Source organism: Paraburkholderia sp. 2C, from assembly GCF_054589215.1.
The window spans coordinates 307,681-423,023 of sequence record NZ_BAAILL010000032.1 but is presented as its reverse complement, the minus strand read 5'-3'; the positions used below and the strand labels follow the sequence as shown (position 1 = coordinate 423,023).

General features: G+C 60.8%; 96 protein-coding genes, 1 tRNA gene and 5 pseudogenes (1 of these 102 running past the window's edge). 56 read left to right on the top strand and 46 right to left on the bottom strand.

What is annotated here, in order from left to right:
- The 14 genes from ACYPXD_RS10085 to ACYPXD_RS10020 all read left to right on the top strand — a co-directional run.
- On the top strand, positions 1 to 290 hold the 3' portion of the coding sequence (locus ACYPXD_RS10085) for a MarR family winged helix-turn-helix transcriptional regulator (protein ID WP_459710396.1). Its footprint begins 133 nt before the window's first position; only the last 290 of its 423 coding nucleotides appear in the window; its start codon lies off the left edge, out of view; its stop codon occupies positions 288 to 290.
- 55 nt (positions 291 to 345) lie between these two features.
- Positions 346 to 792 (top strand): MarR family winged helix-turn-helix transcriptional regulator, encoded by a 447-nt coding sequence (locus ACYPXD_RS10080; protein ID WP_459710394.1) that lies wholly within the window; start codon positions 346 to 348, stop codon positions 790 to 792.
- A 73-nt stretch (positions 793 to 865) separates the two neighbouring features.
- Positions 866 to 1,960, top strand: coding sequence for an HlyD family secretion protein (locus ACYPXD_RS10075; protein WP_459710391.1), 1,095 nt, complete (start codon positions 866 to 868; stop codon positions 1,958 to 1,960).
- Between the two features lie 153 nt (positions 1,961 to 2,113).
- The gene (locus ACYPXD_RS10070; RefSeq protein WP_459710388.1) at positions 2,114 to 3,694 is read left to right on the top strand and encodes a DHA2 family efflux MFS transporter permease subunit; all 1,581 of its coding nucleotides are present in this window, start codon (positions 2,114 to 2,116) and stop codon (positions 3,692 to 3,694) included.
- 22 nt (positions 3,695 to 3,716) lie between these two features.
- A complete protein-coding gene (locus ACYPXD_RS10065; RefSeq protein WP_459710386.1) occupies positions 3,717 to 5,234 on the top strand; it encodes an efflux transporter outer membrane subunit in 1,518 nt (505 codons plus the stop codon).
- 114 nt (positions 5,235 to 5,348) lie between these two features.
- Positions 5,349 to 6,533, top strand: a complete 1,185-nt coding sequence (locus ACYPXD_RS10060; RefSeq protein ID WP_459710384.1) for a thiolase family protein — start codon at positions 5,349 to 5,351, stop codon at positions 6,531 to 6,533.
- A 136-nt stretch (positions 6,534 to 6,669) separates the two neighbouring features.
- Positions 6,670 to 7,608 carry a 2-dehydropantoate 2-reductase gene (gene panE, locus ACYPXD_RS10055; RefSeq protein ID WP_459710382.1) on the top strand — a complete coding sequence of 313 codons (939 nt, stop codon included), beginning with the start codon at positions 6,670 to 6,672 and terminating at the stop codon, positions 7,606 to 7,608.
- Positions 7,609 to 7,755: 147 nt separating this feature from the next.
- Positions 7,756 to 8,058, top strand: a complete 303-nt coding sequence (locus ACYPXD_RS10050; RefSeq protein WP_459710379.1) for a hypothetical protein — start codon at positions 7,756 to 7,758, stop codon at positions 8,056 to 8,058.
- 96 nt (positions 8,059 to 8,154) lie between these two features.
- Entirely contained in the window at positions 8,155 to 8,577 is a 423-nt protein-coding gene (locus ACYPXD_RS10045) for a hypothetical protein (RefSeq protein ID WP_459710377.1), read from the top strand.
- Positions 8,578 to 8,962: 385 nt separating this feature from the next.
- Positions 8,963 to 9,406: an HU family DNA-binding protein gene (locus tag ACYPXD_RS10040; RefSeq protein ID WP_459710375.1), complete on the top strand. Its 444-nt coding sequence runs from the start codon at positions 8,963 to 8,965 to the stop codon at positions 9,404 to 9,406.
- Positions 9,407 to 10,070: 664 nt separating this feature from the next.
- On the top strand, positions 10,071 to 11,480 hold the full coding sequence (locus ACYPXD_RS10035; protein WP_459710371.1) for a circularly permuted type 2 ATP-grasp protein: 1,410 nt from the start codon (positions 10,071 to 10,073) through the stop codon (positions 11,478 to 11,480).
- Positions 11,481 to 11,502: 22 nt separating this feature from the next.
- Positions 11,503 to 12,453 (top strand): alpha-E domain-containing protein, encoded by a 951-nt coding sequence (locus ACYPXD_RS10030; protein WP_459710369.1) that lies wholly within the window; start codon positions 11,503 to 11,505, stop codon positions 12,451 to 12,453.
- 24 nt (positions 12,454 to 12,477) lie between these two features.
- Complete coding sequence (locus ACYPXD_RS10025; RefSeq protein ID WP_459710367.1) at positions 12,478 to 13,284, top strand: transglutaminase family protein; 807 nt, start codon at positions 12,478 to 12,480, stop codon at positions 13,282 to 13,284.
- Positions 13,285 to 13,398: 114 nt separating this feature from the next.
- Positions 13,399 to 14,295 (top strand): peptidase, encoded by an 897-nt coding sequence (locus ACYPXD_RS10020; protein WP_459710365.1) that lies wholly within the window; start codon positions 13,399 to 13,401, stop codon positions 14,293 to 14,295.
- 146 nt (positions 14,296 to 14,441) lie between these two features.
- Here the strand turns inward: ACYPXD_RS10020 and ACYPXD_RS10015 are convergent, their stop codons facing one another.
- Both ACYPXD_RS10015 and ACYPXD_RS10010 read right to left on the bottom strand, forming a co-directional pair.
- Complete coding sequence (locus tag ACYPXD_RS10015; RefSeq protein ID WP_459710362.1) at positions 14,442 to 15,647, bottom strand: porin; 1,206 nt, start codon at positions 15,645 to 15,647, stop codon at positions 14,442 to 14,444.
- A 375-nt stretch (positions 15,648 to 16,022) separates the two neighbouring features.
- Complete coding sequence (locus ACYPXD_RS10010) at positions 16,023 to 17,405, bottom strand: YihY/virulence factor BrkB family protein (protein WP_459710360.1); 1,383 nt, start codon at positions 17,403 to 17,405, stop codon at positions 16,023 to 16,025.
- 254 nt (positions 17,406 to 17,659) lie between these two features.
- Here ACYPXD_RS10010 and fdnG point away from each other — a divergent pair, with 254 nt between their 5' ends.
- The 7 genes from fdnG to ACYPXD_RS09975 all read left to right on the top strand — a co-directional run bounded on the left by fdnG (position 17,660) and on the right by ACYPXD_RS09975 (position 26,952).
- Positions 17,660 to 20,731 carry a formate dehydrogenase-N subunit alpha gene (gene fdnG / locus ACYPXD_RS10005; RefSeq protein ID WP_459710358.1) on the top strand — a complete coding sequence of 1,024 codons (3,072 nt, stop codon included), beginning with the start codon at positions 17,660 to 17,662 and terminating at the stop codon, positions 20,729 to 20,731.
- Positions 20,732 to 20,739: 8 nt separating this feature from the next.
- Complete coding sequence (gene fdxH / locus ACYPXD_RS10000; protein ID WP_459710355.1) at positions 20,740 to 21,702, top strand: formate dehydrogenase subunit beta; 963 nt, start codon at positions 20,740 to 20,742, stop codon at positions 21,700 to 21,702.
- Positions 21,699 to 22,325: a formate dehydrogenase subunit gamma gene (locus tag ACYPXD_RS09995; protein WP_459710353.1), complete on the top strand. Its 627-nt coding sequence runs from the start codon at positions 21,699 to 21,701 to the stop codon at positions 22,323 to 22,325. The genes fdxH and ACYPXD_RS09995 overlap by 4 nt, the downstream gene beginning before the upstream one ends.
- A 169-nt stretch (positions 22,326 to 22,494) precedes the next feature.
- Positions 22,495 to 23,439 carry a formate dehydrogenase accessory protein FdhE gene (fdhE, locus tag ACYPXD_RS09990; protein WP_459710351.1) on the top strand — a complete coding sequence of 315 codons (945 nt, stop codon included), beginning with the start codon at positions 22,495 to 22,497 and terminating at the stop codon, positions 23,437 to 23,439.
- Positions 23,440 to 23,452: 13 nt separating this feature from the next.
- Positions 23,453 to 24,919 (top strand): L-seryl-tRNA(Sec) selenium transferase, encoded by a 1,467-nt coding sequence (gene selA / locus ACYPXD_RS09985; protein ID WP_459710349.1) that lies wholly within the window; start codon positions 23,453 to 23,455, stop codon positions 24,917 to 24,919.
- Complete coding sequence (gene selB / locus ACYPXD_RS09980) at positions 24,916 to 26,841, top strand: selenocysteine-specific translation elongation factor (protein WP_459710347.1); 1,926 nt, start codon at positions 24,916 to 24,918, stop codon at positions 26,839 to 26,841. Before selA ends, selB begins: the two co-directional genes overlap by 4 nt.
- 18 nt (positions 26,842 to 26,859) lie before the next feature.
- Positions 26,860 to 26,952, top strand: a tRNA-Sec gene (locus ACYPXD_RS09975).
- A 64-nt stretch (positions 26,953 to 27,016) separates the two neighbouring features.
- Here ACYPXD_RS09975 and ACYPXD_RS09970 read toward each other — a convergent pair.
- Both ACYPXD_RS09970 and ACYPXD_RS09965 read right to left on the bottom strand, forming a co-directional pair.
- Positions 27,017 to 27,361 (bottom strand): annotated as a pseudogene (locus ACYPXD_RS09970) (IS66 family transposase); the annotation flags it as partial.
- Between the two features lie 362 nt (positions 27,362 to 27,723).
- Positions 27,724 to 28,140, bottom strand: a complete 417-nt coding sequence (locus ACYPXD_RS09965) for a nuclear transport factor 2 family protein (RefSeq protein WP_459710345.1) — start codon at positions 28,138 to 28,140, stop codon at positions 27,724 to 27,726.
- 359 nt (positions 28,141 to 28,499) lie between these two features.
- On the opposite strand from ACYPXD_RS09965, the gene ACYPXD_RS09960 reads away from it, so the two are divergent.
- Both ACYPXD_RS09960 and ACYPXD_RS09955 read left to right on the top strand, forming a co-directional pair.
- The gene (locus ACYPXD_RS09960) at positions 28,500 to 28,832 is read left to right on the top strand and encodes a hypothetical protein (RefSeq protein WP_459710342.1); all 333 of its coding nucleotides are present in this window, start codon (positions 28,500 to 28,502) and stop codon (positions 28,830 to 28,832) included.
- Between the two features lie 77 nt (positions 28,833 to 28,909).
- The gene (locus tag ACYPXD_RS09955; protein ID WP_459710340.1) at positions 28,910 to 29,299 is read left to right on the top strand and encodes a Cif family virulence factor; all 390 of its coding nucleotides are present in this window, start codon (positions 28,910 to 28,912) and stop codon (positions 29,297 to 29,299) included.
- Between the two features lie 22 nt (positions 29,300 to 29,321).
- Here the strand turns inward: ACYPXD_RS09955 and ACYPXD_RS09950 are convergent, their stop codons facing one another.
- Positions 29,322 to 30,890: an aminotransferase-like domain-containing protein gene (locus ACYPXD_RS09950; RefSeq protein WP_459710337.1), complete on the bottom strand. Its 1,569-nt coding sequence runs from the start codon at positions 30,888 to 30,890 to the stop codon at positions 29,322 to 29,324.
- Between the two features lie 45 nt (positions 30,891 to 30,935).
- Here ACYPXD_RS09950 and ACYPXD_RS09945 point away from each other — a divergent pair, with 45 nt between their 5' ends.
- The 3 genes and pseudogenes from ACYPXD_RS09945 to ACYPXD_RS09935 all read left to right on the top strand — a co-directional run.
- Complete coding sequence (locus tag ACYPXD_RS09945; protein WP_459710335.1) at positions 30,936 to 31,181, top strand: tautomerase family protein; 246 nt, start codon at positions 30,936 to 30,938, stop codon at positions 31,179 to 31,181.
- Positions 31,182 to 31,251: 70 nt separating this feature from the next.
- On the top strand, positions 31,252 to 32,223 hold the full coding sequence (locus ACYPXD_RS09940) for a PLP-dependent cysteine synthase family protein (RefSeq protein ID WP_459710333.1): 972 nt from the start codon (positions 31,252 to 31,254) through the stop codon (positions 32,221 to 32,223).
- Between the two features lie 108 nt (positions 32,224 to 32,331).
- Positions 32,332 to 32,819 (top strand): annotated as a pseudogene (locus ACYPXD_RS09935) (methyltransferase); the annotation flags it as partial.
- 147 nt (positions 32,820 to 32,966) lie between these two features.
- Here ACYPXD_RS09935 and ACYPXD_RS09930 read toward each other — a convergent pair.
- A complete protein-coding gene (locus tag ACYPXD_RS09930; protein ID WP_459710331.1) occupies positions 32,967 to 33,857 on the bottom strand; it encodes a GNAT family N-acetyltransferase in 891 nt (296 codons plus the stop codon).
- 914 nt (positions 33,858 to 34,771) lie between these two features.
- Here ACYPXD_RS09930 and ACYPXD_RS09925 point away from each other — a divergent pair.
- Complete coding sequence (locus ACYPXD_RS09925; protein WP_459710329.1) at positions 34,772 to 35,695, top strand: helix-turn-helix transcriptional regulator; 924 nt, start codon at positions 34,772 to 34,774, stop codon at positions 35,693 to 35,695.
- A gap of 413 nt (positions 35,696 to 36,108) precedes the next feature.
- The gene (locus ACYPXD_RS09920; protein ID WP_459710326.1) at positions 36,109 to 36,960 is read left to right on the top strand and encodes a PucR family transcriptional regulator; all 852 of its coding nucleotides are present in this window, start codon (positions 36,109 to 36,111) and stop codon (positions 36,958 to 36,960) included.
- A 7-nt stretch (positions 36,961 to 36,967) separates the two neighbouring features.
- Here ACYPXD_RS09920 and ACYPXD_RS09915 read toward each other — a convergent pair whose 3' ends face one another.
- The 4 genes from ACYPXD_RS09915 to ACYPXD_RS09900 form a co-directional block, all read right to left on the bottom strand.
- Complete coding sequence (locus ACYPXD_RS09915; RefSeq protein ID WP_459710323.1) at positions 36,968 to 37,561, bottom strand: nitroreductase family protein; 594 nt, start codon at positions 37,559 to 37,561, stop codon at positions 36,968 to 36,970.
- Between the two features lie 98 nt (positions 37,562 to 37,659).
- Positions 37,660 to 38,619: a VOC family protein gene (locus ACYPXD_RS09910; RefSeq protein WP_459710321.1), complete on the bottom strand. Its 960-nt coding sequence runs from the start codon at positions 38,617 to 38,619 to the stop codon at positions 37,660 to 37,662.
- 543 nt (positions 38,620 to 39,162) lie between these two features.
- Complete coding sequence (locus tag ACYPXD_RS09905) at positions 39,163 to 39,819, bottom strand: hypothetical protein (RefSeq protein WP_459710318.1); 657 nt, start codon at positions 39,817 to 39,819, stop codon at positions 39,163 to 39,165.
- Between the two features lie 150 nt (positions 39,820 to 39,969).
- Complete coding sequence (locus ACYPXD_RS09900; protein WP_459710315.1) at positions 39,970 to 41,025, bottom strand: methyltransferase; 1,056 nt, start codon at positions 41,023 to 41,025, stop codon at positions 39,970 to 39,972.
- An 809-nt stretch (positions 41,026 to 41,834) separates the two neighbouring features.
- Here ACYPXD_RS09900 and ACYPXD_RS09895 point away from each other — a divergent pair.
- Together ACYPXD_RS09895 and ACYPXD_RS09890 are read left to right on the top strand one after the other, a co-directional pair.
- On the top strand, positions 41,835 to 42,797 hold the full coding sequence (locus tag ACYPXD_RS09895) for a helix-turn-helix domain-containing protein (protein WP_459710313.1): 963 nt from the start codon (positions 41,835 to 41,837) through the stop codon (positions 42,795 to 42,797).
- A 308-nt stretch (positions 42,798 to 43,105) separates the two neighbouring features.
- Positions 43,106 to 44,059 carry a helix-turn-helix domain-containing protein gene (locus tag ACYPXD_RS09890; RefSeq protein WP_459710310.1) on the top strand — a complete coding sequence of 318 codons (954 nt, stop codon included), beginning with the start codon at positions 43,106 to 43,108 and terminating at the stop codon, positions 44,057 to 44,059.
- A 135-nt stretch (positions 44,060 to 44,194) separates the two neighbouring features.
- Here the strand turns inward: ACYPXD_RS09890 and ACYPXD_RS09885 are convergent, their stop codons facing one another.
- Together ACYPXD_RS09885 and ACYPXD_RS09880 are read right to left on the bottom strand one after the other, a co-directional pair.
- A complete protein-coding gene (locus ACYPXD_RS09885) occupies positions 44,195 to 44,572 on the bottom strand; it encodes a c-type cytochrome (RefSeq protein ID WP_459710308.1) in 378 nt (125 codons plus the stop codon).
- Positions 44,573 to 44,626: 54 nt separating this feature from the next.
- Positions 44,627 to 45,571, bottom strand: a complete 945-nt coding sequence (locus tag ACYPXD_RS09880; RefSeq protein WP_459710305.1) for a metallophosphoesterase family protein — start codon at positions 45,569 to 45,571, stop codon at positions 44,627 to 44,629.
- A gap of 382 nt (positions 45,572 to 45,953) precedes the next feature.
- On the opposite strand from ACYPXD_RS09880, the gene ACYPXD_RS09875 reads away from it, so the two are divergent.
- Positions 45,954 to 47,519 carry an MFS transporter gene (locus tag ACYPXD_RS09875; protein WP_459710303.1) on the top strand — a complete coding sequence of 522 codons (1,566 nt, stop codon included), beginning with the start codon at positions 45,954 to 45,956 and terminating at the stop codon, positions 47,517 to 47,519.
- A 288-nt stretch (positions 47,520 to 47,807) separates the two neighbouring features.
- Here ACYPXD_RS09875 and ACYPXD_RS09870 read toward each other — a convergent pair whose 3' ends face one another.
- The 5 genes and pseudogenes from ACYPXD_RS09870 to ACYPXD_RS09850 form a co-directional block, all read right to left on the bottom strand.
- A complete protein-coding gene (locus ACYPXD_RS09870; protein WP_459710301.1) occupies positions 47,808 to 48,593 on the bottom strand; it encodes an anti-sigma factor family protein in 786 nt (261 codons plus the stop codon).
- Positions 48,593 to 49,132 carry a sigma-70 family RNA polymerase sigma factor gene (locus tag ACYPXD_RS09865; RefSeq protein WP_459710299.1) on the bottom strand — a complete coding sequence of 180 codons (540 nt, stop codon included), beginning with the start codon at positions 49,130 to 49,132 and terminating at the stop codon, positions 48,593 to 48,595. The genes ACYPXD_RS09870 and ACYPXD_RS09865 overlap by 1 nt, the downstream gene beginning before the upstream one ends.
- A gap of 340 nt (positions 49,133 to 49,472) precedes the next feature.
- Positions 49,473 to 49,748 carry an anti-sigma factor family protein gene (locus tag ACYPXD_RS09860; RefSeq protein WP_459710297.1) on the bottom strand — a complete coding sequence of 92 codons (276 nt, stop codon included), beginning with the start codon at positions 49,746 to 49,748 and terminating at the stop codon, positions 49,473 to 49,475.
- Between the two features lie 69 nt (positions 49,749 to 49,817).
- Positions 49,818 to 50,231, bottom strand: coding sequence for a hypothetical protein (locus tag ACYPXD_RS09855; RefSeq protein WP_459710295.1), 414 nt, complete (start codon positions 50,229 to 50,231; stop codon positions 49,818 to 49,820).
- Between the two features lie 222 nt (positions 50,232 to 50,453).
- Positions 50,454 to 51,621 (bottom strand): annotated as a pseudogene (locus ACYPXD_RS09850) (porin).
- A 291-nt stretch (positions 51,622 to 51,912) separates the two neighbouring features.
- Here ACYPXD_RS09850 and ACYPXD_RS09845 point away from each other — a divergent pair.
- Together ACYPXD_RS09845 and ACYPXD_RS09840 are read left to right on the top strand one after the other, a co-directional pair.
- Positions 51,913 to 52,155, top strand: coding sequence for a DUF4148 domain-containing protein (locus ACYPXD_RS09845; RefSeq protein ID WP_459710293.1), 243 nt, complete (start codon positions 51,913 to 51,915; stop codon positions 52,153 to 52,155).
- Positions 52,156 to 52,371: 216 nt separating this feature from the next.
- Positions 52,372 to 52,926, top strand: coding sequence for a cytochrome b (locus ACYPXD_RS09840; protein ID WP_459710291.1), 555 nt, complete (start codon positions 52,372 to 52,374; stop codon positions 52,924 to 52,926).
- Positions 52,927 to 53,149: 223 nt separating this feature from the next.
- On the opposite strand, the gene ACYPXD_RS09835 is transcribed toward ACYPXD_RS09840, so the two are convergent.
- The 3 genes from ACYPXD_RS09835 to ACYPXD_RS09825 all read right to left on the bottom strand — a co-directional run bounded on the left by ACYPXD_RS09835 (position 53,150) and on the right by ACYPXD_RS09825 (position 56,786).
- Complete coding sequence (locus tag ACYPXD_RS09835) at positions 53,150 to 54,637, bottom strand: glycosyltransferase family 2 protein (RefSeq protein WP_459710288.1); 1,488 nt, start codon at positions 54,635 to 54,637, stop codon at positions 53,150 to 53,152.
- A 245-nt stretch (positions 54,638 to 54,882) separates the two neighbouring features.
- Positions 54,883 to 55,650, bottom strand: a complete 768-nt coding sequence (locus ACYPXD_RS09830) for a glutamine amidotransferase (RefSeq protein ID WP_459710286.1) — start codon at positions 55,648 to 55,650, stop codon at positions 54,883 to 54,885.
- A complete protein-coding gene (locus ACYPXD_RS09825; RefSeq protein WP_459710284.1) occupies positions 55,647 to 56,786 on the bottom strand; it encodes a phosphotriesterase family protein in 1,140 nt (379 codons plus the stop codon). Before ACYPXD_RS09825 ends, ACYPXD_RS09830 begins: the two co-directional genes overlap by 4 nt.
- Before the next feature lie 328 nt (positions 56,787 to 57,114).
- On the opposite strand from ACYPXD_RS09825, the gene ACYPXD_RS09820 reads away from it, so the two are divergent.
- From ACYPXD_RS09820 to ACYPXD_RS09790, 7 genes are all read left to right on the top strand, one after another.
- Positions 57,115 to 58,140, top strand: a complete 1,026-nt coding sequence (locus ACYPXD_RS09820) for a LacI family DNA-binding transcriptional regulator (protein WP_459710282.1) — start codon at positions 57,115 to 57,117, stop codon at positions 58,138 to 58,140.
- Positions 58,141 to 58,236: 96 nt separating this feature from the next.
- Positions 58,237 to 59,181 carry an ABC transporter substrate-binding protein gene (locus tag ACYPXD_RS09815; RefSeq protein ID WP_459710280.1) on the top strand — a complete coding sequence of 315 codons (945 nt, stop codon included), beginning with the start codon at positions 58,237 to 58,239 and terminating at the stop codon, positions 59,179 to 59,181.
- A 10-nt stretch (positions 59,182 to 59,191) separates the two neighbouring features.
- Positions 59,192 to 60,004 (top strand): ATP-binding cassette domain-containing protein, encoded by an 813-nt coding sequence (locus ACYPXD_RS09810; protein WP_459710278.1) that lies wholly within the window; start codon positions 59,192 to 59,194, stop codon positions 60,002 to 60,004.
- The gene (locus ACYPXD_RS09805) at positions 60,001 to 60,999 is read left to right on the top strand and encodes an ABC transporter permease (protein ID WP_459710276.1); all 999 of its coding nucleotides are present in this window, start codon (positions 60,001 to 60,003) and stop codon (positions 60,997 to 60,999) included. Before ACYPXD_RS09810 ends, ACYPXD_RS09805 begins: the two co-directional genes overlap by 4 nt.
- Before the next feature lie 13 nt (positions 61,000 to 61,012).
- Positions 61,013 to 61,672: a TenA family protein gene (locus ACYPXD_RS09800; protein WP_459710273.1), complete on the top strand. Its 660-nt coding sequence runs from the start codon at positions 61,013 to 61,015 to the stop codon at positions 61,670 to 61,672.
- Positions 61,673 to 61,699: 27 nt separating this feature from the next.
- Positions 61,700 to 62,551 carry a BtpA/SgcQ family protein gene (locus ACYPXD_RS09795; RefSeq protein ID WP_459710271.1) on the top strand — a complete coding sequence of 284 codons (852 nt, stop codon included), beginning with the start codon at positions 61,700 to 61,702 and terminating at the stop codon, positions 62,549 to 62,551.
- Positions 62,548 to 63,483 carry a PfkB family carbohydrate kinase gene (locus ACYPXD_RS09790; protein ID WP_459710269.1) on the top strand — a complete coding sequence of 312 codons (936 nt, stop codon included), beginning with the start codon at positions 62,548 to 62,550 and terminating at the stop codon, positions 63,481 to 63,483. The genes ACYPXD_RS09795 and ACYPXD_RS09790 overlap by 4 nt, the downstream gene beginning before the upstream one ends.
- A 142-nt stretch (positions 63,484 to 63,625) precedes the next feature.
- Here the strand turns inward: ACYPXD_RS09790 and ACYPXD_RS09785 are convergent, their stop codons facing one another.
- The 8 genes from ACYPXD_RS09785 to urtA all read right to left on the bottom strand — a co-directional run bounded on the left by ACYPXD_RS09785 (position 63,626) and on the right by urtA (position 71,482).
- Entirely contained in the window at positions 63,626 to 64,657 is a 1,032-nt protein-coding gene (locus ACYPXD_RS09785) for an aliphatic amidase (protein WP_459710265.1), read from the bottom strand.
- Between the two features lie 90 nt (positions 64,658 to 64,747).
- Entirely contained in the window at positions 64,748 to 65,098 is a 351-nt protein-coding gene (locus ACYPXD_RS09780; RefSeq protein WP_459710263.1) for an FmdB family zinc ribbon protein, read from the bottom strand.
- Positions 65,099 to 65,124: 26 nt separating this feature from the next.
- Positions 65,125 to 66,363, bottom strand: coding sequence for a formamidase (fmdA, locus tag ACYPXD_RS09775; RefSeq protein ID WP_459710260.1), 1,239 nt, complete (start codon positions 66,361 to 66,363; stop codon positions 65,125 to 65,127).
- 107 nt (positions 66,364 to 66,470) lie between these two features.
- Positions 66,471 to 67,160: an urea ABC transporter ATP-binding subunit UrtE gene (gene urtE, locus ACYPXD_RS09770; protein WP_459710258.1), complete on the bottom strand. Its 690-nt coding sequence runs from the start codon at positions 67,158 to 67,160 to the stop codon at positions 66,471 to 66,473.
- A gap of 12 nt (positions 67,161 to 67,172) precedes the next feature.
- Positions 67,173 to 67,916 carry an urea ABC transporter ATP-binding protein UrtD gene (gene urtD, locus ACYPXD_RS09765; RefSeq protein WP_459710256.1) on the bottom strand — a complete coding sequence of 248 codons (744 nt, stop codon included), beginning with the start codon at positions 67,914 to 67,916 and terminating at the stop codon, positions 67,173 to 67,175.
- Entirely contained in the window at positions 67,906 to 69,090 is a 1,185-nt protein-coding gene (gene urtC, locus ACYPXD_RS09760) for an urea ABC transporter permease subunit UrtC (RefSeq protein WP_459710255.1), read from the bottom strand. Before urtC ends, urtD begins: the two co-directional genes overlap by 11 nt.
- A 98-nt stretch (positions 69,091 to 69,188) precedes the next feature.
- Positions 69,189 to 70,106, bottom strand: a complete 918-nt coding sequence (gene urtB, locus ACYPXD_RS09755; protein WP_459710252.1) for an urea ABC transporter permease subunit UrtB — start codon at positions 70,104 to 70,106, stop codon at positions 69,189 to 69,191.
- 56 nt (positions 70,107 to 70,162) lie between these two features.
- Positions 70,163 to 71,482, bottom strand: a complete 1,320-nt coding sequence (gene urtA / locus ACYPXD_RS09750) for an urea ABC transporter substrate-binding protein (protein WP_459710250.1) — start codon at positions 71,480 to 71,482, stop codon at positions 70,163 to 70,165.
- Positions 71,483 to 71,674: 192 nt separating this feature from the next.
- Here urtA and ACYPXD_RS09745 point away from each other — a divergent pair, with 192 nt between their 5' ends.
- Entirely contained in the window at positions 71,675 to 75,115 is a 3,441-nt protein-coding gene (locus ACYPXD_RS09745; RefSeq protein ID WP_459710248.1) for a hybrid sensor histidine kinase/response regulator, read from the top strand.
- Positions 75,116 to 75,137: 22 nt separating this feature from the next.
- Complete coding sequence (locus ACYPXD_RS09740) at positions 75,138 to 76,076, top strand: response regulator (protein ID WP_459711421.1); 939 nt, start codon at positions 75,138 to 75,140, stop codon at positions 76,074 to 76,076.
- A gap of 66 nt (positions 76,077 to 76,142) precedes the next feature.
- Here the strand turns inward: ACYPXD_RS09740 and ACYPXD_RS09735 are convergent, their stop codons facing one another.
- The 3 genes from ACYPXD_RS09735 to ACYPXD_RS09725 form a co-directional block, all read right to left on the bottom strand.
- Entirely contained in the window at positions 76,143 to 77,081 is a 939-nt protein-coding gene (locus ACYPXD_RS09735) for a beta-keto acid cleavage family enzyme (RefSeq protein ID WP_459710245.1), read from the bottom strand.
- A 79-nt stretch (positions 77,082 to 77,160) separates the two neighbouring features.
- Positions 77,161 to 78,216 carry a ketopantoate reductase family protein gene (locus ACYPXD_RS09730; RefSeq protein WP_459710243.1) on the bottom strand — a complete coding sequence of 352 codons (1,056 nt, stop codon included), beginning with the start codon at positions 78,214 to 78,216 and terminating at the stop codon, positions 77,161 to 77,163.
- Positions 78,217 to 78,296: 80 nt separating this feature from the next.
- On the bottom strand, positions 78,297 to 79,715 hold the full coding sequence (locus tag ACYPXD_RS09725; protein WP_459710241.1) for a short-chain fatty acid transporter: 1,419 nt from the start codon (positions 79,713 to 79,715) through the stop codon (positions 78,297 to 78,299).
- A gap of 339 nt (positions 79,716 to 80,054) precedes the next feature.
- Here ACYPXD_RS09725 and ACYPXD_RS09720 point away from each other — a divergent pair, with 339 nt between their 5' ends.
- From ACYPXD_RS09720 to ACYPXD_RS09710, 3 genes are all read left to right on the top strand, one after another.
- Positions 80,055 to 81,080 carry an AraC family transcriptional regulator gene (locus ACYPXD_RS09720; protein ID WP_459711419.1) on the top strand — a complete coding sequence of 342 codons (1,026 nt, stop codon included), beginning with the start codon at positions 80,055 to 80,057 and terminating at the stop codon, positions 81,078 to 81,080.
- A gap of 315 nt (positions 81,081 to 81,395) precedes the next feature.
- The gene (locus tag ACYPXD_RS09715; protein WP_459710239.1) at positions 81,396 to 81,962 is read left to right on the top strand and encodes a GNAT family N-acetyltransferase; all 567 of its coding nucleotides are present in this window, start codon (positions 81,396 to 81,398) and stop codon (positions 81,960 to 81,962) included.
- Between the two features lie 36 nt (positions 81,963 to 81,998).
- On the top strand, positions 81,999 to 82,568 hold the full coding sequence (locus ACYPXD_RS09710) for a GNAT family N-acetyltransferase (RefSeq protein ID WP_459710237.1): 570 nt from the start codon (positions 81,999 to 82,001) through the stop codon (positions 82,566 to 82,568).
- A 35-nt stretch (positions 82,569 to 82,603) separates the two neighbouring features.
- Here ACYPXD_RS09710 and ACYPXD_RS09705 read toward each other — a convergent pair whose 3' ends face one another.
- Together ACYPXD_RS09705 and ACYPXD_RS09700 are read right to left on the bottom strand one after the other, a co-directional pair.
- Positions 82,604 to 83,059, bottom strand: coding sequence for a GNAT family N-acetyltransferase (locus ACYPXD_RS09705; RefSeq protein ID WP_459710234.1), 456 nt, complete (start codon positions 83,057 to 83,059; stop codon positions 82,604 to 82,606).
- Positions 83,060 to 83,197: 138 nt separating this feature from the next.
- Positions 83,198 to 83,476, bottom strand: a pseudogene (locus ACYPXD_RS09700) (GNAT family N-acetyltransferase); the annotation flags it as partial.
- A 488-nt stretch (positions 83,477 to 83,964) separates the two neighbouring features.
- Between ACYPXD_RS09700 and ACYPXD_RS09695 the strand changes: the two are divergent.
- Positions 83,965 to 85,512: a methyl-accepting chemotaxis protein gene (locus ACYPXD_RS09695; protein WP_459710232.1), complete on the top strand. Its 1,548-nt coding sequence runs from the start codon at positions 83,965 to 83,967 to the stop codon at positions 85,510 to 85,512.
- Between the two features lie 44 nt (positions 85,513 to 85,556).
- Here the strand turns inward: ACYPXD_RS09695 and ACYPXD_RS09690 are convergent.
- The 3 genes and pseudogenes from ACYPXD_RS09690 to ACYPXD_RS09680 form a co-directional block, all read right to left on the bottom strand.
- A pseudogene (locus ACYPXD_RS09690) lies at positions 85,557 to 85,892 on the bottom strand (aldehyde dehydrogenase family protein); the annotation flags it as partial.
- Between the two features lie 78 nt (positions 85,893 to 85,970).
- Positions 85,971 to 87,263: a 4-aminobutyrate--2-oxoglutarate transaminase gene (gene gabT, locus ACYPXD_RS09685; protein ID WP_459710230.1), complete on the bottom strand. Its 1,293-nt coding sequence runs from the start codon at positions 87,261 to 87,263 to the stop codon at positions 85,971 to 85,973.
- A 338-nt stretch (positions 87,264 to 87,601) separates the two neighbouring features.
- A complete protein-coding gene (locus ACYPXD_RS09680) occupies positions 87,602 to 88,669 on the bottom strand; it encodes an extracellular catalytic domain type 2 short-chain-length polyhydroxyalkanoate depolymerase (RefSeq protein ID WP_459710228.1) in 1,068 nt (355 codons plus the stop codon).
- Between the two features lie 712 nt (positions 88,670 to 89,381).
- Here ACYPXD_RS09680 and ACYPXD_RS09675 point away from each other — a divergent pair.
- Both ACYPXD_RS09675 and ACYPXD_RS09670 read left to right on the top strand, forming a co-directional pair.
- On the top strand, positions 89,382 to 90,311 hold the full coding sequence (locus tag ACYPXD_RS09675; protein WP_459710226.1) for an AraC family transcriptional regulator: 930 nt from the start codon (positions 89,382 to 89,384) through the stop codon (positions 90,309 to 90,311).
- 437 nt (positions 90,312 to 90,748) lie between these two features.
- Positions 90,749 to 92,224, top strand: coding sequence for an aldehyde dehydrogenase (locus ACYPXD_RS09670; protein ID WP_459710224.1), 1,476 nt, complete (start codon positions 90,749 to 90,751; stop codon positions 92,222 to 92,224).
- A gap of 118 nt (positions 92,225 to 92,342) precedes the next feature.
- Here ACYPXD_RS09670 and ACYPXD_RS09665 read toward each other — a convergent pair whose 3' ends face one another.
- From ACYPXD_RS09665 to ACYPXD_RS09655, 3 genes are all read right to left on the bottom strand, one after another.
- Complete coding sequence (locus ACYPXD_RS09665) at positions 92,343 to 93,026, bottom strand: hemerythrin domain-containing protein (protein WP_459710222.1); 684 nt, start codon at positions 93,024 to 93,026, stop codon at positions 92,343 to 92,345.
- A gap of 173 nt (positions 93,027 to 93,199) precedes the next feature.
- On the bottom strand, positions 93,200 to 93,667 hold the full coding sequence (locus ACYPXD_RS09660; RefSeq protein ID WP_459710220.1) for an allene oxide cyclase barrel-like domain-containing protein: 468 nt from the start codon (positions 93,665 to 93,667) through the stop codon (positions 93,200 to 93,202).
- 70 nt (positions 93,668 to 93,737) lie between these two features.
- The gene (locus ACYPXD_RS09655) at positions 93,738 to 95,147 is read right to left on the bottom strand and encodes an amidase (RefSeq protein WP_459710218.1); all 1,410 of its coding nucleotides are present in this window, start codon (positions 95,145 to 95,147) and stop codon (positions 93,738 to 93,740) included.
- A gap of 252 nt (positions 95,148 to 95,399) precedes the next feature.
- On the opposite strand from ACYPXD_RS09655, the gene ACYPXD_RS09650 reads away from it, so the two are divergent.
- The 4 genes from ACYPXD_RS09650 (at position 95,400) to ACYPXD_RS09635 (ending at position 101,511) form a co-directional block, all read left to right on the top strand.
- Entirely contained in the window at positions 95,400 to 96,983 is a 1,584-nt protein-coding gene (locus tag ACYPXD_RS09650; RefSeq protein ID WP_459710215.1) for a DHA2 family efflux MFS transporter permease subunit, read from the top strand.
- A gap of 908 nt (positions 96,984 to 97,891) precedes the next feature.
- On the top strand, positions 97,892 to 99,058 hold the full coding sequence (locus ACYPXD_RS09645) for a porin (RefSeq protein WP_459710213.1): 1,167 nt from the start codon (positions 97,892 to 97,894) through the stop codon (positions 99,056 to 99,058).
- A gap of 576 nt (positions 99,059 to 99,634) precedes the next feature.
- Complete coding sequence (locus ACYPXD_RS09640; RefSeq protein WP_459710211.1) at positions 99,635 to 100,501, top strand: hypothetical protein; 867 nt, start codon at positions 99,635 to 99,637, stop codon at positions 100,499 to 100,501.
- Positions 100,502 to 100,569: 68 nt separating this feature from the next.
- Entirely contained in the window at positions 100,570 to 101,511 is a 942-nt protein-coding gene (locus ACYPXD_RS09635) for a crotonase/enoyl-CoA hydratase family protein (RefSeq protein ID WP_459710209.1), read from the top strand.
- Between the two features lie 8 nt (positions 101,512 to 101,519).
- Here the strand turns inward: ACYPXD_RS09635 and ACYPXD_RS09630 are convergent, their stop codons facing one another.
- On the bottom strand, positions 101,520 to 102,095 hold the full coding sequence (locus ACYPXD_RS09630) for a winged helix-turn-helix transcriptional regulator (RefSeq protein WP_459710207.1): 576 nt from the start codon (positions 102,093 to 102,095) through the stop codon (positions 101,520 to 101,522).
- A 201-nt stretch (positions 102,096 to 102,296) separates the two neighbouring features.
- Here ACYPXD_RS09630 and ACYPXD_RS09625 point away from each other — a divergent pair, with 201 nt between their 5' ends.
- Entirely contained in the window at positions 102,297 to 103,391 is a 1,095-nt protein-coding gene (locus tag ACYPXD_RS09625; RefSeq protein WP_459710205.1) for an NmrA family NAD(P)-binding protein, read from the top strand.
- 149 nt (positions 103,392 to 103,540) lie between these two features.
- On the opposite strand, the gene ACYPXD_RS09620 is transcribed toward ACYPXD_RS09625, so the two are convergent.
- Positions 103,541 to 105,787, bottom strand: a complete 2,247-nt coding sequence (locus tag ACYPXD_RS09620) for an SdiA-regulated domain-containing protein (RefSeq protein ID WP_459710203.1) — start codon at positions 105,785 to 105,787, stop codon at positions 103,541 to 103,543.
- 332 nt (positions 105,788 to 106,119) lie between these two features.
- Here ACYPXD_RS09620 and ACYPXD_RS09615 point away from each other — a divergent pair, with 332 nt between their 5' ends.
- Positions 106,120 to 107,052 (top strand): MBL fold metallo-hydrolase, encoded by a 933-nt coding sequence (locus tag ACYPXD_RS09615; RefSeq protein WP_459710201.1) that lies wholly within the window; start codon positions 106,120 to 106,122, stop codon positions 107,050 to 107,052.
- A gap of 86 nt (positions 107,053 to 107,138) precedes the next feature.
- On the opposite strand, the gene ACYPXD_RS09610 is transcribed toward ACYPXD_RS09615, so the two are convergent.
- From ACYPXD_RS09610 to ACYPXD_RS09590, 5 genes are all read right to left on the bottom strand, one after another.
- Entirely contained in the window at positions 107,139 to 109,151 is a 2,013-nt protein-coding gene (locus tag ACYPXD_RS09610; protein WP_459710198.1) for a right-handed parallel beta-helix repeat-containing protein, read from the bottom strand.
- A 310-nt stretch (positions 109,152 to 109,461) separates the two neighbouring features.
- On the bottom strand, positions 109,462 to 109,914 hold the full coding sequence (locus ACYPXD_RS09605; RefSeq protein WP_459710196.1) for an RDD family protein: 453 nt from the start codon (positions 109,912 to 109,914) through the stop codon (positions 109,462 to 109,464).
- A gap of 133 nt (positions 109,915 to 110,047) precedes the next feature.
- Positions 110,048 to 110,791 carry a hypothetical protein gene (locus ACYPXD_RS09600; RefSeq protein WP_459710194.1) on the bottom strand — a complete coding sequence of 248 codons (744 nt, stop codon included), beginning with the start codon at positions 110,789 to 110,791 and terminating at the stop codon, positions 110,048 to 110,050.
- A 333-nt stretch (positions 110,792 to 111,124) separates the two neighbouring features.
- Entirely contained in the window at positions 111,125 to 111,598 is a 474-nt protein-coding gene (locus tag ACYPXD_RS09595; RefSeq protein WP_459710192.1) for a GDP-mannose mannosyl hydrolase, read from the bottom strand.
- Between the two features lie 21 nt (positions 111,599 to 111,619).
- Positions 111,620 to 112,900, bottom strand: coding sequence for a WcaI family glycosyltransferase (locus tag ACYPXD_RS09590; protein WP_459710190.1), 1,281 nt, complete (start codon positions 112,898 to 112,900; stop codon positions 111,620 to 111,622).
- A gap of 246 nt (positions 112,901 to 113,146) precedes the next feature.
- Between ACYPXD_RS09590 and gmd the strand changes: the two genes are divergently transcribed.
- A complete protein-coding gene (gene gmd, locus ACYPXD_RS09585; protein WP_459710188.1) occupies positions 113,147 to 114,259 on the top strand; it encodes a GDP-mannose 4,6-dehydratase in 1,113 nt (370 codons plus the stop codon).
- A gap of 10 nt (positions 114,260 to 114,269) precedes the next feature.
- On the top strand, positions 114,270 to 115,241 hold the full coding sequence (locus tag ACYPXD_RS09580; RefSeq protein ID WP_459711417.1) for a GDP-L-fucose synthase family protein: 972 nt from the start codon (positions 114,270 to 114,272) through the stop codon (positions 115,239 to 115,241).
- Positions 115,242 to 115,343: the final 102 nt, after the last annotated feature.

Genomic DNA, 115,343 nt, shown 5'->3' with positions numbered 1-115,343 from the left:
AGCTCTCGCGCAAGCCGCAACTGTCCATGGTGGATCTCGCCGATTCGATGGTCATGGAGCGCACCACGCTGGTTCGAGCATTGAAGCCGTTGCAGCGCGACGGGTTGATCGTCAGTGAGGCGTCCGAGCACGACGGCCGCACGTATCTGTTCAGCTTGTCCGACGCGGGCAAGCACCTGTTCGACCAGGCGGCCATCGCCTGGCGCGAAGCGCAGGACGAGTTCGAAGCAAAGTTTGGCAAGACGCGCGCCAAAGCGCTGCGCGGCGAGCTTTTCAGCCTCACGGCCTGATTTCCTCCGATTGTCCGAAGAAAGTTCTGTTTAACTTGACGCATTATTTGTGTATATGCACTCAGAAAACGAACCAGTCAGCACGCCGTTGTTGCCCGACGATTGCTTTGCGATCCGGCAGGCCGCGCGTTTTGTCTCGCAGATTTACGACCGGCACGTCGGCAAGGCCGGCCTCAAGATCACGCAGTTCTCGATCCTGAACCGGATTCGCCGCAGGCCGGGCATCACGATGAAGGAACTGGCCGAGTGGATGGTGATGGAGCGCACGACGCTGGTCCGCGCGATCCAGCCGCTGCAGCGCGATGGCTTCGTGCGCAGTGACGCATCGGAGACCGACCGCCGGGCGTTCCAGATGCGTTTGACGGCGGCGGGCCTCGAGAAGCTCGAAGCGGCGGTGAGCTACTGGCACGATGCGCAGCAGGAGTTCGAAAGGCATTTCGGCGCGCAGCGCGCCGCGTCGTTGAGGCAGGAACTGTTCGATTTGACGAAGAAACCGACTTAAGCAACGAAGGGCAAGGGAAGGCGCCGGGTGGCGCATTTTTTTAACACTATGAAGTGCATACGCACACAAAAATATGAGCTCAACTCCATCAACAATCGCACCACCGGACGTGGCCGGAACCGCGAAGAGAACACGCCGCATTCCGTGGATGTGGCTTGCGGTTCTTTCCGTCGTCGTGGTGCTGATCGGCGCCGGCTCGTACTGGTATCTCGTTGGCCGCTTTATCGAAACCACCGACGATGCGTATGTGGGCGGTGACGTCACGGTGATGGCGCCGCGCGTGAGCGGCTTCGTCACCGACGTGCTCGTGAAAGACAACCAGTTCGTGCATGCGAACCAGGTGCTGATTCGCATCGATTCGCGCGATTACGACGCGCGGCTCGCGCAGGCGGATGCCGAAGTACAGAGCGCGCAAGCCGCGGTGACCGAGCTGCAGGCCAAGCATACGCTGCAGCTCGCGCTGATCAACGAGCAGGCGGCGGGCGTCCATGCATCGAGCGCGGAACTCACGCGCAGCGCCGCGGACCAGTACCGCTATCGCGAACTCGTGAAAGACGAGGCGGTATCCGACCAGGTGGTCGAGCGTGCCGATGCGGACTTGCAGAAGGCGCGCGCCGCCGTCGATCGCAGCAACGCCTCGCTGATCGCCGCGCAGCGGCAGCTCACGGTGCTCGACGCGCAGATCGGCGATGCGCAGGCGCGTGTGGCGACGGCGAAAGCCGCGCAGCGCGTCGCGGAGCTGAACGTCGAATACACGACGATCCGTGCGCCCGTAGACGGTTACATCGGTAACCGCACGGCGCGTGTCGGCATGCTCGCGAATGTCGGGGTTTCGCTGCTGACGGTGGTGCCCGAGCACGGCCTGTGGGTCGACGCGAACTTCAAGGAAGACCAGCTCAAGCACATGCGCGCGGGCGACAAGGTCGACGTGCAGCTCGACGCATCGAGCGAGCCGATTACCGGTGTCGTGCAAAGCCTCGCGCCGGCGACGGGCGCGACCTTCAGCATCCTGCCCGCGGAGAACGCGACCGGCAACTTTACGAAGATCGTGCAGCGCGTGCCGGTGCGCATCTGGCTCGAGGTGCCGAAGAACATGCATCACGTGCTGCGACCGGGGTTGTCGGCGACGGTGAAAGTGCATCTGAACGAACAGCGCGCAGGCGCGTGATTGACCTGACCGCGGACCCGCCGCGACCAGGTTGCGACCCAGCCACGACCCAATGACGACCCAATGACGACCCAATGACGACCGTCGCGGCCGTCACGATCGCTCGCGATCGATCACCGCCCGCCGCGCAACAGAGACCAGAGACCGCCCAACATGACGCACCCCGCCCACCCGCCCATCGACCCGATGAATCTGCCGATGCGCGAAAAAGTCTTCGCGTTCTCGCTGATGTGCCTCGGTTTTTTCATGGCGACACTCGATATCCAGATCGTCGCTTCGTCGCTTAGAGATATCGGCGGCGGACTGTCCGCGAGCCAGGACGAGCTGTCCTGGGTGCAAACCGCGTATCTGATCGCCGAAATTCTCGTGATTCCGATGTCCGGCTGGCTCACGCGTGTGTTTTCGACACGCTGGCTCTTTGCCGCATCGGCCTTCGGCTTCACGGTGACGAGCATGCTCTGCGGTCTCGCGTGGGACATCAATTCGATGATCCTTTTTCGCGCGCTGCAAGGCGCACTCGGCGCGGCGATGATCCCGACGGTGTTTACCACGGCATTCATGATATTTCCGGGCCGCCAGCGCCTCGTCGCATCGACGGCGATCGGCACGCTCGCGACGCTCGCGCCGACCATCGGTCCGGTCATCGGCGGCTGGGTCACCGACCAGTGGTCGTGGCACTGGCTGTTCTATCTGAATCTCGTGCCCGGCGTGCTGGTGACGGTGCTGGTGCCGCGCTTCGTGCACGTCGACCAGGCCGATGTGTCGCTGCTCAAACGCGGCGATTATCTCGGCATTCTGCTGATGAGCGGCTTTCTCGGCTGCCTCGAATACATGCTCGAGGAAGGTCCGCGCAAGAACTGGTTCGGCGACCATGTGATTCTCGCGTGTGCGTGGATTTCAGGCATCTGCGGCTTTCTGTTCCTCGTCCATGCGTTCACCGCGAAAGAGCCGATTGTCGATCTGAGGGCGCTGGCGCTGCGCAATTTCGGCATCGGTAGCCTGCTGTCGTTCGTCACTGGCATCGGCATTTTCTGCACGGTGTATCTGACGCCTGTGTTTCTCGCGCGCGTGCGCGGCTTCGATTCGCTGCAAATCGGTCTTGCGCTGCTGTCGGTCGGCGTTTTTCAATTGATTGGGCTCGTCATGTATTCGACGGCTGCGCGGTTTATCAACCTGCGCGCGCTGCTCGTGTTCGGGCTGATTCTGTTCGGCCTCGGCTGCTATCTGTATGTGCCGATCACGCACCAATGGGGCTGGTACGAATTCCTGATTCCGCAGGCGCTGCGCGGCTTCGGTCAGCAGTTCTGTATTGCGCCGATCGTCACGATGGCGCTCGGTTCGCTGCCGCCGTCGCGGCTCAAATCGGCAAGCGGCCTTTTCAACCTCATGCGTAATCTCGGCGGCGCGATCGGCATCGCGGTGGTCAGCACGATGTTGAACGACCGGTTGAATCTCCATTACGAAAGGCTCGACGAACACGTGACCGCCGGCCGGCCCGTCGTCGAAGCGTTTCTGCGTGATCAGGCCGCGCATCTGTCCGCGGCCGGCGGCGATATGGTGAACGGACTGCAGGGCAGCGTCGCATCGCTGCATGCGCTGATGATGCGCGAAGCGCTGACGCTGACTTTTTCCGACACGTTTCTGGCAGTCGCGCTGTGCTTCGGCGTCGCGCTCTTCGCGATGCTGTTTTCGAAGCCGTTCAGCTTTAGCGCGCCGCCCCCCGATGCTCACTAGAAGACTCACTGAAGGAACCGCCATGAAACCGATTCTGATGAAAGTGCTGGCCGCCGCGGCGGTGCTGACGCTCGCGGCCTGCGCGGTTCAGCCCGCGACGCACGCCGATTTGCCGGCAACCGTGAAGACCACCGCGCCGGCCGCATGGAGTGTCGACGCGCCGCAAGATGCCGTCGATGCCAACACGTGGTGGACGCAATTCGGCGACCCCGTCATGCACGATCTCGTGCAGTCGGTGCTGAACGACAACCTCGATGTGAAAGCGGCCGTCGAGCGCGTGAAGCAGGCGCAGGACGATGTGACGCAGCGCCATGCGGCGTTGCTGCCGGAACTCGATGCGACCGCGATCGCGTCGCATACGCGGCAGATCCTGCCGCCGCCGCTCGGCTACGTCGATGCGGCGGGCGCGGGGCTTTCGGCAAGCTGGCAACCGGACGTATTCGGCGGCGAGCGTCTGGCCGTGCTCGCCGCGAAGGCGCAGGTGTCGGGGCGCCAGTCCGCGCTGAACGAACTGCGGCTCGCGCTGGCCGCGAACACCGCGGCCGCCTATATCAATCTGCGCTGGGCCCAATCGGAACTGCAGATTCTCAACGACAACGAGCAGATCCGCAGCCGCGCCCTGAAGCTGACGCAGGACCGGCTCCGTTACGGGCTGTCGACACAGCTCGATGTCGCGCGCGCGCAGAATCAGTTGCAGGATCTTCAGGCGCGCATTCCGCGCGTGCAGTCGGAAATCCAGCATCAACTGAGCCTGATTGCGGTGTTTTCGGGCCGCACGCCGGAAAGCGTCAGCCAGCTCGTGCTGACCGATGCGCGGCCGATTCCGGTGCCGTCGCAGGGTGTGCCGGTGACGCTGCCGTCCGAAGCGTTGCTGCGCCGTCCCGATGTGCAGACCGCGTACGCAAAGGTCGAGCAGCGTGCTGCAGAGGTCGGTGTATCGCGTTCCGAGCGCTATCCGAAGTTTCAGCTTAACCTGACGGACGGATTGCTCGCAGCGTCGTGGGTCGGTACGCCGACGCTGACCGATAACCTGTTTAGTGCCGCATTGAGCGCAACGAGCCCGATTTTCAACGCGGGCCGTATTACGGCGAATATCGATGCAAGCGAAAGCCGGATGCGCGAGTCGCAACTCGGGCTGCAGCAGACGATGCTCAACGCGCTCAAGGAAATCGAGGATACGCGTAGCGATCTGGTGAGCGGTGGGACGCAGGTCGACCGGCTCGGCGGCGCGCTCGATTCGTCGGGCAAGGCGTTGAAGCTGTCGACGCAACTATATAAAGGCGGCGCGTCGAGTTTTCTTGATGTGCTCGATGCGCAGCAGGCCTATCTCGTCGACGCGGAAGCGTTGAACGAAGCGAAGCGCACGCACGCACAGGCGGTGGTCGCGCTGTACCGGTCGCTGGGTGGCGGCTGGAATGCCGCGGCAGCGGATCGCGCGACAGCGGCGAATGCGGGCCAGCCGGTTACGGGCACACCGGCAGTTCCTTCGGTGGCAACTGCGCCGTTGGCAACTGCGCCGGCGGCAGTCGCCGCCAACTGATTGACGGGCGAGCAGGCGAAAAAGCCGCTTCGACCGCCGCCGTATGAACATCGGCGCCTCGTGTGCAGCGCGAGCGAGGCTTCCACGTGTAGCACTTCCTGGTGAGGAACAGCGATGACTTCTCGAGATATCGTGATCAGCAATCCGGTCAGAACCGCCATCGGCGCATTCGGCGGCACACTCAAAGACGTGCCGGCCACCGACCTCGGCGCGCTCGTCGTGCGCGAAGCAGTACGCCGCAGCGGCTTCGACGCGAGCAAGCTCGGCTCCGTCGTGATGGGCAATGTCGTGCAGGCCGGCAACAAAATGAACCCGGCGCGCCAGGCCGCGATTGCGGGCGGCGTGCCGGTGTCGGTGCCGTCGCAGACGGTGAATCGCGTATGCGGTTCGGGCGCGCAGGCGGTCGTGTCGGCCGCGCAGGAAATCTGGCTCGGCTTCGGCGACGTCGCGGTGGCGGGCGGCATGGAAAATATGGACCGCGCGCCCTATCTGCTCGACAAAGGCCGCTGGGGTTACCGCATGGGCAACGCGCAGATCTACGATAGCGCATTGCACGACGGGCTCGTCGACGCGTTTTCGAGCGAGCATTCGGGCTGGCACACCGAAGACCTCGTCGCGAAGCTGTCGATTACGCGCGAAGCGCAGGATCGGTGGGCGGCGCGTTCGCATCAGCGGTTCGCGGCTGCGCAACAGCGCGGCGCGTTCGAAGCGGAACGCGTGGCGGTCGAAGTGCAGGGTCGCAAGGAAACGATCCGCTTTATCAACGACGAGCAACTGCGCCCCGATACGACCGTCGAAACCCTGGCGAAGCTGCGCCCCGCATTTCGCCGCGAGGGCACGATTACGGCCGGCAATGCGCCGGGCCTGAATTCGGGGGCGGCGGCCATGCTCGTCGCCGAGCGCGCTTATGCCGAAGCGAACGGCATCGAGCCGCACGCGCGGCTCGTCGCGTATGGCATTGGCGCGGTCGAGCCCGGCATGTTCGGTCTGGGCCCGGTGCCGGCGGTGCGCATGGCCGTCGAACGCGCGGGCTGGAAGCTCACCGACGTCGAGCGCTTCGAGATCAACGAAGCGTTTGCCGCGGTGCCGCTCGCCATCATCCAGCAATTGGGCCTCGCCGAAGACGTGGTCAACGTCGATGGCGGCGCGGTTGCCCACGGTCATCCGATCGGCGCGACCGGCGCAATTCTCACCACGCGTCTGATTCATTCGATGAAGCGCGACGGTCTCAAGCGCGGCGTCGTCACGCTGTGCATCGGCGGCGGCCAGGGCATCGCGCTCGCGCTCGAAATCCTTTGATTCAACTCACTGCCCACGGCGTGCGCGCGATCGCGCATGCCGGCCGGCGCCTGCGGTGTGCCGCACGCGTTTCCGGCGACTCCTGCATACTCATGCGTACGCTTTACTCAAGCACTCAACAATCGAAGGAACCAAGATGCGAATTCTCGTAGTCGGCGCGGGCGCGCTAGGCGGCTATTTCGGCGGACGTCTGATCGAAGCGGGCCGCGACGTGACCTTTCTCGTGCGCGCCGGGCGTGCCGAAGAACTGAAGCGCTCGGGGCTCGTGGTCAAAAGCCCGTACGGCAACGCGACGCTGCGCGACGTGCCGACCGTACTCGCCGACGGGATCCGCGAGCCGTACGATCTCGTGCTGCTGAGCTGCAAGGCGTACAACCTCGACGACGCAATCGAATCGTTTGCGCCCGCGGTCGGCCCGTCGACGATGATCCTGCCCGTGCTCAACGGCATGAGCCATATCGATGTGCTCAAGGCGAAGTTCGGCGACGCGAACGTGCTGGGCGGGCTCGCATTCATTGCGGCGACGCTGAATCGCAACCGCGAAGTCGAGCATCTGAACGACTCGCACTCGATTACCTACGGCGAACTTGCGGGTGGAATGTCCGACCGCGTACGCGACATCGAGCGCACGTTCGACGGCGCCAACTTTATCTCCCAGGCCGTCGACAACGTCGGCCAGCGGATGTGGGACAAATGGACGTTCCTCGCGACGCTTGCCACGAGCACCTGCGTCACGCGCGCATCGATCGGCGACATTCTGAAAGCGCCGGACGGCCGGCGGCTGATCGAAGGCCTCTACGGCGAGTGCCTCGCCATCGCGCAACACAACGGCTTTCCGGTCAGCGATGCGGTGCAGGCGCGCGACCGCGGCGTGCTGCTCAAGGAAGGCTCGCCCATGACCGCATCGATGCTGCGCGATATCGAGAACCGCTCGAAGATCGAAGCCGATCATATTGTCGGCGATCTGATCGAACGGGGCGGCGCGGCGCAGCAGGACGCGGCGCCGCTGTCGCTGCTGCGCGTCGCGTACACGCATCTGAAAGCGTATGAAGCGCGGGAGGCGCGCACCAGCTGAAACGCTAGCCGCCGGCCGGCCGACTCGGGAGGCCGTGCCCTCCCGATCAACCTCGGGGCGTGCCGCGGCCGGTCGTGCGCTCGAAGCGTCATATGCTTGAAGTAGAATCGACGGCACGATAAAAAGCCTTGTGACAGGAGGTGGATCATGCCGAGTCCCCAAGGATCGGTGGTGGCGATCAGTTCCGCTTCGGCAACCGTCTTTTCGATCGGCATGGCGTTTCTCGGCTACTGGGGGATCAACGAGCCGGGTGGCTGGACGCGCACGGACCGGCTGATCGCGGCACTTGCGTTGATCGGATTTGCCTGTCTTGGCGTCGTGCCGTGGATGGCCACCGCGCCTGTCGGACCCGACACCCCGGACGCGAAGATGCGCATCGCGCGGCATCTGTTTATGGCGGGGGCCGCGCTTATCTGGATCGCAATCGTCGTGGCGGTCGTGCTCATCTGAGAAACGCGAGCGAGGTCCGCGCCGGCGTCTGCGTCCACCGCTTCCGTGCGCCCCGGCGCTTCGCGTCTCTACTGCAATTCTCTGCCCTGCAATACGATGACAGACACATTGCGAACCGCCATCATCTACATCGCTTACCTGATCGATCCGCACGCCTACCCAACCGGCAGCGCATTGCCACGGCTGATTCTCGACATCGCGGCTGTGCAGTGCGTGCTTGCCGTGCTGCTATGCGTGCGGCGCGCGCGGCAGAGCGCATGCTTCGGCGTGCTCGCGTTGCTGGGCGCGGCGGCTGTGCCTGTCGGTTTATGGCTTGCCGGCCCGGGCGAAGCAAGCATCCTGACGAGCATGCCGGTGTGGGTCTTCTGCGCACTTCAACTGGCGGTCGCGCTCTACTGGCTCGCGACCCGGCGCACGCGGCTCGTTGCACACGTCGCGTTATTTATCGTGTTTGCCATGCCTTGCGTGAGCTTTGTCGCTGCCTCGCATCTCGCCGACCCTTCCCACCGCACTTACTGAACGCCGGTCTGGTCAGGCGCACCTGCGCTAACGGCGCAGTCGGCTCGCACGGGCGCAAAGGCCGGCATGCGGCCGCCGGGGCCGGGGGTCGTCAGTCTGCCTGGGGCGCGGCGTCTTGCGCCGTGCTTCCAATTCAAGCTGCATCCTGGAGGACCGCCAGGTTCCAAAAGGTGGTGTACAGGTACCTACAAAATGCGACGTCATGACTTTTAACCCGTAAAACAAGCGTCAAAATGTGTCTCCTAGTCTGCGGCGCGCAACAAAAGAGCGTATCGACGCATAAAAGATTCGCGCGAAACGCCTTGGCGCTTGTAGAATCCCGCGTGAAGCGTACACATGTCGTGTGCGCTTCGTGGCTCACTGACCAACAACAGGTAGGAGAAACATGCCGACTTCCGCAAAGAAGGTTGCCAAGAAGGCGACCACGGCAGCGACCAAGAAGGCCGCTGCAACGAAGGCTCCCGCAAAGAAAGCCGCGGCTAAGAAGGTCGCCGTGAAGGCGTCCGGCGCACCGTCGCCGATCAAGGACACCTTCACGAAGGCCTCGCTGGCCAATCACGTGGCTGAACGTGCGGGCGTTGAACCGAAGTCCGCCAAGGCTGTTCTGGCTGCGCTCGAAGACACGATCCTCGGCGCGGTCCACAAGAAGGGCGCTGGTGAATTCACGCTGTCGGGTCTTCTGAAGATCTCGGTGCAAGCCGTCCCGGCCAAGAAGAAGCGTTTCGGCAAGGACCCGTTCACGGGCGAGGAACGCTGGTTCCCGGCTAAGGCAGCTTCGGTGCGCGTCAAGGCACGTGCGCTGAAGAAGCTGAAGGACGCAGCTGCCTGATTTGCCTGAGGGCTGGCACGGCGCGGTTCGATCGTCGCCGTCTTCGGGCGTCGGCGAGCGACTTTGTCCGTGACTCTCTTTAAATCCCCGCGAGGAACACTCGCGGGGATTTTTTATTCCGCTCCCTTGCTTCATCGCCGCCGCGCTCATCGAGCTTCCCTGTTCTTTTCGCAGGCTTCTGCTAACCGGCTGCTTTTGACTGCCTGGTTTGGCCGCCTGGTTCAACCGGCTCGTTATCCGCCTGCTTATCGACCTGCTTATCGACCTGCTTATCGGCCTGCTTATCGGCCTGCTTATCTGCCTGGTCACCCGCCGACTCCCCACCGGATTCCCTAACTCGGGTCGCCGCTGCATCGAACCGGTCTTCGTGCGCTGCACCGCGCACCTTGGTAGCGCATCGCTGCACGGCGCAGTACGATCGACTCGAGCCATTCGCGGCAGCGCTCGACGCTCAAACAGCGTTATGCACGGCGTTGCGCCTTCGCAGTGCATAGCGGTGTGCGCATCGCTCGTCGCGAGGGGCTGATGGCGATGCCGGGGCGATGACCATTGGCCCGCGATGCGCTGCGCGTCAAAGACAATGGCATAACGCTTGCTTGAACTACTGGGACACCGAATGCGCAGCGCATTCGCCTTCTATCCGACAAAAAGAGCGGGGCGTGACATGCGATGCTATGACGAGATGCGTCATCACGACGAAGCCGTGCGGCCGCATTACACGCGCTTCGCGAACTGGCTCGTGCAGCAAGGCAACGAGGCAATCGCGCGCAAACGCGCCGAGGCAGACCTGCTGTTCAGGCGCGTGGGCATTACATTTGCCGTGAATGGCGACCTGTCCGGCACCGAGCGGCTCATTCCCTTCGACCTGATTCCGCGCATCATTCCGCGCGGCGAGTGGAGCATCCTCGAAGCCGGCCTGCGCCAGCGCGTGCAGGCGCTGAACCTGTTTATCCACGACGTCTATCACGAGCGCAATATCGTGCGGGCCGGCGTCGTGCCCGCGGACCAGGTCTATACGAATGCGCAGTACCGGCCCGAGATGCAGGGCGTCGACGTGCCGCTCGGCGTGTACGCGCATATTGCCGGCGTGGATGTCGTGCGTGCGGGGATGGACGGCGAGTTCTATGTGCTCGAGGACAACCTGCGCGTGCCGTCCGGCGTCTCGTATATGCTGGAGAACCGCAAGATGATGATGCGGCTCTTTCCGGAACTGTTCGTGCAGAACCGCATCGCGCCGGTCGCGCATTACCCCGACCTGCTGCTCGATATGCTGCGCTCGGTCGCGCCGGCGGGCGTCGACGATCCGGTTGTCGTCGTGTTGACGCCGGGCATGTACAACTCCGCTTACTTCGAGCACACGTTTCTCGCGCAGCAAATGGGCGTCGAGCTCGTCGAAGGCAAGGATCTGTTCGTCGACGACAACTACGTCTTCATGCGCACGACGCAGGGGCCGCGGCGCGTCGACGTGATTTACCGCCGCGTCGACGACGATTTTCTCGATCCGCTCGCGTTCCGCCCGGATTCGGCGCTCGGCGTGCCCGGCCTCCTCAGCGCGTATCGCGCCGGTCGCGTCGCGCTCGCGAATGCGATGGGCACCGGCATCGCCGACGACAAGTCGATCTATCCGTATGTGCCGCAGATGATCGAGTTCTACCTCGGTGAAAAGCCGATTCTGAACAACGTGCCGACTTACCAGTGCCGCAAGCCCGACGATCTCGCGTACACGCTCGCGCATCTGCATGAACTGGTCGTGAAGGAGGTGCATGGCGCGGGCGGTTACGGCATGCTCGTCGGCCCGGCCGCAACGGCCGCGGAAATCGAAGCGTTTCGCGCGCGCCTCGTCGCGCGGCCGGCCGGCTATATCGCGCAGCCGACGCTCGCGTTATCTGCGTGCCCGACCTTCGTCGAAGCCGGCATCGCGCCGCGCCATATCGATCTGCGTCCGTTCGTGCTGTCCGGCAAGACCGTCACGATGGTGGCGGGCGGCCTCACGCGCGTCGCGTTGCAGCAGGGATCGCTCGTCGTCAATTCGTCGCAGGGCGGAGGGACGAAAGACACGTGGATGGTCGACTGAACAACAATAAAGGAAGGTCATCATGCTGAGCCGCACCGCCGACCACCTGTTCTGGATGGCACGCTATATGGAGCGCGCCGAGAATACCGCGCGCATGCTCGATATCAACCTGAAAGCGCAGCTGCTGCCGCAGACCGCCGAACAGGAGGCCCGCGCGCAGCGCGCAGTGCTGCGCATTTCCGAGCTCGAAAGCGCCTTTTCGCAGCGTTACGCCCAACCGGCACGCGAGCACATGCTCGACTTCATGGTGGCCGATGCCGCCAATCCGTCGAGCATCCAGTCGTGCCTGCAGGCAGCGCGCGAAAACGCGCGCGCGGTGCGCGGCACACTGACGACCGAATGGTGGGAGACGATCAACGACACATGGCTCGAGTTCACCGAGCGCATCGCGGCCGGCCAGTTGGCCGCCAATCCTGCCGCGCTCTTCGAGTGGGTGAAGTTCCGCTCGCACCTGTCGCGCGGCGTGACGATCGGCACCGCGCTGCAGGACGACGCGTTTTTCTTCACGCAGCTCGGCACCTTTCTCGAGCGCGCGGACAATACCGCGCGGATTCTCGACGTGCGTTTCGCCGACGCGGCGCCCAACTCGCGCGACGCGGCGCGCCAACTCGAAGACTTCTATTACTGGACCTCGATCCTGAGCTCGGTATCGGCGCTCGAGATTTACCGCAAGGTCTATCGCGACGTCGTGACGCCGGCGCGCGTCGTCGAACTGATGATCCTCAATTCACAGATGCCGCGTTCGCTGCTCGCATCGCTCGACGGCGTCTGCGCGAATCTCGCGATGCTGCGCACCGAGGGCTCGAATACCTGCGAGCGGTTCGCAGGCAAGCTTCGTGCTGAGCTGTTGTATGCCGATATCCGGCAGATCTTCGAAGCGGGGCTGCATGCGTGGCTCACGCAGTTCCTCGCGCGCGTGTTCGAGCTCGGCAATCTCGTTGCGCGTACCTATTTACTGCTGCCGGTGGCCTGAAGAAAGCCTGGACGGAGTGCCCTTATGTTTCTGACGATCCGCCATGAAACGGTCTATCGATACGATGCGACGGTCCATTATTCGATCCAGCAGTTGCGCCTGACGCCGGCAAGCGGCTCGGCGCAGACCGTGCGGCGCTGGTTTCTCGATGCGCCCGGCAAGCTCGATTCGGCGTTCGACGCGTATGGCAATGTGCTGCACACGCTCGTGATCAACCGTCCGCACGATGAGATTCGCGTGCAGGTGTCGGGCGAAGTCGAGACCTTGCCGCTTGTCGATGGCCGTCTGAACGAAGACGCCGGTCCGATCCCGCTCGAGCACTTTACGTGCAACACGCGTTTGACCGAGGCGGACCCCGCGATCTGCGAGCTCGCTCACACGGCGCCTCCGCTCGATACGCCGGCCGCGCTGATTACGCTGACCGAGCGCATCGTCGAACGCGTGCCGTTTCAGTCCGGCGTGACCGAGGTCACGAGCACGGCGGCGCAGGCGCTCGCGCTCGGCCGCGGCGTCTGCCAGGATCATGCGCATCTGATGCTTGCGTGCTGCCGCGCGCGCAATGTGCCGGCGCGCTACGTGAGCGGCTATATCGAACCCGGCGAAGTCGACGATGCGGCGAGCCACGCGTGGGTCGACGTCTGGCTGACGGGAATCGGCTGGGTATCGGTCGATGTGACGCATGCGGCGTTTGCTTCGAATATCTATTGCCGGCTCGCGACCGCGCGCGATTACGAAGCGGCATCGCCGGTGCGTGGGCGGCGCATCGGCGGGCTCGGCGAGCGGCTCGACGTGTTGGTTGCGGTCAGCGCGTTCGAGCAGTTGCCGCAATAACAGCAATAGCGGCGATACAACGGTCGCAGCGATTGTGGCCGGCGCCCGCGGCGCTGATGTCGTTGATGGCGCTTACAATAGCGGCGTTGTCCGTCTGCCTCCAGGAAATCTGTCATGACGTATTGCGTCGCACTGAGCGTCGATGAAGGGATCGTGTTTCTATCGGATACGCGCACCAACGCCGGCGTCGACCATGTCAGCACGGCGCGCAAGATGTCCGTGTTCGAAAAGCCGGGCGAACGCGTGCTCGTGCTGCTCGGCGCCGGTAACCTGTCGCTCACGCAGGCCGTGCTGCGCGAATTGTCCGAACCGTCCGACCCGCACGAGCCGACGCTGTGGACCGTCGGAACGATGGCCGACGCGGCGGGCGTGGTCGGTCGCGCGGTGCGCAACGTGCATCAGCGGGATTCGCAGGCGTTGCAGCAATTCGGCGTCGAGTTCAATTGCAGCTTCATTCTCGGCGGGCAGATCGCGCCGGGCGACATCGAAGCCGATGTGACGCGCAGCGTGCCGCGTCCACGCCTTTTCATGATCTATTCAGCCGGCAATTACATCGAGGCATCGAGCGTCAGCCCGTATTTTCAGATCGGCGAATCGAAGTACGGCAAGCCGATTATCGACCGTGTGCTGGTGCCGCAAACACCGCTCGACGAAGCCGCCAAATGCGCGCTGATTTCGATGGATTCGACCTTGCGCTCGAATCTGTCGGTCGGTTTGCCGCTCGATCTGCTCGTCTATCAGAAGGACACGCTGCGCGTGACGCGTTTCGTGACGGTCACGCAGGATAACGCCTACTACCAGATGATTCACCGCACGTGGGGTGAGCGCCTGCGGCAGGTCTTCGCCGAGATTCCGGACCCGGACTGGCAGGATACGGCGGCGATTCCGCATGCCGATATCGAAGGCGAGAGCGTACTGTTTCGCGAACCTTCGGGCACCGCGCACGATGCGCTCGACGTGCGACCCGCCCAGACGCTTGCCCAGTCGGACAAGCCGAAAACGCCGCGCTAGGCGCGCCCCGCCAGGCGCACCCTGCGAGGCGCCTCGCCCGACCATCCGCGATACGTCACAAAGAAAAAAGCCAGCCTCGGCTTGCGCCTTCGGCTGGCTTTGAGCTGCAGCGTAGAGCTTTACGCTGCGCAGTTTTGTTGTTGCTTTTAGAACTTGTGACGGATACCGATGCTGACCATTTCCTGCGAGTTCGAGCCTGCCTGGAAGCCGTACGAACCGATCGAAGCCACGGCGTTCTGGGTCGTGTTCGCGTCGACACGCTGCGTGCCGCTCGCGTGCTGGTACGCACCCATCAGGTAGAGGTCGGTACGCTTCGACAGCGAGTAGTCGGCGCCGGCCGACACCTGGTGGTAGTTCGACGACGTATCGCCCGAGCCGTGCGTCCAGGTGTAGCCGAGGCCCAGCAGCAGGGCCGGCGACAGCTGGTAGCCAGCGTAAGCGCCCACGACGTTGAACTTTTCCTGGTTGCTGAACGCCGAGAATGCATCCGGCTTGTACTGCGCGAAGCTGTAGCGACCGTTGAACGTGAACGGACCGAACACGTACTGGGCAGCTGCCGACGTGATGCTGATCGACTTCGCCGATGCGTATGCGCCGTTGATCGTCGAGCCGTCGAACGTTGCGTCCGACGTTGCGCCCGTGCTCCAGCCCGGCACCGTGCCGGCCGGATTCGCTGCCGTCGGCAGTGCGCCGCCGCGAGCGGCGAAGCCGTTGGCGTTGTCCATGCGGAAGTAGCCCGCGGCAACGTTGAACGGACCCGTGCCGTACGTTGCGGCACCGCCCCACGACTGGCCGGAACCGGTCGTGCCGGCCACGCCGCCGAATGCGTACATGCCTTCGAACTGGAAGCCGCCCCAGACCGGCGACACATACTTGAACGAGTTGTTCGTACGCGAGCTGTTGTCGTTGTTATCGACGTCGCCCGGCGTGGCGAACATGCTGCCCCAGAAGTTGTCGGCCGTGATCGGCTGGATCATGTCGACGAGCGGGTCGTACTGGCGGCCCACGGTCAGCGTGCCGTACGTGTCCTGCGTCAGACCGACGTACGCTTGACGGCCGAACAGGCGGCTGCCCTGGCCCAGCTTGCCGTTGTTCGGATCGAAGCCGCTTTCCAGCTGGAAGATCGCCTTCAGGCCGCCGCCGAGGTCTTCAGTACCTTTCAAACCCCAACGATTACCTTGGATGTTGCCTGACTGCAGGTGATAGAGGTTGTCATTCGCCGGGTTGGCGTGATGCACCCACTGGAACGCATCGTCGATGACGCCATACAGGGTCACGCTGCTCTGGGCGTGCGCCGCGCTGGTAGCACCGAGCAGAGCCAGCGAGAGGGTAGACAGTGCGATTCGTTTCATCCAAATCTCCACGCAGATGATTGTTTAGTTGTTGCGAAACGGAGAATAACGCAGGGGGTCCACGCACAAGAAACGAAAAAAATAAAGGTGTATCGAAAATGTGACAGGTAGGCGAAACCCTTGTCTCACAAGCCTAAACGTGATTATTGCGATATGAACAACGTTTTATCGCCTATCTCGCATTATTGTTGATTTAAGGTGAGATATCGTCTAAGAATTGCTTAAACGACTGTTTTTGGACAGTTTTTTGTAATGTAGTTGTCTGAGGCAAATCGTCGCGTCGGCCGGGGGCGTAAGAAAGATGACCGTCTGCTTTCGATTTGAGCGGGTGGACAGTCATGCGAAAATTGGGTGTGGCGCGGGGGCCGCGCGGCTTTAGCGGTTGCCGCCGTCGCCGTCGTTACCACCGTTGCCACCGTTGCGGCCCGCTATCGCCGCGACGATGATCGCGGCGCCTGCCGCGACAAGTACCGAGCCCCAAGGGTGCCGCCGCACGTAGCGGTCGGTGGCCGCAGCGGTGCGCCCCGCCTGAACGAGCGTCGCGGCCGCCGCATGCGTTGCGCGTGTTTCGGCGCGCATGACCGAGCGGCACACGCGAACTGCTTTGCCGATTGGCCCGTGCTCCCGCTTAACGTCGACGCCGGCAGCGTTGCCGGCAGCAGCGGCGGTGATTCCCGGGCCGCCGACGATTCCCGCGGTCGGTGCGACGGGAGTTTGCGCCGCACTCGCCGTCGCCCCGGCCGCTTGAGCCGGGTCCGCCGAGTTACCACGCATCGTCGTGGAGCGGCGCGCCGGATCGACGCCGGCCGTCGGCGCGGCGAGCACGGACGCGATCATCGCGCGGCTCCCCGGCGGCGTGCCATGCAAAAAAGCCCATGCGCCGCGCGGGTCGTGCATCCGGCCGCGCGCGGCGGCGAATTCCGCGCCAAGCAGCAGCACGAGCGCGGAGAAATACAGCCACATCAGCAGCACTGCGAGCGAACCGGCCGCGCCGAACGAGTTGGCCGTGCCCGCATGCGCGAGATACAGCGCAAACAGCTTCTTGCCCGCGGAGAACAGCACCGCCGCGACAAAGCCGCCGACGAGCGAATCGCGCCAGAGCACAGGCGCGTCGGGCAGGAACTTCAGCAGCCCCGCGAAGGCGAGCGACAGCACGAGCAGCCCCACGCCCAGTTGCAGCAGATTGCCGATCACGATATACGGCGAATCGCCCCACAACCAGTTGCCGACGAACGTGATGCCCGCGTCGAGTACGAGCGACACGATCAGCAGGAAGGCGACGCCGAGCACGAGACTGAACGAGATCAGCCGCACACGCACGAGCGCCATGACGCTCGATGCGCGCGGCCCGGTCGCGGGCCACACGATATTGAGCGCGCTATTCAGCGATGAAAATGTTGCGGATGCACCGATCGCAAGCAAAACGAACGAAATGATCGCGGCGGCGCCGCCCGCACCGCCGCTGCGGTGCGCATTCTGCACGATCGTCGAGATCGCGGCGGCGGCGTCGTTGCCGAGCACCGTGTGCACCTGGCGATAGAGTTCGCCGCGCGCGGCTTCGCCGCCGAGAAACCAGCCTGCGACGGCGATCACCATCACCAGTGTGGGCGCGAGCGAGAACGCCGCATAGAACGCTATGCCTGCCGCGAGCGCGGGACAGCGGTCTTCGATGAACTGCCGCAACGCGCCGACCGCCCACGACGCCTGCTTCCGGGCGGCTTTTTCGAACTTTTGCGTGGAAAGAGATTCGAGTTCCATGGCGATTCTTCCTGTCGGGGGGACACGGGAACGGCTCGGCGACTCGCGAGGCTGCGGCTGACGGCGCTTTGCCTGCTGCGCGGGTAGCGGTGCAATCCGTATGCCTGTTGCTGCGGTGCGGGCTCGACACGGTTCGCAGCCGGTTCGATGTTTGCCAGCTTAACCGCGTTTTCCCGCATATCTACCGACGCTAACAGGCCGAAATATTCGACTTATACTTTTTAAGTACCCCACAACCGAACGCGAGGGCTTCCATGCTACAGATGTCCCGGCGTCAGTTCCTGAAGGTGAGTGCAACCACCCTGGCGGGCTCGAGCCTCGCTTTGCTCGGCTATTCGCCCGACGTTGCGCTCGCCGAAGTGCGGCAGTACAAGCTGTCGCGCACCACCGAAACCCGCAACACGTGTCCTTACTGCTCAGTCGGCTGCGGCATTCTGATGTACGGCCTCGGCGACGGCGCGAAGAACGCGACCGCGAGCATCATCCATATCGAAGGCGATCCCGACCACCCGGTCAATCGCGGCACGCTGTGCCCGAAGGGGGCGAGCCTGATCGACTTCATCCATAGCGAGAGCCGGCTTCTCGTGCCCGAATACCGGCCGCCTGGCGGCAAGGACTGGCAGCCGATCTCGTGGAACGATGCGCTCGACCGCATCGCGAAGCTGATGAAGGAGGACCGCGACGCGAATTTCGTCGAGACCACCGCGGACGGTAAAAAGGTCAACCGCTGGCTGACCACCGGCATGCTGGCCGCGTCCGCGAGCAGCAACGAGGTCGGCTATCTGACGCACAAGGTGATCCGCGCGACAGGGATGCTCGCGTTCGACAACCAGGCGCGTGTCTGACACGGCCCGACGGTGGCAGGTCTTGCCCCGACGTTCGGCCGCGGCGCGATGACGAACCATTGGGTCGACATCAAGAACGCAGACGTGATTCTGGTGATGGGCGGCGATGCGGCCGAGGCGCACCCGTGCGGTTTCAAATGGGTCACCGAGGCGAAAGCGCACCGGCGCGCGAAGCTGATCGTCGTCGATCCGCGCTTTAACCGCACCGCGTCGGTCGCGGACTTTTACGCGCCGATTCGCACCGGCACCGACATCGCGTTTCTCGGCGGCGTGATCAATTACCTGCTGACGAACGACAAGATCCAGCACGAGTATGTGAAGAACTACACGGACTTCACGTTCCTCGTGCGCGAAGACTTCGCGTTCAACGACGGCATTTATTCGGGTTACGACGCGCAGAGCCACAAATACGCGGATAAGACTTCGTGGAACTACGAGCTCGGCGACGACGGCTTCGTGAAGACCGACGAGACGCTGCAGAACCCTCGTTGCGTGTACAACCTGATGAAACAGCACTACTCGCGCTACACGCCCGAGATGGTCGAGAAGGTGTGCGGCACACCGAAGGACAAGTTCCTCACGGTCTGCGAAATGCTCGCGACGACCGCCACGCCGAACCGCGCCGGCACGATTCTCTATGCGCTCGGCTGGACGCAGCACTCGATCGGTTCGCAGATGATCCGCTGCGGCGCAATGGTGCAATTGCTGCTCGGCAACATCGGTATCGCGGGCGGCGGGATGAACGCGTTGCGCGGTCACTCGAATATCCAGGGATTGACCGACCTCGGGCTGATGTCGAACCTGCTGACCGGTTATATGACGCTGCCCAACGAGGGCGAACAGGATTTCGAGGGGTACATCAAGAAGCGCGCATCGCAACCGCTGCGGCCCAATCAGTTGAGCTACTGGAAGAACTACCGGGCGTTCTTCGTCAGCATGATGAAGTCGTGGTACGGCGACGCGGCGAGCGCCGACAACAACTGGGGCTACGACTATCTGCCGAAGCTCGACAAGGCGTATGACATGCTGCAGATCTACGAGCTGATGGCGCAGGGCAAGGTGAACGGCTATCTCGCGCAGGGCTTCAATCCGCTGGCCTCGGCGCCGAACAAGGCGAAGATGACCGCGGCGTTCTCGAAGCTCAAGTGGCTCGTGATCATGGACCCGCTCGCCACCGAAACATCCGAGTTCTGGAAAAACTACGGCGAATACAACAATGTCGATTCGTCGCAAATTCAGACCGAGGTGTTCCGGCTACCCACTACCTGCTTTGCCGAGGAACGCGGGTCGCTCGTCAGCTCGTCGCGCGTGCTGCAATGGCACTGGCAAGGAGCGCAGGCGCCCGGCGAAGCGAGGAGCGACCTCGAGATCATGTCGGGCATCTTTCTGCGGATGCGTGCCGCGTACCAGAAGGACGGCGGCAAGTATCCCGATCCGCTGTTGAAGATCAACTGGCCGTATGCGCACCCCGACAGCCCGACGCCGGAGGAGATCGCCATGGAGTTCAGCGGCAAGGCGCTCGGCGACGTGACGGACCCCAAAGATCCGTCGAAGGTGCTCGTCAAGGCAGGCGACCAGTTGTCGAGCTTCGCGCAGCTGAAAGACGACGGCACGACTGCGAGCGGCTGCTGGATTTTCTGCGGCTCGTGGACGCAGGGCGGCAACCAGATGGGCCGGCGCGACAATGCGGACCCGACCGGCATCGGCCAGACGCTCGGCTGGGCATGGGCGTGGCCCGTGAATCGCCGCGTGCTGTACAACCGCGCATCGTGCGACCTGAACGGCAAGCCGTTCGACCCGTCGCGCAGGCTTATTTCGTGGAACGGCAAGGCGTGGACCGGCGCCGATATTCCCGACTATAAGGCGGACGAGAATCCGGATACCGGCATGGGCCCGTTCATCATGAATCCGGAGGGCGTCGCGCGTTTCTTCGCCCGCGATGCGATGAACGAGGGGCCATTCCCCGAGCATTACGAACCGTTCGAAACGCCGCTCGGCTATAACCCGTTCCATCCGCAAAATCCGCTCGCGACGAATAACCCCGGAGCGCGGGTATTCCCCGACGACCGCGCGGCATTCGGCAAAGTCGCGGCATTCCCGCATGTCGCGACCACCTATCGCATCACCGAGCATTTCCACTTCTGGACCAAGCACGCGCGCCTCAACGCGATCATTCAACCGCAGCAGTTCGTCGAGATCGGCGAAGACCTCGCCAAAGAGGTCGGCGTGGTCGCCGGCGATCGCGTGAAGGTGTCGAGCAACCGCGGCTATATCGTCGCGGTGGCGGTCGTGACGAAGCGGATCAAGCCGTTGACGGTCGACGGCAAGAAGATTCAGACCGTCGGCATTCCGCTGCACTGGGGGTTCAAAGGCCTGACCAAACCCGGTTATCTGACGAACACGCTGACGCCGTTCGTCGGCGACGCCAATACGCAGACGCCGGAATTCAAGTCGTTCCTCGTGAAGGTCGAGAAGGCATAGGGGGCGCCATGGCACTGCAATCACTCGATATCAGACGCCAGTCGGCTACCACCGTGCAGCCGACGTCGGTGCGCGAGCCGGCGACCGGCAGCGTCGCGAAACTGATCGACGTCACCAAGTGCATCGGCTGCAAGGCCTGCCAGACCGCGTGCATGGAATGGAACGACCTGCGCGATGAAATCGGCGTCAACACGGGCGTTTACGACAATCCGCACGATCTCACCGAACATTCGTGGACGGTGATGCGCTTTGCCGAATACGAGAATCCGAACGGCAACTTCGAGTGGCTGATCCGCAAGGACGGCTGCATGCATTGCGAGGATCCGGGGTGTCTGAAAGCGTGTCCGTCGCCGGGTGCGATCGTTCAATACACGAACGGCATCGTCGATTTTCATGAAGAAAACTGCATCGGCTGCGGTTATTGCATCGCAGGGTGTCCGTTCAATATTCCGCGGCTCTCGAAGGCCGACCATCGTGTGTACAAATGCACGCTGTGTTCGGACCGCGTGGCGGTCGGACAGGAGCCGGCTTGCGTGAAGACGTGTCCGACCGGCGCGATTGTGTTCGGCACGAAGGTCGACATGATCGCGCATGCGGAAGAACGGATCGTCGACCTCAAGGAGCGTGGCTTCGAGCATGCGGGGTTGTACAACCCGGCGGGAGTGAGCGGCACGCATGTGATGTATGTGCTGCATCATGCGGACCAGCCGTCGCTGTATCACGGCCTGCCCGATAACCCGACGATCAGTCCGATGGTGCGCGTCTGGAAGGGCATCGCCAAGCCGCTTGCGCTCGCAGGCATTGCGCTTACCGCGCTCGCGGGCTTTTTCCACTACACGCGCGTCGGTCCGAACGAGGTGACCGAAGACGACGAACTCGCGGCGCGCGACGAAGCGCGCAGAATCCGCGAGCAGCGCGGTTCGCAAACCGTCGACAGTCCGGAAGGCAAAACCGAGGAGCCGACCAAATGAGAGAACACGATCCGAACCTGATCGTGCGCTATACGGCAAACGAGCGCACGAATCACTGGATTACCGCGATTACGTTCGTGCTGCTCGCGCTATCCGGTCTCGCGATGTTTCATCCGGCGATGTTCTGGCTGTCCGCGCTGTTCGGCGGCGGCCAGTGGACACGCATTCTGCATCCGTTCGTCGGGCTTGTGATGTTCGTGTCGTTTCTGATTCTTGCCTTGCGTTTCTGGCGTCACAACTATCTCGACGACCACGACTGGCAATGGATGCGTCAAATTGACGACGTGCTCGCCAATCGCGAGGAGAAACTGCCCGAAATCGGGCGCTACAACGCCGGACAGAAGCTGCTGTTCTTCGTGATGGTCGTGTGCCTCGTCCTGCTGCTGTTGAGCGGTATCGTGATCTGGCGGGCCTACTTTTCGTTTTATTTCCCGATTGGCCTCGTAAGAGCAGCGGCGCTCGTGCATGCGATCGCGGCGTTCGTGCTGATCGTCGGCATCATCGTGCATATCTATGCCGCGCTGTGGATCAAGGGCTCGGTCAGCGCGATGGTGCGCGGTACGGTCACGCTCGGCTGGGCCAGGAAGCATCATCCGCGCTGGTTCCGGGAGAGCATCAAATAGCGGGTGCCCACGCGTGCGTCCATGCGTGCGCTCGGCCATCTTGCACGGGCTGCGGGTTTTGCGTGCTTGCTGATCGGCGAAACCGACGCCAGAATCGGAAGTCACGCGCGCGCTGGCGCGTGTCGATCATCGATAACCGAGCACGTTTCGCATAACCGGAGCCACGCAATTGGTGCAGCGCATACTCGAGCCGGGGCAGATCGAGTCGCTCGATCAGTCCGCTATTCCACGCATCCGTCTGCCCGAACGGGCGTCTTTCTTTTCCACGCGCGCGGCGCGTTTGCGCACGCTGGCCAACGGCAATCCGATCGGCGGCTATCTGCGGCTGATGGCGTCGCTTGCCGATGCGCAGCAGCAGGTGCTTGCAAGGTTCGAAGCATCGATGCCGGACGCCGATGCCATCGCACAGGCCCAGCAAAACGCGATGCCGCTCGTTCCCGCGCTCATTGCCACGCTTCGGCAGCAGCACGATCCCGCATGGCGCGACGTCCTGCAGCGCGTGCTCGATCGCATCGAGGCTGCCGGCCCGGTGTCGCCGGCGCTTGGCAAGGTGCTCGACGGACTGCGTCTGACGGGTGCCGCGCAGCTCGACGCGCAAGCGGATGCAATCCTCTCACAGCGCTTCAACGAGGTCGATACGGCTACCGCGCCGTTCGTGATGGCTGCGCTCCAGGTGGTATGGACCGATCTCGCCAGCCGGTTCGACGTGCGCGATATTCCTTATCTCGACACGCCGGGCGCGTGCCCGGTCTGCGGCGCGCAACCGGTCGCGAGCGTCGTGCGGATCGGCGGCCCGTACCAGGGTTATCGCTATCTGCAATGCGGGCTGTGCGGCACCGAGGCGCATATGGTTCGCGTGAAGTGCTCGAATTGCGATTCGACGAAGGGGATTGCGTATCACGGCGTCGAAGGCGGCAGTGAGGCATTGAAGGCCGAATCGTGCGACGAATGTCATACGTACCGGAAGATCGGCTACCTCGAAAAGGACGTCGATATCGAGCCGCTTGCGGACGACCTCGCGAGCCTCACGCTCGATCTGCTGATGAATGAAGCGGGCTATCAACGCAGTGCGCCGAATCCGCTGCTGTGGCCTGAAGCAACCTCGGACCGTTAATCGGGAGGCACGCGTGAGCGATGCGGCGACGAGTGAGCGGCGGCGTGCGCGCCTGGCGCGCCTGCCGGCGGTCGAGCGTGTGATGTCGGCGCACGCGGTGCAGGCGTTGAGCGACGCATATGGGCGCACGCAGGTTGTCGATGCGGTGCGTGGCGCGCTCGAGGTGCTGCGCACAGAGATTCTCGCGGGCGGAGGGGCGTCGCACGCGGATGCGCCCGATGACCCGGATGCCGCAGATTCGATATACGAAGCACGAATCATCGCGCACGCAAGCCATGTGCTCAAAGCGCGTGCCTGCAGCCGCATGCGTGCGGTGTTCAATCTGACCGGCACGGTCCTGCACACGAATCTCGGCCGCGCATTACTGCCCGACGAAGCGGTGCGCGCAGTCGTCGACGCGCTCACGCGGCCTACCAACCTCGAATTCGATCTCGCCACCGGCGATCGCGGCGATCGCGACGATCTGGTCGACGACCTGATTTGCGAATTGACGGGCGCTGAAGCGGCGACTGTCGTCAATAACAACGCGGCCGCGGTTTTGCTGACCTTGTCGGCGCTTGCATCGAAAAAAGAGGTGGTCGTCTCGCGCGGCGAGCTCGTCGAGATAGGCGGCTCGTTTCGGATTCCGGACATCATGACGCGCGCCGGCGCGCGGCTGCGCGAAGTCGGCACGACGAACCGCACGCATGCAAAGGATTACGACGAGGCAATCAACCCGCGTACTGCGTTGCTGATGAAAGTGCATTGCAGTAACTATGCGATCAGCGGTTTTACGAAAAGCGTCGATATCGACGAACTGGCGCAGATCGCCCATCGTCATGCCTTGCCGGTTGCGTTCGATCTCGGCAGCGGCACGTTGATCGACCTTGCGCAATGGGGCTTGCCTGCCGAGCCGACCGTGCGCGGCACGATCGGCGCGGGCGCCGATCTCGTCACGTTCAGCGGCGACAAGCTGCTGGGCGGCCCGCAGGCGGGGCTGATCGTCGGGCGCGAAGCATTGATTCGCGCGATAAAGAAGCATCCATTGAAACGCGCGCTGCGTGTGGGCAAGCTCACCTTAGCGGCGCTCGAACCGGTGCTGCAGTTGTATCGCGCGCCGGAATTGCTTGCGCAAAGGCTGACCACGTTGCGTCTTCTGACGCGGCCCGCGGACGATATGCACGCCGCTGCGCTGCGCGTGCAGCCCGCTTTGCAGCTTGCAGTGGGCGAGCGTTATGCGGCGACGGTCGAGCCGATGTTCAGCCAGATCGGCAGCGGCGCATTGCCCATCGATCAGTTGCCGAGCTATGGGCTCGCGGTACGCGTTGCCGGTGCAAAGCGCGGCGGCCGCGCGCTCATGCAACTGGAAAAAGCGCTGCGCGAATTGCCGCGCCCGGTGCTCGGCCGCATCGCCGACGATACATTGCGGCTCGACTTGCGTTGCCTCGATGCAGCGGACGAGGCGTCGTTTATCGCGCAATGCGCGGAGCTGCGCCTATGATCGTCGGCACCGCGGGTCATATCGACCATGGCAAGACGACGCTCGTACGCGCGTTGACGGGCGTCGATACCGACCGCCTGAAGGAAGAAAAGGCGCGCGGCATTTCAATCGAACTCGGTTATGCGTATACGCCGCTTGCAAACGGCGACGTGCTTGGCGTGATCGACGTGCCGGGTCACGAAAAGCTCGTGCATACGATGGCCGCCGGTGCGTGCGGCATCGACGTCGCCCTGCTCGTGATTGCCGCCGACGATGGCGTGATGCCGCAAACGCGCGAGCATCTGGCGATTCTGCAGTTGCTTGGTGTGACACGCGGTGCGGTTGCGTTGACGAAGGTCGATCGCGTCGATGTGGTGCGGCTTGCGCAAGTGCGTGGCGAGATCGGCGCGTGGCTCGCGTCGACGGTATTGGCGGGTGCGCCGATTTTCGAAACGAATGCGACAGCGGACGGCGATGCGGGCGTTGCCGCACTCAATGCGTGGCTTCGCGATGCGGCGGCGCTGGTTTCGCGCGAGCGCCGCGCCGATGCGCTATTCCGTCTGGCAATCGATCGGGTGTTTACGCTTGCAGGCCACGGAACGATTGTCGCCGGAACGGTGTTCGCGGGCCGCGTGGCAGCGGGCGAAACCTTGATGCTTGCCCCGGCGCTCGAACCGGTTCGCGTGCGCAGCATCCACGCGCAGAATCGCGCGGCGGACAGCGGGCACGCGGGACAACGTTGCGCGCTCAACCTTGCCGGTATCGACAAGGATGCGATTGCGCGCGGCGACTGGATTATCGATGCGCGCTTAGCCAGGCCTTCGGAGCGGCTCGATGTCCAGTTAACGCTGCTCGAAGAGGCGGGCCTCGAGGTGCAACACTGGGCACCGTTGCACATTCACCTCGGCACGACGCATCGCGTCGCGCATGTCGTTTTGCTCGAGGGCGAGACGTTGGCGGCCGGAGAAAAGGCGCGTGCGCAACTGGTATTCGATACCCCGCTTTGCGCGCTGCCCGGCGATCGTTTTATTGCGCGCAATGCCCAGGCGACGCGCACGGTTGGGGGCGGGCGCGTGCTTGACCCGTTCGGTCCGGCGCGCAAACGTCGGACCCCGGACCGGCGCGCCTGGCTCGATGCTTTGCAGACGTGGCTCGACGATGGACGTATCGAGCCGCTACTCGAACACGCGCCGCGCGGGATGCAGCGCTCGACGCTCGTCTGTCTGACGGGCGTGCCGCACGACGCGCTGAAGCTGCCGCATGACGCGATCGATATCGCGCTGCACGGCAAGGCGGCCGATGACGGGTTCGTTGTGCTGAGGCGTCACTGGGACGGAATGCGCGAGCGGGTCATCGGCGCCTTGCAGCAGTTTCACACGCGATTTCCAGACGAGCAGGGGCCGGATTCCGCGCGATTGCGGCGCATTGCAGCGCCTTTGTTAGCCGATGCGTTGTGGCACGCGTTGATCGCTTCGCTCGTTTCCGAAGGCCTTGTTTCGAGGAGTGGGCCGTGGCTGCATCTGCCCGAGCATGCGGTATCGCTCGACCAGCGGGAAGAAGCGCTTAAGCAGATGCTGTTGCCTTTAATGGCAGACGGGCGCTTCGATCCACCCTGGGTGCGCGAGCTGGCAGCGGCCGTGCATCGGCATGAAGACGACGTGCGCGCGCTGCTGCGCAAGCTTGCGCGGCAAGGTGACGTGTATCAGGTGGTGCGCGATCTCTTTTACCATCGCGATTCGCTGCGCGAGCTTGCGCGCGTCGTAGCACAACTGGCGGCGGAGCAGGGCGGCGCGCTTTCGGCCGCCGCGTTTCGCGATGGAACGGGACTGGGGCGTAAGCGGGCGATTCAGGTTTTAGAGTTTTTCGATCGTGTTGGGTATACGCGTTTTCAGCGTGATGTTCATTTGTTGCGGGTGGATAGCAGGTTGAGTGAGATGTTGTAGATGCAACGAGTTGTCAAGGGAAGGCATACGCATCTGGTGGTGCGGCTGGACTTCAAATCCAGTAGGGGGTGTCAGACACTCTCTGGTAGGTTCGACTCCTGCTGCCTTCCGCCGTTTGGAGTGAGGTAGTCGAGAAAGATGCGGGGTGTAGAGGTAACCATAAAACTTCCGCCTTGCCCCGGATCGCTTCTTCGATCCTGTACAGCGTACCGATGCGTTCAAGCGCTTCAGTGTTCAGCGCATTCGGACGCGATGCATGCAACTCGTAGAACTGTCGTCGGGCGTGCGCCCAGCACGCCGCTTCTGTTACGCGGCTGGTTTCGTATAGGGCCTGATATCCGCCATACGCATCGGCCTGCAGCGTGCCGCTGAACGACTCGAGATGTTGCTGTGGGTGGATGCCCTTGCGGTCGGGCGTATAAGCGAACCACACGGCCGGCGGCGTCATGTCTGCCGATGCACGATCGTCACGGACATATACCCATAGGCGTGCGGTCTTCGTCTTGCCGTTGCCCGGTACCTCTCCTGAATCGCTAACAATCGACAGCGGACTCGGGAGATCGATGTTGCCATGTATCGTCGCCGGTCCCGCCTCGGGGATCACGCGTGTCGGCTATCCTGGCGCGGCGCTTCCTGAACGCGAAATCTGGACATTGACACATCTGGATGTGCGACACCTCGCGCGCGTTTCGGCGTTACTGCCTTGGATTGAAGCGACGCTAGCGAGCGCGGAAGAATAGTCGCGCGGGCAGGACTGAAGGGTTAGCCATGGTGCGACGCGTGTTGTCGGAACCTTTTGGCGCAACAACGCACGCGCATAGTCGATCATTTGCGCAATTGGAGCGTGAGTTCGCTATAACAGGCGGGAGCCCATACCCCGTTCTACTCCGGCTGAACGCGTCGCCAGAAGTTGTCGAATGCGATGCTGTCGAAGAAGGCGGTTGCCCGGACAATCTTCCCACTGCTCATTGTCAGCAGCCAGACATAACTGTTCGAGTAAAGCTTGCCGTCGTTGGCGATGCCGGCCGCATCGAAATGCGCGATGACGACGTCGCCGTCTGAATAGACGCCGTTGATGCAACGCGGGCGAAAACGGTCGTTGGAGTGCGCAAAACGAGCACCGAACGGTAGCGCGACTGCTGCCAGCTCTTTGCGTCCCCGCGTTGTTCCTGCAATCAGCGAGCAACCTGCGACCGTCCATTCAATATCGTCAGACAGGATCGAAGGGAAGGCGGTGCTATCGCCCGCCATCCACGCGTTAAGCATGGTCTCGACTGTGGTTCTGTTGGATGCAGTCATATCTTGCCTCGCTCAAAGGATAGGGAATTCGACAAGAACCCCGCTGGCAAGCACAAGCTCGGCGAGAAACGATGCCGCCAGAAGCCAGGTCACGGGTTGAATCATCGGATAACCTTAGAGGCCAGTTCAGCCGCCCTTGCAGCCAGTGCGCCAAACTCGCCGGCAACGCGGCGATCTCATCGTTGCCGAGCGAGCGTCGAGGAGTTCGACGCCAGAACGGTCACCTGCGTGCCGACAACGTTGAGCGCTCGCTCGCGCTCCTCAGGCTTCACGATAAAATAAGGGATACTCATGATCATCTCCATAAAACTTCGACGAAGAATACGTAACACATACATGACACTTACCGCTTTCCAGCAGTGGTTACCCGTCGTGCGGAGCGCTTTTTTGCTGTGACACGGCTTAAACAGGCAGCCCATCTGTTTTATTCCGCGTGTTTCTCTGGAGGCATTGTCGACCCGGCGGTGATGAGGCGAGAGGACAAAGTCGCGATGACCCGTGCGAACCTCCCGATGAGCGCGAATATGTCTGTGCGGCCGTTCGAAAACCGCATCGCAAGTATGTCGATCGTGAACTTGGGCCGCACGAGCGAACATTGCTGGCGTCGGCTCAATGCCATCAACCGCACAGACCTGGAGGCCTCGTGTCAGTGCTCGCGTCAACGCGGCATCAATGACATGCTCGGCACCTGACTAGAAGCGATTTTTGCAGTTGGTAATCGGTCAGCCAAGCGTTAAGATCATTCCCTGCCCAATTAAGGAACCCGCCCATGCCAGCTCGCTTAACTGAACAAGAGCAGAACGTTTTGGCACCCCTTGAAGCGCTACTCGAAGGCATACGTAGACGTGACCATCAAGCGATGCTCGCACAGGTGATGCCGGACGGGGGCGCTACGATCATTCGCGGCGGGCGCGTACTTCACTACACGCTGCGTGCGCTGGTCGAAAGACCCTTCTCGGACGGTAATCTGGACGAGCAAATTGATGATCCTGTCATCCTGATTGATGACGATATTGCGGTTATCTGGGTGCCTTACAAATTCTTTATAAATGGGAAGTTGCACCACTGGGGCACCAACGTCGTCAATCTTGTGCGTCAACCCGATGGACGCTGGCTTATCGCCGGCATTGCCGACAATAGCCGAACCCCCGAGGAATAATTTGCGCGTAATCCCTCGAGGGTTAGCGCCGCGGTGATTTCGCCGCCTGTCCTGCGCGGCTAAAAAAGGCTAGCGCGCGCGGATCTTGCGCGAATGCCACATTGATGCGAACCCAAGGGCAACGCTCACTGCCGGGCCTGCACGACGCGCCTGGCGCGAGCGCGATGTCGAATTCGCTCGCGAGTCGAATCAGGGTCTCCGCATCGTGGATGCCGGGAACGCGGGCCCAGACGAAGCTACCGCCGGTGGGCGGACCGGCCACGTTCCAGCCCGCCTCGCCGAGTGCGCACAATGTGGCTGTGAGTGCACGCTGCATCCGGCGGCGTAATTGCACGAGGTGCTTGCGATAGGTGCCGCGCTCAAGCACTGCAGCCGCCACGGCTTCCGCCAGGCGATTGCCGCCGAGGCTCGTCAGCACCTTGACATTGACCATCTCGCGGATGCTGGCCGCATCAGCGATCACGTAACCGATCCGCAACGACGACGAAAGTGTCTTCGACAACCCGCTAATGTAAATCACACGCTTCAGCGTATCGAGGGCGGCGATGCGCTGCGTGGGCTGCGGTTGCAGATCCGCATACACATCGTCCTCAACGATCGCGAAGTCGTGCTGTTGGGCAAGCTGCAGCAGCCGGAACGCGACATGGGGCGCCAGACTGCTGCCGGTTGGATTCTGATAGGCCGTGTTGACGAACAGGAGTTTCGGTCGCATGCGTCGCGCCATCGCGTCGACAGCCTCGATATCCGGTCCTTCCGGCGTGCGCGCGATCGCGACCAGCTTCACGCCTTGCAACTGCAGCAAACCGAACAAATTGTAGTAGCCGGGATCTTCAACGAGCACCGTATCACCGGGACTCAGCCTGGTGCGTACCACCAGGTCGAGCGCCTGGCTGGCACCGTTTGTGATCGCGATATTCGACAGATCGCCGCGTAATCCAACACGGCGAGCGCGGTCCAGCAGCGCTTGCCGCAGGGCGGGAGTGCCCTCGGGCGCCGCGTAGTCGGTCAGGTTGGCGGCGTCGCCCCGGCGCGCCAGGCCAATCGCGTGCGCAATCCCGTCAATATCGCGCCACGCTTCGGGCACGAAGCCGCTACTCAGTTTGAGCATCGGACCGGCCGGGTTGAATTGCTGCAGGATCTGCAAGGAAGCCTCGTCCGCGAGCGTCGAGCGGGCTCGCGCATGATCGACGCGTTGGCGCGCCGGATCGTCGGCGACATAGAAGCCCGAACCATGACGCGAGCGCGCCAGCCCCTGCGCCACAAGTCGCTCGTAGGCCTCGACCACGCAAAAACGGCTGATCTGATGGTCGCTTGCCAACTGACGGATCGAAGGCAGGCGCGCGCCAGGCGGCAAGGCACCGGTGCTGATGCGGGTTTCGAGCTCGCCGGCCAGTTGAAGGGCGAGTGAGGTCCTGCGAACGGAGTGCGAGGTGGACTTCACGCTGTCAAGTGTCTGCTGTTTTCGCTCGGACACTTCGGCGAGTTTGTCCCGAAATGTGCATGGTGTCCGGCCGGGTTTGTGCCGATACTCTACTACAGCGATAAAGATCAAGCGGTGCGCCGGGATGCGCCGCCGCGTCGCGGTCTTCACCTGGCGTGCTCCCCGGCCGCACGCCGCCATGTCAGGAGGGCCGCTGTGCCATTCGTGTCCGTTAAAGCAATCGAGGGCGTTTTCACCCCCGAACAGAAGCAGCGCATCATCGAGAAGATTACCGACGCACTCGTGGAAATCGAGGGCGAAGCCATGCGGCCGATCACCTGGGTGGTGATCGAGGAGGTCGCGAGCGGCGCTTGGGGCATCGGCGGCCGGAGCTTCGGCACTGACCACGTGAAGGTCCTGCAGCGCGGCGAGGTCAGTCTAAGCGACGCGCTCGGACTTTGATAGACACGCCGAACCCATCTGCCGGTCTTGTCGCGGACACGGTATGGCGCCCACCGAGCCGGCATCGCCCATGAGCGCGCCCGTCCCGATGCCGCACGCCTCGGCGCTCGACGCGATCGGTAACACCCCGGTCGTCAAGTTGCGACGCGTGGTGCCGCTCCATCACGCTTCGGTCTATCTGAAGCTCGAGTACTTCAATCCCACGGGCTCATACAAGGACCGCATGGCGCGGACCATGATCGAGGAGGCCGAGCGGCGTGGCGCCTTGCGGCCCGGCATGTGCGTCGTGGAGGCCAGCGGCGGCAGTACCGGCTCGTCGCTCGCCTTTGTCTGCGCTGTCAAGGGCTATCGGCTCCGGATCGTATCGTCCAATGCCTTCGCGCAGGAAAAACTAAGAACGATGTGCGCGCTCGGCGCCGAGGTGGAGATCATCGACAGCCTGTCCGGGAGAATCGGCGCAGACCTGATTCCCGCCATGATCGCGCGGGCTCGGGAAATCGCCGCGCAGGGCAATTGCTATTTGACCGATCAGTTCAACAATCGCGACGCACTGATCGGCTACGAGCAGATCGGCACCGAGCTGATCCGGCAATTTCCCGGCGGCATCACCGCGTTTTGCGGAGCGGTCGGCGTGGCGGGCATGATAATGGGCGTGTCCCGTGCCTTGAAGGCCGCGCGCCGGGACACGCGCATCGTGATACTGGAGCCGGCCTGCTCGCCGTTCATCACCGAGGGCCGCGCTGGCGAGCATCATGTGGAAGGCATCGGTATCGGCTTCGTGCCGCCTCTGCTTGATCGGACACTTTATGACGAGGCATGGGCCGTTTCCGAGGGCGAGGCGCGCGAAATGTGTCGCCGTCTGGCCCGCGAAGAGGGTCTGTTCGTCGGCACCTCGACAGGGCTAAACGTCGTGGCCGCGTTGCGGCTTGCTAAGGAGCTAGGCCCGCAGGCCCGTGTCGTTACGGTGGCCTCCGATACCGGCCTGAAATACACGAACGGTGCGCTTTACGCGAACGCGCAAGAAATCTATCGCGCCGGGTAGTCCATCGCTGCGCAGCCGGATATTGCGATGTCCTTCAACTGGTTTCGCATGAAGTCGATCGTGACGAAGACACTGCTGCATCATGTCCTTCGCCACTCTCATCCGATCATGACAACATCCGCCGATTCTCCCGCTGTTCCCACCGCTTTTGCGACGATCAACTGGCCCGAAGCCGACGGTCGGCAGTCTGCGCGCTGGCGCTCCGAAGCGGGCGTGCCGCCGCCGAAACGCATCGTGCTCGCCGACCATCACACGACGGCCGATTCCGCCTACCGCCTCGCACGCGAAGGCACCGCGCTGCTGTGGCGCGGCGACTTCCAGAACGCGCGCCAACTGCTGCAGGCCATGACGCGCCGTCTCGAGCGCAAGCCGCCCGAGCGCGCATCCTCGCCGCTCGACGCGTTCATCCTGCACCGGCAAGCGCAATCGCAGCGCACACGCACGCACGCACGTTCGGCATGCTGCTGATTCCGCTCGGTGCGGATTACACGATTCCATTGCGTCGCGCGCCGAATGTGCAGAGCGCGTGCGCCAAAGCGTACGGTGCGGCGGGCCGCGAGGCCTCTGTGGTGTCGTTACGCGAACTGCTCGGTCTTAAACGATCACCTTTTACGGTGTTGCTTTAACCGGCGTGGGATGCCGCGTTCGACGTGACCACGACCTACCCACGGTCGGCGCCTGCCGGTGCTTCGCGATTGGCGTAGATCGATACGGTCATAAATTTACCAGCTTGTTGAAAATCGTCATCCTGGTGAACGCTCATTCTCCAATTCGCAGACCTTGCCGTAATGCAGCCGCGAATGCGACAGAGCAAAGCCTGCACGCTCGATGTTCCGATAAGCTGCATTGGGCGGGTCGTTCGCGCCGGGCCTGTCCGTCTCAATGGTAAGTAACCTGGTACCGTTTTGAGCAGCGTCTCGAATGCGCGTGGACAGCAGCGCTCCATGGATGCCCTGGCCGCGAAATGCAGGCAGGGTGGCATCAATACCAAGCCAGGCCATACCCGCCTTGATGAACATTGCGGCAACTCCCACAGGAGTCGCATCGCGAGAGGCAAGATAGGTGTGCCATCCGGGTCGCCCGGGAAAAGCCGACATCCAGGACTTAAAGCTAGCCGGCATTCCGAAGCAGGTCACCGCAGTGGTGCCAAAAACATCGGCGTCTGCGGCGTCAGCCCGCCGTATGACGAACTCGGTTTCAGGCGAATGCTCTACCTGAATGGCGTCGCGCCAGAAAGTCGCAAAGCCTCCGGGCATAGCACGCAACCCTCGCATCTCGATCCAATCTACCAATTCAGCAGGCGAGGCCGCTGGAGTAACTTCCAGACCCCACGTGCTGCTGGCGTGCTCCGTCAGCCAATTGATTGCACGGTCGACTGCTTGCTCGGTCGCAGGCCGATCGACCCCGATTCCCAGCCATCGATTAAATGGCACGCTTGGGACGTTCTTCAGTGCAATCCCGAGGCCATCGTCGCAATAAATTTGGCTCATGGCGGTCTCTCGCGCAAATTCAGGGGAAGCGGCAGCCATGATTTCTTTGCGAACCACGACGTAAAACTGTTCTATTTCTCGGATGCGATCAGATTCCAATTCTTTATTTTGGTCGTATCGATCAGTTTGCAGGGTGGAGGTCATTAAATTCGCCATGTATGATGTCGAGGGCACCCGACGGACTGCTCTTGGTGAATCTGCGAACCGTCAAGGTGCGTCATGATAGGTCGTTACATTATCCATATTTCAAAAAGCTGACCGAAGCACAAACGATCTGTCCGGCAGATCCTGCCCCGCCTTGCAACGGAGCAGCGAGTGACGGCCGTAGGCGTCCACCGGGAAATCCTGCCCTCGTTCATGCCTGTCGTCGGAAGTAAGGGCTGGACTTTGGCCCAAAACACCTCATGCGCCTATCTATTCCGTCGTCGTGGGAAATCCTCCCAAAAAGATGGGTATTGACGAGCGAGCAGTCATGACTCTCCGGTCGCGGGACGATAGCCGAGGTATCACTCTCCGATATTGCGTGAGCGTCACGTACGACTCCCTTCCTCGTCACCCCGCAAGTTGGGTGGCGGCTTCGCTCCGTGTAACGGTCATCGAAGTGCTGCATCACGATTGTCCGCCCCTCGGTCGAAACGGCCGTTAGACATTACCGTTCTCGATGTCGCATGCCTCAACGTCGCGAGCCGACGCCGGTTCGGGTCGCATTCTTCTGCAGGTGGGGCGCCGTCGCCCGGCGCGAGGCCCGACTTTCGCGTGTAAGCCGGGCCGAAACGGAAGCTATTTGGCCAATTTTTCGGAAGGCAATCGGGTTCCTCTACACGGGGTTCCCGTGTCGATCCATCGGCCACACCGTCTGGCATGCGGACGTCTCACTTTACGGCACAGACCTATTCGATTTGGCAAGCGGATAGCAATAGCGGCGCAACGATGCGTCGTCGTTGGTCTCAGGACGTATCGGCGCGGATTGAGTGAAACTGCGTCCTGATACTGCAGTGTCGTAATGCGCTCGTCAGGGCGCAGTGCAAGCCATCTCACCGGACATGGAATGGATGAACATGAATCCCGCTATCGAATCACACATTGTCCTGATGGAAAACGGCATACACGCCTCAGCCAAAGGCGAATTGCTGAATTCCAGCAGCGGCTCTCAATGGCACGGCTTTCCACTCGAGGTCCGCATGATTCCTGGGGTACACGACATTGCACAGATTTGTTGCCCAAATCCGCTCATCATGACGAGTTCCACCATCTTCGGATACACGGAGGTTCGCTCGGGTTGTCATCGCTATTTATGGGATATTTTGCCGGGTAGAACGAAATTGGTGGAAGCGGGTTTCGAAATCGACAGGGGACGTTGGCGCTGTTCCTCGGGTCAGTCCGTGCTGATCGAACTGTCCATGACACATATTGCCTCGTTGCTGCCGGAGCGGCCGCGAGCGACGCTCACCGGAGATCTGTTTAGCGACCGCAGGCTGACCGCATTGATTGAAGCCATGCAAGCCGAAGTGCAGGGTGGCTGCCTCACGGGGCGCCTGTATGCAGAGGGATTGTCGATTGCCCTGCTCGGTTTTATCAGTGAACGAATGTCTCCGCGATTTATTGCTCCAGATACGTCAACCAAGGCCGGTACCGGCCAGCGGTTGTCCTCCGCCAGCATGCAGCGAATTCACGACTACGTTGAGCAAAATCTTGCATCGGATCTGAGCATTTCGACGCTCAGTCGCCTGGTCAATCTGAGCCCCTATTACTTTGCACGCGCGTTCAAAGCCACTTGTGGGACATCGCCGCATGGCTTCGTCATCGAGCGGCGAATCGCGCAGGCGGTCCACCTGCTACGCCGCGGCGATTCGCTGGCCGATATTGCCAGCTTCGTCGGCTTTTCGAGTCAATCGCATTTCAGTCGCGTGTTTCGCGAGAAAATCGGCATCACACCTGCTCAGTTTCGCGTCTCTACCCTGACCGCGCCACGCGGAGAATAGGCTTATCTTTTCTGTACGGGTTATGTAAGCATCAGGGCGAAGGCTGAAATTCCGTCTTGCGCAAAAAAACAGACTAACAACGGTGTGTCTATCAAATCCTTGCGCACTTCATGGCGATTTCTTGCGGTTCCCAATTTGCATCTTCCGCTGTGAACGACTCCGCATGCTATGACGACAATCTCATCGATAATTTACTTCGTGATCCAAACGTTATGGAATGTGACTATTTTGCAGCGTGCTGTTTTCGTCGATTGACGGCCCATAGGCGAAACCTTAATCTTTGACCGTGATTATCGCCTCGCCACTCGAGCGAGTAGACGACATAGCGCTGTTCAGAGAAGATCACGACATTTCTTCGGATGTTGTTTTGATCGACCGGCGCGTCAACTGACTTTTCTTGAACAGGCGCTGCAATGTACTTGTGTTCTGTCGACGAAATGCGTCGTCGTCTGGGGGAGCTAATTTTTGACGAAACAGGCGACACGCGCGCGTTCGCTGAGCTTGGTTATAGACTAGGCTTCGACCTTTCCTTGCCGCGAGTTGCACTCGTTATCGACTTCCTTGGTGCTCATTCTCACACCGAGCGATGCGGAGACATTCATGCGGTCCTGGTGCAAAGCATTGCCAGGTACCTGAAACTTGCTGTCGAGCAACTAGCGTACGTCACGCGGTGTGGTCACTTCGTCGCGTGGGTGCCTCGCGCACGCGACAATTCAATTATGAAAAGTCAGCTCATGCTTTCAAAGGCGCTTGATCGATTTGCCGAGCACAATATGCAGGTGCATGCAATCGGTGTCGGGCTGGCAAACGAAAATTTGCGAGGCTGGACGCGCTCGGCAGAGGAGGCCATGAGTGCCCTTAACGCTTTGCGAGGTTGCCGGAAAGGCTCGGTAAAGGTGCTTTTTTACTCTGACATCGTTATCGAAAAAAGCGTGTGTACCAATGAAAGCGCGCTGCGCTATTTCGCGATGGTGCTCGACGCGCTCATCTATGAGAAAGATCTGATTCGGACACTTCAAAGCTATTTTGACCATCGCCAGCACAGAAAGGCAACAGCCGCTGCACTCAATATTCACCCCAATACGCTCGCGTATCGCCTCAACCGCATCGAAATGCTACTGGACGCGGACCTTAGCGCACCGAGTTGGATCGCACGATTGTTCACTGCGTTGAAGCTGCACGAAGCGAGTCATGCCGATTCGCACCACAGCCGTGCTGCGGCAATAGCTCGCTTCTGTGCCGAGGCCAAAGTTTGCGCCAATTAAAGGTCACTCAAAGCCCACGTTTCCAGCCGCTTTCGTAGGCAATTTCCGCAAGCGGTAAACGTGTTCGCGGCGCCCGCTCGCGTTCGCGGTAGACGGGAGCCAGCTCGTCCACATCGCCGTAATGACCCAATGCGATCATCGCAATGACATCGACCTCATCCGGAATCGCAAATTTGCGGCGGAACTCGCCCACGTCGAGCGTGCTCATCTGGTGCGCGGCGAGACCAAGCGCGTGCGCCTGCAGGACCAGCGCCATTGACGCAGCTCCGGCGTCGTACTGCGCACAACGGTTGACGTCGCCCTTGGCCGTCAGCGTATGCGTTGTAACGGCGATCAATATAGGTACCGGGCCATTCCATCCCTGATTGACTGGCGCGAGCGTCGCAAACGCCTCTTTATATGCGATCGCATCGATGGTGCGATCAAATACAATGAAACGCCAAGGCTGCAGGTTGTACGAAGAAGGTGCCCAACGTGCTGCTTCCAATACAGAGCGGAGATGCTCGCGGGTTACCGGATCCCCGGAGTAAGCGCGAGGGCTCCAGCGGCCGGCGAGGAGAGCGTGAATAGGGAGTTCGGTGGGAGCAATATTTTCTACCATAATCGACTCGTGGTTCCCGGTTATGAAACTGTTGGAGCTCGTTCAGAGACGTTGCAGGTGTCCTGTTCGCGGAGCACTCATGCATGCGTTCCAGCGTCTCAAACTTCTGTGTTTTCGACGAAATAGGGAGGCGCGTCTGGGCCCCATAGACGGAGCGCGTCTTGCGGTGCAAACTCTCCTGCCTGCCAGGATACGTCCGCGCTTACGAAGTCAATGTCCGACGAGAATTCAGAAAACGATCCCCAGGGATCCATCACATAGTGAAAATAGTTCGATCCGAGGACATGACGGCCAGTGCCCCAACCGCGCGTGTACCCAGCCGCGGCCATCTGTGCAGAACCAATGCCGACCTCATTGACGCCATCGACATGCCACGCCGCGTGATGCCAGCCTTTGGCACTGCTCTTTGCAAATGCAACGATATGGTGATCGCTCCCGTGCGCACCATGCATGAAAGCTGCGAAAGGAGCAGCACGATCTGACAGGCGCAGACCAAGCGCGCGCTGATAGAAATTAACGGCACGATCTATGTCTGGAGTGAACAGTCCAACGTGACTCATTCGTCTCGGCCGGACAGTTGCCGTCTGGGAAAGAGGCAGGACTGCCCGTGAATCGCTGCCCGTCTCCTGCCAGCGGGACTCGTGTTTTCGTCGTGGTGAGGTCTTCGGTCCTACGCCGACATGAATAAGATTACCGTCGGGATCATTGAACCAGAAGCCGGGCTGGATATGTTCTTCACTTACCCCAAGCCTTGCGTCGTCACCCTTCGGTGTGCCGCCCGCCTCGCGCAACTGCTGCAAAAGGGGATCGAGATCGCTTTCAAAGCAGCTAAAGCTCAGATAGGCAAGTGACTTCCGCGCAGCGGGAAGGATGCGAGCCCAACGATGACCATCGACCGCGCGCAGCTCGAGATGCGCATCGGCTCCGCTGCCAACCTCACTAACCTGTAGTCCGAATGCACTATAAAAGTGGCGCGCTTCGGCAATGGATGGTACGTCCAGCGCGAAGTGGTCAATCGAATGGACCGCACTGCCATATTTTGGTACTTCACCGCTCATCTCTTTCTCCAGACAATGATAGCGCTGCGTATAGTCCGCAACCGACGCTCCAATGCCCTTCACGATATACGAGGCGAACAATTCCCGGATTTGTGCGTTTCAACAATGGAGATGTTGACGACGAAGGAGCGAATCAAGGCAACGGACCGGCTGCCTTGTCGCACCAGCCTTTTGGCGAGACGTACGTCTGTCCAGGCCCGTTCTCCACATCGACTTTATGTTGAGGTTGCTTCGCGTCGTGCCCCGAAACTTCCGTTTTCTGAAATGGGAGACGTGATTGACCACGCATCTCAGCGGCTGAGAACCAGAGGAAATAACAATCCATTTGTGCAATGTCACAAAGGCGTTTTCCTTGCAGCGCGTGAATGACCCGTGCCGTGCGGCATGCGATCGCGTTGCCGGAACTATGAGGCTTCTGGAGCAACCGGAATGATTGTGCGAGATGCACAGTTATGGAATGTTAAGCAATTCAATGCGAGATATTTGCCCAGGAAGAACACGAATTTTTCGTGCAAATACGGAATGATGTCCCGTCGCTTCGCGTTAGCCACGACTACCCAACACCGAAGCCCTCGCGATTGTCGCAAGATCAGAACCGACATTGAACGCGTTGGTCAGCAGCCATTTGCTTGCAGTTCCAATCTGCTGCGGACTGAGATCCTTGCGATCCCTGATGGCGAATGACATGGCCAGGACAAGTGATACCACGCTCTCTATCGACTCTTTGCGGGATGAGGTGCGCAGTTCGAGTAGCAGCGATGCGAAGTTCGCCTCCATGAATGGAGTACCAAGAATTTCACCCGGCACCGTTAGTATCCACGCTTCTTTGCTCAACCCATATTCACTGAAAACTGCCGCGTGGAGGTCGAGCGTTTGCTGGTAGCCCAGATCGGCACTGACTACACCGGCCGGATCTTCTTGCGCAACGCGCGCTAACGCAAGGACCCAAGCGGTCGCCAGCTTTGACTCAAGCAGGGGGACTTCGCGCTCTGTAAGCAATACGCCGCGGGCTTTGGCACTCGAAACCAGGTAGTTTATTGCCGCCGCTCCGTCAAATCCGGAGCCGGAAACCAGCTGCCCTGCAAAGAGCGCATAGTTGTAGCCTTGGTGGGCCATGAAGGCATAAAAAGCAGCTGTATCTCCCGCCTTGATCACGGCTCGGGCTTGATCCAGATCAGCAACGCTCATTGATACGGACATGATTGACCTCAGCTGGGCTTCATTAGTAACAAAAGAATGATGTATAACCTCGCGCTTTCATTTTTCTTTGTTGAAACGCCGAATCAACCTGCGCGACGTGTGCCAGGTCTCGCACCCGGGATATGGATAATTGCAACGCTCGAGACGCACTTAGCTTATGGCTTCAGCTTCGACGAGTACGAACGGCGTGGACGTGGGTGTCGTCGACGTCAGGCGAAAACCCGAATCTGCGAACAATTGCTCAAATTCGCCAATGCTGCGCTCCTTGCCACCTAACGCCACCATCATTAACAGGTCTGTGAGCGGCGCGTAGCCGGCATCCCCAGGTTCCCCCACCACCATTTCCGCAACTATCAGGCGTCCGCCGTCATTGATATACCGCCTGCAGTTGCGCAATATTGTGAGGCAGGCCTCGTCGTTCCAGTCGTGCATGATCATCTTCAACAGGTACATGTCGGCGCCCGGAAGCGGATCCGTGAAAAAGTCGCCGCCTTTCGTTGAGAACCGGGCATCCATGCCACGTTCATGCGCCGCTCGCTCAGCGGCGGGCACGACAGAGGGAAGATCGAATACTGCGCCCTGCAGTTCGGGATTCGCTTCCATCAAGGCTTGAACAAAACTTCCACTGGCGCCCCCGACATCCACTACGGTTCTAACCGATCGCATATCGATAAGCTTTCCGACTTCGCCGTCGAAGAAACTCGATGCTCTTCTCATCGCGTCTGTAAAGTTTTCAGCTTCCTCTGGCGACGCTTCTAAATGCGTCCAGAAATCATGTCCGAGCGTACTTTCTATTTGTGGCTCACCCGATGCCACCGACTCGCAAATGCGCCCCCAAGGCAACCAGTGAGATGCGGACGTCTGCAGCAATGCAGAACTGCGCAACGACGCCGGATCATCCTTGCGTAGCGTGCGAAGCAGTTGAGTCGAGCCGAACGTCTTCGTCTGACGATCGTAAGTCAGCATGCCAAGCGCGGCGCATGCGCGCATTAACCGAAACGTGGCGACGGGATGTAGCGACTCGACCGCCGCAATATCCTCAGGGGTGACCACACCGTTATCCAGATGCTCTGCAAGCGAATAGAACGCCGTTGCGCGTACAACTTGGGATTTCATATATCCCACAATCATTTCAAGCATTTTAGAATGGGCATTTTCGTGCGTACCGAAAAATTCCTTTTGACGCTGATTATTCTGAGAGTCCATACACATTTCCTGGTAAGGATGACAAAATATTTACGATAGGGAAACCGATTGAGTAAACGCGGCAGACCGGCACAAGCTCAATGAAGACAAATGCCACTTGCCTCGAAAGTTCAGGCGGGGTGCGGCGTCACCAACCTAACGGTGTCCACGTGTCCTGAGTGACAGCGGCAACTCCACGCACAATCCAAAGCTCGAATGACTCTCACGGTATACGAGACAAACAGGTTCCGGAACTGTACGTTTCAACAACGAAAATGTCGGCGGCGACAGGGCGAATCAAAATCGGTTGAACCGATTTAGCAATTGGCTAACAGCTTGATCCAACGTTAAGCGAAGCGCGCTGATCATTGCTATTAATACTTCGATCGTGCCTGTGATAGTGCACATTTCGTTTGCGCATTCGTCCAGTACTCACGTACGCCAATTTATGCTCAGATAGTGCTCTAACTCAAACTCCATGGGGGAGCGGCCCGCCGTAAGTCCGACGCAAGAGTCTGATTTACGCTGTCGTGGGACGGATTGTGAGACATGCGAGAAAGCGATGGACACACTGTACGCAAGCCGAAAGCACGATGCCGCTGACCGCGCTGCGGCGGCACGCAATGCGCCTTTCGCCTCGTGAGTCGGTGTGAACTTGTCAGAGGCCTCGATCCAGATTTTCAAGGGGATACCGATGTCGGCAGTGCGTGATGCAGCGGCGGCTCGGAACTTGATTCCGAGCCATCACAGCCGCTACGATTCGAATATGCTGGAGCCTGCCGCGCGTTCCGGAAGGAGCGTATTTATACAACTACCCAGCGCTCGCCGGCATGAGCGGGCGTGACCGTTCTGATCTTCCCGAGCGTTTGCTGGTTGCCTTCGAGGATAGGTGGCGTGTGCCGCCGCAGTCCGAACCCGCGGCGGCCACAGTTGATAGCGCTGACACACGCACGCCGCCAGAAGCAAGTGCCGGCGAGGTGATCGCATCGCGTTGGACGTTGCAGCGGTCGAACGACGTCGAGCATGCGAGGACGAGCGCCGCAGACGAATACACGGTGGGCATTGCGCTCAAATCAACTCATGTTCATTTTCGTTCAGACTCCGTTAATTTTAATGGACAGATCTTCCCCGGCTCGACGCAAGTAACAGCTCCGGGCGAAAGCGCGAAGGCTGTTTTTCCTGGCGGGTGCGATGTGATTCATTTGTTCGTTCAGCGGAGCATGCTGCAACGGCACTACGAGGAAACGTTCGGCCATCCGTTCGCAGGTGAAATCATGAGCGCAACGCAACCGGTGCGCGTGTCGGCGATAGAACGACTTGCCAAAATGCTTGTCGAAGTACAGCGAGAGAATCTGGCCTTCGCATCGCTTTACGTCGATAGCGTTTGCACCGCAATCGTCGCACGGCTGCTCGAGACTCATTTCTCCCGGCCCGCGTTGCTGCCGGCGTCACGCGAGTCAACCCTGCCAGGGTGGCGATTGCGTCGTGCGACGGAGTTTATAGACGCGCACCTGTCTGAACCCGTACGACTCCTGGACATCGCGTCGAGCGTTGGTCTTTCGCGCATGCATTTTGCCGCGCAGTTTCGCCGCGCGACAGGCTATTCGCCTCATACTTTTCTGTTGCGTCGCCGCGTTGAGCGCGCGCAGCACCTCTTGAGGCACTCGGACATGACAATGCTCGATATCGCAATTGACTGTGGCTTTCGTAGCCAATCGCATTTCACGACAGTATTCGGACGAGTTGTTGGCGATACTCCGAGGATCTGGCGTCTCAAGACATGGCTTGCTTAGGCGGAGGCCTAAGAAAAAACTTCGCGTCGTAAAAGCGCTGCAGCAGGAGCGCGATTGCCCAACGGTAGATAGGAGTGTGGTGCCAGCACCTGCCATTCACCCGACCGCTTTATGGTAGAACGGTTAAAAACGAGCGCCATTTCGTGGGCTGTTCTGCTAGTCTCGATCGTATTTGAGCAAATCCTCAATCCGAAAATCTGTCGTCGCGGGCCTTCATTCCTGCTTCATCGGCCGAACGGGACATCGAAATCGCGCACCGTGTAGTTTTTCATTTGCAAGATGGGACCATCGAACGCCGGAAGCAAAGTATGGATACCGATAACAGATTTTATACCTGGAATGGTACGTCAGTAGATCATCGCGAATGGGTCAACGAGCTGTCGATTCACGGCTGGAAATGTCGCCTCGACGGTTCGCACTTCGGCCCCTCGGCGATGCATATTGCACGCGCGGGACAGGCGATCGTCTCGAACGTCAAGGCAGCATGGTTCGCAGTATCGCCGGGTTCGCCCCATCCCAGTGCAGCCTGGAACGAGGAGCGTCTAATCGTGCAGGTGGTGAACAGTGGCGCGCTGTTCGTCGGACAACACGGGCAAACGACGAGGTTCGGACCCGGGGACGTTGCGGTCCTCGACCCACAGCGTACGTTCACGGAGTCGTTTCGCGATACGACGCATATGTCGGTGCTAAGTATTCCGAAGTCCTCCCTGCGCGAGCGAGGATTACGCGACAGTTTGCCGATGTTCTTGCGCCCGAATCCCGCTTTGGCGGACGTCGATGCGGTACGCGGACTGGTGCTCCATCTGGCTTCGTTATCGGGTAAGGTTAGCGAGACGATGCTGTCGCGGCTCGGCGAGCAGTGCATTGACTTAATGGACGTGCTTATCAATCACTATGACAAACCATCGTTGCGACCAATGGGCTCGGCTAACGTGTTGCTCGCGAAACGACTGATCGCGCGACATATAGGCGACATCGATCTGAATGCCGAGCGGATAGCGGCCGAACTGAATATGTCGAAAAGCAGTCTTGAACGTGCGTTGCGGGCCAACGGCCTGTCGGTGATGAGCTATGTGTGGTCGTTACGTCTTGAGCGAGCTGCGCAGCGATTGCTTGTCGACACGTCGCATGGCGCGATAAAGCGAATCGCATTTGAATGCGGCTTTTCGAACCACGCCCACTTTAGCCGTGCGTTCAAAGCTCGTTACGGCATGACACCACGTGAGTATGCGGCAGAACATAGCGTTGCAGCGAATGGCTGAAATTCAGCCAGTAGCGAGCTGGCGATATTCTCGCTTCCAACGATCCGTTGCACAGAACATCGTTGAGCGCGGCGGAAAGATGGAAGGGGCATGCTGCGCGGCACGCGAGGCGCGCGCCGTTAGGATAGTGCATCTCTACTTCTGCGTGGCAAGGTAGGCGATGATGTCCGCGCGAGTCTTCGGATCCCCCACCGAGAAGAACATCTTCGTTCCTGGCACCAGCTTCTGCGGGCCTTGCAGCCAACGGTCGATCATCTCAGGTGTCCAGACAATGCCCGAGTTTTTCAGCGCGGTGGAGTACGAGAATCCCGGTACGGACCCCGCCTTGCGTCCTACGACGCCGCGGTGCGCAGGTCCGACGTCGTTATCGTCGATGGAATGGCACGACATGCACGCCCCGTAGGCGATCTTGCCTGCAACCGGATCGCCTGCCGCTACCGCACGCACGGCGACGCTGAGCGTCGCCGACACGAACAATACGGCTAAGGAGGCGTTCAAAATAGACCTGCTCATATACGTCTTTCTCCAGTGTGGAATGGCCGAATACAGCCATCGGCCGGTTGCTTTTCAGGCAAGGGTTGTATCGGTCAGCGTCGCTTTGGCAGGTGTCAGCGCGATCTTCACGTCCGTCACGCCCAGCATTTTCGGAAGTTGGGCAGCCGGGACGGTCAGTGGTACAGGACCGGGGCCGTTGCCGGCGGTCGGTTGAGGGTAGGCTGTCGATCGCGCAGTGTGGAACGTCATGTTCCCTTCCACTTTCGAGACGATTTGATGGATATGGCCGTTCAGGACCGTGACGGAGCCAAAGCGCTTCAGGTAGCTCATCGCCTGGTCCGCGTCGCCGGTGCCCCAACCCCATGGCTGGTAAATCGTCCACAACGGCATATGGGCGAAAACGACGATCGGCGTACTTGATGAGCGGCCCGCCAGATCCGCCTTCAGCCAGTCCAATTGATCGTTACCAAGTGCGCCCAGGCCTTCCGGCTGAAAATTCATGACGTTATTCAGCGCGATAAAGTGGACGCCCTGATGATCGAAGCTGTAATAGCCTTTATTGGCAGACGCCTGGCCGAAGCGGTTGAAGTATTCCATGCCGGTGCCGTCCGTCACATCGTGTTCGCCCGGAACGGTATGCAATTCGGTAATTTGCAGTCGCGACAATAACTGCGATGCGTCGTCGAACTGTTGCGGCTTGGACAAGTGGGTGATGTCTCCCGTATGAATCGTGAGAGACGGCTTGACCGGCATGGCGTTGACATAGTCGATCGTCTGCGTCAGCGTGCCGGCGACGTCCGGATTGGCTTCCTTGTTGAAGCCGATGTGAGTGTCGCTGATCTGCAGGAACAAGGGCGTCCCTTGCGCGGCGGCATGCCCCTTGTTGCCGGCGGCCAACGCGACGTCTACGGGCGAAAGCACCCCGCCAGCCAGGACAAACAGCGTCCCTGCGCCGCCGAAGGCGAGACATTTCAAGGCATTGCGACGGGTAGGATCAAATGGAAGTTTGGATGACATATCGTCCTCGCGAGTAGCTACAGGAAGTGGTCCACCGGCGTATCCGGCGATTTCGTACCAGGTTCATGCAGCAAGACTCCGAGGTCACGCGATTTATTCCCGATATCGACGTTGGCGCGGGCTTTCGGTCATACCGACCGCACCCGGCGGCACCGGCTTATGACGCACGAACGCAATGTGCAGGCAGCGGCTAATCGTGAGAGATTTTTCTCGAGAGTGGGAATAACCGCGAGAAAAGCGAGGTCTACCCGATGTTTGGCGAGCGGTGAGAGCAGCAATCGAACATGGCTTTACGCCTTCGAACGCAGCAATCGCCAGTGTCGCATCGCAACCAATGCCGAAGACAGTCATTGCCATGTCGAAGCCATCCTAAGGATCTCCGATGAACGCGCTCTCCACCACCGATGAGGGATATCGGCCGACGCGGCCGTTCCGCGAATCATTGTTTGCGATGTTCGGTATGGCGCTCGTGGCCATTCTGGTCGCGCAGGACCAGACAATCGTCGGAACCGCATTGCCTCAGATCATTAGAGACCTTGGGAAATTCGATCTGTACGCGTGGGTTGCAACTTCATATATGCTGACATCGGTCATCGCGATTCCTTTGTTTGGTCGACTAGGAGACCTTGTCGGCAGGAAGATGCTCCTTCTTGCGGCGATCGTTCTCTTTACCGTGACCTCGCTATTGTGTGGACTCGCGAATAGCATGCTTCAACTCGTAATTGCCCGAGGACTGCAAGGCTTGGGTGGCGGTATCATGACCGGGACGATCTTCGCGACGGTCGCCGACCTTTTCCCCCATCCTCCGTCCCGCCTGCGATGGCAGGTCATCGTCAGTTCCGCCTCCGGAGTCGGCAGCGTCATCGGACCGCTCCTTGGCGGCGTGCTCGCTCAATACTGCAACTGGCGGCTCGTGTTTTTTATCAACGTGCCAACCGGAATCGTGGCGCTTCTGTTTATCCATCGCTTCCTGCCTGACGTGCACTCCACGCGTCGTGCTGATATCTCTCGTGTCGACTGGTTTGGTGCTTGCGTTCTCGTTGTGGCTCTAGCCGCTGCACTCCTCCTGATCGAACTGGTTCCGGGAAAAGGCGCCACCAGTCTGACCGTGTCACTTGGATTGATCATTGCAATTGCCGGCTTCACACTGTGGATCTGGGAAATGCGGGTTGACCATCCGATCATACCGAAAGGCCTCTTTGCGGACCGCAGGCTCATCGCGCTCTTCATTGTGTCCGTGCTGGGCGGGTTTGGAACATTCGCCCTGCTGTTCAACGTTCCGCTGTTATTTCAAGGCGGATTCGGCATGTCCTCGTCTCACTCCGGCATGCTGATCACTCCACTCGTGGCCGGGGTGACGGTTGGCACCGCTTTGAATAACAGGATCATCGGCTGGGTCAAGCGAATCAACCTTACGATGAGCGCGGGGTTCGCCTTGTTCATCATCGCGTGTTTTTGCGTGGTCGCGATAACCGGCAAGATGCCTCATGTCGTGTGGATGACATGCATGGGTGTCGGTGGAGTGGGTCTCGGCCTGGTTGCATCCGGCCTATCTATTTTTTCGCATAACATCACTGCGCGCACCGAACTCGGTGCAACGATAGGGGCGCTGCAATCGCTTAGGACGCTCGGCGGAATGTTAGGCATATCGATGACCTGCTCGGTGTTAAATCACCTGTACACGGGCGACCTGCATAACCTGATTCACTCATACCAGACAACGCAATGGTTCAGGTCGCTCGCCAGTCCGACGCTAATGCCTGATCGCGTAGACCAAAATGTGCTTGTGAACCAGCTTGTCTTTACGGGTCATGCAGGCGACGTCATATTGGCATCGGCACGCCTCGCGCTTATCAGCGCGATTCATACCAGCCTCGTCCTTGCGGCCGGAGTAGCGCTCATTGGCCTTTGCCTTACATTGTTCGTTCCATCGGGGCGAAGCAGGTAGCCGAACGGACGCTGAGCGCACGATTGCCGGACAGTGCCATGGCCACGTCTTTCTAACGGCCGCGTCGCCCACTCCCGGTCCACTCCGGTCGACCGGACGAGCCTGAATCGGCCATCGAGAACCACGTCTTCTCCGGGGCGAGCGACCGTCATCTCAGGTTTAACGAGGCCGTCCGTTTATCGGGCTCATGCTCCAGCTCGATAAACGAATCGCCAAGAGCCGATGCGCTGAACGACATATCCAGGCATCGCCAAAGCTTTTTCGGATACCGTACCTCCTACCGGACGGTTAGGGCGATGCACGCGTTCGCAAGTCGTCCACGAAGCCGCTCAGTTCTTCTTCGCCAGCGTCTGTCACAGCCCAGAAATCCATTCCCGCAGCGTTCCAATGCGCAAGATGATAGCCGTCCCGCTCGGTGATTCGGGTGGACGATCTTGCATCGCTTCCTGGCCAGACATAGAGGTTGATGGGATGAAGCTTATAGCGATAGACCAAGACGGACACCGGCCTTCCATTGACGACATCCATTCGCCCGCCGACGAGCGCATACCCTTGCTGCGCGAGATCGACAACCGGCGGCGTGTAATCCAGCTTGCCGTTGAACCACGGCTTTACGGTGTGCCGATCGGTTGAAATCACATCGATAAGGTGATTTTCCTGCAACGAGCGAATATGGTTATCCAGCAGTTCGTGGGACAACCGACTCTCGCTGGAGGGGATAGACAGGTACAAGCCGGCACTTCCGCTCAGTGCGAGTGCCGAGATGGCGACCGCGCCAACCGGTGCCCATGCAAATGGGTTCGTTCTGCCGGGCAGACGAAACAGCTCACCCAACCGTCTCCACATCGATTTTTGCGTCGACAGGGCAGCGCTAATTCGCCGCGACAAGTCATCCGGGGTCTCGACCTGAAGATGTGCGTGCTTGAGACGAGAACGCGCAAGCTTCTGTTTCGCGAGTTGTTCCTGACAGAGCTGGCATCCCGCAAGATGATGTTCGAAGTCCAACGCCTCGGATAGGCCAAGCTCCTCATCGACATAGCCAGCTATCAGTTCAAACGCCCTTTCATGATCCATCAACACTCCTCATCCGTCGAAGCGAGAAGTTCAGCGAGTTGCTGGCGACCGCGCCCCAAGCGAGACATCACAGTGCCTATCGGTATGCCGACGATGGACGCAATCTCTTTATATGACAGCCCCTCCAACTCGCGCAAAACGAGTACTTCGCGAAATTCCAGTCGCAAACCTTGCAATGCCACGTGCACTTGCTTTTGACTCTGCCTTTGGATGAGCATCGCTTCCGGACCACGGTCGAAATTTTCGAAACCTGCCTCCAGACTATGCAGATCTTCTTCAAACATCGTGTTCTCGCGCATATGCACCTGGTTTTGTTGATGCCACGTATAGAAGGTATTCCTTACGATGCTTAGTAACCAGGAACGCGGATCCTCGTTGCGAAATCCTTCGAAGAACTTGAATGCCCGCAGGCACGCCTCCTGAACAATGTCTTTGGCGTCTTCGTCGTTGCGGGTCAACCATCGCGCAACGTTGAAAGCCGAGTTCATATGTGGCAAAACCAATCGTTCGAAGCGCTTTGCCACGACCGGGTCAATCATGCTGGATTTCCTCTCGAGTCTTCTTTCCATGGTCAAGGACAGAAGACTTCGAGTAAGTCGCTTTTATTCCCGGTAGCGATAAACGGTCGGTACCTGTCGAATTTAAAATATTGCCGGAGTCAGATTTATTTCGCTTTCGTTTTCAATCGTAAAACCGAGGTTATGCGGTTGCGGTGAGAATCGCGAATTAAACCGTAAAATTGCAGTATTGATCTGGATACCATAATGAATGATCTGCTATGTTTTCCGACTAGAACTTCCAGATTGGCGGTGGCGCGCAGAGTCCATTGGGCATCCAGTCCATCAATGCCTGTGCGGACGAGGGCGATCTGAAATCGGACTATTGATCGGGCCCTGTCGGTGAACTGACGCCTGTCCCGGTCAAGTTCAACGCCTGGTTCCTCGAGAGAGCCCGTATTCGCTCCGCCAGTTCCTCGGGCACCTCGACGCATAGATACGCGCTGCGCAGCCGCATATTTAAACCTTCATACACCGCATAGATCTCCTGGCAGCGCTTGCAGGTGGCAAGCTGGTATTCGACCCAGAAAGTCTCGACCGGCCCTAACTCTCGGTCAAGATAGCCTGACAACAGATCGCTTCTATGTGTGTGCCGCATAAATCCCCTGACTTATCGTAATTGACCGATAACAGAATGTTCATTTTTCGCGAGATAAATAGACTGATCTTAAAAAGGAAGGAAAGGTATATTGTGGAAAATGAAAAACGCCGGATTCAATGTAGTGGACTGCATAAGCTCCAACTTTATTCCTGACAAGTTAGCCGGAGTGTGCTGTGCGTTTTCACCAGTTGTGCTCAAAGCGTGGCATACGAATCCGGCAAGGCGCGTATCGAACGGTGCCAGGAGATCGAGGCTGTGCAAGAACGTGGGCGATCGCCTCGACTGAATCAACCGCTGGCGCGAGTGGCAAGGATGCGGCGATTCGTCGAAGTCGCGGACCGCAATCAGGTAACGCTGCTGCCGGAATATCCGGGTGATTTCAATTTCATCGGAAGACAATCCGATCAGAATTTCCGATGTATTCGTGGAAGAACTCGAACTGGCTTCCTTGGGGGCCGAAGGCTTCACGCCAGCAACCACGGGCTGTCGTTTGCACCGCCCTCTCCGGTGGTGGTCAATACCTACATCTGCGCTTGTTTACGGTGGAGCGTTGGCTAGCGGCGCCCTTCGAACGTCGAGAATACGGGGCGACACGTTGTAAATCGAAGTCTTCAATAAAGAACAAACGCACAAGGAGGCTGGAGATACGTCGATAGCCGCATCTCCAGCCATTACATCCCTTTATTCAAGGCAGGCGATCATTTAAAACTTGGTGCGCAGACCTATTCTGGCCACGGCTTGCTGCTGGTTCGACGAAGCCGACACGCCGTTTATATTCGCGACGGCGGCGGCTCCGGTTGAATTATGACCGTTGGCAGTCTGATAGATGACCGCGGAGTACACGTCCGTGCGCGTCGACAGGGAGTAATTGGCGCCGACCGCGTATTGGTTATAGTTGGCCCCTCCCACTGTGCTCGACACCTGGCTGCCGTGCGTGAAGTTATATGAAAGTCCCACGAGAAAGCGCGGCGTCAAATGATATTGAAAACTTGCTTCCGCGTTATTGAACGCAGCTGTCGTTCCCCCTAGCTGGGCGATACCGCCGAACCGTGTGTTGGAAAATGTTGCCCCGAGGGTCGCGGGCCCCAGCGCGTATGAGCCGCCCGCGCCTATCACCTGGTACAGCGCGGCAGTACGATAACCGCTGAAAACGGGCGTTCCGGTCAGTCCATTGGACGTGGCAGTGTCGGACGGATTACTACCAAATAAAGAGGATGCCGGATTCCTCGCGTTCAGGTAAGCGACTCCCAAAGACACCGGCCCTCGCGAATAGCCTGCTCCAAATGAATACACCTGGTTCGTCGCAACCGACCCTGGCACGCCCCCAAAGCTATACACGCCCCCGAACGTCAATCCCGCGTAATTTGGGCTCAGGAATTTGACTGCATTATTAGTGCGACGGGTGTTGTTGAAGTTGTCCAGGTCGCCCGGATGAGCGGCATGTGCGGTACCGAGGCTCGAATCCGCGAACTCCAGGCCACCGACATAATCGACAACGCTATCGTACTGACGGCCTAGCGTCACCGTGCCGAAATCCCTGCTTTTGATGCCGACGAACGCTTGTCGCCCGAACTCGTCGCCGCCTTGTGCAAGCTTTCCGCTATTCAGATCAAAGCCATTCTCTAGCGTAAATACCGCTGACAATCCTCCGCCGAGATCTTCGCTTCCTCGCAAACCCCAGCGCGTACCGTTCAAGCCATTGATCGCATCCAGCCCGAACTTGGAGTGGCCACCGTTTGTGCCCGCTACCGCTACATTGCTTACTGCCTCAAAGCCTTCGTCTATCAAGCCGTAGAGCCACGCTGCTTTGAGCATGTGCGGTTGCGGCCATAGGACACAAAATTGCAAATGCGAAATGGTGCTTTTTCATTGGATTTTTCCCGACATCAAGACTGCCCTGCGAGCAGTAGGTGCACTTTGGTCAACGTCAATTTGGAATGTGTCAGGGCGACCGCGTCCATGAATGAGGTGTGCATCATTCAGTTAGGCTGACGAACTCGTCCTGACTAGGTGCGTTTACCGATCCTGTCAAAGATATATTCCCCGCATCCACAAAATCGAACGCGTCGCGGGGAATCATTTCGAGCCTCGTCGGGAATATCTTGCGTGTGAATCGAGTCTACTCAGCGACGTCACGCATAATTTTTGACAGGAGTGTGAAATGAAAGTCTTTTCGATAGCTGCAGTCTGCTTGGGTTTTCTTGCCTCTACACATGTCTTTGCCCAGGGAAAAACTCGCGCCGAGGTCTACCAGGAGCTTGTCGAGGCCCGGAAAAACGGCCTCGACTATGTCACGGATACCTCATATCCCGACATCGACCCGATGTTCGCGCAGGAGGTTGCTCGCATGAAGCAGCAGCGTGTAGCACAGACCAAGGTAGACACGGGCGACCCGACGCACTAGCCAATCGGGGCAGCGACAGATCAGGGCACTGCAGCGTGTCTATATGGATAACTATGCATATGGATTTGTCGATGTGCTGGTGACCCTATCGCGACAGGGGCGAGCCTGCAGGCATATGCGCGGCAGGGCCCGTTGCTGGTTTGTTTATCGAGCGCCTGAAGCATCTACACGAGAAGCCCAAGGCAACTATTCTGCTTCTGAAAGGACCTTCCGCCCGTGCGTCGCCAAACGCTTCACTTCAGTTTTCTTGCTCGCGTGCTCCACTGGATGATGGCCGCGATGATTCTGTCAATGCTGGTTATGGGTCTGGATGAGAACCTGCTTTGGCTGCATGAGCCATTGGGTATTTCTATATTGGCTCTCGCATTCATTCGGATTTATGTGCGCTTGAACAGCGATGTTCCGGCGCTTCCGGAAGACATCCCGCTCGTTCAGCGTCGCGCAGCCCGAGCGTCTCACTTTGCGCTTTACGCAATGATGATCGTCATGCCGTTGGTCGGCTGGTCAATGATTTCCGCTGAGGGCCCGCCGATCATACTGATGGGTTGGCTGCATCTGCCATCGATCATGCCGCATGATATTCACCTATACCGAGCCCTCAGGAAGGCGCATCTGATCCTTGCAATGGTGTTGGCAGGAACGTTTGCCGTGCATTTTCTGGCCGCGATGTATCACGCGCTGGTCCGAAAGGATGGGGTTTTCTCCAGCATGGCCAGCGGTGGACGAAGCGCCGGCACGGCGTGGCCGCAAGCGACAAGGCGGCGACCTTGAGACATGCAGGAGACACGGGGACAGCAGATAGCGACGGCCTGCACGATGAAGTTCGTGTGTTACTGGCCGCGACCGTGTCGATGCCGCACGCCACCGACACTCGCGGCGACGCCATCGACCGCTGGTCGCTACATCCGGTGTTCGGGCCGATCCTGCTGGCCGTGTCCTGGGCCGCTTTCTCGATGTCGAATCGGGAGGGGTTCCCAACATCGAATGCACGCTGCTACGCAGATTCGCTCAAACCTGATTTCTTGAACGTACCGCTTGACTTAGGTACGGGCGCGTGCCGGGACAGCGCTTTTTCGCCGACAAATGCCATCGCTAGCGTGCACAGAAAACCCACACCCTGGAGCGCTACGATGATCGTCGTCAGGGCCGCATAGTCGAATCGATCAAAGGACGCGAAGGGAGCGAATGTTGCCGCTATGGCAAAACAGGCTATGGCAATCAACGTCTCGGTTCTGGATGAATGAAAGGCACGTACGAGGTTGCCTGACTTGGCGAACTTGTCGGTTCGGTGCCAGGTGAGCTTGAACTTGAAAAGCGGGACAAAGAACGCTTTTAGAAAAGTCCAACGAAGCGCTTCCTCCATCATCACGGCATAGAGAAAGGAAGTGGTGCGGTTTCCACCTAGACGCCTGACCTCTATCCACTTTTTCGCATAGGCCAGAAAGACACTGGCGACGACAACGGCCAGTACGCTTAGCGGTACATCGGTAGACTCGCCGCGCATGACCGCATTCACGGAAAACAGCACCATGACTAGAGCCATCAAGCTGCTGAGCACGGTAGGCAGATACTCGAAACTATGCTTGATTTCCAGCGCTTTTTGCGCGAAAGTCAGTCGGCGGCGCGTTTCGAGGCCGAGGTACAAGCGCCAATGCACCATGAACTGCTGAAGCGGTCCCCCGGACCAACGAAATTGCTGCTTCTTCACTCCTTCCATGGTTTCGGGAATCAGACCCTTACCCCATGTGTCCGCGAACACGTTACCTTTGTATCCTAACGCGTGGAGCCGGACCGCAAGTTCCGAGTCTTCCGTCAACGCCCATTCTGCCCACCCGCCCGCCTGTTCAAGCGCGCTTCGTCTGACGAGGCACATCGTACCCACGGTATAGGCCGCGTCATATTCGTTGGCGACAGGTTGGAACTGCTTGTGGCGCGGCATGCACTCGTAATAGGCACCAGACAGGAGCGGGTTGTTCCGCCACTGCCGGTAATCGTGGCTCGTCTGCACGAATGCCGTTGACGGGTCACAAAATAGCGGGACGAACCTGCCAAGGAAATCGGGGAGAAATGAAAATGCGCTAAGGAGTGTTCCGATCACCGCCAGCGCGAGCGCTAACGACAGGGCCGCATAGTATCCAATCCAGACAGACGTCGGCCAGTTACTACCCTGAACGCTCGCATGAACGAGGAATATTGCGCAAACCAGCAGGTAAAGCCGGCTCGCAAGAAGACCCGCACCGAATGATGTGAGATGCGGGAGAAATGCCCGCACGAGCACGGCGAACAGCAGGCTGGCCGCCAAAGGCAGTAGCAAATCATTGAGACTGCTGGTTACGTGCCAGGTCAGAGCCGCAGCAAGCAGTCCACCGGTCGCCCATATTGTTGCGGAAAGTAAATCTGCCTTCCACGGAATGGCGTGCCTCAGGATAAGCACTACGCCAGCTATTCCTATAAGGAATGCTCCAAAATATAGAGAGTCCATATTCGCCTCATCGGTTGATGGGTTCCAATCGTTGGCGAATCCAACGATATGTACGCTTGAGCGTACGTATCAACAATGAGCACGCAATGAGATGGGCATCCGCGTCGGGCGGGTAGCCGTACGGGAAGGGACGTTGTCGTCAGTCGCTTCACGCTGTTGACGAATTCCTCGCGCTTGATGCGCTTACGTTGCGCGAACACACAGCGCTGGCTGGCGTTGGCTTGGACGTCCCCAGGGCACGGCGGTTAGCGCAGCGGGCTCCCGCCTTGCGTCAACCAGTCGAAGCAGTTTCGCCACAGTCGCGCGTAACCGTTCCAGGAGGAGAACTCCGGCGGTAGCCAATGCACGGACATGTCGCTCGTCCACGCCAAGGTGCGGCCCGCACCGAATTCTCCGGCGGCGAGCAGCGGATGCTCCGTGCCGGGCACTCGTGCGATCAACATCGCGTCGGACTTGAGCTCCACTTCGTTGTAGCCGAGCAGGTGGGGCCATGGGCCATCGATGCCATGAAGCACTGGGTGATCCACCACGGGTTCGGGCGTGAAACCCTCCGGCACTTCAACGCGGTCGTCATACGGCAAGCAGCGCACCGGCAAGACGTCCTCGACCGGCGTGTGTCGAAAGCGTGCGCTGCCGTTGATGCCCTGGAAGCTCAGATAACCGCCGATCATCATGAGGCCGCCGCCCGCGGCGACGTAATCGCGCAGCAGTTTCAACCGGTTCGGCGTGCGCTGGCTTTTGATCCATGTGTCCGGATGCAGCAGCAGCGTGTTGGCGCCGATATCGGACAGGATGATCGCGTCCCACGCGCGAAGCGCTTCCGGTGTCGACGGGAAGTGCGTCTGCGCATCGTGGCTCGGCATATGCGTCACTTCGTAATCGCCATGCTCGAACAGCGCGAGAAACTGCTCCGCGCCGCTGTGGTGCGTGATCGATGAAAACTGATCGAAGCCCTTCGCATGCGTGGCCGTCGAGGTCCACGATTCACCGGCCAGCAAGACCTTCTTCTTCATTCGATATCCTTTGCAATGCGTGAGTGAGTGTGGCCGGCGCTCCTGCTCGCATGCCGCGAGAACACGCGAGCGGGATTTGTCACGAGCATCGTGTCGATCTGCTCGCCGGTTACGCCGTGGCGCTTGAGTCGCGGCACGAAGTGCTCGAGGATGTAGCCGTAGCCGAAGCCGCCGTAATGCGTGAGCATCATTTTGAGAAAGACGTCCTGCGACATCAGCAGCCGGTCGACGTAGCCCGCATCGATCAGTGCGCGAATCGCGCGCGCGTTTTCCTCGTCCGATGGCGACTGCGCGTCTTCGTCCGCGTAGTAGTAGTCCATGCCGATCATGTCGTATTCGAGCCATGCGCCGCGCTGTGCAAGCGCGTGCTGGTACTCGACATCCGCATGGCTCGGGTTCATATGGCACAGCACGGTGTGCCGCACATCCGCGCCTTCTTCTTCGACGATATCGAGCACGCAGTGACCGTGCCGGGCCCAGCCAGGCAAATGCACGGAAAGCGGCACGCCGGTCGCCGCGCTCGCGCGCGCGGCCGCGCGCAGCGACTTCGTTTCTTCGGCGGTGAATGCCGCCGACACGCCGATCTCGCCGATCAGTCCCGCCATCACCTCGGGTTTGCGTTCGAGCGCGCCCACCTCGAACATCAACTGTTCGGCGAGTTCGTCGATCGTCCGTTCGCGCACGTAGGCCGGATGCGAAGGCTCAAGATAAAACCCCGTCGACATCACGACATGCAGGCCCGTGCGGCGCGAGACCTGTTGCAACGCGATGGGATCGCGGCCGATGCCGATATTGGTCGGATCGACGACCGTCGCGCCGCCGCGCTCGCGAAACTTCATCAGTTCGTCGACGGCGAGATCCACGTCGACGAGCCGGCAATTATCGCGATTCATCAGCGGGTTCATGCGCAGCGCGCCGAGAATGCCGATGTGCACTTTCTGTTCGCCGATGTGACGTCCGGCGCAGCAGGACGGTGGCACCCACTTGTTCGATGCGTCGAGCAGGATGTGTTCGTGCATCAGCGTCACGCCCATCTGGTCGACCGGCACAGGGCCGCACACGGTCATCACATGGCCGCTGTCGATGCCGACCGGTAAAGCAGCGGTCGGTTGCGACGCGGATTGGGACTCGGTCATCAGTAGCCTCGCGCAGCGCGTCGAAGTAAAGCGCTTTACAGCGCAAGGTATGTCGATGTCGTCACCAATGTCAACTGGACAAAAAGATCGCGGTAAACGCCGATCATCGCGTCGATCACCATTTCAGTACCTATTTTGCGGGGCTTTTGACGCTTAATCGGTGGCCGTGTTCGGGAAAACACTAGCGCGCCATTTATTTGGAAGTGCTTGACACGCGAGATATGGCCACGTTCAATCAGCTCAAACGAAGGTAAAGCGCTTTACAAACGATGAGCGAATCGCATCCGGAAAGGCCGCGGTTCGAGGTCAGAACTTCAACGAGGCACGTGTGACGCAACGCCGTTTCGTACCCGGTCTGAAGGATGTTGCCCGCACGGCGGGCGTCTCGATGACGACCGTTTCGCGCTACCTGAACGCGGATCTCGTGCTGCCCGCCGACACGGCGCAGCGCATCGATGCGGCGATCCGGCAGCTCGGCTACGTGCCAAACCTGCATGCCCGCAGTCTCGGGCGGGGCCGCTCGGACACGGTGGGGCTCGTGATTCCCGACATCGCGAATCCATTCTTCGCGATGCTCGCCGCGGCGGTCGAGCAGGCGGCAGAAGCGAAGGGTCTCGGCGTATTGCTGAGCGCGACGTCGAACAGCGCGAATCGCGAACTGCAATACGTGACGCGCATGCGGCGCAACCAGGTGAGCGGTCTGCTGTTCGTGAGCGCGCATCACCACACGAGCGAGCTTGCGCAAGCGCTGAACGACACGCGCGGCCTCGTGCTGATCGACGAAGACATCCCCGGTGTGCAGTGCGCGAAAGTGCTGTGCGACAACTATCGCGGCGGGTGGCTGGCCGGCGAGCATCTGACCGGACACGGCCACCGGCGTATCGCTTTTATCGGCGGACCCTCGGAACTCGCGAGCACGCGCGAGCGCTTCGCCGGCTTGCGTGACGCGGCAGCAGCAGCGGGAGCCGAAATCGCGTTCGAACTGTATGGATCCTATTCGGCCGCGCAAGGCGAAGACGCCGCGCGTGCGCTACTGAGCGTCGGCCGGCCGCCGACGGCGGTATTCGTCTCGAGCGGCGAGATCGCGTTCGGGCTGCTCGATGCGCTTAACCGCGCGGGTGTGGCGGTGCCTGGGCGCCTGTCGCTCGTCGTGTTCGACGATGCGGGTCCGCTGCATCTGTTCAATCCGCCGCTGACGGCGATCCGTCAGCCGATCGCCGAAATGGGCACGCGCGCCGTCGATCTCGTGCTGGCCGCCTCGCATGGCGACGCCGCGCAGCCGGAAGTCCGTTTGCCGGTGGAACTCATCAAACGCGCATCGGTGGCGCCACCGTCGTCCGCTTCGTCCGCTTAGTCAGCTTAGTCCGCTTAGTCCGCTTCATTTGCTTGAACCTGCTTAAACCTGTTTAAACCGATCGAACCGCTTGTCCAACCTTCTCTGGAGAAGTCCATGAACAAGGCATTACGTATTGCGATCCTGTGTTGCGCTTTGCCGTTTGGCCTCGTTGCGCGCGCACAGGCCGCCGAGCCCCCGACGTACGCGCTCATTCTGATCAACCAGCAAGCTGTGTTCTTCAACCAGATGCGCAGCGGCGCCGAAGAGGAAGCGAAGAAACTCGGCGCGAAACTCGTCGTCTTCAATGCGAACGATGCATCGTCGGCGCAGGTGAACGCGATCGACGACTATATCCAGCAGAAGGTGGACGGTATCGCGATCGATGCGATCGACGTGAATGCGGTACGCGGCGCGCTGCGCAACGCAAGCACGGCGGGCATTCCGGTGGTCGGCGTCGATGCGGTGCTGCCGCCCGGACCGCAGAAGGCGCAGGTCGGTGTCGACAACGTGGTCGGCGCGAAACAGATGGCCACGCATTTCCTCGACTACGTGCAGAAGAATCTGCACGGCAGCGCGCAGGTCGGCGTGGTTGGCGCCCTCAGTTCGGTAATCCAGAACACGCGTCAGAAGGGTTTTGTCGATGCGCTCGCGGCCAATCCGAAGGTGAAGATCGTCGGTGTCGTCGATGGCCAGAATACGCAGGACGTGGCGTTGTCGGCGGCTGAAAACCTGCTGACCGCGAACCCGGATCTCGACGCGATCTACGCGACCGGCGAGCCCGCCATGCTCGGTGCAATCGCGGCAGTGCAGGCGCAGGGCCGCGCGGGCAAGGTCAAGGTGGTCGGCTGGGATCTCGCGCCCGAGGTGATTCGCGGCATCGAACGCGGCGTGGTGCTCGGCGTCGTGCAACAGGATCCGTCCGCCATGGGCCGTGCATCGGTCGATGCGCTCAACAACGCGCATCAGGGCAAGCCGGTGCAGGCCGTGGTGGCGACGCCGCTCACGATCGTCACCAAAGCGAACGTCGGCGCTTATCGCAGCCAGTTCGCGGCCAAGTAGCGAAAACGCAATGGCAACCATAGCGACAAACCCGACGATGAACCCGCTCACTCCCTCGCAGCCGCCCGCTGCAGCGCACGCCGCGCCATCCCGTGCGCCGGTGCTCGCATTGAAGGGCATCCGCAAAAGCTTCGGTTCGTTTCCGGCGCTGCGCGGCGTCGATCTCGATCTGTATCCGGGCGAATGCCTGGGTCTGATCGGCGATAACGCCGCCGGCAAATCGACCTTGACCAAGGTAATGGCGGGCACCTACCTGCCCGATGACGGCGCAATTTTCGTCGAGGGCAACGAGGTGCGCTTCACCGGTCCGGCCGATGCACGCGCCCGCCACATCGAAATGGTCTATCAGGACCTGAGCCTGTGCGATACGGTCGACGTGGCCGGTAACCTGTTTCTCGGCCGCGAGATCTGCAAGGGCGGCATGCTGCAGCGCAAGCGCATGGTGGCCGAAGCGCGCACGCTGCTCGATCGGCTCAAGATTCGCATTCCGAATCTGAACAACACGGTGGAGCAGTTGTCGGGCGGGCAGCGTCAGTCGATTGCAATCGCGCGCGCCGCATCGTTTTCGCCGCGCGTGCTGATCATGGACGAGCCCACCTCGGCGCTCGCCGTGGCGGAAGTGGAAGCGGTGCTCGAACTGATCAACCGCGTCAAGGCGCAGGGCGTGGCCGTGGTGCTGATTACGCACCGGCTGCAGGACCTGTTTCGCGTTTGCGACCGCATCGCGGTGATGTACGAAGGGACCAAGATCGCCGAACGCCGGCTTGAAGAAACGACGCTCGAAGACCTGGTTCAGCTGATTGTCGGAAGGAGGCACGGATGAGCACCACGCCTTACACCGAGCGCGAACTCGGATCGCGCTCGCGCGACTACTTCGCCGCGCATGCCCAAGTGCTGTCAATAGCGGCATTTTTCGTCGGCTGCTGTGTGTTCTTTTCGCTGGGCAGCGCGAATTTCTTCACCACGAGCAATGCGCTGAATATCTTGCGGCAGCTTGCGCCGATCCTCGTAGTCGGGATCGCGATGACCTTCGTCATCACGACGGGCGGCATCGACCTGTCGGTCGGCTCGATGGCCGCGCTGACCAACGCGCTGGTGGCGATCCTGATTCAGCATGGCGTGCCGTGGCCCGTCGCGGTGCTGGTCACGCTCGCGCTCGGCGGGGCGCTTGGCTGGCTGCAAGGCTGGATTTCGGCGAGCCAGGCGATCCCGTCTTTTATCGTGACGCTCGCTGCCATGACGACCTTGCGCGGCGTCGCGCTGTATTCGACCAAAGGCTTTTCGGTCGCGATCGATCCCGGCACGGGCTTCGACTTCATCGGCACGGGCACGCTGTTCGATATTCCGGTGCCGGCGCTGATTGCGGTAGTGGTATCGGTGGTGGGCTATGTGTACCTGAATCGCGGGCGTTACGGCCGGCGCGTTATCGCAGTCGGCTCGAATGCGGAAGCGGCGCGGCGGGCCGGCATGCCGACCCTGCGCATCAAGGCTTCGGTGTTTCTGCTGACCGGGCTCGCCTCCGCGGCGGCCGGCCTGATTCTCGCCTCGCGTCTCGGTTCGGGTTCGTCGAATGCGGCCGTTGGTTTCGAGCTCGACGTGATCGCGGCCGTGGTGCTCGGCGGCACATCGCTGATGGGCGGACGCGCGACGATCGTCGGCACGGTTCTCGGCTCGCTGACGATTGCCGTGATCGGCAACGGGCTGATCCTGATGCATATCTCGCCGTTCTTCACGCAGATCATCACGGGCGCGATCATCCTTGGCGCGATCTGGCTGAACACACGCGTGTTCGGCCGCTACAAGTCAGCAAAGAAATAAGGCATTCAACCAGATGACGACACCCCACTCGCAGCAAACCCATTCGGAGCGCCTGCTCGCGTCCGCGACCGAGGTGTGGCAGGCGATGCAGGAACACCGCTTCGTGGTCGATATTGAACGCGACAGGCTGCCGCCCGACGCATTCGCACGGTATCTGTCGTATGAAGGACGCTTCGTCGAAACGGCAATGGCGATCTTCGGCTATGCGTTGGTGAAGGCCGATACGATCGCACACAAGCACTGGTTGATCGGCGTGCTGCATGCGCTGTCGACCGAGCAGGTGCCGTACTTCGAGCGCACGCTGGCCGCGCTCGATCTGCCGCCTTCGTACGACGACGTGCCGTTGCCGGCCGCCGTGCGCGCATTCGATTCGGGCATGCTTGATATCGCGCGAAACGGTAGCTATGAGGAGGTCGTCGTATCGATGCTCGCGGCCGAATGGATGTACGGCACCTGGTGCACGCGTGCCAACCGGACACCGGCCAGTAACCCGTTTGTGCGCGAATGGGTCGCATTGCATGCGGAGCCGACCTTCCTTGGCCAGGTGCAATGGCTCAGGGCGCAGGTGGATGGATGGTCCGCGCAACGCTTCGACTTCGAGCGCAGCAGCGCGATCTTTCGCAAGGTGCTTGCGCTCGAAATCGATTTTCACAGCGCGGCTTATGACGCTTGACGCACTCGACGCTATAGGTAAGAAGCGATGAACACTGAAAGCAAACCGGTCTTCAGGACCAAGCCCAACGCCATCGAAACCCTGTTCGGCAAGCGTAAGGCCGTGCTCGGCATGATCCATTGTTTGCCGCTGCCGGGCGCGCCGCGTTACGAGGGGCAACCGATCGGCGAGATTGTCGATTTTGCCGTGAGCGAAGCGAAGGTCTACGCGCAGTTCAACCTTGACGGCCTCGTCGTCGAAAACCATGGCGACATTCCGTTTTCGAAGCCCGAGGACCTCGGGCCCGAGACTGCCGCGTCGATGGCGGTCGTTGCCGATGCGGTGCGCCGCGCGGTCGGCCTGCCGGTCGGCATCAACGTGCTCGCGAATGGCGCGGTACAGGCGCTCGCGGTGGCAAAGGCGGCTGGCGCGACCTTCGTGCGCGTCAATCAGTGGGCCAATGCGTATGTCGCGAACGAAGGATTTATCGAAGGGCCGGCGGCGCTCGCCACGCGCTATCGCGCCCGGTTGCGCGCGCAGGACATTCAGGTGTTCGCCGACGTGCATGTCAAACATGGCGCACATGCGATCACGGCCGACCGGTCGCTCGCGGAACTTGCGCGCGATGTCGAATTCTTCGATGCCGACGCGGCGATCGTCACCGGTCAGCGCACCGGCGATTCCGCGACGATGGACGAGCTGCGCGCGATTGCGCAAGGCACATCGTTGCCGGTCGTGATCGGCTCGGGCGTCAATCCATCGAATGTCGGCGAGCTGTTTACCGTGGCCGATGCGGTGATCGTCGCGAGCTTCCTGAAACAGGACGGCGTGTGGTGGAACCCGGTCGACCGCGACCGCGTCGCGACGTTTATGAAAGAAGCCGTGAAGGCACGCGCATGAGCGTGGCGAACCGGCTGTTCGTGGTCGGCAACGCGGTGTCCGATCTGACCTTGACGGTCGAGCGCCCGGCCCGCGCGGGCGAATCGATTCTCGCCGACGGCATGCAGCGCGCGCCGGGCGGCAAGGGATTGAATCAGGCGGTGGCCGCGCATCGCGCGGGCGCGGCGGTCGTTTTTCACGCGAGCATCGGCGACGATGGCGAAGGCGCGGATATCGCCGCGCGTCTCGACGAGGAGGGCATGGATGCGCTACGCCTTGTGCGACATGCGCTACCGACCGATCTCTCGGTACTCACGGTCACGCGCAACGGCGAAAACTCGATTATCACGACGGCAGGGTGCACGCGCGCATTGGGCGCGGCGGCGCTCGTCGCGCAGATCGCCGACATCACGGCGGCGGATACCCTGCTGATGCAGGGCAATCTGTCGCTGGAGAACAGCCGGGCCTTGATCGACCATGCGCGCGGGCTTGGTGCCGCGGTTATCGTCAACGCGGCGCCGTGGTGCTGGCCCGATGCATCGGCGCTTGCGTCATGCGAAGGCGTAATCGCCAACGAGGGCGAGATTTGCGCAATCGCCGGCGTCGACGATCCGGCGCTCGGTGCGTCGCGTCTGCTCGCGCAAGGTCCGCAATGGGTGATCGTCACGCTCGGTGCGCGCGGCGTGCTGCTCGCGCGCGGCGACGAGCGGGTTCGCATGCCGGCCGCGTCGGTCGTCGCCGTCGATACGTCGGGCGCAGGCGATGTGTTCTGCGGCGTGCTGGCCGCGCTCTATACATCGCATGTCGAGGCCGCGCCGCTGCTACGCGCGATCGAATGCGCGCAACTGGCCGCGGCAATCACGGTCGGGCGGCCGGGCACGTTTTCCGCGATTCCATCGGCTGAGGAATTGCGGCGCGTGATCGATGCGACGCTTGAGAGCGCCGCGCGATGAATTGCAGAACGCCAAAGGCCTTCGTTTGCGGTCACGGCGCTTGAGTTCAGCGTTCCGGCTCACTGACGTACTGCGCGCCGTTCCTGCGTGAAGGGCCAAGTGCGCCGGTTGGACCCATCGCTCAGAGCCCGCACCGTCACCTTCAATGATCTGAATCGGTGGGGATGCCTTCGATCGGACATTCAGGCGTACCCGGTGTCGTGCGCGTGATCGCCTCGGCAACCTTGCGCGCCGCTTCGGGATCGTTGATCCATTGGTGGTAGAACCCGAATGGACATGTCGCGACCCCGTGCATGCCGTCGCCGGAATTAATGGTTCCCGTATAGCCCCGGTGCAGTAGCTTGTACAGGTGATTCTGCGATTGCATCGTGCGCCGCGCGTCGCGAATCAGGCTCAGCGACAGTTCCGCGTACTGCACGCCCATTTCCTCCTCGCCGCATTCACCGAGCGTGCGCCCGTCGAAACCGACAATGGCCGAATGCCCGAAATACGAGTACACGCCGTCCCAGCCCGTTGCGTTCGCAACGGCAACGTAGGTGTTGTTCATCCACGCCATCGTCTTCGCGACCATCACCTGCTGTTCTTTCGCCGGGTACATATAGCCCTGACAGCGCACGATCAGCTCGGCGCCCTGCATCGCGCAATCGCGCCAGATCTCCGGGTAGTTGCCGTCGTCGCAAATGATCAGGCTGATCTTCAGTCCCTTCGGCCCTTCGGAGACATACGTGCGATCGCCCGGATACCAACCCTCGATCGGCGTCCACGGCATGATCTTGCGATACTTCTGCACAATCTCGCCATGGTTGTCGATCAGCACCAGCGTGTTGTACGGCACTTTGTCCGGATGCGCTTCGTGGCGCTCGCCGGTCAACGAGAAAACGCCCCACACATTGGCCTTGCGGCACGCGGCGCTGAACACTTCAGTCTCCGCGCCGGGAATGACGGACGCTGTCTCGAGCATCTCTTCGCGGTCGTACATGATGCCGTGCGTCGAATACTCCGGAAAAATCACGAGATCCATGCCGGGCAGGCCCTGCTTCATGCCGACCACCATGTCCGCGATCTTGCGCGCGTTATCGAGCACCTCGGCCTTCGTATGCAGCCGCGGCATCTTGTAATTGACGACGGCCACGCCAACGCTGTCCTTGCTGCTTGAAATGTCACCATGTCGCATTGCTGCTCCTCCATGTTCAGTTCTGTTGATCGATGGCCGTGCGCCGTGCGCGGCGAACAGCGGATTTGCAAGGCGCGCCGCGCGCACCCGTCAATGGCTGATCATCCATGGCCGTCGGCCGCTCGCCGGGCTCTTCAGCGCGTCCGGCTGCACGCCGCCGCTTGCGCCGGCGAGGGTGATACGCGAACCGCTGCAGCAACCGCAGCCGGACGGATGACGCGCTGCCACGCCGCTCGCATGGCGCGGCTCGTGTGCGGCCCGCTCGTTGGTTGCATGCGCGTTGCGTTGCGTGCCCGACATCAGCGCGAGCGCCGGCGCGCTGATCATGCGCGACGCACTCGTGCCGCAATCGGGGCAGTGCACAGGAAGATCGCGCGCGGCGACGCTGCGCATCACGGCAAACGGGCCGCACGTCGTGCATTGAAAGTCGTAAACCGGCATGGCTCGTCTCTCCTGTCGAACGATGCTCAGGCACGCGCCAGGTCGTACGAGATCGGCACCTCGACACCGCCTTTCACGTGCCGGATCGGACCGTCGGCATTGGGACGAATGTCGAAATCGAAGATCTGCGTCGGCAGCCACAGCGTCGCGCACGCATTGGGAATATCGACGACGCCGCTGATATGCCCCTGCACCGGCGCCGTGCCGAGCACCGCATACGCCTGCGCGCCCGAATAGCCGAACTTCTTCAGGTACTCGATCGCGTTCAGGCAGGCCTGCCGGTAGGCGACGTGCACGTCGAGGTAGTGCTGTTTGCCGCTCTCGTCGACCGAAATGCCCTCGAAAATCAGGTAGTCGTTGTAGTTCGGCGTGATCGGGCTCGGCTTGAAGACCGGATTGCGGATGCCGTACTTCTCGACGCCGCCCTTGATCAGATTGACGCGCATATGCACCCAGCCGGCCATCTCGATCGCGCCGCAAAAGGTGATCTCGCCGTCGCCCTGGCTAAAGTGCAGGTCGCCCACCGACAGGCCCGCGCCATCCACGTACACCGGGAAATACACCTTCGAGCCGCGCGACAGATCCTTGATGTCGCAATTGCCGCCATGCTCGCGCGGCGGCACCGTGCGCGCGCCCTCTGCGGCCGCCTTGGCTTTCGCGTCGCCGGCGAGCTTGCCCATATGCGCGGTGGACGGGTAGGGCGGATTCGCGAGCGGCGGAACGCGTTCGGGCTCGGTCGCGATCAGCGCCGCTTCGCGCGTGTTCCACGTTTCGAGCAGCTTCGGGTCCGGCAGGCAGCCGATCAGCCCCGGATGGATCAGTCCGGCGAAATTGACGCCCGGCACGTGCCGCGAACTCGTGTATAGACCGTGGAAATCCCAGATCGATTTCTGTGCGTTCGGAAAATGGTCGGTGAGGAAGCCGCCGCCGTTGGTCTTCGAAAAGAAGCCGTTGAAACCCCACTGACTGTCGGGCCGCGCACCCACGTCGAGCAGGTCGACGACGAGCAGGTCGCCCGGCTCCGCGCCGCGCACGCCGACCGGGCCGGACAGAAAGTGCACGATCGACAGATCGATGTCGCGCACGTCGTCGGCGCTGTCGTCGTTCTTGATGAAGCCGCCGGTCCAGTCGTAGGTTTCGAGAATGAAGTCGTCGCCCGGATTCACCCAGCAGGCCATCGGGATGTCCGGGTGCCAGCGGTTGTGGACGTTCTCGTTTTCGTAGGCGGACTGGTTCAGGTCGACCTTGATCAGGGTATCGGGCATCTCACACGCTCCTCGTTTCAATGGCTCAAACATGCGCGGCGGCACGCGCCGCCACAGGCAATTCGTTCACTTCGGGACCGCTCGTTTGCAGCGCCCGTTTGCGATGCTCACACGGACAGGTACTCGCGAATCTTTCCGGTATCGCCGGCGTCGCGCGTGCTCTGATGCACGAAGCGGCCGCCTTCGATCACGAACAGCCGGTCCGCCACGTCCAGCGCGAAACTCAACACCTGCTCGGAAACCAGAATCGCGATGTCGCGCGTTTTGCGGATTTCGTTGAGCGCTTTCGCAATGTCCTTGATCACCGACGGCTGGATGCCCTCGGTCGGCTCGTCGAGCAGCAGCACTTTCGGATTCGTCACGAGCGCGCGCGCGATCGCCAGCTGTTGCTGCTGTCCGCCGGACAGGTTGCCGCCTTTACGCTTGCGCATATCGAATAGCACGGGAAAGAGCGCGTAAATGTCGTCGGGAACCTGTCTGCTGTTCGCGTTCTCGAGACCGGTCTGAATGTTTTCCTCGACGGTCAGCCCGGAAAAAATCTGCCGGCCTTGCGGCACGTAGCCGATGCCCTGCGCGACGCGGCGATAGCTTTCTTCGCCGGTCACGTCCACGCCGCCCACCTTCACCGAGCCCCGGCGCGACGGCAAAATGCCGATCAGCGTCTTGAACAGCGTGGTCTTGCCCATGCCGTTGCGGCCCATCACGGCTACGGTCTCCTTGTTCGCGACATTGAAGCCAATGCCGTGCAGCACTTCGCTTTGCCCGTAGCTCACCACCAGATCGTCGACTTCCAGCATGCGCGCCCCCTTTCAATGGCCGAGATAAACGTCGATCACGCGCGGGTCTGCCTGCACCTGCGCCATCGGCCCTTCCGCGAGAATTTTTCCCTGGTGCATCACGGTCACCTTGTGCGCGATGCGCTCGACGAATGCCATGTCGTGTTCGATCACGATCATCGAACGGTTCTGGCAGATGCGGTCGAGCAGTTCCGCTGTGATCTCGCGTTCGCGCACGCTCATGCCCGCGATCGGTTCGTCGAGCATCAGCAGCTCCGGCGCCTGCATCAGCAGCATGCCGATTTCGAGCCACTGCTTCTGGCCATGCGACAGCAGGCCTGCTTCGAGATCGAGCGCCGCGGCAAGGCCGATTTCCTCGGCAACCGACTGCACGCGGTCCGTGACCTCCGAGTCGCGCCGGTACGCAAGCGCGCCGAACACGCTGCGCCCGCGCGGAAACGACACTTCGAGGTTCTGCGCGACGCTCAGGTTTTCGTAGATCGACGGCGTCTGGAACTTGCGGCCGATGCCTTTGCGCACACGGCGGAATTCCGCAAGGCGCGTGATCTCCTCGTTGCGGAACTTGATGCTGCCGGCCGTTTCACGCGTCTTGCCGCAGATCAGATCGAGCAGCGTCGTCTTGCCGGCGCCGTTTGGGCCGATTACGACGCGCAGTTCGCCGCGCTCGAGGTACAGGTTCAGCGAATCGATCGCCTTGAAGCCGTCGAACGACACGGTCAAATCTTCGATCGCCAGCAGAAAGTCGCTATTGCTCATCGCCCGCGCTCCGTTGGTAAGCCGAACCGCGCAGCGCCCGTTGCAAGCGCGCCCGCACATGCTGCTCGTAAAGCCCCGCGAGGCCGTTCGGAAACGCCATGACGACGCCGATGAACATCGCGGCCATCAGGTACAGCCACAGGTTCGGAAAGCTTTCCGAAAACCAGGTCTTGCCGAGATTGACGAGCACGGCGCCGTACACCGCGCCGACCAGCGACATGCGACCGCCGACCGCCGCATAGATCACCATTTCGATCGACGGCACGATGCCGACGAACGATGGCGACATGAAGCCGACCTGCAGCGTGAACATGGCGCCGCCGATCGCCGCCAGCAGCGCGGCGACGCAGAACGCAAAGACCTTGAACATCGCCACGTCGTAGCCCGAGAAACGTACGCGGTCTTCCTTGTCGCGCATCGCGAGCAGCAGCGTGCCGAACCGGCTGCGCTGGATCCAGCGGCAGCCGATGAGCGCCGCGAGCAGCAGGACGGCATTGATGAAATACAGAACCAGCTTCGCGTGCGTCGAGCCGATGTCCCAGCCGAGCAGCGTGCGCAGGTCGGTGATGCCGTTCACACCGCCGGTCAAACCCTGCTGGCCGATAATCAGCACCGACAGGATCAGCGCCACCGCCTGCGTGATGATCGCGAAGTAGACGCCGCCGACGCGCCGCTTGAACATCGGATAACTGACGATCAGCGCGACCGCAGTCGGCACGACGAGCACGGCGAGCATCGCGAACGGCAGCGAATGAAACGGCTTCCACCAGAACGGCAACGCGGTGATCTGGTTCCAGTCCATGAAGTCGGGAATGCCCGGCGTAGTCTGCGTTTTCGTCGAGATCGGATCGGACGCCTCGAGCTTCAGGAACATCGCCATCGCGTAGCCGCCGAGACCGAAGAACACACCCTGGCCCAGGCTCAGCACGCCGCCGTAGCCCCACGCGATCACGAGACCGATCGCGACGAACGCGTAGGTCAGGTACTTGCCCATCAGATTCAGGCGAAACGCGTCGAGCGCGAGCGGGAAGACGATCAGGATGACAAGCGCGAGCAGTACGATGCCGCCGTAGCCGGATTCCTCGATGCGCACGGCGAACGCGCGCCAGCCAGCCGCGGACGGCGCTTTGCCGCGGGTCGTCGCCGCGCCCGCCGGGGGATTCATGGGTTCCATGTCCGTCTCTCCGAACTGGTTGATCGATCAACGGACGCCGGACGCCGGCGCCGTTCGTATGGCGATTCGCGTGCCGGTGCGCTGACCGGCCACACGCATCACGCGCGCCGCACCTTCGACGCGAAAAGTCCTTGCGGCCGCAACATCAGGATGATCACGACCGTCAGCAGCGTCAGCACGCGCGCGGTGGACCCCGACAGGAAGAATTCGCTGATCGACTGGGTCTGCGCGATGCCGAAGGCGGAGGCGACTGTGCCGAGCAGGCTCGCCGCGCCGCCGAAAGTAACCACCAGAAACGAGTCGACGATGTACAGCGAGCCGCTCGTCGGGCCGGTCGAGCCGATCGCGGTAAATGCGGCGCCCGCGACGCCGGCCACGCCGCAGCCGATCGCAAAGGTCACGCGGTCGGTCAGCTTCGTGTTGATGCCGGCGGCGTTCGCCATCGACCGGTTCGCGACCGTGGCCCGCACCCGCAGCCCCCAGCGCGAGCGGTACAGCGCGAGCAGCAAGCCGCCGGTCATCAGCAGGGCGAGACCCATCACGAACAGGCCGCTCACCGGAATATCGAGGCCCTGCGCCGGTTCCCACGAACCCATCAGCCAGTCGGGCAGCGCCGGGCTCACTTCCTTCGGGCCGAACGTCGAGCGGAACACCTGTTGCATGCCGAGGCTCAGTCCCCACGTCGCGAGCAGCGTATCGAGCGGGCGCCGGTACAGGTGCCGGATCAGCGCCCATTCGGCGAGCCATCCGGCCGCGAACGCAATGGCGAACGCGGCGGCGATCGCGAAGAAGAAGTACACCGGCGCGAACGCATGCCACACGTTCTGCGCGAACAGCGAGAACAGGTACACGGTGTAGGCGCCGATCGTCATGAACTCGCCGTGCGCCATATTGATTACGCCCATCTGGCCGAAGATCACGGCGAGCCCGAGCCCCATCAGCAGCAGCACGCTGAACAGGCTCAAGCCGGCGAAACCCTGCATCAGCGTAATGTTGAGAATGTCGGTTGGTGACATCGAAGTTCTCCAGGTTCGGCGGGCGGGCCCGCTGCTGTGCGGCAATCTGAAACGGCTTACATGTAGCCTTTCGGGAACGGATCCGGCTTGATCGGCGCATCCGATTGCGCAACCACCTTGAACTGACCGTCGGCCTGGCCTTCGCCGATCAGCGAGCGGCTCCACAGGTGATGGTTCGGGTCGACCTTCGCGTAGCCCTGCGGCGCGTTGTTCAACTCGATGTTGGCCGACGACGCGACCACCTTGTCGACATCGAAGCTGCCCGCGCGCTCGCACGCGGCCTTCCAGATCCACGGCCCGAGATAGGCCGCCTGCGTGACGTCGCCGATCACCGCGTGCGGACCGTATTTCGCCTTGAACGCGGACACGAACTTCTTGTTGTTGTCGTTGCTGAGCGATTCGAAATATTTCATCGACGAATAGAAGCCGGCGAAATTCTCGCCGCCGATGCCGAGCACCTCGTCTTCGGTGACCGACAGCGTCAGCAGGAACTGCTTCTGCGGCGTGATGCCGGCGGCCTTCAACTGCTTGTAGAACGCGACGTTCGAGCCGCCGACCACGGTGGCGAAGATGCAATCCGGCCGCGCGAGCTTGATCTTGTTCATCAGCGAATTGAATTCGGTCGTGCCGAGCGGGTAGTACTCTTCGCCGACCACCTTGGCATGCAGGTGCTGTTCGATATGGCGTCGCGCGATCTTGTTGGAGGTGCGCGGCCAGATGTAATCGGAGCCGATCAGGAAGTAAGTTTTCGCCTTCTTCGTCTGCGACGCCCAGTCGAGCGCCCAGAGAATCTGCTGCGTCGCCTCCTGGCCGGTATAGAACACGTTCTTCGACTGCTCGAGCCCTTCGTAGAAGGTCGGGTAGTACAGCAGGCCGTTGTCCTTCTCGAACACCGGCAGCACGGCCTTACGCGAAGCCGACGTCCAGCAGCCGAATACCGCGGCGACGTGGTCGTTTTCGAGCAGCTTCTTCGATTTCTCCGCGAAAGTCGGCCAGTCCGATGCGCCGTCTTCCTGAATGATCTGGATCTTGCGGCCGAGCACGCCGCCCATCGCGTTGATCTGATCGATCGCAAGACGCTCCGCCTGGATCGAACCCGTCTCCGAGATCGCCATCGTGCCGGTCGCCGAGTGCAGCTGGCCGACCGTCACGGTCGTATCGGTGACCGCGAGGCCGGTCGTATTGACCTTCGCGGTGGGCGCCCCTTGCGCGAACGACACGCGCGGCATGCCGAGCGCCATCAGCGGCGCAGCGGCGAGACCGCCGATCAGACGCCGGCGCAACGGCGACGGTGCTTCGCTTGCGGCCGCGGCTGCTGCTGCGGGTTGGGCGGCGGCGTCGTTTGCCGGGTCTTCGAATCGGTCGTCTACGGCCATCTTTGTTCTCCTTGTGTGATCCGCGTCGCGGGTGAATCGCCGGCGACATCCGGCGCCATGTGGCCGCAATGTAGGAAGACAATTTCGACGCCGATATACGTCGATTGACGTATATCGGCCAAAAAAAATGGCCCGTAATTTGCTCCGTGCATCGACCCGCCCCAGTGCGCGCACTAAACTGGATCATCCGCTATGGCTCAGGTGCACCAGACCGCATCGCCTTCGTCCACGACGCAGCGCATCGTCAAGATCCGGCGCGATTACAACGCATGGGTGGGCGACGAAACGCTCGAGGACTACGCGCTGCGCTTCACGCCGCGTTCGTTCCGGCGCTGGTCCGAGTTCCGGGTCGCCAATACCGCGATCGGCGCGGTGTCGTTTCTGGCGCTGGAGGCGATCGGCGGCGCGCTCGTGATCAACTACGGCTTCACGAACGCCGTGTGGGCGATCGCCGCGGTGTCGGTGCTGATCTTTCTGACGAGCTTGCCGATCAGCTATTACGCGGCGCGCTACGGCGTCGATATGGATCTGCTCACGCGCGGCGCGGGCTTCGGCTATATCGGCTCGACGCTGACGTCGCTGCTTTACGCGAGCTTTACGTTTATTTTTTTCGCGCTCGAAGCGGCGATCATGTCGCTCGCGCTGCAGCTGTATTTCCATATTTCGATCGACATCGCGTATGTGATCAGCTCGCTCGCGGTGATACCGGTGGTAATGTTCGGCATCACGCTGATCAACCGTCTGCAGAGCTGGACGCAGCCGCTATGGCTCGTGCTGTTCGTGCTGCCTTACGCGGCGGTGCTGTGGCACAGCCCGGGGCTGGTCGCCGACTGGACCACCTTCTCGGGCCTCGCGCCCGGCGGGCATTCATTCAGCGTGATCGCATTCGGCCAGGCGTGTACCGTGGTGTTCGCCCTGATCGTGCAGATCGGCGAACAGGTCGACTATTTGCGTTTCCTGCCGCCGCTCACCGAACACAACCGGCGGCGCTGGTGGATCGCGCTGCTCTCGGCCGGCCCCGGCTGGATATTGCCTGGCGCGTTGAAGATGCTCGGCGGCGCGTTCCTCGCTTTCGTCGCGATCCAGTACGAGGTCGACGTCGGGCCCGCGGCGCATCCCACGCAGATGTATCTGATTGCCTATCATCAACTGCTCGATCCGCTCGGGTTCGCCGCATGGGCGCTGCCGGCGATGACGCTGTTCGTGATCGTGTCGCAGCTGAAGATCAACGTGACCAATGCGTACGCGGGTTCGCTCGCCTGGTCGAACTTTTTCGCGCGCCTCACGCACAGCCATCCGGGCCGCGTCGTGTGGCTCGTGTTCAACGTGCTGATCGCGCTGTTGCTGGTGGAGATGGGCGTGTTCGAAGCGATCGGCAAGGTGCTGTCGCTTTATGCGAACGTCGCGATCGCATGGATCGGCGCAGTGTTCGCGGACCTCGTCGTGAACAAGCCGCTCGGCTACAGTCCACGCCACATCGAGTTCAAGCGCGCGCATCTCTATGACGTGAATCCGGTCGGGGTCGGCGCGATGCTGATCGCCGCGGTCGCCGCGGCGTTCGCGCACCTGGGGATGCTCGGCGTGCTGGCGCAAGCGATGTCGTCCTATATCGCGTTCGGCGTCGCGTTCGTCAGTGCCCCGCTGATTGCGATCGCGACGCGCGGCCGCTTCTACCTGGCGCGCACCGCGGAGCCGCCCGAGGGCGATGCAATGCGGCGCTGCGTGATCTGCGAGAACGAATTCGAATACGACGACACCGCGCATTGCCCCGCGTACGGCGGCACGATCTGCTCGCTATGCTGCTCGCTGGACTCGCGCTGCAACGACCGTTGCAAGCCGCATGCGCGCTTCGGTTCGCAGTTGAACGCGGCCGTCCTGCGATTTTTCCCGGGCGCGGCGCCTGGACCGACCACGTTGCGTCTTGCCCGCTATCTGAGCCTTGTGGCGGCGATGCTCGCGCTGCTCGGTGTCGTGCTCTATGTGGTGTGGGCGCAGAGCGCGCGCACGCTCGCGCCGCTCGATCTGACCGCGTGGCACACGCTCGCGCACAGCTATGTGACGATTTTCTTCGCGCTGTCGCTGATCGGCTGCATCGGCGCGTGGTGGCTCGTGCTCGAACGCGAGAACCGGCGCGTCACGCAGGAGGAATCGCAGCGTCAGGCCGAACTGCTGATGCTCGAAATCGACGCGCACCAGAAAACCGACGCGGCGCTCAAGCGGGCCACCGAGGCCGCGAAGTCCGCGAATCAGGCGAAAAGCCGCTACGTGACGGGCTTGAGCCACGAACTGCGCACACCGCTCAATAGCATCCTCGGCTACGCGCAGTTGCTGCTGCAGGCGAAAGACGACATTCCAGCCGGACGTCATCACGCGATACAGACCATCCAGCGCAGCGGAGAGCATCTGCTTGCGCTCGTCGACGGCCTGCTCGACGTCGCGCGCATCGAGGCGGGCAAGCTGCAGTTGAATGTGACGAAAGTGCTGCTGCCGGACTTCATCGCGCATCTGACGGCGATGATGCGCCCGCAAGCCGCCGAAAAAGCCTTGACGTTCGACGTGCAGACGGTCGGTCGCCTGCCGGGCGTCGTGCGCTCCGACGAAAAATGCATGCGCCAGATTCTGATCAACCTGATCGGCAACGCGATTCGCTTTACGCCGGACGGCACCGTCACCTTACGCGTGAGCCACGCCTGGGACACGGTGACACTCGAAGTCATCGATACCGGCCCGGGCATCGCGCCCGCCGATCTCGAACGGCTCTTCATGCCGTTCGAACGCGGCTATGCGGCTCGCGAGCACGACCATGGTGCGGGTCTCGGGCTTACGATTTGCCGGCTGCTGACGCAGGCGCTCGGCGGCAGCCTCGAGGTCGACAGCGAACCCGGCCGCGGCACGCGCTTCGTCGTCAAGCTGTTCGCGCCAGAGGTGCATGCGGTGGAGGATCAACGGGCTGCCGCGAGCGGCGTGCGCGGCTATCGTGGTGCGCGCCGCACCGTGCTGGTGGTCGACGATCTGCCGGAGCAGAGCGCGATCGTCGCGCAGCTGCTCGCGCCGCTTGGCTTCGCGGTGGTCGAAGCCGGCAGCGGACCCGATGCATTGCGCTGGCTCGGCATGCACACGGCGGACGCGATCATCATGGATATCTCGATGCCCGATATGGACGGCTACGAAACCAGCCGGCTGATTCGCGACAGTCAGTTGAGCAAGGCGCCGATCATGCTGCTGTCCGCGAATGCGTTTGCCGACGACCGCGAGCGTGCCACGGCGATCGGTTGCGACGACTATCTGGTCAAGCCGCTGCAGGTATCGCTGCTGCTCGAGAAACTGGCGGGACTGCTGCAGATCGAATGGATCGTCGCGGGCGAAACCGTCGATGCAACGCCTGCCGGACCACCGGCGCAACGGGTTGCGTCGCCCGCGCGGCACGACTTGCCTCGTGCGCTGCGCGACAGCCTCGAGGCGCTGCTCGAGATGGGTTACATCCAGGGGATCGTCGAGCAGATCGACGCGGCCGCTGCGGACCGGCCCGAATGGCGGCACGAACTGGCGACGCTGCGCACGCTGGCGCAGCGCTTCGAGCTGGCCGAATTCGGCCGCCGGCTCGCTCTACTTGCTCCCGACTCCCATGGCTGAAGACGACGTTGATCTCGCCGGGATGGCCGCGCCGGACTTTGCCGGCAACTGTGGCGTCGTGCTGATCGTCGACGACACGCCGGACAATCTGGCGCTGCTCTCCAATACGCTGCAGGCGGCCGGTTACGCGGTGCTGGTGGCGCTGAGCGGCGAAGCGGCGCTGAAGTGCCTCGCACGCGTGACACCGGACGTCGTGCTGATGGATGCGATGATGCCCGGCATGGACGGCTTCGAGACTTGCAGACAGCTCAAACTCGACAGCCGTCACGCGCATTTGCCGGTTATCTTCATGACGGCGCTGACTGAAACGGAACATGTGGTGCAAGGCTTCCGCGTTGGCGGCATCGATTACGTGACGAAACCCGTGAAGCCGAGCGAGGTCTGCGCGCGGATCGCCGCTCATGTGCAGCGCGCGAGAACGCAGCGCTATGCGGATGCGGTGCTGGGTCTCGACACGCGCGCGGCGCTGATCGCGGCCGCCGACGGCACGATTCGCTGGCAGAACCCGCTGGCGTCCGCACGGCTCGCGCGCTATGCGGCGGCGGGCGGCGAACAGGACCCGGCGCCGCAGCGTTTGCCCGCGGCGCTATTGCAGTGGTTCACCGCATGGATCGAGCGCGGGTGCGACCCGCGGGCCGTGTGCGAATCCAACACGGAAGGCGTGCGCCGCACGGCGCGCGTCCTGGGCAGTCCAGTGCGCAACGAGTGGATACTGGTTCTCGAGGAATTCGACGACACGGCGCACACAGGCGCGCTGGCTGCGCTATTCGGCTTGACGACGCGCGAAGCCGAGGTGCTGCTGTGGCTGTCGCGCGGCAAGACGAATCGCGATATCGGCGAGATTCTCAATATGGCGGTGCGCACGGTGAACAAGCATCTCGAACATCTGTTCGGCAAGCTGCATGTGGAGACGCGCTCCGCGGCGGCCGCGCTGGCGGTGAAAGCGGTGAACCGGCACTAGCCGGTATCGCGGTGTGGACAACGATCGTCGGTCCGCGTTGCGCTGCCAAATCTCGTGAATCAGGGCTCAGAATCGAACGTTTTCGCTACCTTTAAGGGCCAGGATCTCGCGCGCCTCGGCGGGTGTCGCAATCTCGTAGCCGAGATCTTCGAGTATCCGGCGAACCTTGATGACCTGCTCCGCGTTGGAACGGGCGAGCTTGCCGCGCGCAATATGCAACGAATCTTCGAGCCCGACACGGACGTGACCGCCCATCATGGCCGCCGTCGTTGCGAAGTTCATCTGGGCGCCGCCCGCGCCGAGGACTGACCACCGATAGTCCTTGCCGAACAGGCGGTCGGCGGTCCGCTTCATGAAAACAAGATTGTCGAGATCAGCGCCGATGCCGCCCAGAATCCCAAAGATGAACTGGATGAACACCGGTGGTTTGAACATGCCGATGTCCATGCAGAATCTCAGGTTGTACAAGTGGCCGACGTCGTAGCACTCATGCTCGAACTTCACGCCATGTGCTTCTCCCAACTCCTTTGCCGTGAACCCGATATCACGGAACGTGTTACGGAAGATGTACGAGTCCGAGTTGCGCAAATAGGCTTCTTCCCAATCAAACTTCCACTCTTTGTAGCGATCTGCCAGCGGATGCATTGAGAAATTCATGCTTCCCATGTTCAACGAGGACATTTCGGGCGACACGCGGCGTGCCGGCGCGATTCGCTCTTCCATCGTGTTCGTGAGGCTGCCTCCCGTCGACAGATTAATCACGGCATCGGTCGACGCCTTGATTTCGGGGAGAAATTGCATGAAGTGATCGGGATCGATCGATACCGCGCCGTTCGTCGGATTCCGGGCATGCAGATGGAGAATCGCCGCACCGGCCTCGGCCGCTTCTACGGCTTGCCGAGCAATGTCTTCTGGACGATAAGGCAACGCGTCCGACATGGTCGGCGTATGGATGGCGCCGGTGATAGCGCAAGTAATGATGACTTTTTTGTCCTGGCGAGCCATTGTCCGTCCTTTTCTGCTGATTCCATGTGAAGTCTTGCACGCCCGGCATCGACCGGGCCTCGTTCGCGGCCGCGCGTCATCAGGCCGTCTGATACGGCAGCCCGGCCGCGTGCGCCGCAAGCAGGGCGTCAAATCGGTTCAGATCGGCAAACTGATTGACCCCGCGTCTGTTCTGCGCCTCGAGCACCAGTTCGACAATCTGGTCGTTGAACGGTGTCGCTATTCCACGCTCCCGTCCTTTTTCACACACGAGTCCGTTGATATAGCGAATCTCCGTGTCGCGTCCTTTCTCCAGGTCTTGCAACATGCTGGCCTTCAGCGCCGCGTGTGCTCCCCAGATCTTGTTGTACAACGGCATTTTTGAGGGGATATCAGCCGCGGTGTCGAACTCGAATGTTTCGAGGTCTTCGCCTTGCATCGTGACAAGACGCACGCCGTGCGCATGCGCGACCTTGATGCACTCGTCCGCAACGAACGCGAGACAAGTCATCGCCCTGGCGTCGTTGAGCACGTCGCCGAACGTACAGCCCAATGCCGCAGACATGCCGCTGAACGTGGCATTCATCAGGAGCTTGCTAAAGCGTATGCCCATAAGATCGGTGCGAATGTCCGTGTGACCCACGCACTCGAGATAGGATTGCACTTGCGTAAGGCGCGGCCGGACCACCCCGTCGATTTCGCCGACCTCAAACGCAAAGTTTTTCAGCGCGTCGTAACTGGACGTGAGTGACGACACGCCCGGTTTGATCCAGGTCGCCCCAAATCCGACCGCGCCGCCCACAGTACGCTGCGCACCGACGATGCCGGCCACAGCGTGCTCGGGTATGCCGTTTTGCAAGGTGCAGACAATACTGTTCGCGTGAAGGTGCGCAAGCAGCCTGGTCAGAGTCTCCTGGTTGCTGGTCTGTTTGATCAACAGAAACACGAGATCGTACTGACCCGCCATCTCGTCGGGCGTAAGCGCGGTGACGGGAACATTCAACTCGATGGACCCTGTGATCGTCGCGCCGTTCCGGCGGAGCGCCTCGACGTGCTCCCGGTTGGTGTCGATCAGATCGATCTGCTTCCCGGCGTGCGCGATCAATGCGCCGATGATGGTGCCAAGTGACCCTGCGCCTACCACTGCTGCTCTCATACGTTCTCCATCACTACCTGAGTCGGGGGAATAACCTCGTCATTTCCCGGTGTGTGCTGCATCGTCGTGTCGGACGTCTTCTAAAGGCCGTGTGGAAATACCAGGAACGCGACACTGCCCACCACGAGCGCATACAGAAACATGGCGAACGTATAGGGAAGGATGTCCTGGAACCGGACTTTGAACGCCGCCATGAACGGCAACGCCCAGAAAGGTTGAATCAGATTCGCCAGCTGGCCGCCGGTGCTGTACGCGTTGACGACGTGCGCGACGGGAATGCCGAGCTTCTGGCCGGCCGCGATGATGTAGGGCGCTTCGACTGCAAACTTGGAACCGCCCGAAGGGACGAAGAAATCCATGATCGTCGTGTAGATGAGCACGATCCATGAATAGGTTCGTTGAGTCGAAATGGACAGGAACCAGTGCGTAATGATGTCAGAGAGACCTGAGTGGACTATCAGCCCGAAGATGCCCGCGTAGAGCGGAAACTGGATGATGACGCCGTATGTCGTGCCGACACCATGCTTGACGGACTCCGTGAAGCTGCGCGGCGAACCATGAAGCACCATGCCCAGACCGAACAGCATGAAGTTGATTACGTTCAGGTCCAGTTTCGCCGCGCCCATGGTCGCAATAAACCGTACGGACCAGATCAGGATACCTACGCCGAGGATGGTCAACAAAACACGCGAACGCTCCCACCGCTCGGCGGGGCGCAGGTTTTCCGTCGAGCTTGTGACGGTCGGAGCGCTGGTGAACTCCTCGTACACCGCATCGCTGATCTCAACGGCGCGCTCCTTTTGAGGCATCAGTAGTGCGAATATGACCGGCAGCGTGACCAGTTGAAACAGGACAAGAGTTAGCAGAAACGGGGACAACGCCGTCTGCGTGAGTGGAATAAGCCCACCCATCGCCTTTTCCAGAAAATTTCCGGACGTCGCCGCGAGCAGGGGCGCGGACTGGGATGGCCCGTTCGCCATTAACAGCATCATCGTGTACGCCGCAGCCGCCAGAACCGGATAATGGATACCCAGTCCGCGTTTACGCACGGCGATTTCCTTCCCCATGACGATCGCTACCATGATTCCCGCGGCCCAGTGTAGCCAGCTTACGACGCCGACAATCAGGCAGAACAGGATCAAGGTTGAGCGCGCGGTCGAGGTAATGCCTATCACGCGGACGATAGCCGCCTTAACCAGCTTCGAGTCCGCCACGACGAAACCGGTAATCATCATCACGGTCAACTGCATCGCGAACGTAAGCAGAACCCAAAAGCCTTTCGCGTAGTCGTCGAGGAGTTCGAACGGGCCGTGCCGCGTCAACCCAAGCGCCATCACGTAGACGATGAGCGTGAGGGCGACGACAAAGACCATAGAGTCGGGAATCCAGTTGAGACTCCACTCCGTGAACCAGTCCGATAGGTTTCGCCTACCTTGTTTTGCCGATTGAGTGACGCCGCGCCCTGAGCGCTCGGCGTCGTTCTGCACCATCTGCACCATGTCATTTCCCCTTAACGGAATCAAATCGCCTGCTCGAGCGCGAGCACGGTCTGGCATGAGCCATACCGCCGGTCAAAACCCTCGGGTGCCGCTGTGAAAGTCAGGGACTGACAGGATGCGGTGATGGCCGATCACCGCACGGGGGCAAGATGCACCGCAGGGAAGCGGCGTTAAAACCGAAGAAGTGATATCCACGTTGTCTCCATCGTTTGTTTATGTGCAAGCGCGGGAACGCGTGCTTTTCCATGGCTTGTGATTGTGATGGTAGTGAGATATCCTGCCCACCGAAAGGTCATTAAGGGACTCGTGGGGGTCAAAAAGGGACAATCGGAGACGATGGTGCGATCAGAACTTCCATTGCCGAACGAGCAAATCTACGCCCCGTACAAGATCGGCGCCGTAGTGGAGGTGCTTGCGGAGCAAGGCGTCCCGCCCGAAATGAGTTTGAAGGCAAGCGGTGTCGCCATCGACAAGCTGTACGACGCGTTCGAACTCACGTCGGTACGTCAATACCTGACCGTGTGCGAGAACGCCGTCAGGCTCGCCACCGATCCGGCCACTGCTTTTGAGGTAGGGCGCCGTTTGCACCTGTCCGCCTATGGGATATACGGATACGCGTTGCTGTCGTGTTTGTCGCTGCGCGAGTACTTTCGGTTAGCCGTGAAGTACCGCCGCCTGGCCACGCCGCCCGTCAATATCGAATGGACTGAGCAGGATGAGACCGTGACGTGGACCCTGGCCGAGGCGATCGTCCCTGATCCATCGCCGAGGTTATGGGAATTCCTGATCGAACAACAGGTCAGCCTCAACGTTGCCCACCTCCAGGAAATTGCGGGTCGCGAATGCCCTCCGTTGCGTGCGACTTTCTCGTACCCGGCGCCGGCTCACGCCGACATATACGCGAGGTATCTTGGTTGTCCTTGTGAGTTCGACGCACCTCAATGCGAGCTCATCTACGACCGTGCAATACTCGATCAGAAACCGCAGAAGGCCCACCGGCTGACAACCGCGTTATTGCAAGAGACCTGCGACCGGCTTGTCGGGCAAGAAAAGACTTCGAGCGGACTATCGGGGGAAATCTATAAGGTTTTCCTGACTCATCCCGGTGATTTTCCTTCCATGGATGCAATGGCTGCGAGATTCAACATGGTGAAGCGAACGCTTCGACGCCGCCTGGAAGCGGAAGGGACTTCTTTTCAGTCGATTCTGGATGATGTCCGATCTTCCCTCGCGCAAGAGTACCTGCAGACCACCAGGATGAACGTGAACGACATCGCCACCCTGCTTGGCTTCAGCGATGCTGCAAATTTTCGGCGAGCGCTCAAACGTTGGACGGGTAAGGGGCCGAAAGAACTGCGCAGTTAGTTGGTGGGTGGGCATATGGCCATGAAGAGCCGGTCGACGTTGGTGGCTGGATGATTGACAAAGATCGCTCACGTGCTTGAGTACTGGCCGGAACCATACGAGGCGCCATTCGACAGGGCGCAGTTTGTGGAGAGAATTGAGTGAACCGTCCTGTTCGTTGGTCAACCTGCTTCACAATTTCGAATTGTTGTGTCAGTATAAATTTTATGGAACTCCGTAACGTCTTGAACCAACTCTGTCATCACGGCCGCAAACCATTGCGCCGTGGTTCGTTACGTCCATAGCAGGGAATCGACCTCACCGGTCCATCTCCATGTGCAAACGACCAAGGCGCCGACGGCGCCTTTTTTATTTTCCAGCAACGAGCAGAAGATGACCGAGCCGATAAGCTATCGACGCGCAACTATCGATGACATCCTGACCGTCTGCGAACTGGGGCAGATCCTGAACACGATCCACCACCAGGCACGCCCTGATATCTACGCATGCGCGACCGCGGAGTTTGCTCGCGACGAGCCGCATTGGCTCTCTAGCCTCCAGGGAGAAGATCGGGCCATGTTTCTGGCCGAACATGGCGCGGCGGCGGTCGGCTTTATTACCGTTCAACTGATGCAGCCGATAAGTCCACTATTGCAACCGTTGATCTTTGGTCGCATTGGCTCGGTCGCTGTTTCGGAGCGGATGCGCGGACGCGGGGTCGCGACCGAGCTGATGAACCGCGCGGAGGAGTGGGCTCGGAAAAACGGTGCCAGCGACATGAGACTGACGGTTTGGGCATTCAATCAACAGGCGATCGATCTGTACCAGGAGCTGGGTTACGAGCTTCGCGCGTTTGAGATGGGAAAGCAGTTGCCGGTTGCCGGAGATAAGCTCTTCGCGTGAGGAATGCCTTGAACGCTTTTCGGGAGATGGACAGCCATGGCATATCATCGGAAAACGCCGCGATTTCCTACGCTTGCAACTTCGCGATTGATGTTGCGGGAGACTTCACCCGACGACGCGGCATCGCTTTTTGCCATCCACGGTGACGCAGAAGACATGCGCTGGTTCGGTACCGATCCGATGACTGAACCGGCAGAGGCCGATAAGCTCATTCAGGTATTTGCCGACTGGTGGCGTCATGGGTCCGGTGTCCGCTGGGCCGTCGTGAGGTCTTCTGACAGCGCGTTCCTCGGTACTTGCGGTCTCTTCCGATGGAATCGCAACTGGCGAAGCTGTGTTGTCGGCTACGAGTTGGCTCCGTTTGCTCGCGGCAATGGGTATATGCAGGAAGCGCTTCGTGCAGCGATCGAATACGGTTTTGAAACGATGCAGATAAACCGGGTTGAAGCCCAGATTCACCCTCAAAATGCACCCTCCATCCGCTTATTGGAGAAGCTGGGTTTTCTCCGGGAAGGTCATCAACGTCAGGCAGGGTACTGGCGTGGCGCCTATCACGACCTCTCACAGTTCGCCTTGTTACGCGCCGATTTCCTACGTCGTCGCTAGGAGACTTCTGGATCGGCGTTCGCACTTTGTTGCGCTTACCCCTTTTCCCTGAGTGGTCCTGGTTCGCGCACGTAGTAGATATCCCATTCCGCTTCATCGATTTGCACGAAGCCATGTCGCTGATAGAAACGGTTGGAATGACTGTCACGCAAAGCGCCCACCCGGATGGGCATGTGTCGCGCATCGGCATCTGCAAAAATCTGCTTCAGCGCAATTGCGCCAATTCCTTTTCTCTGATGCTCGGGCAGAATGTAGAAGTGATCGAGGAGCCAGTGACCTTCTTGAGGGCGAATCAGAACAAAGCCGGCACGAATGCCATCGGCATTGATAAAACGGCATAACGCTGGGTCAAAGGACACCAGAAAACGTTCGCGCGCGCGCTGCTGATTAAAACGCCCGATATGTTCAAGGCTTTCGCGCATCGCGGCGATGCGAATGGCCACTAGCGCGTCGGCATCGAGCTGAGTCGTAGGGGAAAAAGTAATGTCCATTGAGGTGCCGTCAGGAGCGCCGACACGGCCTGCAGCACAACGGTTGCTGCTGCCGGCACCGCACAGGCGAAGGAATCAGCGGAAGCCACTGCTCATTGAGTCTATCGTCACGACGCCAATGGTTCCGGTCTCGATGCATCAGGTCGACTCCTCAACAGCGGCGCGATCGATTCGATACCCTGGTTGACGACGATCCCGTTCGAGCAGCCCGTACAGCGCGCTGTCGGACACCTCGTCGCCGACCACCCAGCGCTCACGCACGAGCCCCTCGCGGACGAATCCCAGCCGTTCAAGAAGACGTGCCGAGTCCCCGTTACGCGGATCGATATCCGCCTCGATCCGCCGTAACCGTCGCGTCCCGAATGCGTGTTCGATCAGAGCAGAGGCCGCTGCGTACATATAACCTCTTCGCCAATGCGTAGCCAGAATTGCAGGTTCGAACGGCTGCACCGTCACTCCTCATCGGCTCGCTTTGTTCAATTCGCATGAGGCTTCGACCGCACCCGATATGGCCGAAGACACGCGTCCAAGTGCTCCTTCTACCACTTCAAAAAAGAGATTTCAGACGGGCTGCTTTTGATGATAGCCAACCGCAATTTCGGGGCGGCCTGAGTCGACAGCACCTCGTCCAGCCTTTCAAGCCGTCATGGAGCGACAAGGAACCGAACACTCGGCGAATCGGCTTGTGCCCGGTCATTCGTTTAGTGAACGAGTTTTCAGATGCCTGGCTTGACCGTTACCTTTCAATTGAGAGGAGATCCGGTCCACGTTGGAAGCAATGAAATCCCGAAACGGCTCTTCAGATTTTGGGAAAGTGGCCGTTTACCTAGCACACACATAGTTCCAGAAACGCGTTCGGAAGAACATGCGGGTCGTGACGCTTACTCAAAAAGGGGTTTTGTAATATGAAGCTGTCCTTTGCTCAAAAGCTGTGGCTGCCGCTGGTTTTAGGCGTGTTATGTCTGGCCGCCGTATCGGTCTACAACGCTTACGAAACGCGCGACATCCGTCTCGCCGAGCGTAAGGCCGAACTCACGCACGCATCGGAGATCGCGCTGAGTGTGGTCAGGACTTTTGGCGACCAGGCCAGCACCGGCAGCATGCCTGTGGCGGAAGCCCAGCGGCATGCCATGGATAGCATCCGCAACATGCGGTACGGCGACGAAGGCTATTTCGTCGTGCTCAACTCGAAGCCTACGATTTTGATGCACCCGATCCAGCCAGCGTCGATTGGCAAGTATGTCGGCGACGTCAAGGATCGGAACGATGTTTACTTTTACCGGGATATAGTCTCCGCCATCAAGCGCGATGGTAAGGGGTTTGTTGCGTTTGAATTTCCTAAACCCGGAGCAACCGAAGCGTCGCCAAAGGTCATCTACGCCTCGGCATACCAGCCTTGGGATTGGATCGTTACCACAGGTCTCTATGTCGACGACATCGACGCGGCGTTCCGTTTGTCGTTGTACTGGAGCCTCGGAATCCTGGTGGTGCTTGCCGGCGCCCTGTCGTCCATCGTCGTGTTGCTCAATCGCGGCATCCTGCGCTCGCTGGGCGGCGAGCCTTCATATGCGGCCGAGATCGCTAACCGGATCGCCGATAACGATCTGACTGCAGCGGTGAAGACAGCACCGGATGACAAGTCGAGCCTCCTGTTTTCGATCAAACGCATGCAGACGCAACTCGCGCAAACGATCGGCACGATCAAGGTGTCGGCCCACTCGATCGCTACCGCGACTCATCAGATTGCGGCGGGAAACCAGGACCTGTCGCAGCGTACCGAGCAACAAGCGGCTTCACTGCAGGAGACCGCGGCCAGCATGGAGCAGCTAACCTCGACCGTCACGCAGAACGCCGACAATGCCCGTCAGGCCAACCAGCTTGCCTCGCAGGCGGTTGCTGTCGCGGAACAGGGCGGCATGGCGGTATCGCGGGTGGTCGAAACCATGAAGGGCATTAATGAGAGTTCGGACAAGATCGCTGACATTGTCGGCATCATTGAGAGCATCGCGTTCCAGACAAATATTCTCGCTCTGAACGCGGCCGTTGAAGCCGCGCGTGCGGGCGAGCAAGGGCGAGGGTTTGCGGTCGTGGCGTCGGAAGTGCGTTCGCTCGCGCAGCGCTCGTCGACCGCATCCAAGGAAATAAAGGAATTGATCAATGATTCGGTCGAACGTGTCCAGGCAGGCGCCGGTTACGTGCGCGAAGCTGGCGCAAAGATGGGCGAAATCACACACGAGATCCGGCGCGTGACCGACATCATGGCGGAGATCACCGCCGCATCGGAGGAGCAGACCAAGGGGATTGGCCAGGTGAACCAGGCGGTGTTGCAAATGGATGAAACCACACAGCAGAATGCCGCCTTGGTTGAACAGGCTGCTGCGGCCGCAAGTTCGCTGGAGTCGCAAGCGAGCGATCTGAATACCGCAGTCTCGATGTTCCGGATGGCAATCTAGCACTACGCCGGTGCGCCCGGCGCTCGTTGCGCATCCGGACGCCCTTACACCGACATCACCGTGACCGCCTTTGACACGAGATACGGCTCGAGTGCTTCCGGGCCGCCTTCGGAGCCATAGCCCGAATCCTTGACACCGCCGAACGGCATGTCCGCACTCGGCGTAGCCGGCTGGTTGATCCACAGCATGCCGACTTCGAGCGAGTGCGACAGCAGATGCACATTGCTGAACGAACGCGCGAACGCGCAGCCCGCCAGACCATAAGGCAGGCGGTTTGCCTCCCAGCCGCGCCGCGCTGCGGCGACCGGGCGCTCGAGATCAGTCATCCCTGCGTGCGCGACTGTGCCGATTACGCCGCCGGTGGCGGGATTGACGACGTCGATGGTTTTGCCGCTTGCGCCGGCGCACCATTCTCCGTCAATGAGCAATAGGGTGTCGGGTAGGTCGAGGCATTCATATCAGGCGGCGGCCGTTGCCGTTTCCCTTAGCACGGTTTCAAGAGTCGCAAGCGCTTCATCGAAGATGGGGTCTTCGATGGTCAGCGGAAACAGAAAACGGATGACATTTGCGTGGACGCCGCAGGTGAGCAGCAGCAGGCCACGTTCGAGCGCGCGCGTCTGCACATGTTTCGTGAACGCCGCATCCGGTTCGCCGTTGGTGCCCGGTCGGCAGAATTCAGCCGCGACCATCGCGCCCGGGCCGCGAATCTCGGCAATCTGCGGCACGGCTTCGCGCAGTTGCGTGAGCTTCGCCGTCAGGCGCTTGCCGAGCGATATCGCGCGTGCGCACAGCGCCTCGCTGTCGATGATGTCGAGCACCGCGTGCGCGGCTGCGATCGCAAGCGGGTTGCCGGCGTAGGTGCCGCCGAGTCCGCCGGGCGCGGCGGCATCCATGATCTCCGCGCGGCCGACCACGCCCGACAGCGGCATGCCGCCGGCAAGGCTCTTCGCGATCGTCATCAGGTCGGGCACGACGTCGTAGTGCTGCATCGCGAACAGCTTGCCGGTGCGAGCAAAGCCCGTCTGCACTTCATCGGCGATCAGCACGATGCCGTGTTCGTCGCATATCGCCCGCAGTGCGCGTACGAAGTCGGCCGGCGCGGGATTGAAGCCGCCTTCGCCCTGCACCGGTTCGAAGATGATCGCCGCCACGCGTTTCGGGTCGATGTCGGCCTTGAACAGATGATCGATGGCCTTCAGCGAATCGGCCGTCGTCACGCCATGCAGCGGATTCGGAAACGGCGCGTGAAACACGTCGGCGGGGAAGGGGCCGAAGCCGAGCTTGTACGGCGACACCTTGCCGGTCAGCGCCATGCCCATCATCGTGCGGCCGTGGAAACCGCCGGAAAACGCGATCAGGCCAGGGCGGCCGGTTGCGGCGCGTGCGATTTTCACCGCGTTCTCGACGGCTTCGGCGCCGGTCGTGAAGAACGCGGTCTTCTTCCGGTGCGAGCCAGGCGCGCGCGCATTGATCTTTTCGGCCAGTTCCACATACGACGCGTACGGCACGATCTGATACGCGGTATGGGTGAAGCAATCGAGTTGCTCACGCAGTGCCGCGACAAGTTTCGGATGCCGATGTCCGGTATTGACGACCGCAATGCCCGCGGCGAAATCGATAAAGCGGCGGCCTTCGACGTCCCATAGCTCCGCGTTAAGCGCGCGCTGCGCATAGAAATCGCACATCACGCCGACGCCGCGCGGTGTCGCGGCATTCTTCCTGTCCTGCAGACTTGCATTGTTCAGGGTCATCGTCCTTTCCTTCCTGATGGGAACGCCGCGGAATCCTTGCCAGCGTCCGGCCGCGCATGGGCGTGAACGGCGGGTACCGACATGCCCGCGCCGCCCAACCGTATGGTCGATGACTATAATTTGCGGTGGCTCTTTTCCCGAGAGCCATTTCGATGAAAATGAAGGAGCCATTGATGCGGACCAGCCTGCTGTCCGACTTTTGCGCAGCGGCTCGACCGCCGCGGCGAGCGCCCGCTTTATCGTCAGTTGCACGAGCTGCTGCAGCACGCCATTCTGGCGCGTGAATTAGCGGCCGGAATCGGCCTGCCGTGTTCGCGGCCGCTGGCGGAAGAGTCCGTTCAGCGCACCGGGTCCGACAGGCGCTTGATCATGCGCATAACGGCGGCAATCTGCGGTGCGCTTTTCGAATAGAAGTCGGGATTCTGCGGATCCGAACTCGTGTAGCCCCAGAAATCCCAACAACCGAGCGGATTCTTCTCCGACGCTCCGGCCTGCGGATAAAGAACGATGATGCGATTGCTCTCCGCGATCTCGTTGTAGCCGGCGCTGCGCACGAAGACGTCGCCGATCTTCTGTGCGTTCTGCAGGCAACCGTGAAAAACGACGTGAATGCGGCATGCGCTACCCGGCTGCGCGCAGCCGGCCGGCACATAGACGTAACCTGTCGGCCCCAGCGAAGCCTTATCGTTGGGATCGAACGGACCCTGATCGAAACTGAGCAGATTGCCCTCGGGCGTTGTCGCCGGCGCGTTCAGCTGGCCGTAAATCCAACGCAGAATGTCTTGCGACTGTTCGAAGCCGCAATTGTTGATGAACGGTGGCTGTGACAGTGCACATGCGGTATTCGCGCTGTTATTCGTGATGAGTCCATGACCTGCCGCCACGCTGTCGACATACCGGATGTGGTCGTCGGGTGCGCCGGCGAGCTTGTAGAAAAGCGGCACCTGTGCGACGACGCGGGTCGCGACGACATGGTCCTCGGTGCCGCTGAAAACGTAGATGCGTTGCGAGGCGAGCCCGCTCGCATCGTCGATGCGCTTCTCGCGCGCGAACTTGCGCGCCGCCGCCAGCGCGTCTTGCGCGCGCGGCCCGGCATTGCCGCTCGGATTCATGCAATGGGTTTGCGCGGCGCTGGCGGGATTCGCAAGCGGGAACAGGCCCGCGCAGTAGAACGGACCTCCCGCGACGATGCCGGCGCCCACCAGATGTTTCGACCACGCGACGTCGAACTGCGCGGCCATGAACGCGCCCGAAGATAGCCCCGACACCGAGGTTTGCGTCGAATCCGCGCCATAGCCTTGCAGCGGTGCCGCGCGCAGCGCGCCCGCGGCAACCATGCCGACGGTCGCGAACGCGGCGCGAGCGAAGCGCCCGCGGATGCTCCGGCTCAATCTCCATCTATTCATTGCATGCTCCCGGATCAGGCCGATGAGGTATCTGCATCGGCACGATGCCATTTTCTTCTGATCAGGAGAGTTGAGCGTTCGTAAATCGAAGCAGAAAGCGCATCGGCATATTGCAGAACGAAGCCGCCGGTGAGGTTATCGCTTGCGGGTGTAGCTGGATGACTGAGCCGGCGGCATGCAGGTTAGAGCGCCCGCTGATCTGCCGCCTACGACGATATGGTCGTACGAGTCAGTCAAGACGTCGGCTGTGGTAAGTGGCCAAGCAGACACTCCCGCGTGGGCACATTCAACGCCGACATCGGTCGTCAACGGAACCTGATGCGCTAAACACGACTGACGATCTTATATCGTTGCATTTCGCATCGACTATCCTGAAACGTGCCTGATTCATGACCAGAACGTTTATGCGCTGCCGTATCGGTTGACAAGACGACATCTGGATGTAACACGGTCATCGGAAACCGGAGACACGACTTGCCGGAATATATCTAGCACTCCAGATGTTCTCCGGTACGCGCAGGCACAATGAACAGGTGGCAGATGTGGAAGTTTACGGAAGTCAGGTGTGTTGAAGGCTCTTTGACGGCCCGTGAACTGACCGGCACGTTTGCTCCGCGTCGCGCAAGCACGAACCGCTCGCACTTTTTCGGCTTGTCATGTGGCGCCCACAATGATTTCCCGTTCGGTATCGATCAACTATTGGAGATGTTCCGTGACGCTCGCCATTGTCGAATATCCTGCAAACCCTTCGTCAACGCAGCGGGAGAGATGGAGGTACGAATTCGAGAATCAGTGTGGCATGACGGCGGATCCCGGGGAAAATTCCACCTCCTGGACCAAAACGTGGTACGCCGGTCAGGTGGGCGTCCTTGATGCCCGCGCGAAAGATCAGACATGGGTCTCCCTATCGCAGGGCAAATCCCCGGTCAGTGAAGATTGCGTGTTCGTGAAGGTCATTGCGAGCGGGTCGGTCGTCATCTCACAGCACGGTGAGGAAAGAGTGTTCCCCGAGGGTAGTGTGCTGACCGTAGACGGGGCATGGTCGTTTCAGGACCGCTTTCTCAGTTCGGCTCGCATCGTAGCTTTAAAAATACCCAAACAGGCACTCAAGGCGCGCGGATACCCCCACGGTTCGCGTCGAATCGTTGTTCCTGAACTGGAATCTCCGGACGTTACCTTCTTCAGGGACCTCGTAATCTGCATGGCCGGTCGAATGGAACTGCCAGGCTTGCAATTTCGAGAGAAAGTGGGTGAACAGACACTGGACATGATGGAAACGTTATTGGGCGGCTCGACCGGTTCGGTCGTGTCCGGACGATCCGACATCATTGTTCTTCGCGCGAAAACAGTGATCGCGAGACGTCTTGGCGATTCCCGATTGAGCATCGACCAGATTGCCACTGAACTTCGTATCTCGGCGAATTACCTGGCGAGACGCTTTCGAATGGAGGGAACCACTGTTATGCGATACGTTCTGCAGAAGCGCCTTGATAGGGCTCATAGCCTCGTAAAGCAATGCGGTCAGCACCGCATGCAGATACAGGAGATCGCATACACATGCGGCTTTGAATCGCCCTCGCACTTTAGCCGTATGTTCAAGCAGCACTTTGGGGTCTCTCCCCGCGACGTCGCGGCCGCATGACCACGCTCTCAGCGCGATGTTTGCGTCGTCACTTTCGTGAGTTGGACTTGCCCTCGCGCCACCGAAGTCTGCGGTCCGCTTCGCGCACACGTTATTTGAATCGGAAGCTCTATGAAACTCTTTCTTTGTTTCCCTTGCCTCCCTTGGCTTCCTCGAGGTCGAACGCATCCGACTCGTAGCTGGCGCTGGCTACGTCGATGAGCACCGCATCCTGGTGGGTCACCCGATTTATCTGACGCGCCCCCGTTTGTGAATCAGGCCAGGGAAGCAGGATCTGGAACAGAACGCACCGCCAGGCCTTAAACTGATCGCTCTTAAGCGACGCGGGATGCAGACGGCCTCATCAAAGCCTGATTGTCAGGAAAGTGCAGGCTTCGACGCGACTGTTCCTGTCACCCGGCGGTTTATCCCTGAAACCATTCACCAGGAGAGTCGGTATGAAAACCTACAACCACTTCATCGATGGTCAATACGCCGAGCCAGTCGACGGGGAATGGATGGATACCATCAATCCGTACACGGGCGAGGCATGGGCGCGCATCCCCAAAGGCAGCGCGAAAGATGTGGATCGTGCGGTACAGGCGGCGAAAAGGGCGATGTCGTCGGGGCCGTATGCAAAGATGACCGCGTCGGAGCGCGGAAAAATGATGCTGCGCCTTGCCGATCTGGTGGCCGCAAACGCGCAGCGCCTCGCGGAAATCGAAGTGCGCGACAACGGCAAGCTGCTGTCCGAGATGCGTGGCCAGCTCAACTACCACCCTGAATGGTGGCGCTACTTCGGCGGCATTGCCGACAAGCTCGAAGGCGGTGTCGTGCCGATCGACAAGCCGGATCATTTCGCCTTCACCACGCATGAACCGGTCGGCGTGGTGGGTGCGCTGACCGCATGGAATTCGCCGCTGATGTTCGTCGCGTGGAAGTGCGCGCCGGCGATCGCGGCGGGTTGTTCAGTGGTGGTGAAGCCTTCGGAGTTCACGTCTGCCTCGACCCTGGAATTCGCCGCGCTGACCAAAGAGGCCGGCTTTCCCGACGGGGTGTTCAACGTGGTGGCGGGACTGGGGCCTACGGTGGGTGCGGCGCTGGTCGATCATCCGGATGTTGCGAAGATTACGTTCACAGGCTCGGATGCGACGGGCGCGGCGATCTATGCGCAGGCGGCCAGGACCATGAAGCGCGTCACGCTGGAACTGGGGGGCAAATCGCCGAATATCGTGTTCGACGATGCGGACCTCGACAAGGCTGCGAGTGGCGCGATCTCCGGTATCTTCGCGGCGACGGGCCAGACATGTATCGCCGGCTCGCGGTTGCTGGTGCAGAACTCGATCAAGGATGCGTTTACCAAGCGTCTGATCGAACTCGGCGGCTCGGCGAAGAAGGGCGATCCGATGGACCCGCAGACGAATATCGGTCCGGTCACGACGCCTGCGCAATATAAGAAGATCCTCGACTACATCGACATTGCGAAGGCCGAAGGTGCGCATTGCGTGCTCGGCGGGCAAGCGGCAACAGCGCTGCCCGGCGGCCAGTTTGTCGAGCCGACAATTTTTGTCGACGTCACACCGACAATGCGCATTGCGCGCGAAGAAGTGTTCGGCCCCGTGCTGTCGATCATCGGGTTCGACGATGAAGAAGAGGCGATCCGCCTCGCCAACGACACGATTTATGGGCTTGCCGCAGGCGTGTGGACCGAAAACATCGGACGGGCGATGCGCATGTCGAAGGCACTGAAAGCGGGCACCGTCTGGGTCAACACCTATCGCGCGGTCAGCTACATGATGCCGTTCGGCGGCATGAAGCATTCCGGCATCGGCCGCGAAAGCGGCATCGAGGCAGTGAGGCACTACCTGGAAACCAAGAGCACGTGGATTTCGTACGCAGAGGGCGTGCCATCGAATCCGTTTGTCATGCGTTGATCATGTCGGGCGCGCGGCATAGCGGCGGTGCTGCATTGCGCATGGTTCGTTGCGTCTCGCTGCGGCGGGGCACCAAGGGGCGGCCGGAGACGCCCCGAGACGCCCCGCATCGTTCGGCCTAGCGTTTGATTCCAATGTGAATGCCAGGCCCATGTACCCGTTCGGCGTAGGACATGTAAACCTGTAGCGCCTGTTGTTCGAAAGGAGAGACGGCTGTTTCTGGCGCGCTTTCAAGCTTCGCGCAGGTGATCATGCCCACAGCCAATGCGAAGTCTTCCTGCGAGAAGTGCTCGCGCCCCGCCTCGGCCATTCGCGCCCACTCGTCGGCGGATATATGTTTTTCAATCACCGGCAAGGCCCTCGATTCTTCGAGCGACATATGGTCGAGCAGCGCCGGGAGTAACCGCCCGGCCGTGTGTGCCAAAGCCGAAGCCAAAGCCGAAGCATGTTGTGAGCCGGTACTGCCGCGCCACGCCTGTAACTCATTGTCGATCTGGTCGAGAATGCGCGCCATGCCTGAGTGGTGATCCTCCATCAGAAGAGAAACTTCGGCCGCTTCCGCAGCGCCCCGGTTCTTCAGCCTGGGCCACAGGAACTCATCTTCAAGCGTGTGATGCTCATGCAAGATGGCGCACAGGAACCGAATGTGATCCGCCACCAGGTTTGTCCGTTCCCGGTCATTCGGCGGAACGCCGACGATCAATGCAGGAACTGGAAGAAACTGCTGCCTGAACATGGCATGGACCTCAAGCATTTTTCGGGTATCGGCCAGAGGTCCTTCAGGTATGGGTTCTCTGCTCATGATTCCGCTCTGTTTAGTGAGTTCGCTGAGCAAATGCCGCGCGAAAGCGCAGCAATGCCTTCATGGGCAATGCTAACTGAGCGCTTAGGCGAGCGACGGGTGCGCTGTTCAAGAGCTTCGTCTGACGACTGTCCGCTTCGCCCCCGGGCAGAGGACGCCGGAAGGGCCCGCAATTATTGGGCGGTACGACGGAGCGTGACGATCTGACTGAACGTGCCGTCCGGCAGAGGTTGGGTGACTAATACGCCGTGATATTGCTGATAGGCGCCCGTGGTGCCTATCACTGGAAGGGTCGATGGTCCCGTTGCTGCTTCCTGACCACCGATCGTGATCGTCCCGTTATCAAGCTGCAAGGTCCATTGGCATTGCGAGAAAACGCCCGGCCGCACGGTGATACAGAATCCGCTATTGTTGCCGATCGCCTTGTGCTGGGCATTCAGCAACGGCTGATCGAAAACAAAAATATCGCCTTGCGACGGACCGTGTTCGCCCAGATCGACATTGTGCTTCGTCCCTGCGTTCGCATCGGCGATCGTTTTCAACACGATCACACTTTGTGAAGCGAAAGCAGGCAGTGACACACCAAGCGCTGAACAAACGAGAAAACGCACGCCTGCTCTTGCCAGACTATTCAATTGCATGTTTGACCTTCTATATGCGTGAAAGGGGGCTCTCCGTGGCATGCCGCGCTGCCGCGCAAGATATTGTTGCTCAAAGGTCGGGATGCAGGTGACGAACCGGGCTGACCGATTCGAGCATGCCTGCGAGACGCAGGATGGTCGACTCGGCCTGCCAGCTGCCGACGACCTGAACGCTGATCGGCAGCCCTTCCTGACTCGTACCGAACCGCATCGAGATGCCAGGCAAGCCGGTGACGTTAAGCGGTACCGCCGCGCCCCGGATATAGCTGGTGTCCACGGTCTGGCCGTTGACGGTGAATGAGTCGAGACCATGTTGGTGAGCCGGTATCGGCAACACATGCGTAATCAACGCATCGTACTTCATGAAAAATTCGGCGTATCCGTCGCGCAGCCGCTCGACGGCCTGTTCCGCGTCAATGTAGTCCTTTATCGATACGTCGGGCCGCGCGAGCATTTTTTGGGTCGTCTTGTACAGTTCGTCGTGATTGCGCCCGGCAGTGGCTTCTGCGAATTCCCGCTTCATTTCCATCACGTGCAGACGGTTGAACACGTCATTAGCGAAGTCTCGCTCGAGCGCGGGTATGCGTACGGGCTCCACAAGGTATCCAACGTGCTTTAGCGCTTCCGCTGCCGCTTTAACTGTGTCGGCGACTTCGGAATGGACTGGCCCGAAGCCGGGTTCCACCATCCAGCCCACGCGCAGCTTCGTACGGGGCGAATCGCCGATTCCCGCATCTAACGGGACCGTGCTGGTCGCGAAAGCGTCCAGGCCGTCGGGACCGCGCAGCTGTGAAAATGCGAGTGCGAGGTCACGGATACTGCGAGCCATTGGGCCCGCATGCCAGAAGCGGCGCGGCGCGCGCGGCCAGACTCCCGTCATTGGTACCCGTCCGTGCGTCGCCTTGAGCGACACGATGCCGGTCTGCGCGGCGGGTCCGCGCAATGAGTTCCCGAGATCGGTGCCGAGCCCGATCGGCGACATACCTGCCGCAATGGCCGCCGATTCCCCACCGCTCGAACCGCCCGGTGTGCGCTCGAGGTCCCACGGATTGTTCGAACGGCCGCTGAGAAGATTGTCGGTTTCGAACGAGTAGGAGAATTCAGGGAGGTTTGTCTTCGCCAGCAGGATCGCGCCTGCCTTTTTCATGCGCGCGACGCTGGTGGCGTCGGTGTCGGGTATGCGCCCCTTGAAAATCAGCGAGCCGCGTTGCGTCAGCACGCCCGCAGTGTCGATGGAGTCTTTCACGGTGAAGGGCACACCGTGCAGCGGTCCAAGTTCGTGACCTTGCAGCACCGCGGTCTCCGCGATCTTCGCGGCCCTTAGCGCGTCATCTGCAACGGTGACGATAGCGTTGACTTTGGGATTGATGGCTTCGATTCGATCAAGATGCGCCTGAACGACCTCGACCGGCGAAATTTCCTTTGTGCGGATCAATTCAGCCAGGCCCGTTGCGTCCTGATACAAGATTTCTGACTTCATGGTCGGACTCCGACGGTTGATGAAGCGACAGGTAGCGGCGACGGATTCGCTAACATGTCGCCATCCGCTCATCTTTCTACCTAACGTATGTTAGGCTACACTTTAGGCCGTGTAATTTCAGTCGTCAACGGCTGTTTTCAAAGGGCATCGCAGCAGACGCGCCAGCCGGTGTCATGGAAGTGCCTCAGGTGACGGCCGGCCAAGGCATATCGCTTTTAATCCTTGTTAATATGTGCATATACACCAAACGACATGAGCTCTTCGACCGCCGCGCCTTTGCCGAATCCCATGGACCTGCCTACGAGCACGAAGCTCTTTGCGTTCGGCATCATGTGTCTTGGCTTCTTCATGGCAACCCTTGATATCCAGATCGTCGCTTCATCGCTTCGTGACATTGGCGGTGGACTCTCCGCTAGCCAGGACGAGCTTTCATGGGTACAGACGGCTTACCTGATCGCAGAAATTATCGTCATTCCGATGTCGGGCTGGCTGACCCGGGTTTTTTCAACGCGCTGGGTGTTCGCGTTCTCCGCACTCGGTTTCACGATCACCAGCATGCTCTGCGGGCTCGCATGGGATATCGATTCGATGATCCTGTTCCGCGGTCTGCAAGGTGCGCTTGGCGCCGCCATGATCCCCACGGTCTACACCACCGTGTTCGTGATCTTCCCACCGAAGCAACGACTCATCGCATCGACGACCATCGGTGCGCTCTCGACGCTAGCGCCGACGATCGGGCCGGTTATCGGGGGATGGGTGACGGCCGAGTGGTCGTGGCACTGGCTGTTCTACCTGAATGTCGTACCGGGCATCATCGTTACGTTATTGGTGCCGCGGTATGTCAATTTCGATCACGCGAATCTGTCCTTGCTCAAGAAGGGTGACTATTTAGGCGTATTGCTGATGTCCGCCTGTCTGGGGTGCCTTGAGTATGTGCTCGAGGAGGGGCCGCGCAAGAACTGGCTAGGCGACGACGCGATTCTCGCGTGTACGTGGATCTGCGCTATATGTGGTTTCCTGTTTCTCGTGCATGCATTTACCGCCCGCGAACCGATTGTCGATCTGCGTGCGCTGGCGGTCCGAAACTTCGGGATCTGCAGCGTTTTGTCGTTCATCATCGGTATCGGCATCTTTTGCACGGTTTATTTGACGCCCGTGTTTCTCACGCGTGTGCGAGGCTTCGATTCGCTTCAAACCGGCATCGCGCTACTGTCCGTCGGATGCTTCCAGTTGCTCGGCATGGTGGTCTACAGCCTGCTCGCCAAATTTATCAGCATGCGCTATCTGATGATGACAGGTCTCGCGATGTTCGGTATCGGCTGCTGCCTTTATGTACCGCTAACCAACGACTGGGGCTGGCAGCAACTGCTGCTTCCCCAGGCGCTACGCGGATTCGGTCAGCAGTTTGCCATTCCTCCGATTGTCATTCTGGCTTTAGGGTCCTTGCCGCCTGAGCGGCTCAGAGCGGCGAGCGGGCTTTTCAATCTGATGCGAAATCTCGGTGGTGCGATAGGCATCGCGGTGGTGAGCACGATGTTAAACGATCGCCTGAATTTTCATTATGAAATTCTGGCGGAGCATGTCAGTGCCGGCAGACCGGTAGTTGGGGCGTTTCTGCAGCAGCAGGCCGAGCGGCTCTCGCACGTAGCCGGCCATACGATCAATGCCGCCCATGCCAGCATGGGCATGCTGCAGTCGCTGGTGATGCGCGAGGCACTCACGCTGACCTTCGCCGATACGTTTCTGGCCGTCGCGCTGTGCTTCGGCGTGGGTCTCGTCGGCGCGTTCTTTACGCGGGCGACCGGCAATACCGCACCTCCGCCCGACGCGCACTGAACGGGCTCGCTTTCGGTTCGTGGATGCCACCGCTGTGCAACCAGTGAAGCCACGCCGCGCGGATTGCCATGTTAATTCCGGGTCGGCTTGTCGCTTTCACAGCGTTCGAGACCGGACAAACGCTCGAGCAGCACACTGAGTGCTGTCTCGAGCCCGATCAGCGCCAACCTGTAGCCGATGTAGCCGTGAATGCCGGCGCCGAACGACTGCGGCCGCTCTTCGTCGCGATCGATGTCGCCGTGCCGCGCAACGACGCTCCCGAGGTCACGTTTGCGGCGGCTAGGAGCCGAAGTAAATATCGCAGTAGCTCACTGGGCCCACGCATGTACTGCCGGAGTGCTGCGCCGCGCTGGACGCTGGCAAGGTCGTGCAACCGGTGAATGCAGCCGACGCAACGGCAAGCGCAACCCATCTTTTCCATCGAATGCGTGGCGTGTCGGCTCGCATTCGATCGCCGCATGTAGGTCCGTTAGCTTTGCATGCTGGCGCGACAATGCATTGTTGGCTAGTTTTAGTCATTACCGGGTTATCCATAGCAGTATCGGGTTGAAAATCAACCTCTCTCCTCTTCTTTGTTGCTCCGTGTGTGCCGCTGTTCGATACGTCGATGTGTGGCGGCTACCGGTGCGTAAACCGGTCAACGTATTCCGTTATTCCACGCAGGGTGCGAAAAAAGTCGCGGCGTGCCGGATAGGCGCGTCGCCACGCTTCAAACGGCGCCAGGCCGGATAGCAGAGCGAATTTGTTTTTTAGAGAACGGAATACTGATCGCTCTCATCGGTTTACCCGCATAGAAATGTCCGGGCACGCCTGCTTGCGCGAGTGGCCGGGATTTCGCGCTTCGCCACGTAATACGGATATCTAATGAAGTGGCGGGTATTTCAACAAGTTGAAACGGAGGCACTCCGATGAAAAAGACATTGGTCGCGATCGCTACGACATCGACGTTCGCATCGATAGCGCACGCACAAGGCAGCGTGACGCTTTACGGTCTGATCGACGAAGGTTTTGAAGCCATCAGCAACGTCGCTACCTCGGGCGGTAGCGGGGCACGGCAGTACAGGCTTGATTCGGCGAGCGGCCTGAACAGTTCGCGCTGGGGCTTGCGCGGAACCGAAGATCTCGGCGGCGGGTTGAAGGCAATCTTCCAGCTCGAAAATGGCTTCGAGCTGAATAACGGCCGCCTCAGTCAGGGCGGCGCCGAGTTCGGCCGGCAAGCGTTCGTCGGCGTGAGCAGCGGCAGGTTCGGTACGATCACGCTTGGCCGCCAGTACGACAGCGTCGTCGACTTCGTCGGCACGTATGCCTTTGCCGATACGAGCGTCGGCACGGCTCACTCGGCACATCCCGCTGATCTCGACAACTTCAACAACAGCCGGCGCACCAACAATGCCGTGAAGTTCAAGAGCGCCGACTATGCGGGCCTGACCTTCGGCGGTGTCTACAGCTTCGGCGGCGTGCCGGGTTCGGTCGGCACCAACCAGATCTATTCGGTCGGCGTCGGATACAAGCACGGTCCGATCAATCTTGGCGCCGCCTATCTGGACGCGCGTAACCCGGCCTCGTCGTTGTTCGGCAGCAACCCGAGCGACACGCCAACGTCGAACGGCCTCACCGGTTCACCGGTATTTAGCGGCTATGCGAGCGCGAGTTCGTACCATGTGGCCGCGGCCGCTGGCACTTACTCCTTTGGTGCGGCGACGATCGGCGCGAACTGGTCGAATGTGCGTTTCGCGGGTATCGCGGCGCTGAACCACGCCACGGCGGTATTCAACGATGTCGAAGCGAGCGTTCAGTATCACATCACGCCGACGCTGCTCGCCGGCGTTGCGTACAACTATCTGCATGGCAGCGCGGCGAACGGCACCGTGGGTGGCGCAAACTACAGTCAGTTCGGGGGCGGCGTCGAATATGCACTGTCGGTGCGCACCGACGTATACGCCGCAGTCGACTATCAGGTAGCCAACGGACACGATTCGACCGGGCACGGCGCGACCGCGAATCTCGCCGGCCTGTCGCCGTCTTCGAATCGCTATCAGACAGTGGGCCGCGTCGGTCTGCGTCACCGCTTCTGACGTGTGCGACGAAGCGCGGGCAATCGCGCTTCGTCGGTCCTGGCGACAAGGCGTCGCGCTGCCGCCGTGCGCCTGTTGTCGCGATGCCTTCTCCGGTCCAGGCTAATGCACTGTAACCGACGGCTTTGCGGCAACGAATGACTTCCTACCCACCATACCGACCCACCTGCCGACGTCTTCCGCGCGTTCCCCTGTTCTCAGTACGACATACGAAATTCCCATCGCCTGCGGGTGCGACGAGGCGCTGCCACAGCGCATGCGCAGGCTGGATTCCTCGGGCAAATGTGTGCGACGTGCAGCTCCGCCGACCGGCTGGCGTTGCCGTGAGTGCCGGGCTTTGACAGGAATTCGTCAGATTGCGACGACAATCGCCCGCTTTCGGATTCGACGATCTGATTTGACGATTAACAAGCAGCCCTTTCTTGTTGCAGTCACTCTAATAATAAGAGTATAGTGCCTGCATGCACCTGCGGTGCCGCTGCTCGCAGTGACTGCGCGGCCATACAGCATATGGATCGACGTGGGACGCGAGCCGATGTGGACGTCAGGCGATTTTGATTTCATTTGGAGAGTCACATGGAGCCGAACCCCACCGACTTTTCCGGTAACCGTGTGCTTGCGTTTGCAGTCAGTGTGATTGCGGCCAGCGTCTGGTTTGTCGTGGTTGTCGCCGTGCCCGAACTTGAACGCTCGTGGTTATCGGTTATCGCCGTTTGTATTGTCGTGCCGCTGTTGTTGCTCGGCGGCGCATGGCGGGCGCTTGGGCGCACCTCGCTGACGGCATCACAGCGGAGGCGGACCTGGATGGCGATCGCCATCCCGCTCGCGTTATGGCTTGGCGGGGCATGGGCAATCGCCGCAATGGGGTTTCTGCTGCCCGGCGCAATTCGAATTCCTTTACTGCCCCTGCTCATTGTCGTCCCGACCGCCGTCGCTATCGCGGTGCTTGCGCAGTCAATCCATATCCGCAAGCTGCTCGATGTCACACCCGTTGCCTGGTTGATCGGCATTCAAGCCTACCGCGTCGTCGGTGCGGTGTTCTTGCTCGGTTGGATGGCCGGGTCCATGCCGGGCGTCTTCGCGTGGCCCGCCGGCATCGGCGATGTCATCACCGGCCTGATGGCCTTGCCGGTTGCCGCGGCGCTCAGGAGTGGAGGGCCAGGCAGTGTGCGCGCAGCCGTGCTTTGGAACGCGTTTGGTTTGGGGGATCTGATCCTTGCGGTTTCTTTGGGTGCACTGACCGCGCCGGGGCCGCTTCAATTTGTGGCTTTTGAACATCCCAACCTTGGAATAGGAGCGTACCCGTACGCCGTCATTCCCGCCTTCATTGTTCCTGGTTCCTTCGTTCTGCATGTCCTGTCGCTGCGCCAATTGCTAAGGCAGCGAGGTCGTCGCAATAGCATTCCGCCCGCTACGATTCGTGGCGCAGACGAGTTTCTGTGATCCTAAGTTTTGCCTGAGAGGCTACTCGGGTTGTTGTGCAATATCCAAACCGCTGGAGAAGAAATCAAATGGCTGATTTGAACGATGCTGCCCGACGGGGTTTCCTGAAGACGGCGGCAGCGCTGGGAGGAACGTCCGCGCTTGGGGTTCTGCCGATTCCCGCAAGCGCAGATGCGCTATCGCAGTCTGACGCTCCACCCACCACTCTTAAGGACGTCCCTTTAAGTTCCGGTGCGAAGCTGACCGTCGAGCGCCGTGGTGCAATCGTCCTTCTTGGCATCAATCGTCCGGACGCTCAAAATCGCGTCGATCCCGATACATTCAGGGAACTGGCCGAGGCTTACTACCACTACGACCACGATCCATCGTTGCGTGCCGCGGTATTGTTCGGCCATGGCGAGAATTTTTCGAGGGGCATCGATATTGACGGCTTCAGATCGCTGGGCGGAAAGCCCCCCATCTCACAAGCGGATGCGATCAACCCGCTTGCGACAACGCCGGGGCCGCGCCTCACCAAACCTCTGGTGGTGGCGGTACAGGGTGACACCTGGAACATGGGCCACGAACTGTTTCTCGTTGCCGATATCCGTGTTGCCTCGGCCGACACCCGCTTCGCTCAGGACGAGAATACGCACGGACGTTTTCCCGGGGGAGGGTCGACCGTTCGGTTCGTTCGGGAAGCCGGATGGGGCAATGCCATGCGCTACATCCTCACCGGCGATCACTGGAGCGCTGAAGAAGCACACCGTATGGGAGAAGTGCAGGTCATCGCTCCAGACGCAAAGGCCGCGCTAGAGGCCGCCATTCAGTTGGCGAACAGGATTGCCGATTGTGCACCGCTCGGTATCAAGACATCTTTGGCGTCGGCTCATCTGGCGATCGATCCGTCAGAACAGGAGGCCTTGTTCAAACTCACTGCGCAATATCGCACGCTGTTCGAGACGCAGGACTTTCGGGAAGGCCGGAGAGCCGAGATAGAAGGCAGAAAGCCGGCCTACGAGGGGAAATAAGCGCGCTGTTACTTCGATGGCGAGCTTCGCCGCCTGACCGGGCGGCGTCCCGCCTCGCGAGTCGGCCCGCTCTCGAGCTCACGTTCCTCACGACGGCGCGCGGCATGCGATAAGCGCCAACGCACGAGGTCATCCGCGCCGGGACCTTCCTTGATCCCCAGGTCCTGGGCGCCGAGCCGCTCACCGGTTTTCTCGTCGATAAAGCACCATGCCACATCGGCGCCGGTTTTCAGGTTCACGAATTTCAGCGGCGGCGCCGAAGCGCCGGAAACCTGCCAGCGATCCCCAATCCTGGACAGCATCAGCATGACAGGGGCAATTTGCCGGCCCTTATCGGTCAAGAAGTACTCGAATCGTTCCGGGTTGACCTGATAGCGCCGCCGCTCAATGAGGCCATTGGCTTCCAGATGCTTAAGCCGATCGCTAAGCGTGGCATTGGTCACGCCGGACGATTGGCGAAAGTCGTCGTATCGGCTAAGACCGAAGACGAGGTCGCGCAGGATCAGCAAACCCCAGCGATCGCCGATCGCCGCCATGACGCCGGCGATCGAACATACCATTCCATCAAAACCCTTCGAGCGCATGTTTCACCATCCTTGATTGTCCAAGGGCAATAGTCGCACAACTCTCATCATGAGAGTTAACGCAATTCGGTCGATTCGAGTCTCTTTTGCCGAGTTGGCCGCTTGCCCGTTTAGTCACTCTTATTATAAGATCTACATAGCGTCCGGCGATGATCCGCATGTGGCCGGAACCATCCATTCAATCCAGTCCAAGGAGTCTCGATGTCCTCCTGCATAACCTCCAGAATCTTCGTCGTCGGCGGCACGGGTGCTCAGGGCTTGCCCGTCATCAGCGCCCTCGTTGCCGACCGACAATACTCGGTCCGAGCCCTGAGTCGCGATCCCAATTCGCGTCGCGCAAAAGCACTGCTCGAACTCGGCAACGTGTCCATCGTCGAGGGAACGTTTGCCGACGAAGCGGTACTACGGGAAGGGTTCCGTGGTTGCGACGGCGCATACATCAATATCGATGGCTTCAATACCGGGGAGAAGACCGAGATTTACTGGGCCATTCGTAGTTACGAGATCGCTATCGAAGAAGGGATCCGGTTTTTCGTCTATGGGAATCTCGACTATGCGCTCAAGAAGTCGGGCTACGACTCCCGCTTCCGGGCCGGCCACTATGATGGCAAGGGTCGCATAGGCGAATGGATTCTGGCTCAAAACCAGGTGAACAGAGACAGGATGGGTGCGGCAGTATTCACCACGGGCCCGTACATGGAGATGGCGATTTCGGGAATGACGCCGATGGCGCCCTCTGTGGAAGATGGGGTAGTGACCTGGCGGGTCCCGCTCGGCAACGGGGCTGTGCCCCACGTCGCGCTCGACGATTGCGGATATTACGCACGGTGGCTCTTCGATAACGCGGAGCGCGCGAATGGCATGAATCTCGAAGTCGCTATCGAGCACGTCGAGTATCACAGGCTCGCTGCGGCATTCGAGAAGGTAACGGGACATCCGGCACGGTACATCGACACGGACATGGACGCGTACTGGAGCGGTGCGCTCGGAAAATCCGCTGCTTTGCCTGCCGGGTACAACGCGGATATCAACGACAAAAGCACCATGACTTTCAGGGACAACTTCACGGGATTCTGGAATATCTGGAAGCACGGTGTCATTCAGCGAAACTATGCACTGCTGGACGAAATTCATCCCAATCGGATCAGAAGCGTTGAAGCGTGGCTTAGGCGGGAAGATCAGCTGGGCAGAGAACTCGGGAAGGGGAGCCTTTGGGAACGGGTCCAGCCGGAAAACCTGTATAAATCGGCGCCGCTTCTGAAGTTAGCCGAGGACAGGAGAATGGGGAGGCTTTAGAACCCCGGCGGCGTGACGAAAGCACAAACAGGCAGGCCGGCTTGCGCCAGACGAGAAGAGCTGCGCCCTGGGTCGGGTGGCCTTCCAAAAAAACCGCCCGACATGGTCGGACGGTTTTTCACGATACTCATGCCGCGAAGCAGCGGAAATTACTGTCCAGGCGAACCAATCGATCCGGAGTTAGACGGTTCCTGTTTGCCGCCGAGCACGCCAACCACTGCGTCGACATAGTTTGGCGCCGATGTCGAAAGCGTATCCCACACCGCGGAAACCTTCGCACTGCCACCGGAGATCGCCGCGCCAGCATGATTTCCGGCGGCCACGAGCGTGGCATTCAAACCTGAAGCCGTGGGAATCGCCACCGTCGTGCCGTCTCCTTGCGCTGCGTTGATCGTCGTGCCGTAGTTCATGGCCGCCGCCACATTACCGTTCGCGTCATAGACGACCACCGCATCGCCTTTACCTAAACCGATCGGATTGCCCGCATCGTTATTGACGTTCAACATCGCAACCACCGGAACCGTATTATCGAGGCCCCAGGTTCCGCGGAACGTATCTTCAGCCGTTCCGGGCACACCCGGGACAACGACCAGATGCTCACCCGGCGCGAGCACCGTACCGGCCACGAATGCCGCGCTATTGTTGGCATCGTTGACGTCGGCGTGATTGTCGCCCCACTTCCAGCCGGTCAGATCAATCGCCGTGCTGCCATAGTTATAGAGTTCGAAGAAATCCTCGCCACCGTCCGCGTTCGAGTTCACCTCCGAGATCAGCACGGTCGGCGCCGGTGCGCCGGCCGCTGCCGTCGTGAAGCTCTGGGTCGTGCCCGCATAGGCGTTGCCATACAGGTCAGTGATCACGCCGCCGGCCAATTGCACGGTATAGCGAGAGCTGTCCTGCAACGGTGTCGTCAACGTGACGGTCACGCGGCCACCGTTGAATTTGACCTGAGTCGTGTCGTCCACGGACACCTTGCGCGTATCGGAGCCGTTGCTGATCACAAGGTTGCCCGCGCCCGCCTGCACGACTTCGCTGAACGACAGTGTCATGTGGTTGCCGATGATGCCTGTCGCGCCATCGACCGGCGCAGTGCTGGTCAAGGTCGGGGCAGTGTGATCAACGGTACCGATCGGCTTGAACGAGAAGGTCGCCGGGTCGGACACGGCAACGGTATCGGCTCCCGCTGCCGTCTTGATCGCCCCCGCCGGATACGTGACGTGGTACGTGGTGCCGGCAACCATGTAGAACTTCGGATGGATCTTCACGACGTTCCCGCTGAACGTCACCTGCGCGGTGTCGGTTACGGGAATGGTCCGCGTATCGTCGGCGCCGTTACTGAGAACGATACTGCCCGCGCCCGCCTTCACCGCTTGATCGAACGTCAGGTAGAGATTGCTGCCAATGCCGACATTGTTCGCGCCGGTAGTCGGCTTGAAGATGGTCAGGCCCGGCAAGCTCGGTCCCGCGGCCTGTTCACCAACCGCGTAAATGGTGCCGTCCGGACCCATCGTGACACCCTCGTTCTGGGCCGTGGCGCTCATATACAGGTTGCTCAGCAAATTGCCCGAACGATCCATCTCGACGATCCTGCCATCCGGCGCGCCGATGATGATGACGTTGCCGTAGTCCGGAGCGTTGCTCGCCACGATATTCGACAACGAGAAAACGTCGTTGAAGGCGGACAGGCCCGTGTTGGCCGCATTGAACAGCGCCGGCGGATTGTCTGTGCTCGACGAGATGGGCGTACCGTTCGAGGCGGTCGCCGACCCGGCTGCAAAATTGATTGCGGCCTGGAAGATGCTGGTGGGCTGCGATTGGCGCACGGCAATATAGCCGCCTGTCGCCGGGTCGAACGTGACGCCTTCGATACCGACATTGGCCACCGTCGTGCCTAGTTTGACGGACTGTACGTCCGCTCTGCGCAGTAATCCGCCGGGAACGTAGGTGAACAGATCGACTTGACGCAGACGCTCTTCCACCAATACGAACTTGCCGTTTCCGGCATAGGTGATGCCTTCGGTGTCCTGGAAATCGCCGGCATTGAGCTCCATCGAATCGATCACGTGACCATCGATCTTTGAAACCTGCACGACCGAGGTCGCACCGTCGCCTACGACAAACAGCGAATCGGTGTCCTTGTCGTAGGTCACGCCCGATGCTTCCGCGTTCAACAGATTGGCGCCCGTCCCAACCTGCAGAGGAAACATCGCTGTCTGCGTGTAGCCGTTCAGATCAAAGGTGCTTTGCGGATTGGCAAATGCAAGCGAGGGCGTTTTTTGATCCGCAGGCACAGCGTTGCCGCCACCACCGCCAACCGTGCCACCGCTACTACCATCACCGCCACATGCGCTAAGTCCGGCTGCCAGAATGACAGAAATTAAGATTTTTTCTTTCACGGTACTTTAAGAAAGTGGAAAAACTGGGGGGAATTAGTAAGGTTCCGCGAACATATCGGGCTTGTGTTGCAACTTCATGACGCCTGGATGCTTAAGCAACTCAAGCCGGCATGACCTGCCCAGACCGACGTGTGCAAAAACACGTTGATTGTTGCAGCCCGGGCAACACGATGAACGCCTTCGCGACGCTACCGGCGCTCGCTCCGCTAACTACAATCTGTCGCACGGTGAGTCGAAGCGCGAGAAAGCGAAGCGCGCGAAATTTGTAGTCGTGCTCATGAACCGCGCGGCCCAGTGCGGCTTCCCCCACTTAACGAACAGGACTATTGAAGATGAGCGAAACAACCCGCAATGTGCGGCCGGTTACCGCCAGCCTCGGCAAGGAAGGTTCAGGCGAACTCGTGTCTTCGCGCTACGCCGTGCGCGTCGGTGACGTCGATGTCGTGCTGATCAGCGACGGCGTGTTGCCGCTGCCGACCTCCACCATGTCCACTAACGTCAGCGAAGCAGACCGCAACGCATGGTTCGATGGCCGCTTCCTGGAACGTGACATGTTCGACTGGGCGCTGAATATCGCGCTCGTGCGCAGCGGCGAACGTCTGGTCCTGATCGACTCGGGCGTCGGTGACGAATTCGAATACTTCACGCGTGCCGGACAGTCGGTGATGCGCCTGGAGTCGGCTGGCATCGACCTCGCTGCGATCACCGATATCGTGATCACGCATATGCATATGGATCACGTCGGCGGGCTCAACGTCGATGGCGTCAAGGCCAGGCTGCGTCCCGACGTGCGCATTCACGTGTCGGCCGCGGAAGTGGCGTTCTGGAAAAATCCGGACTTCAGCAAGACGGTCATGCCGGAATCGGTTCCGCCCGCGCTGCGCAGGGCTGCTGCGAAGTTCGTGGACCGCTACAGCGAAAACATTGTGCAGTTCGATCGGTTCGTGGAAGTCGCGGCGGGCGTGACGGCACGCGTGACGGGTGGGCACACGCCAGGACACTGTGTCGTGGACGTCGCGTCAAACGGCGAGAGGCTGACGTTCGTGGGCGACGCGATTTTCGAAGTCGGCTTCGACAATCCCGCGTGGCAAAATGGCTTCGAGCACGATCCCGACGTGGCCGTGGACGTGCGTATCGCGCTGCTCAACGAAGCCGCTGAAAGCGGCGCGCTGATGGCCGCAGCGCATATTGCATTTCCGTCCATCGGTCACATCGCGAAGCACGGCAAAGGCTTCCGTTTCGTGCCGGTGCAGTGGGACTACTGATCGAGCGGCGCGGCGCAGCCGCTCCTCGCCGATGGATTCCATAACCAGACTACCCACGCCCCGGTCATTGTGCGTTTGCGCCTTGCCTACCGGGGAGCCGCCGGGATCGCGGCGGCGGTAGGCGAGGGCGCCATGGCCGCGGGCGTGCCGAACAACGAAGGCAAGAAACCCGCGGCGATGGCAGGCGAGGACGGCGAAATTCTGAGGTCGTCGTAGGTCTTGCGGTCGGTGTCGGCAATCGCACTCGTAAACACGACACTGCTGGCGTCGAAAATCTGCCCGGGAACCACGAACGGTTGCGCGCCGGCGTCGATCTCGGCTGTGCTTCCGCCGATCACGATGTTACGGTTGAACGCGTTGCCAACCGGCGCGCCGAGATGGTTCTGCAGAATATTGGGCAGCGTCGGATATTGCGTCGAGTAGGGCGGCTGGTTGTAAGGCACCGCGCGCAGCTCGGTCTGGAATATACCGTTCGGATTGACGACATCGGGGTTCTGCCATGACAGGCCGCGCGAATCGACGTAAAGCGCCGGCGACGAGTTTGCAAAGAGATTATCTTCGACGATGTTGTCGCGACCGCCGCCTATGAACACGGCCTGGTTCACGCGCGAGAATACGTTGCGGCGGATGAGGGTGCCGCTTGCCTCGTCATCGAGATACACGCCGATCGTCGCGTCTGGCTGGGTCGTAGTGCCGATGTCATGGATGAAGTTGTCCTGAATCACCGTCCCGCGCGTGGTCCAGTCACGGCCCGTATATATCGCGCCGGCATCGGCGGTTTCGGTCACGACATTGTAGATCTCGTTGTCCGAGATCAAATGATTGTTGCCCGTGAAGATGATCCCTGCGTGCGGGCCCGAGTAGATGGTGTTGCCGATTACTTGAGCGCCTACGCCCGCCACATTGATCGCGGGACGATACGCATGCGTGCGCCGCGCAAAGTCATGGAGATCGCTGTTGTAAACGAATGTGTTGCCCGGCGCGAGCGTCGTTCGATTGCCATTGACGATCACGATGCCGCCTTCGCCGGTGTGCGCAAGCTTGATCGAGTTGAAGCCGCTGCTGCCCGCGTTGGAAAATGCGCCGCGATCTCCCGTATTGCTGAGGATCGTGTTGTTCACCACGATGTTGCCGCCGCCGTTGAGATCAATGCCGTCGCCGCGTGCGATATCGAAAGAGAGGTTGCTGATCGTCAGATTCACCGCGTTGTTGACCGTGAGCAGCGTGTCGACGACCGACGCCTGCACATCGCCGCTGGCCATGGGCAGCGGCGGCCAGAGGAACACGCGCGCGCTGGCCCGGTCCACGTAGTACTCACCCGGCTGATCGAGTTCCGAGAGCGCGTTCTGAATGACCACCCGTTGACCTTCGAGCAGCCCGAACTCGGGGGCGGGCGCCTGCAGCGTCAGTGCGCCCGACGAAGGGTTCACCGACGTGACCGGAAGCGTCGTATCGGCCCAGTCGCGCGCCCAGTAACCCATGGCTTCGAGTTCCGGTTCATGCTGCCACGCGCCGGGGTTACCGCCCGAGACGGTGAAAGTGAGGCCCGTCGGCCCATTCGGCAACGACTGAATCTTGGCGAAGCCCGTGTTGGGCCAGCGCGCCAAGGTCATCGGTGCATCACGAAAAAAAATCTCGAGCGGAGCCGGTGTGATCGCGATGTCATAGCCGTGCCGTTGCCTTATGCCCAGATCAGCGATGCCGTTATCCTTGAGGCTTGCCACGACTACGCTGCCTCGTGCGGCGGACGGCAGCCGCGCAAGCGATGCGGCATCGGTGACGGGCGTGAAGCCGGACAGTAGCTTGCCGCCCGTGATGATGGCGCGGCCGCCACTGCTTGGGCCCGTGATCGAGATCGGTGTGCTGCTCCATGTCGGATCGGGGGACAGCACGAGCGGCGCCGTGAGACGATAGGTGCCCGCCGCAAGGACAATATTCAAACTATCGATGCCGCTTCCGACGAGCGCCTTGTTCTTGCTGAGCAAGGAGAGCGCGTCGCGCAGGCTCAAGTTTGGCGAAGTGAGCGTGATCGGATTCGGGGCGGGCGTCTGACCGCTTTCGCGTGCATTGGTTGCCGCCGCTGTCAAATTGACGTCCATTGCCGCGCACGGTGCGCTCAACATGACGAGCGCGAAAAACGAGAACATGGATACGCACGACGCGTCGCGGCAGCGAGAATTCGCGTATCGCAATGGGTTCGCGGAGATATCGCTAACGCGTGCGTGACACCGCGTCAGTCTGCGACGAAAGGAGTGAATGAACGTCATGTCGATTCCCGCGGGTTCGAGATTCTTCAAACCCTACGCGAGGCCTCGCAAGATGGGTACTCAATGATTGGATAGGTTTATCACATTACGGATAGCGCAAAACGAATAAAAAATAATGGATGGGACGGTAAAATTGCTTCATTCATTGCTTCAGATTGCCCGCCTGCGGACGATCGTGTCCTGATACATCGATCACCACCGTATTGGCCAGCCGGTCATGCAAGGCCTGCTTCCTCGGATTGAACGGCACCCAGAGGAAGCCGGTGCCGCCTGTCGCGAAGGTAAGCAGATAGCCCAGCGTGCGTAACGCGGCTTGCTTGACCGTCATCGCGTCGCCCGTGTCCGCGTCCACGATGCGTAGCCGCGTCGCGCGCTTGCCTGGCGACGTGCCCCAGATAGCCCAGAGAATTCCGGTCACGACGATCGGAATGCATTGGCCAATTGCTGCCCATATGAGCAGGGTCGCGCCGGGATTGCCTGCTGCCATCAGGTCGTCGAGCGAAGGTCCGAGGGGGACGAACAGCACAATGACCGTCCACCATATCGAGTCGATGAAAAGCGCGCGAGCGCGCTTCGTCCAGCTAGCGTAATGCATCGGCAATCGGCCAGAAGCGGTCTTTGGATAGGCACACATGAATTGCCGGTCATTGTGCCGGGTATTCGCTTTTGGCGCACGACCGATCCGTCGGGTCGATCTTGCCGCTGGTTAAAGCGTGAGGGCGCTCGCTCTACGTTTGTCTCGAGCGCACGTCGACCAGCCGGTCCCGGATCGCGCGCCAGATGCGCGGCACCACGCGGAGCCCCGCGGTCATGCCGGGATCGTGGTAATGCACGATCAAGGTACGGCGCTCGCCCCGCTCGACATGCAGGTTCGCATGCCGCGTGACGAAACCGTTGAACGCATAGACGTTGCCCGGCACGCACGCGATCCGGTCGCAGCGTTGCCGCGCGAGATCGCGCCGCGTCTGTGCGCGGCGAATGGCGAGCGGCAGGCGGCGCAGCGCGATCATCCAGGCCTTGGCCATCACGTTGGTCGCCGCCGACAGCATGCGACGCGGCCGGCGATAAACGATCAGATCGCCGTTTTCCTCGGTATTGTGCGCGGAGCGTAGCGGAATCAGCAGCGTCAGGATGTGCGAGTCGTAGTGCCGCAGATGACTCTGCGCAGGCAACGTGCGGTTTATGCAACGCAATACGCAAAGCGCCTCGCCATCGACCTTCAGCCCCTTCTGCGCGGCCCAGCGTTGCGAGGTGGCGCGCGCCAGTCGCTCGACGCGCCGGAATTCGCCGCCCTGGCGGAGCAGCTCGACGACGCGCGCGGTTGTCTGCGTCGCGCGCCGGCCGTCGGCCGGTTGCCAGGCGTCGCGTGTTTCGTCGATGGTCGCGTTGATCTGGTCCAGCAGCGTGCGCGGCACCACGTTCTCGTACAGGCGCACGTCGGGCGGCACGATGTCGGTGTCGTCTTCAAGCATTTCTGGAGACTCCACGAGGGACCACTTTGCGATGCGCGGCGGGTCTGAACGAAAGCCGTGTTGCGGCTGGAGCGCGAGGCGCGCCGCCCGCGGCGCACGCACAGGTCCGCGTGCGTGGCGGGCGGGTCCGGTTCGCAGATGTCGCAAGCGGCCGGACGGGCAGCAGATCGGGGTAGAGGGAGAGAAGCGATATTCGAAGCAAAATCGGGGAGTAACCGGTCGGGAACGTGTCATTACCACCTTAGGTCATGCGCTGTCTGCCAGATAGACAAAACATATCCCCGATCCGCCACATTTCTGCTTCACCGCATACGGCACTCAGGCGCGCTGCGCTTATGCAAGCACCTTTGTCAGGAAGTAGGCCCGGCTGTTCTCGTGAACCGATTCGTCGAGCGCGATATCGTCGGCGCTCGCCCAGCGGTAGTCCGAATGCTGATCGAGCGGCAGGTGAGAGAGGCGCTGGGCCACGCGGTAGCGATAGCCGAGCACGACATAGTGTGTCGATATGCCGTCCTTGCCGCTGAAGTTATCGTCGTAGAAGTGCTCGTAGACGCCGATCAGTTCGGCGTTGGCGCGATCCGCGCGATGAAGGCCCAGCTCTTCGAGCATGAGGCGCGTGAACGCATCGTCAAGACGTTCGTTCTTGCGCACGCGGCCGCCGGGGACGAACCATGCGCCCTGCGCGGGCCGATTGACGCGCCGTCCGAGCAGATAGCGATCTTGCTCATCATGAAGGATCAGGTCTAGCGCGATCAGCGGCGTGTTCGAGACGACACTCAGAAATTCGGTATTGCCAAGCTTTGCCATGGGGGATCCTCAAGCAATCAGTCAGAGGTCGCGCTCACGCAGCCCGAGGGCGCTGTCCACTGCTTCGACGTCGATGCAGCGCGCGCGCAGGGTCGACTCGAACTCGCCGAGCACGCTATCGCGCGAGAGCGCGGCGAGTGCATAGTCGCGGCCCGCGCGGCCGAGGCGCTCGCGCCGCACCGGATCGGCCGCGAGCGCGACGATCGCCGCGACGAGCGGTTCGAGCGCTTCGGGCGGCACCACGACGCCGCGCGGCGCAACCGTATCGAACAGTTCGGTGCCTTCGTGAGCCATCGCGATCACGGGACGGCCGCTCGCGAGCATGCCGGTCAGCTTGGACGGCATCACGAGGTCGGCCGCGTCGGCACGCTGCGGCAGCACGTGAATGTCGGCGAAATTGAGCAGCTCGTTGAGCTTGTCCATCGGCTGCAACGGGATAAAGCGCGTATTCGGCAGATCGCCGCATACGGCGGTCAGGACGTCTCTCGCCGGTCCCTGTCCGCAAAACACAAAGACGATATCGCTGCGCCCGGCAAGCGAGAGCGCGACGGACCCGAGCACCTCGAGGCCCTGCTTGGCGCCCATGTTGCCGGAGTAGAGCACCACGGTCGCATCGGCGGGAATATCGAGTTCGGCCCGCAGGGGGATCTTTGCACCGGCCTGCGCGTCGAGCGGATGAATGGCCGACGTATCGACCCAGTTCGCGAAGTGAACCACCTTGTTGCGCGGCACGCCTTTATGCAACGCATGCTCGATCATCTTGGCGGAGATCGTCGAGACGGTATCGAAGCGACGCAGCAGATGGCGTTCGATCGCGAGCGCCATGCGCTTGCGCCAGTCGCCTTTGAGCACGCCGAGCTTGAATGCGGCATCGACCTCGTAGTCCTGCACATGCAGCCATGCATGCGCACCGCTCAAGCGCGCGACGAGCCAGCCGGCCGGCGCGTTGAGCAGGCTCGGCGCGATACTGAGCACGGCGTTCGGCCGCCAGAGCACGTGACGTAGCAGGACCGGGAAGCTCGAGAGCGCGAAGCTCGCAAGATGCACGAGGCGGCGTGCGCCCTTGGGCTGGGCCGGTACCCAGAGCGGGGCACGCCAGATATGCACGCCTTCGCTGCGCTCCCTGGCATAGCGAATCGACGAGAAACCGGGCGCTACCCGCCAGGCGGGATAGTAGGGCGGTGCGCAGACCACGCGCACATCATGGCCGGCGGCGACGAGCGACGCGGCCATGTCGGCGGTATAGCGGCCGATCCCGGTGAGCTCCGGTGCGTAGTTGATGCCGTAGACGAGAATCTTCATCGGGCCTCACGATGTGTCGACGCAAGACGCATTGCGTGTGGAGCGCATCTTGCCCGCACTGCAACATCGAGACCCGCCAGGATATCGCCGTGCGCCGCCAATCGCGACGCGCGTTTTTCGCGGCAGCTTTACGACGCCAAATTACCGTTGCTATCCGCCAAAAAAATAAATGCGCTTGCGTTGTGTTTCGACGAGGCGCTTTACTCCTGCTACGCATCCCCCTTTTTTCTTAGCGAGATTGCCTCCATGTCGAAAACCGCATTGATCACGGGCATCACGGGCCAGGATGGTTCGTACCTGGCAGAGTTCCTTTTGGCGAAGGGTTATACCGTTCATGGCATCAAGCGGCGCACTTCGCTGTTCAATACGGAGCGTATCGACCACCTCTACCATGCTCCGCAGGACAAGGATCGCCGTTTTATCCTGCATCATGGCGACATGACGGACTCGTCGAACCTGATCCGCATCATCCAGGCCGTGCAGCCCGACGAGATCTACAACCTCGCGGCCCAGAGCCATGTGGCGGTGTCGTTCGAAGAGCCCGAGTACACCGGCAATGCCGACGGCCTCGGCACGCTGCGCATTCTGGAAGCGATCCGCCTGCACGGGCTCACGAGGAAGACGCGCTTCTATCAGGCGTCGACGTCCGAGCTCTACGGCAAGGTCCAGGAAATTCCGCAAAAGGAGACCACGCCTTTCTATCCGCGCAGTCCGTATGCAGTCGCGAAGATGTACGCGTACTGGATGACGGTCAACTACCGCGAAGCGTATGGGATGTATGCGTGCAACGGCATCCTGTTCAACCACGAATCGCCGCTGCGCGGCGAGACCTTCGTCACGCGCAAGATCACGCGCGCGCTCGCGCGCATCTCGCTCGGTCTGCAAGACCGTCTGTATCTCGGCAATCTCGATTCGCTGCGCGACTGGGGTCATGCGCGCGACTACGTCGAGATGCAATGGATGATGCTGCAGCAGGACCACCCCGAGGATTTCGTGATCGCGACCGGCAAGCAGCATAGCGTGCGCGAGTTCGTCGATCTCGCGGCGCGCCACGTCGGCATCGAAATCCGCTGGGAAGGCAAGGGCGACGACGAACGCGGCATCGTCTCGGACGTCACGCTCGATCCGCGCGTGAAGGTGGGCGATGTCATCGTCGAAGTCGATCCGCGCTATTACCGGCCGACCGAAGTGGAGACGCTGCTAGGCGACCCGAGCAAGGCGAAGGAAAAACTCGGCTGGGAGCCGCGTACCAGCTTCGAACAGCTCGTGCGCGAAATGATGGTCAGCGACCTGACCGAAGCCCGCAAGGACTCGCTCGTGCATCAGCACGGTTTCCCGGTCTACGAACGCCAGGAGTAAGGACGTGATCATTTCCAAACGCAAGCGCGTCTTCGTCGCGGGGCACCGCGGCATGGTCGGCTCGGCGATCGTGCGGCGGCTCGAGGCCGACGGCAACGTCGACGTGGTCAAGCGCAGCTCGAAGGAGCTCGATCTCACGAACCAGTCGGCGGTGCGCGACTTCTTCAGTTCGCAGCGTATCGACGTCGTGTATCTTGCCGCGGCGCGCGTCGGCGGCATTCACGCGAACGATACCTATCCGGGCCAGTTCATCTACCGCAACCTGATGATCGAATCGAACGTGATTCACCAGGCGGCGCAGACCGGTATCGAACACCTGCTGTTCCTGGGCTCGTCGTGCATCTATCCGAAGCACGCGCCGCAGCCGATCGTCGAGGATGCGCTGCTGACCGGTCCGCTCGAAGAAACCAACGAGCCGTACGCGCTCGCGAAGATCGCGGGTATCAAGCTTTGCGAGTCGTATAACCGCCAGTACAAGGTCGATTACCGGAGCCTGATGCCGACCAACCTTTACGGGCCCGGCGACAACTACCATCCCGTCAACAGCCACGTGATTCCCGCGCTGATCCGCCGCTTCCACGAGGCGAAGGAAAGCGGCGCGCCGAGCACGGTGCTGTGGGGCACGGGACAGGTGCGCCGCGAGTTCCTGCATGTCGACGATCTCGCGTCGGCCTGCGTGCTGACCATGAACGTGCCGAAGAGCGTCTACTACTCGGTCGCCGCACCGCGCTGTTCGCATCTGAACGTCGGCTCGTCGACCGATGTGACGGTGCTCGAAATTGCGCAGCTGGTCGCGCGCGTGGTCGGCTACACGGGCCGTATCGAGCACGATCTGACCAAGCCGGACGGCACGCCGCGCAAGCTCATGAGCAGCGAGAAGCTGGCCTCGCTGGGCTGGGAGCCGCGCATCGGTCTCGAAGAGGGACTGCGCGGCGCGTACGAGGACTTTCTCGAGTCCGAGGCACTGGCCGTCGCGCAATGAGCCGGCAGGGACAGGCGATGGAAAGCGGCGGCGAGGTGTCTCGTGGGCACGCGTATCGTGGCCCATCACCCGTGCCGCCCATGCAGACCATGCCGCATCCGC

Excerpts from the sequence above, each read along its gene's own strand:
- ACYPXD_RS10080 (WP_459710394.1), top strand. The coding sequence starts at position 346 with ATGCACTCAGAAAACGAACCAGTCAGCACGCCGTTGTTGCCCGACGAT.
- ACYPXD_RS10075 (WP_459710391.1), top strand. The coding sequence starts at position 866 with ATGAGCTCAACTCCATCAACAATCGCACCACCGGACGTGGCCGGAACC.
- ACYPXD_RS10070 (WP_459710388.1), top strand. The coding sequence starts at position 2,114 with ATGACGCACCCCGCCCACCCGCCCATCGACCCGATGAATCTGCCGATG.
- ACYPXD_RS10065 (WP_459710386.1), top strand. The coding sequence starts at position 3,717 with ATGAAACCGATTCTGATGAAAGTGCTGGCCGCCGCGGCGGTGCTGACG.
- ACYPXD_RS10060 (WP_459710384.1), top strand. The coding sequence starts at position 5,349 with ATGACTTCTCGAGATATCGTGATCAGCAATCCGGTCAGAACCGCCATC.
- panE (WP_459710382.1), top strand. The coding sequence starts at position 6,670 with ATGCGAATTCTCGTAGTCGGCGCGGGCGCGCTAGGCGGCTATTTCGGC.
- ACYPXD_RS10050 (WP_459710379.1), top strand. The coding sequence starts at position 7,756 with ATGCCGAGTCCCCAAGGATCGGTGGTGGCGATCAGTTCCGCTTCGGCA.
- ACYPXD_RS10045 (WP_459710377.1), top strand. The coding sequence starts at position 8,155 with ATGACAGACACATTGCGAACCGCCATCATCTACATCGCTTACCTGATC.
- ACYPXD_RS10040 (WP_459710375.1), top strand. The coding sequence starts at position 8,963 with ATGCCGACTTCCGCAAAGAAGGTTGCCAAGAAGGCGACCACGGCAGCG.
- ACYPXD_RS10035 (WP_459710371.1), top strand. The coding sequence starts at position 10,071 with ATGCGATGCTATGACGAGATGCGTCATCACGACGAAGCCGTGCGGCCG.
- ACYPXD_RS10030 (WP_459710369.1), top strand. The coding sequence starts at position 11,503 with ATGCTGAGCCGCACCGCCGACCACCTGTTCTGGATGGCACGCTATATG.
- ACYPXD_RS10025 (WP_459710367.1), top strand. The coding sequence starts at position 12,478 with ATGTTTCTGACGATCCGCCATGAAACGGTCTATCGATACGATGCGACG.
- ACYPXD_RS10020 (WP_459710365.1), top strand. The coding sequence starts at position 13,399 with ATGACGTATTGCGTCGCACTGAGCGTCGATGAAGGGATCGTGTTTCTA.
- ACYPXD_RS10015 (WP_459710362.1), bottom strand. The coding sequence starts at position 15,647 with ATGAAACGAATCGCACTGTCTACCCTCTCGCTGGCTCTGCTCGGTGCT.
- ACYPXD_RS10010 (WP_459710360.1), bottom strand. The coding sequence starts at position 17,405 with ATGGAACTCGAATCTCTTTCCACGCAAAAGTTCGAAAAAGCCGCCCGG.
- fdxH (WP_459710355.1), top strand. The coding sequence starts at position 20,740 with ATGGCACTGCAATCACTCGATATCAGACGCCAGTCGGCTACCACCGTG.
- ACYPXD_RS09995 (WP_459710353.1), top strand. The coding sequence starts at position 21,699 with ATGAGAGAACACGATCCGAACCTGATCGTGCGCTATACGGCAAACGAG.
- selB (WP_459710347.1), top strand. The coding sequence starts at position 24,916 with ATGATCGTCGGCACCGCGGGTCATATCGACCATGGCAAGACGACGCTC.
- ACYPXD_RS09965 (WP_459710345.1), bottom strand. The coding sequence starts at position 28,140 with ATGACTGCATCCAACAGAACCACAGTCGAGACCATGCTTAACGCGTGG.
- ACYPXD_RS09955 (WP_459710340.1), top strand. The coding sequence starts at position 28,910 with ATGCCAGCTCGCTTAACTGAACAAGAGCAGAACGTTTTGGCACCCCTT.
- ACYPXD_RS09940 (WP_459710333.1), top strand. The coding sequence starts at position 31,252 with ATGAGCGCGCCCGTCCCGATGCCGCACGCCTCGGCGCTCGACGCGATC.
- ACYPXD_RS09930 (WP_459710331.1), bottom strand. The coding sequence starts at position 33,857 with ATGACCTCCACCCTGCAAACTGATCGATACGACCAAAATAAAGAATTG.
- ACYPXD_RS09925 (WP_459710329.1), top strand. The coding sequence starts at position 34,772 with ATGAATCCCGCTATCGAATCACACATTGTCCTGATGGAAAACGGCATA.
- ACYPXD_RS09920 (WP_459710326.1), top strand. The coding sequence starts at position 36,109 with ATGTACTTGTGTTCTGTCGACGAAATGCGTCGTCGTCTGGGGGAGCTA.
- ACYPXD_RS09915 (WP_459710323.1), bottom strand. The coding sequence starts at position 37,561 with ATGGTAGAAAATATTGCTCCCACCGAACTCCCTATTCACGCTCTCCTC.
- ACYPXD_RS09910 (WP_459710321.1), bottom strand. The coding sequence starts at position 38,619 with ATGAGCGGTGAAGTACCAAAATATGGCAGTGCGGTCCATTCGATTGAC.
- ACYPXD_RS09905 (WP_459710318.1), bottom strand. The coding sequence starts at position 39,819 with ATGTCCGTATCAATGAGCGTTGCTGATCTGGATCAAGCCCGAGCCGTG.
- ACYPXD_RS09900 (WP_459710315.1), bottom strand. The coding sequence starts at position 41,025 with ATGGACTCTCAGAATAATCAGCGTCAAAAGGAATTTTTCGGTACGCAC.
- ACYPXD_RS09895 (WP_459710313.1), top strand. The coding sequence starts at position 41,835 with ATGAGCGGGCGTGACCGTTCTGATCTTCCCGAGCGTTTGCTGGTTGCC.
- ACYPXD_RS09890 (WP_459710310.1), top strand. The coding sequence starts at position 43,106 with ATGGATACCGATAACAGATTTTATACCTGGAATGGTACGTCAGTAGAT.
- ACYPXD_RS09885 (WP_459710308.1), bottom strand. The coding sequence starts at position 44,572 with ATGAGCAGGTCTATTTTGAACGCCTCCTTAGCCGTATTGTTCGTGTCG.
- ACYPXD_RS09880 (WP_459710305.1), bottom strand. The coding sequence starts at position 45,571 with ATGTCATCCAAACTTCCATTTGATCCTACCCGTCGCAATGCCTTGAAA.
- ACYPXD_RS09875 (WP_459710303.1), top strand. The coding sequence starts at position 45,954 with ATGAACGCGCTCTCCACCACCGATGAGGGATATCGGCCGACGCGGCCG.
- ACYPXD_RS09870 (WP_459710301.1), bottom strand. The coding sequence starts at position 48,593 with ATGGATCATGAAAGGGCGTTTGAACTGATAGCTGGCTATGTCGATGAG.
- ACYPXD_RS09865 (WP_459710299.1), bottom strand. The coding sequence starts at position 49,132 with ATGATTGACCCGGTCGTGGCAAAGCGCTTCGAACGATTGGTTTTGCCA.
- ACYPXD_RS09860 (WP_459710297.1), bottom strand. The coding sequence starts at position 49,748 with ATGCGGCACACACATAGAAGCGATCTGTTGTCAGGCTATCTTGACCGA.
- ACYPXD_RS09845 (WP_459710293.1), top strand. The coding sequence starts at position 51,913 with ATGAAAGTCTTTTCGATAGCTGCAGTCTGCTTGGGTTTTCTTGCCTCT.
- ACYPXD_RS09835 (WP_459710288.1), bottom strand. The coding sequence starts at position 54,637 with ATGGACTCTCTATATTTTGGAGCATTCCTTATAGGAATAGCTGGCGTA.
- ACYPXD_RS09830 (WP_459710286.1), bottom strand. The coding sequence starts at position 55,650 with ATGAAGAAGAAGGTCTTGCTGGCCGGTGAATCGTGGACCTCGACGGCC.
- ACYPXD_RS09825 (WP_459710284.1), bottom strand. The coding sequence starts at position 56,786 with ATGACCGAGTCCCAATCCGCGTCGCAACCGACCGCTGCTTTACCGGTC.
- ACYPXD_RS09815 (WP_459710280.1), top strand. The coding sequence starts at position 58,237 with ATGAACAAGGCATTACGTATTGCGATCCTGTGTTGCGCTTTGCCGTTT.
- ACYPXD_RS09810 (WP_459710278.1), top strand. The coding sequence starts at position 59,192 with ATGGCAACCATAGCGACAAACCCGACGATGAACCCGCTCACTCCCTCG.
- ACYPXD_RS09805 (WP_459710276.1), top strand. The coding sequence starts at position 60,001 with ATGAGCACCACGCCTTACACCGAGCGCGAACTCGGATCGCGCTCGCGC.
- ACYPXD_RS09800 (WP_459710273.1), top strand. The coding sequence starts at position 61,013 with ATGACGACACCCCACTCGCAGCAAACCCATTCGGAGCGCCTGCTCGCG.
- ACYPXD_RS09795 (WP_459710271.1), top strand. The coding sequence starts at position 61,700 with ATGAACACTGAAAGCAAACCGGTCTTCAGGACCAAGCCCAACGCCATC.
- ACYPXD_RS09790 (WP_459710269.1), top strand. The coding sequence starts at position 62,548 with ATGAGCGTGGCGAACCGGCTGTTCGTGGTCGGCAACGCGGTGTCCGAT.
- ACYPXD_RS09785 (WP_459710265.1), bottom strand. The coding sequence starts at position 64,657 with ATGCGACATGGTGACATTTCAAGCAGCAAGGACAGCGTTGGCGTGGCC.
- ACYPXD_RS09780 (WP_459710263.1), bottom strand. The coding sequence starts at position 65,098 with ATGCCGGTTTACGACTTTCAATGCACGACGTGCGGCCCGTTTGCCGTG.
- fmdA (WP_459710260.1), bottom strand. The coding sequence starts at position 66,363 with ATGCCCGATACCCTGATCAAGGTCGACCTGAACCAGTCCGCCTACGAA.
- urtE (WP_459710258.1), bottom strand. The coding sequence starts at position 67,160 with ATGCTGGAAGTCGACGATCTGGTGGTGAGCTACGGGCAAAGCGAAGTG.
- urtD (WP_459710256.1), bottom strand. The coding sequence starts at position 67,916 with ATGAGCAATAGCGACTTTCTGCTGGCGATCGAAGATTTGACCGTGTCG.
- urtC (WP_459710255.1), bottom strand. The coding sequence starts at position 69,090 with ATGGAACCCATGAATCCCCCGGCGGGCGCGGCGACGACCCGCGGCAAA.
- urtB (WP_459710252.1), bottom strand. The coding sequence starts at position 70,106 with ATGTCACCAACCGACATTCTCAACATTACGCTGATGCAGGGTTTCGCC.
- urtA (WP_459710250.1), bottom strand. The coding sequence starts at position 71,482 with ATGGCCGTAGACGACCGATTCGAAGACCCGGCAAACGACGCCGCCGCC.
- ACYPXD_RS09745 (WP_459710248.1), top strand. The coding sequence starts at position 71,675 with ATGGCTCAGGTGCACCAGACCGCATCGCCTTCGTCCACGACGCAGCGC.
- ACYPXD_RS09740 (WP_459711421.1), top strand. The coding sequence starts at position 75,138 with ATGGCCGCGCCGGACTTTGCCGGCAACTGTGGCGTCGTGCTGATCGTC.
- ACYPXD_RS09735 (WP_459710245.1), bottom strand. The coding sequence starts at position 77,081 with ATGGCTCGCCAGGACAAAAAAGTCATCATTACTTGCGCTATCACCGGC.
- ACYPXD_RS09730 (WP_459710243.1), bottom strand. The coding sequence starts at position 78,216 with ATGAGAGCAGCAGTGGTAGGCGCAGGGTCACTTGGCACCATCATCGGC.
- ACYPXD_RS09725 (WP_459710241.1), bottom strand. The coding sequence starts at position 79,715 with ATGGTGCAGATGGTGCAGAACGACGCCGAGCGCTCAGGGCGCGGCGTC.
- ACYPXD_RS09710 (WP_459710237.1), top strand. The coding sequence starts at position 81,999 with ATGGCATATCATCGGAAAACGCCGCGATTTCCTACGCTTGCAACTTCG.
- ACYPXD_RS09705 (WP_459710234.1), bottom strand. The coding sequence starts at position 83,059 with ATGGACATTACTTTTTCCCCTACGACTCAGCTCGATGCCGACGCGCTA.
- ACYPXD_RS09695 (WP_459710232.1), top strand. The coding sequence starts at position 83,965 with ATGAAGCTGTCCTTTGCTCAAAAGCTGTGGCTGCCGCTGGTTTTAGGC.
- gabT (WP_459710230.1), bottom strand. The coding sequence starts at position 87,263 with ATGACCCTGAACAATGCAAGTCTGCAGGACAGGAAGAATGCCGCGACA.
- ACYPXD_RS09680 (WP_459710228.1), bottom strand. The coding sequence starts at position 88,669 with ATGAATAGATGGAGATTGAGCCGGAGCATCCGCGGGCGCTTCGCTCGC.
- ACYPXD_RS09670 (WP_459710224.1), top strand. The coding sequence starts at position 90,749 with ATGAAAACCTACAACCACTTCATCGATGGTCAATACGCCGAGCCAGTC.
- ACYPXD_RS09665 (WP_459710222.1), bottom strand. The coding sequence starts at position 93,026 with ATGAGCAGAGAACCCATACCTGAAGGACCTCTGGCCGATACCCGAAAA.
- ACYPXD_RS09660 (WP_459710220.1), bottom strand. The coding sequence starts at position 93,667 with ATGCAATTGAATAGTCTGGCAAGAGCAGGCGTGCGTTTTCTCGTTTGT.
- ACYPXD_RS09655 (WP_459710218.1), bottom strand. The coding sequence starts at position 95,147 with ATGAAGTCAGAAATCTTGTATCAGGACGCAACGGGCCTGGCTGAATTG.
- ACYPXD_RS09650 (WP_459710215.1), top strand. The coding sequence starts at position 95,400 with ATGAGCTCTTCGACCGCCGCGCCTTTGCCGAATCCCATGGACCTGCCT.
- ACYPXD_RS09645 (WP_459710213.1), top strand. The coding sequence starts at position 97,892 with ATGAAAAAGACATTGGTCGCGATCGCTACGACATCGACGTTCGCATCG.
- ACYPXD_RS09640 (WP_459710211.1), top strand. The coding sequence starts at position 99,635 with ATGGAGCCGAACCCCACCGACTTTTCCGGTAACCGTGTGCTTGCGTTT.
- ACYPXD_RS09635 (WP_459710209.1), top strand. The coding sequence starts at position 100,570 with ATGGCTGATTTGAACGATGCTGCCCGACGGGGTTTCCTGAAGACGGCG.
- ACYPXD_RS09630 (WP_459710207.1), bottom strand. The coding sequence starts at position 102,095 with ATGCGCTCGAAGGGTTTTGATGGAATGGTATGTTCGATCGCCGGCGTC.
- ACYPXD_RS09625 (WP_459710205.1), top strand. The coding sequence starts at position 102,297 with ATGTCCTCCTGCATAACCTCCAGAATCTTCGTCGTCGGCGGCACGGGT.
- ACYPXD_RS09615 (WP_459710201.1), top strand. The coding sequence starts at position 106,120 with ATGAGCGAAACAACCCGCAATGTGCGGCCGGTTACCGCCAGCCTCGGC.
- ACYPXD_RS09610 (WP_459710198.1), bottom strand. The coding sequence starts at position 109,151 with ATGGACGTCAATTTGACAGCGGCGGCAACCAATGCACGCGAAAGCGGT.
- ACYPXD_RS09605 (WP_459710196.1), bottom strand. The coding sequence starts at position 109,914 with ATGCATTACGCTAGCTGGACGAAGCGCGCTCGCGCGCTTTTCATCGAC.
- ACYPXD_RS09600 (WP_459710194.1), bottom strand. The coding sequence starts at position 110,791 with ATGCTTGAAGACGACACCGACATCGTGCCGCCCGACGTGCGCCTGTAC.
- ACYPXD_RS09595 (WP_459710192.1), bottom strand. The coding sequence starts at position 111,598 with ATGGCAAAGCTTGGCAATACCGAATTTCTGAGTGTCGTCTCGAACACG.
- ACYPXD_RS09590 (WP_459710190.1), bottom strand. The coding sequence starts at position 112,900 with ATGAAGATTCTCGTCTACGGCATCAACTACGCACCGGAGCTCACCGGG.
- gmd (WP_459710188.1), top strand. The coding sequence starts at position 113,147 with ATGTCGAAAACCGCATTGATCACGGGCATCACGGGCCAGGATGGTTCG.